Source organism: Novosphingobium sp. MBES04, assembly GCF_000813185.1.
GTDB lineage: Bacteria > Pseudomonadota > Alphaproteobacteria > Sphingomonadales > Sphingomonadaceae > Novosphingobium > Novosphingobium decolorationis.
The window spans coordinates 3,000,846-3,115,629 of sequence record NZ_DF850488.1 but is presented as its reverse complement, the minus strand read 5'-3'; the positions used below and the strand labels follow the sequence as shown (position 1 = coordinate 3,115,629).

The 114,784-nt window shown below is 66.7% G+C and carries 96 protein-coding genes, 2 tRNA genes, 1 other RNA gene and 6 pseudogenes (1 of these 105 running past the window's edge); 54 read left to right on the top strand and 51 right to left on the bottom strand.

Annotated elements, in window-relative coordinates; all coding sequences use genetic code 11:
• Positions 1-273 precede the first annotated feature (273 nt).
• Both MBENS4_RS13860 and MBENS4_RS13855 read right to left on the bottom strand, forming a co-directional pair.
• Complete coding sequence (locus tag MBENS4_RS13860) at positions 274-927, bottom strand: sugar transferase (RefSeq protein WP_084592091.1); 654 nt, start codon at positions 925-927, stop codon at positions 274-276.
• 180 nt (positions 928-1,107) lie between these two features.
• Positions 1,108-2,055 carry a sulfotransferase gene (locus tag MBENS4_RS13855; protein WP_144400915.1) on the bottom strand — a complete coding sequence of 316 codons (948 nt, stop codon included), beginning with the start codon at positions 2,053-2,055 and terminating at the stop codon, positions 1,108-1,110.
• 242 nt (positions 2,056-2,297) lie between these two features.
• Here MBENS4_RS13855 and MBENS4_RS13850 point away from each other — a divergent pair, with 242 nt between their 5' ends.
• Together MBENS4_RS13850 and MBENS4_RS13845 are read left to right on the top strand one after the other, a co-directional pair.
• Positions 2,298-3,788, top strand: coding sequence for an oligosaccharide flippase family protein (locus tag MBENS4_RS13850; RefSeq protein WP_039391426.1), 1,491 nt, complete (start codon positions 2,298-2,300; stop codon positions 3,786-3,788).
• A 419-nt stretch (positions 3,789-4,207) separates the two neighbouring features.
• Positions 4,208-5,209, top strand: a complete 1,002-nt coding sequence (locus MBENS4_RS13845) for a glycosyltransferase family 4 protein (RefSeq protein WP_242404906.1) — start codon at positions 4,208-4,210, stop codon at positions 5,207-5,209.
• On the opposite strand, the gene MBENS4_RS13840 is transcribed toward MBENS4_RS13845, so the two are convergent.
• Both MBENS4_RS13840 and MBENS4_RS13835 read right to left on the bottom strand, forming a co-directional pair.
• Entirely contained in the window at positions 5,149-5,436 is a 288-nt protein-coding gene (locus MBENS4_RS13840; RefSeq protein ID WP_039391425.1) for a hypothetical protein, read from the bottom strand. The genes MBENS4_RS13845 and MBENS4_RS13840 overlap by 61 nt on opposite strands.
• A gap of 470 nt (positions 5,437-5,906) precedes the next feature.
• Entirely contained in the window at positions 5,907-8,732 is a 2,826-nt protein-coding gene (locus MBENS4_RS13835) for a TonB-dependent receptor domain-containing protein (RefSeq protein WP_039391423.1), read from the bottom strand.
• 507 nt (positions 8,733-9,239) lie between these two features.
• Here MBENS4_RS13835 and MBENS4_RS13830 point away from each other — a divergent pair.
• The 4 genes from MBENS4_RS13830 (at position 9,240) to MBENS4_RS13815 (ending at position 12,949) form a co-directional block, all read left to right on the top strand.
• Positions 9,240-10,025: an SDR family oxidoreductase gene (locus tag MBENS4_RS13830; RefSeq protein ID WP_039391421.1), complete on the top strand. Its 786-nt coding sequence runs from the start codon at positions 9,240-9,242 to the stop codon at positions 10,023-10,025.
• 142 nt (positions 10,026-10,167) lie between these two features.
• Complete coding sequence (locus tag MBENS4_RS13825) at positions 10,168-10,725, top strand: TetR family transcriptional regulator (RefSeq protein WP_242404905.1); 558 nt, start codon at positions 10,168-10,170, stop codon at positions 10,723-10,725.
• On the top strand, positions 10,715-11,605 hold the full coding sequence (mtnP, locus tag MBENS4_RS13820) for an S-methyl-5'-thioadenosine phosphorylase (RefSeq protein ID WP_052322289.1): 891 nt from the start codon (positions 10,715-10,717) through the stop codon (positions 11,603-11,605). The genes MBENS4_RS13825 and mtnP overlap by 11 nt, the downstream gene beginning before the upstream one ends.
• A gap of 378 nt (positions 11,606-11,983) precedes the next feature.
• Positions 11,984-12,949, top strand: coding sequence for a glycerophosphodiester phosphodiesterase family protein (locus MBENS4_RS13815; RefSeq protein ID WP_052322288.1), 966 nt, complete (start codon positions 11,984-11,986; stop codon positions 12,947-12,949).
• Positions 12,950-13,245: 296 nt separating this feature from the next.
• Here the strand turns inward: MBENS4_RS13815 and MBENS4_RS13810 are convergent, their stop codons facing one another.
• Entirely contained in the window at positions 13,246-14,964 is a 1,719-nt protein-coding gene (locus MBENS4_RS13810) for a putative 2OG-Fe(II) oxygenase (protein ID WP_084592089.1), read from the bottom strand.
• Positions 14,961-15,692: a 2OG-Fe(II) oxygenase gene (locus MBENS4_RS13805; protein ID WP_039391419.1), complete on the bottom strand. Its 732-nt coding sequence runs from the start codon at positions 15,690-15,692 to the stop codon at positions 14,961-14,963. Before MBENS4_RS13805 ends, MBENS4_RS13810 begins: the two co-directional genes overlap by 4 nt.
• Before the next feature lie 61 nt (positions 15,693-15,753).
• Between MBENS4_RS13805 and MBENS4_RS13800 the strand changes: the two genes are divergently transcribed.
• The 3 genes from MBENS4_RS13800 (at position 15,754) to MBENS4_RS13790 (ending at position 20,620) form a co-directional block, all read left to right on the top strand.
• Positions 15,754-16,530: a 2OG-Fe(II) oxygenase gene (locus MBENS4_RS13800; protein WP_242404904.1), complete on the top strand. Its 777-nt coding sequence runs from the start codon at positions 15,754-15,756 to the stop codon at positions 16,528-16,530.
• A gap of 109 nt (positions 16,531-16,639) precedes the next feature.
• Positions 16,640-17,269, top strand: coding sequence for a hypothetical protein (locus MBENS4_RS24195; protein ID WP_052322287.1), 630 nt, complete (start codon positions 16,640-16,642; stop codon positions 17,267-17,269).
• Between the two features lie 357 nt (positions 17,270-17,626).
• On the top strand, positions 17,627-20,620 hold the full coding sequence (locus tag MBENS4_RS13790; protein ID WP_052322286.1) for a TonB-dependent receptor domain-containing protein: 2,994 nt from the start codon (positions 17,627-17,629) through the stop codon (positions 20,618-20,620).
• A 131-nt stretch (positions 20,621-20,751) separates the two neighbouring features.
• Here the strand turns inward: MBENS4_RS13790 and clpB are convergent, their stop codons facing one another.
• Together clpB and MBENS4_RS13780 are read right to left on the bottom strand one after the other, a co-directional pair.
• Positions 20,752-23,331 (bottom strand): ATP-dependent chaperone ClpB, encoded by a 2,580-nt coding sequence (clpB, locus tag MBENS4_RS13785; protein WP_039391418.1) that lies wholly within the window; start codon positions 23,329-23,331, stop codon positions 20,752-20,754.
• 233 nt (positions 23,332-23,564) lie between these two features.
• A complete protein-coding gene (locus MBENS4_RS13780; protein ID WP_039391416.1) occupies positions 23,565-24,320 on the bottom strand; it encodes a DUF4197 family protein in 756 nt (251 codons plus the stop codon).
• A 179-nt stretch (positions 24,321-24,499) separates the two neighbouring features.
• On the opposite strand from MBENS4_RS13780, the gene MBENS4_RS27410 reads away from it, so the two are divergent.
• From MBENS4_RS27410 to MBENS4_RS13760, 5 genes are all read left to right on the top strand, one after another.
• Positions 24,500-25,174, top strand: coding sequence for a M16 family metallopeptidase (locus MBENS4_RS27410; RefSeq protein ID WP_340140824.1), 675 nt, complete (start codon positions 24,500-24,502; stop codon positions 25,172-25,174).
• Positions 25,147-27,387 (top strand): M16 family metallopeptidase, encoded by a 2,241-nt coding sequence (locus tag MBENS4_RS13775; RefSeq protein ID WP_340140823.1) that lies wholly within the window; start codon positions 25,147-25,149, stop codon positions 27,385-27,387. The genes MBENS4_RS27410 and MBENS4_RS13775 overlap by 28 nt, the downstream gene beginning before the upstream one ends.
• Before the next feature lie 20 nt (positions 27,388-27,407).
• On the top strand, positions 27,408-27,707 hold the full coding sequence (locus tag MBENS4_RS13770) for a hypothetical protein (RefSeq protein ID WP_039391415.1): 300 nt from the start codon (positions 27,408-27,410) through the stop codon (positions 27,705-27,707).
• A gap of 181 nt (positions 27,708-27,888) precedes the next feature.
• Positions 27,889-28,557, top strand: coding sequence for a hypothetical protein (locus tag MBENS4_RS13765; RefSeq protein ID WP_039391413.1), 669 nt, complete (start codon positions 27,889-27,891; stop codon positions 28,555-28,557).
• A 60-nt stretch (positions 28,558-28,617) separates the two neighbouring features.
• Positions 28,618-29,358, top strand: coding sequence for a hypothetical protein (locus MBENS4_RS13760; protein ID WP_144400914.1), 741 nt, complete (start codon positions 28,618-28,620; stop codon positions 29,356-29,358).
• Positions 29,359-29,435: 77 nt separating this feature from the next.
• Here MBENS4_RS13760 and gatB read toward each other — a convergent pair whose 3' ends face one another.
• From gatB to rpsU, 6 genes and pseudogenes are all read right to left on the bottom strand, one after another.
• Entirely contained in the window at positions 29,436-30,932 is a 1,497-nt protein-coding gene (gene gatB, locus MBENS4_RS13755; RefSeq protein ID WP_039391409.1) for an Asp-tRNA(Asn)/Glu-tRNA(Gln) amidotransferase subunit GatB, read from the bottom strand.
• Between the two features lies 1 nt (position 30,933).
• Positions 30,934-32,417, bottom strand: a pseudogene (gene gatA, locus MBENS4_RS13750) (Asp-tRNA(Asn)/Glu-tRNA(Gln) amidotransferase subunit GatA).
• 106 nt (positions 32,418-32,523) lie between these two features.
• Positions 32,524-32,826, bottom strand: coding sequence for an Asp-tRNA(Asn)/Glu-tRNA(Gln) amidotransferase subunit GatC (gene gatC / locus MBENS4_RS13745; protein WP_039391407.1), 303 nt, complete (start codon positions 32,824-32,826; stop codon positions 32,524-32,526).
• A 320-nt stretch (positions 32,827-33,146) separates the two neighbouring features.
• Positions 33,147-33,475 (bottom strand): annotated as a pseudogene (locus MBENS4_RS26710) (FKBP-type peptidyl-prolyl cis-trans isomerase).
• A 223-nt stretch (positions 33,476-33,698) separates the two neighbouring features.
• Positions 33,699-34,223 (bottom strand): FKBP-type peptidyl-prolyl cis-trans isomerase, encoded by a 525-nt coding sequence (locus MBENS4_RS13735; protein WP_039391406.1) that lies wholly within the window; start codon positions 34,221-34,223, stop codon positions 33,699-33,701.
• Between the two features lie 233 nt (positions 34,224-34,456).
• A complete protein-coding gene (rpsU, locus tag MBENS4_RS13730; protein ID WP_039391404.1) occupies positions 34,457-34,663 on the bottom strand; it encodes a 30S ribosomal protein S21 in 207 nt (68 codons plus the stop codon).
• A 267-nt stretch (positions 34,664-34,930) separates the two neighbouring features.
• Between rpsU and crcB the strand changes: the two genes are divergently transcribed.
• The 6 genes and pseudogenes from crcB to MBENS4_RS13700 all read left to right on the top strand — a co-directional run bounded on the left by crcB (position 34,931) and on the right by MBENS4_RS13700 (position 39,057).
• Positions 34,931-35,335, top strand: coding sequence for a fluoride efflux transporter CrcB (gene crcB, locus MBENS4_RS13725; RefSeq protein ID WP_039391402.1), 405 nt, complete (start codon positions 34,931-34,933; stop codon positions 35,333-35,335).
• Positions 35,336-35,338: 3 nt separating this feature from the next.
• Positions 35,339-36,589 (top strand): RluA family pseudouridine synthase, encoded by a 1,251-nt coding sequence (locus MBENS4_RS13720; protein WP_052322283.1) that lies wholly within the window; start codon positions 35,339-35,341, stop codon positions 36,587-36,589.
• Positions 36,590-36,646: 57 nt separating this feature from the next.
• A complete protein-coding gene (locus MBENS4_RS13715) occupies positions 36,647-37,297 on the top strand; it encodes an HAD-IA family hydrolase (RefSeq protein ID WP_039392433.1) in 651 nt (216 codons plus the stop codon).
• Positions 37,294-37,551 (top strand): hypothetical protein, encoded by a 258-nt coding sequence (locus MBENS4_RS13710; protein ID WP_039391400.1) that lies wholly within the window; start codon positions 37,294-37,296, stop codon positions 37,549-37,551. The genes MBENS4_RS13715 and MBENS4_RS13710 overlap by 4 nt, the downstream gene beginning before the upstream one ends.
• 6 nt (positions 37,552-37,557) lie before the next feature.
• A complete protein-coding gene (locus tag MBENS4_RS13705; RefSeq protein WP_039391398.1) occupies positions 37,558-38,262 on the top strand; it encodes an ATP12 family protein in 705 nt (234 codons plus the stop codon).
• Positions 38,177-39,057, top strand: a pseudogene (locus tag MBENS4_RS13700) (Nmad3 family putative nucleotide modification protein). Before MBENS4_RS13705 ends, MBENS4_RS13700 begins: the two are co-directional and overlap by 86 nt.
• Before the next feature lie 219 nt (positions 39,058-39,276).
• On the opposite strand, the gene MBENS4_RS13695 reads toward MBENS4_RS13700, so the two are convergent.
• The 5 genes from MBENS4_RS13695 to MBENS4_RS13675 form a co-directional block, all read right to left on the bottom strand.
• Complete coding sequence (locus tag MBENS4_RS13695) at positions 39,277-39,858, bottom strand: outer membrane protein (protein ID WP_039391396.1); 582 nt, start codon at positions 39,856-39,858, stop codon at positions 39,277-39,279.
• Positions 39,859-40,544: 686 nt separating this feature from the next.
• Complete coding sequence (locus MBENS4_RS13690) at positions 40,545-41,195, bottom strand: ABC-type transport auxiliary lipoprotein family protein (RefSeq protein WP_242404900.1); 651 nt, start codon at positions 41,193-41,195, stop codon at positions 40,545-40,547.
• Positions 41,196-41,214: 19 nt separating this feature from the next.
• Positions 41,215-42,153 carry an MlaD family protein gene (locus tag MBENS4_RS13685; protein ID WP_039391394.1) on the bottom strand — a complete coding sequence of 313 codons (939 nt, stop codon included), beginning with the start codon at positions 42,151-42,153 and terminating at the stop codon, positions 41,215-41,217.
• A 9-nt stretch (positions 42,154-42,162) separates the two neighbouring features.
• Entirely contained in the window at positions 42,163-43,041 is an 879-nt protein-coding gene (locus tag MBENS4_RS13680) for an ABC transporter ATP-binding protein (RefSeq protein WP_039391393.1), read from the bottom strand.
• Positions 43,038-44,150: an ABC transporter permease gene (locus MBENS4_RS13675; protein WP_039391391.1), complete on the bottom strand. Its 1,113-nt coding sequence runs from the start codon at positions 44,148-44,150 to the stop codon at positions 43,038-43,040. Before MBENS4_RS13675 ends, MBENS4_RS13680 begins: the two co-directional genes overlap by 4 nt.
• Before the next feature lie 215 nt (positions 44,151-44,365).
• Between MBENS4_RS13675 and MBENS4_RS13670 the strand changes: the two genes are divergently transcribed.
• Together MBENS4_RS13670 and MBENS4_RS13665 are read left to right on the top strand one after the other, a co-directional pair.
• Positions 44,366-47,092, top strand: coding sequence for a valine--tRNA ligase (locus tag MBENS4_RS13670; protein WP_039391389.1), 2,727 nt, complete (start codon positions 44,366-44,368; stop codon positions 47,090-47,092).
• 247 nt (positions 47,093-47,339) lie between these two features.
• Positions 47,340-47,615 carry a hypothetical protein gene (locus MBENS4_RS13665; RefSeq protein WP_039391387.1) on the top strand — a complete coding sequence of 92 codons (276 nt, stop codon included), beginning with the start codon at positions 47,340-47,342 and terminating at the stop codon, positions 47,613-47,615.
• 9 nt (positions 47,616-47,624) lie between these two features.
• Here MBENS4_RS13665 and MBENS4_RS13660 read toward each other — a convergent pair whose 3' ends face one another.
• Positions 47,625-48,218, bottom strand: coding sequence for a hypothetical protein (locus MBENS4_RS13660; protein WP_039391382.1), 594 nt, complete (start codon positions 48,216-48,218; stop codon positions 47,625-47,627).
• A gap of 251 nt (positions 48,219-48,469) precedes the next feature.
• On the opposite strand from MBENS4_RS13660, the gene MBENS4_RS13655 reads away from it, so the two are divergent.
• Both MBENS4_RS13655 and MBENS4_RS13650 read left to right on the top strand, forming a co-directional pair.
• Positions 48,470-49,213, top strand: coding sequence for a 7-carboxy-7-deazaguanine synthase QueE (locus tag MBENS4_RS13655; protein ID WP_039391380.1), 744 nt, complete (start codon positions 48,470-48,472; stop codon positions 49,211-49,213).
• Between the two features lie 48 nt (positions 49,214-49,261).
• Positions 49,262-50,689: an MATE family efflux transporter gene (locus MBENS4_RS13650; protein ID WP_039391378.1), complete on the top strand. Its 1,428-nt coding sequence runs from the start codon at positions 49,262-49,264 to the stop codon at positions 50,687-50,689.
• 73 nt (positions 50,690-50,762) lie between these two features.
• Here the strand turns inward: MBENS4_RS13650 and MBENS4_RS13645 are convergent, their stop codons facing one another.
• The 6 genes from MBENS4_RS13645 to MBENS4_RS13620 form a co-directional block, all read right to left on the bottom strand.
• A complete protein-coding gene (locus MBENS4_RS13645; protein WP_422394391.1) occupies positions 50,763-52,451 on the bottom strand; it encodes an ATP-binding protein in 1,689 nt (562 codons plus the stop codon).
• Positions 52,452-52,580: 129 nt separating this feature from the next.
• Positions 52,581-53,345, bottom strand: a complete 765-nt coding sequence (locus MBENS4_RS13640; RefSeq protein ID WP_039391376.1) for a TIGR02186 family protein — start codon at positions 53,343-53,345, stop codon at positions 52,581-52,583.
• On the bottom strand, positions 53,342-54,256 hold the full coding sequence (locus MBENS4_RS13635) for a sulfite exporter TauE/SafE family protein (protein ID WP_039391374.1): 915 nt from the start codon (positions 54,254-54,256) through the stop codon (positions 53,342-53,344). The genes MBENS4_RS13640 and MBENS4_RS13635 overlap by 4 nt, the downstream gene beginning before the upstream one ends.
• 81 nt (positions 54,257-54,337) lie before the next feature.
• Positions 54,338-55,573: a hypothetical protein gene (locus tag MBENS4_RS13630; RefSeq protein ID WP_039391372.1), complete on the bottom strand. Its 1,236-nt coding sequence runs from the start codon at positions 55,571-55,573 to the stop codon at positions 54,338-54,340.
• Complete coding sequence (locus MBENS4_RS13625; protein ID WP_340140822.1) at positions 55,570-57,018, bottom strand: glycosyl transferase family protein; 1,449 nt, start codon at positions 57,016-57,018, stop codon at positions 55,570-55,572. The genes MBENS4_RS13630 and MBENS4_RS13625 overlap by 4 nt, the downstream gene beginning before the upstream one ends.
• Before the next feature lie 148 nt (positions 57,019-57,166).
• Positions 57,167-57,601: a VOC family protein gene (locus tag MBENS4_RS13620; RefSeq protein WP_039391371.1), complete on the bottom strand. Its 435-nt coding sequence runs from the start codon at positions 57,599-57,601 to the stop codon at positions 57,167-57,169.
• Positions 57,602-57,839: 238 nt separating this feature from the next.
• On the opposite strand from MBENS4_RS13620, the gene MBENS4_RS13615 reads away from it, so the two are divergent.
• Positions 57,840-58,643, top strand: a complete 804-nt coding sequence (locus tag MBENS4_RS13615; protein WP_052322385.1) for a metallophosphoesterase — start codon at positions 57,840-57,842, stop codon at positions 58,641-58,643.
• A 29-nt stretch (positions 58,644-58,672) separates the two neighbouring features.
• Here the strand turns inward: MBENS4_RS13615 and rnpB are convergent.
• The 4 genes from rnpB to MBENS4_RS13600 all read right to left on the bottom strand — a co-directional run bounded on the left by rnpB (position 58,673) and on the right by MBENS4_RS13600 (position 61,094).
• Positions 58,673-59,137, bottom strand: an RNA gene (gene rnpB / locus MBENS4_RS24200) — RNase P RNA component class A.
• A 9-nt stretch (positions 59,138-59,146) separates the two neighbouring features.
• Positions 59,147-59,851, bottom strand: coding sequence for an N-acetylmuramoyl-L-alanine amidase (locus MBENS4_RS13610; RefSeq protein WP_039391369.1), 705 nt, complete (start codon positions 59,849-59,851; stop codon positions 59,147-59,149).
• A 70-nt stretch (positions 59,852-59,921) separates the two neighbouring features.
• The gene (locus MBENS4_RS13605) at positions 59,922-60,578 is read right to left on the bottom strand and encodes a histidine phosphotransferase family protein (RefSeq protein WP_039392425.1); all 657 of its coding nucleotides are present in this window, start codon (positions 60,576-60,578) and stop codon (positions 59,922-59,924) included.
• 99 nt (positions 60,579-60,677) lie between these two features.
• A complete protein-coding gene (locus tag MBENS4_RS13600; protein WP_039391367.1) occupies positions 60,678-61,094 on the bottom strand; it encodes a M67 family metallopeptidase in 417 nt (138 codons plus the stop codon).
• A gap of 18 nt (positions 61,095-61,112) precedes the next feature.
• On the opposite strand from MBENS4_RS13600, the gene MBENS4_RS13595 reads away from it, so the two are divergent.
• The 5 genes and pseudogenes from MBENS4_RS13595 (at position 61,113) to mtgA (ending at position 65,742) form a co-directional block, all read left to right on the top strand.
• A complete protein-coding gene (locus tag MBENS4_RS13595; RefSeq protein WP_039391366.1) occupies positions 61,113-62,057 on the top strand; it encodes an RluA family pseudouridine synthase in 945 nt (314 codons plus the stop codon).
• 98 nt (positions 62,058-62,155) lie between these two features.
• Positions 62,156-63,061 carry an RNA polymerase sigma factor RpoH gene (rpoH, locus tag MBENS4_RS13590; RefSeq protein WP_039391364.1) on the top strand — a complete coding sequence of 302 codons (906 nt, stop codon included), beginning with the start codon at positions 62,156-62,158 and terminating at the stop codon, positions 63,059-63,061.
• 114 nt (positions 63,062-63,175) lie between these two features.
• Positions 63,176-64,600 (top strand): annotated as a pseudogene (locus MBENS4_RS13585) (diguanylate cyclase); the annotation flags it as partial.
• Between the two features lie 13 nt (positions 64,601-64,613).
• The gene (locus MBENS4_RS27615; RefSeq protein ID WP_445321511.1) at positions 64,614-64,976 is read left to right on the top strand and encodes a GGDEF domain-containing protein; all 363 of its coding nucleotides are present in this window, start codon (positions 64,614-64,616) and stop codon (positions 64,974-64,976) included.
• Between the two features lie 100 nt (positions 64,977-65,076).
• Positions 65,077-65,742 (top strand): monofunctional biosynthetic peptidoglycan transglycosylase, encoded by a 666-nt coding sequence (mtgA, locus tag MBENS4_RS13580; protein ID WP_039391362.1) that lies wholly within the window; start codon positions 65,077-65,079, stop codon positions 65,740-65,742.
• A gap of 273 nt (positions 65,743-66,015) precedes the next feature.
• Here mtgA and MBENS4_RS13575 read toward each other — a convergent pair whose 3' ends face one another.
• A complete protein-coding gene (locus tag MBENS4_RS13575; protein ID WP_052322281.1) occupies positions 66,016-68,529 on the bottom strand; it encodes a TonB-dependent receptor in 2,514 nt (837 codons plus the stop codon).
• Positions 68,530-68,880: 351 nt separating this feature from the next.
• Here MBENS4_RS13575 and MBENS4_RS13570 point away from each other — a divergent pair, with 351 nt between their 5' ends.
• Positions 68,881-69,891, top strand: a complete 1,011-nt coding sequence (locus MBENS4_RS13570) for a cation diffusion facilitator family transporter (protein WP_052322280.1) — start codon at positions 68,881-68,883, stop codon at positions 69,889-69,891.
• Positions 69,892-70,012: 121 nt separating this feature from the next.
• Positions 70,013-70,615 (top strand): nuclear transport factor 2 family protein, encoded by a 603-nt coding sequence (locus MBENS4_RS13565; RefSeq protein WP_039391360.1) that lies wholly within the window; start codon positions 70,013-70,015, stop codon positions 70,613-70,615.
• 238 nt (positions 70,616-70,853) lie between these two features.
• Here the strand turns inward: MBENS4_RS13565 and clpX are convergent, their stop codons facing one another.
• Together clpX and clpP are read right to left on the bottom strand one after the other, a co-directional pair.
• Positions 70,854-72,107: an ATP-dependent Clp protease ATP-binding subunit ClpX gene (clpX, locus tag MBENS4_RS13560; protein ID WP_039391358.1), complete on the bottom strand. Its 1,254-nt coding sequence runs from the start codon at positions 72,105-72,107 to the stop codon at positions 70,854-70,856.
• A 156-nt stretch (positions 72,108-72,263) separates the two neighbouring features.
• Positions 72,264-72,929, bottom strand: a complete 666-nt coding sequence (clpP, locus tag MBENS4_RS13555; RefSeq protein ID WP_039391357.1) for an ATP-dependent Clp endopeptidase proteolytic subunit ClpP — start codon at positions 72,927-72,929, stop codon at positions 72,264-72,266.
• Positions 72,930-73,426: 497 nt separating this feature from the next.
• Here clpP and MBENS4_RS13550 point away from each other — a divergent pair, with 497 nt between their 5' ends.
• Complete coding sequence (locus MBENS4_RS13550) at positions 73,427-74,716, top strand: hypothetical protein (protein ID WP_039391355.1); 1,290 nt, start codon at positions 73,427-73,429, stop codon at positions 74,714-74,716.
• Between the two features lie 99 nt (positions 74,717-74,815).
• Here the strand turns inward: MBENS4_RS13550 and tig are convergent, their stop codons facing one another.
• On the bottom strand, positions 74,816-76,381 hold the full coding sequence (gene tig, locus MBENS4_RS13545) for a trigger factor (RefSeq protein WP_039391353.1): 1,566 nt from the start codon (positions 76,379-76,381) through the stop codon (positions 74,816-74,818).
• 93 nt (positions 76,382-76,474) lie between these two features.
• Positions 76,475-76,559 (bottom strand) — tRNA-Leu (locus MBENS4_RS13540).
• Between the two features lie 188 nt (positions 76,560-76,747).
• Here MBENS4_RS13540 and MBENS4_RS26140 point away from each other — a divergent pair.
• Positions 76,748-76,906, top strand: coding sequence for a hypothetical protein (locus MBENS4_RS26140; protein ID WP_199904381.1), 159 nt, complete (start codon positions 76,748-76,750; stop codon positions 76,904-76,906).
• On the opposite strand, the gene sppA is transcribed toward MBENS4_RS26140, so the two are convergent.
• Positions 76,903-78,828: a signal peptide peptidase SppA gene (gene sppA / locus MBENS4_RS13535; RefSeq protein WP_039391351.1), complete on the bottom strand. Its 1,926-nt coding sequence runs from the start codon at positions 78,826-78,828 to the stop codon at positions 76,903-76,905. The genes MBENS4_RS26140 and sppA overlap by 4 nt on opposite strands.
• Before the next feature lie 147 nt (positions 78,829-78,975).
• Here sppA and MBENS4_RS13530 point away from each other — a divergent pair, with 147 nt between their 5' ends.
• Complete coding sequence (locus tag MBENS4_RS13530) at positions 78,976-79,956, top strand: aspartate carbamoyltransferase catalytic subunit (RefSeq protein WP_039391350.1); 981 nt, start codon at positions 78,976-78,978, stop codon at positions 79,954-79,956.
• Positions 79,953-81,200: a dihydroorotase gene (locus tag MBENS4_RS13525; protein WP_039391348.1), complete on the top strand. Its 1,248-nt coding sequence runs from the start codon at positions 79,953-79,955 to the stop codon at positions 81,198-81,200. Before MBENS4_RS13530 ends, MBENS4_RS13525 begins: the two co-directional genes overlap by 4 nt.
• A 251-nt stretch (positions 81,201-81,451) precedes the next feature.
• On the opposite strand, the gene MBENS4_RS13520 is transcribed toward MBENS4_RS13525, so the two are convergent.
• Both MBENS4_RS13520 and MBENS4_RS13515 read right to left on the bottom strand, forming a co-directional pair.
• Positions 81,452-82,822 carry a tetratricopeptide repeat protein gene (locus MBENS4_RS13520; protein WP_039391346.1) on the bottom strand — a complete coding sequence of 457 codons (1,371 nt, stop codon included), beginning with the start codon at positions 82,820-82,822 and terminating at the stop codon, positions 81,452-81,454.
• A gap of 40 nt (positions 82,823-82,862) precedes the next feature.
• Positions 82,863-83,582: a ParA family protein gene (locus MBENS4_RS13515; RefSeq protein ID WP_039391344.1), complete on the bottom strand. Its 720-nt coding sequence runs from the start codon at positions 83,580-83,582 to the stop codon at positions 82,863-82,865.
• Positions 83,583-83,856: 274 nt separating this feature from the next.
• Between MBENS4_RS13515 and MBENS4_RS13510 the strand changes: the two genes are divergently transcribed.
• Positions 83,857-85,038, top strand: a complete 1,182-nt coding sequence (locus MBENS4_RS13510) for an SPOR domain-containing protein (RefSeq protein ID WP_242404898.1) — start codon at positions 83,857-83,859, stop codon at positions 85,036-85,038.
• Between the two features lie 34 nt (positions 85,039-85,072).
• Here the strand turns inward: MBENS4_RS13510 and MBENS4_RS26695 are convergent, their stop codons facing one another.
• Positions 85,073-85,219: a hypothetical protein gene (locus MBENS4_RS26695; protein ID WP_242404897.1), complete on the bottom strand. Its 147-nt coding sequence runs from the start codon at positions 85,217-85,219 to the stop codon at positions 85,073-85,075.
• Between the two features lie 66 nt (positions 85,220-85,285).
• Between MBENS4_RS26695 and MBENS4_RS13505 the strand changes: the two genes are divergently transcribed.
• From MBENS4_RS13505 to MBENS4_RS13490, 4 genes are all read left to right on the top strand, one after another.
• Positions 85,286-86,320: a DUF418 domain-containing protein gene (locus tag MBENS4_RS13505; protein ID WP_242404896.1), complete on the top strand. Its 1,035-nt coding sequence runs from the start codon at positions 85,286-85,288 to the stop codon at positions 86,318-86,320.
• A 68-nt stretch (positions 86,321-86,388) separates the two neighbouring features.
• The gene (locus MBENS4_RS13500; protein ID WP_039392418.1) at positions 86,389-86,577 is read left to right on the top strand and encodes a (2Fe-2S)-binding protein; all 189 of its coding nucleotides are present in this window, start codon (positions 86,389-86,391) and stop codon (positions 86,575-86,577) included.
• A gap of 140 nt (positions 86,578-86,717) precedes the next feature.
• A complete protein-coding gene (gene bfr, locus MBENS4_RS13495; RefSeq protein WP_039391340.1) occupies positions 86,718-87,197 on the top strand; it encodes a bacterioferritin in 480 nt (159 codons plus the stop codon).
• 29 nt (positions 87,198-87,226) lie between these two features.
• Positions 87,227-88,294 carry an NAD(P)H-dependent flavin oxidoreductase gene (locus tag MBENS4_RS13490; protein WP_039391338.1) on the top strand — a complete coding sequence of 356 codons (1,068 nt, stop codon included), beginning with the start codon at positions 87,227-87,229 and terminating at the stop codon, positions 88,292-88,294.
• Here the strand turns inward: MBENS4_RS13490 and MBENS4_RS13485 are convergent.
• Positions 88,275-90,380 (bottom strand): S9 family peptidase, encoded by a 2,106-nt coding sequence (locus MBENS4_RS13485; protein ID WP_144400948.1) that lies wholly within the window; start codon positions 90,378-90,380, stop codon positions 88,275-88,277. The genes MBENS4_RS13490 and MBENS4_RS13485 overlap by 20 nt on opposite strands.
• Positions 90,381-90,505: 125 nt before the next feature.
• On the opposite strand from MBENS4_RS13485, the gene MBENS4_RS13480 reads away from it, so the two are divergent.
• Complete coding sequence (locus tag MBENS4_RS13480) at positions 90,506-91,669, top strand: AI-2E family transporter (RefSeq protein WP_239026536.1); 1,164 nt, start codon at positions 90,506-90,508, stop codon at positions 91,667-91,669.
• 76 nt (positions 91,670-91,745) lie between these two features.
• On the opposite strand, the gene der is transcribed toward MBENS4_RS13480, so the two are convergent.
• The gene (gene der, locus MBENS4_RS13475) at positions 91,746-93,128 is read right to left on the bottom strand and encodes a ribosome biogenesis GTPase Der (protein ID WP_039391334.1); all 1,383 of its coding nucleotides are present in this window, start codon (positions 93,126-93,128) and stop codon (positions 91,746-91,748) included.
• Positions 93,129-93,256: 128 nt separating this feature from the next.
• On the opposite strand from der, the gene MBENS4_RS13470 reads away from it, so the two are divergent.
• The gene (locus MBENS4_RS13470; protein ID WP_239026537.1) at positions 93,257-93,898 is read left to right on the top strand and encodes a CHAP domain-containing protein; all 642 of its coding nucleotides are present in this window, start codon (positions 93,257-93,259) and stop codon (positions 93,896-93,898) included.
• A 37-nt stretch (positions 93,899-93,935) separates the two neighbouring features.
• Here MBENS4_RS13470 and MBENS4_RS13465 read toward each other — a convergent pair whose 3' ends face one another.
• Entirely contained in the window at positions 93,936-94,223 is a 288-nt protein-coding gene (locus tag MBENS4_RS13465; RefSeq protein ID WP_039391332.1) for a DUF3297 family protein, read from the bottom strand.
• Between the two features lie 105 nt (positions 94,224-94,328).
• Between MBENS4_RS13465 and MBENS4_RS13460 the strand changes: the two genes are divergently transcribed.
• The 6 genes and pseudogenes from MBENS4_RS13460 to MBENS4_RS13435 all read left to right on the top strand — a co-directional run bounded on the left by MBENS4_RS13460 (position 94,329) and on the right by MBENS4_RS13435 (position 99,328).
• Positions 94,329-94,403 (top strand) — tRNA-Val (locus MBENS4_RS13460).
• 131 nt (positions 94,404-94,534) lie between these two features.
• Positions 94,535-94,726: a YgaP family membrane protein gene (locus MBENS4_RS25835; RefSeq protein ID WP_039391330.1), complete on the top strand. Its 192-nt coding sequence runs from the start codon at positions 94,535-94,537 to the stop codon at positions 94,724-94,726.
• 65 nt (positions 94,727-94,791) lie between these two features.
• Positions 94,792-96,200, top strand: a pseudogene (gene serS / locus MBENS4_RS13450) (serine--tRNA ligase).
• Between the two features lie 76 nt (positions 96,201-96,276).
• On the top strand, positions 96,277-97,041 hold the full coding sequence (surE, locus tag MBENS4_RS13445; RefSeq protein WP_039391328.1) for a 5'/3'-nucleotidase SurE: 765 nt from the start codon (positions 96,277-96,279) through the stop codon (positions 97,039-97,041).
• On the top strand, positions 97,038-98,252 hold the full coding sequence (locus MBENS4_RS13440; RefSeq protein ID WP_039391326.1) for a LysM peptidoglycan-binding domain-containing M23 family metallopeptidase: 1,215 nt from the start codon (positions 97,038-97,040) through the stop codon (positions 98,250-98,252). The genes surE and MBENS4_RS13440 overlap by 4 nt, the downstream gene beginning before the upstream one ends.
• Before the next feature lie 11 nt (positions 98,253-98,263).
• Positions 98,264-99,328, top strand: coding sequence for a potassium channel family protein (locus tag MBENS4_RS13435; protein ID WP_052322276.1), 1,065 nt, complete (start codon positions 98,264-98,266; stop codon positions 99,326-99,328).
• A 16-nt stretch (positions 99,329-99,344) separates the two neighbouring features.
• Here the strand turns inward: MBENS4_RS13435 and MBENS4_RS13430 are convergent, their stop codons facing one another.
• Complete coding sequence (locus MBENS4_RS13430) at positions 99,345-99,734, bottom strand: DUF1761 domain-containing protein (RefSeq protein WP_039391325.1); 390 nt, start codon at positions 99,732-99,734, stop codon at positions 99,345-99,347.
• A 148-nt stretch (positions 99,735-99,882) separates the two neighbouring features.
• Between MBENS4_RS13430 and rimO the strand changes: the two genes are divergently transcribed.
• The 4 genes and pseudogenes from rimO to MBENS4_RS13410 all read left to right on the top strand — a co-directional run bounded on the left by rimO (position 99,883) and on the right by MBENS4_RS13410 (position 106,299).
• Positions 99,883-101,289: a 30S ribosomal protein S12 methylthiotransferase RimO gene (gene rimO / locus MBENS4_RS13425; RefSeq protein WP_039391323.1), complete on the top strand. Its 1,407-nt coding sequence runs from the start codon at positions 99,883-99,885 to the stop codon at positions 101,287-101,289.
• Between the two features lie 365 nt (positions 101,290-101,654).
• A pseudogene (locus tag MBENS4_RS13420) lies at positions 101,655-102,415 on the top strand (competence/damage-inducible protein A).
• A 328-nt stretch (positions 102,416-102,743) separates the two neighbouring features.
• Complete coding sequence (locus tag MBENS4_RS13415; RefSeq protein ID WP_039391321.1) at positions 102,744-105,089, top strand: arylsulfatase; 2,346 nt, start codon at positions 102,744-102,746, stop codon at positions 105,087-105,089.
• A 538-nt stretch (positions 105,090-105,627) separates the two neighbouring features.
• Positions 105,628-106,299, top strand: a complete 672-nt coding sequence (locus tag MBENS4_RS13410) for a YitT family protein (RefSeq protein WP_159108064.1) — start codon at positions 105,628-105,630, stop codon at positions 106,297-106,299.
• 13 nt (positions 106,300-106,312) lie between these two features.
• On the opposite strand, the gene MBENS4_RS27210 is transcribed toward MBENS4_RS13410, so the two are convergent.
• From MBENS4_RS27210 to MBENS4_RS13380, 7 genes are all read right to left on the bottom strand, one after another.
• On the bottom strand, positions 106,313-106,660 hold the full coding sequence (locus MBENS4_RS27210) for an SDR family oxidoreductase (protein WP_255352662.1): 348 nt from the start codon (positions 106,658-106,660) through the stop codon (positions 106,313-106,315).
• Positions 106,609-107,085: an SDR family NAD(P)-dependent oxidoreductase gene (locus MBENS4_RS27205; protein WP_255352655.1), complete on the bottom strand. Its 477-nt coding sequence runs from the start codon at positions 107,083-107,085 to the stop codon at positions 106,609-106,611. Before MBENS4_RS27205 ends, MBENS4_RS27210 begins: the two co-directional genes overlap by 52 nt.
• A gap of 175 nt (positions 107,086-107,260) precedes the next feature.
• Positions 107,261-108,097, bottom strand: coding sequence for a TorF family putative porin (locus MBENS4_RS13400; RefSeq protein ID WP_039391319.1), 837 nt, complete (start codon positions 108,095-108,097; stop codon positions 107,261-107,263).
• 315 nt (positions 108,098-108,412) lie between these two features.
• Positions 108,413-109,951 carry a SulP family inorganic anion transporter gene (locus MBENS4_RS13395; protein ID WP_039391318.1) on the bottom strand — a complete coding sequence of 513 codons (1,539 nt, stop codon included), beginning with the start codon at positions 109,949-109,951 and terminating at the stop codon, positions 108,413-108,415.
• Positions 109,951-110,640 carry a carbonic anhydrase gene (locus MBENS4_RS13390; RefSeq protein WP_039391316.1) on the bottom strand — a complete coding sequence of 230 codons (690 nt, stop codon included), beginning with the start codon at positions 110,638-110,640 and terminating at the stop codon, positions 109,951-109,953. The genes MBENS4_RS13395 and MBENS4_RS13390 overlap by 1 nt, the downstream gene beginning before the upstream one ends.
• Positions 110,641-110,800: 160 nt before the next feature.
• Positions 110,801-112,129: an ATP-binding protein gene (locus MBENS4_RS13385; protein ID WP_039391315.1), complete on the bottom strand. Its 1,329-nt coding sequence runs from the start codon at positions 112,127-112,129 to the stop codon at positions 110,801-110,803.
• On the bottom strand, positions 112,129-112,899 hold the full coding sequence (locus MBENS4_RS13380; RefSeq protein WP_052322383.1) for a response regulator transcription factor: 771 nt from the start codon (positions 112,897-112,899) through the stop codon (positions 112,129-112,131). The genes MBENS4_RS13385 and MBENS4_RS13380 overlap by 1 nt, the downstream gene beginning before the upstream one ends.
• A gap of 470 nt (positions 112,900-113,369) precedes the next feature.
• Here MBENS4_RS13380 and MBENS4_RS13375 point away from each other — a divergent pair, with 470 nt between their 5' ends.
• On the top strand, positions 113,370-113,822 hold the full coding sequence (locus tag MBENS4_RS13375) for a tRNA (cytidine(34)-2'-O)-methyltransferase (protein ID WP_039391314.1): 453 nt from the start codon (positions 113,370-113,372) through the stop codon (positions 113,820-113,822).
• A 6-nt stretch (positions 113,823-113,828) separates the two neighbouring features.
• Here MBENS4_RS13375 and MBENS4_RS24180 read toward each other — a convergent pair whose 3' ends face one another.
• A protein-coding gene (locus tag MBENS4_RS24180; protein WP_052322274.1) for a GGDEF domain-containing protein crosses the window boundary here: on the bottom strand, positions 113,829-114,784 show its 3' portion. It continues 106 nt past the right edge of the window; only the last 956 of its 1,062 coding nucleotides appear in the window; its start codon lies beyond the right edge, outside the window — the gene reads right to left on this strand; the stop codon is at positions 113,829-113,831.

The window sequence follows — 114,784 nt, the reverse complement described above, 5'->3', positions numbered from 1 at the left end:
CCGATGGAGGGACCGACAACACGTCATTTCGTATGGCGGCATTGGCAATCACAACCGGTTCGAGCGGTTTTCCGCTTCCTCCGTTACGTCCCGCCGAAGTGTGGCTGGCGCACGCTGGCGTAGTGCCCCCATTCTCACGCGAACCTCCCGCGCGTTCTGGCCCTGTGGTAGGTCCGCAGCCGCCTGCCGCGGAACTGTCAGACGACCGGACAGAACCAGGCCGAATACATCGGCGCGCCAGTCCTGGATCTACGCACGTTCGCGCAGATCGGCTCAGTACGCCCCGCGTGAACAGGCGACGGCCGGAATGGTCCGGACCAGCAACCAGAGGTCCAAGGCCAGCCCCTTGCGGCAGATATAATCGATGTCCATCCGCACGCGGGTGGCATAGGACACGTCGCTGCGGCCGCTGATCTGCCACAGGCCGGTCAGCCCCGGACGAACCCGGCAATAGACCTCGAACTGCCGACCATAGCGCTCCACTTCGGAGAGAACCACCGGACGCGGCCCCACGATGCTCATCTGCCCGGCCAGGACATTGAAGAGCTGCGGAAATTCATCGAGGCTGAACTTGCGAAGGATGGCACCGACCGCGGTCACACGCGGGTCGTCCCGAAGCTTGCAGGTCACGGCCAGTTCCCGCCGGGCCGCGGGGTTTTCCGCGAGGTAGCGTTGCAGGATCTCGTCGCCATCGGTGCGCATGGTGCGGAACTTGAGGCAGGGAAAGAAGCGTCCGCGATAACCGACACGGCGGTGCGCGTAGAAGACCGGCCCGGGATCGTTGAGGAAGAGCAGCGCGGTGAGCAGCAGCAGAAACGGAGCGATCAGCACAAGGATAGCCGTGGCGATCAGAATATCGAACAGCCGCCAGACCGCATGCTGCAACGCCGAGGGCGTGCCCGGCTCGGGCCCCGAAGCCGTCCCCATCGCGCCAAGCGGCCCGCCCCCTGTGGCAAGAGCGAAAGACTGTCCCGCCAGGGACCCGGCCCAGTGTGGTACGTTTTCTGCGACATCGGCAGGTCTCCCTGAACGTGAGTGTGACGATGCGGCCCGATGCGATCTTGTTGTCCTGCGACTATCCATGCGCATCTCGCAGCTGCAACAGGATCAAGGTTCACTTTGGGGCAATTCACTCCGTCCCCGGCGCTCCTGCGCCGCGTCCCGTCCGAAGAGCGCGGCCAGCGCCGCATAGCTTTCCTGCAGCTGCACGCAGGTCGCCGGCGACAGATCGAGATCGGAGGGATCCACCGGCCGCCCGGGCAGGCCCGGCTCGATCCGGGAATGGCGGCCGCTGACCAGCGGGTCCCCCCCGCCGCCCCGGCGTGACGCCGCCTTGCTGCGATAGGCATTGACCAGCGGCGGGGTGATGCCCAGCCGCGTGGATATTGCAGCGAGGACGGCATCGGGGTCGCGCAGAAGCGCCTCGTGGGTAAGACCGATCCGACGTGCCGCCTCGAAGCGTGGCCACATCTCGGCCAGCGCGGCGAGGCGCCCGATATAGTAGGACGCGGCTTCCTCGTGGGTGCGGTATTCGTCCCGCCCCAGCCGCGCGAAGAGATCGACGATCGAGCGGACCGAGGCGAACGGCTCGCGCACGAGGAAAATCGCCCGCGCCGAGAAGAAGGCGGGGGGCGCGGCGGCATCGAGACGGGAATGGAGGATCTTGTCGAACTGCCAGGGCGCCCGTGCATCCCAGCCCTTTCGCCGTGCGCAGTTGACCGCGAGCCGCCCGGGAGCATCGCGCCCGTCATGGGTGACATGGCTCTCTCCGTAGCCGGAAAAATCCGGCCGTGAACACACGATGTTGGAGAGCGCGGTCGACCCGCAGCGCATGTGTGCCAGCACGAAAAGGCACCTGTCGTAGCGGCCATGCGGAAGCGCGCGCCCGACCAGCCAGCCCAACCCGCGCTTCCCCGCATCGCGCAGGGATGTGCGGGGAGCAAAACCGATCCGGCCCGCCCCGTCCCTCTCCAGCCCGCCCCTCCTTTCGTGCGCGTCCTCCAGCTCCTGGCCGTCCTCTCCTCTCGGCAAGATCAGTCCCGCGTCCTCGTGCATGCGTTCCCCCTGTTCCTTGACGTTGCTCGACCCGGGCAAGGGTCTGAATCGGCGCAGATCGCGCGCCGTGTCCCGAGGGTAAGGCCCAGGGCCGTCCGACACCCGGCGAGTTAGGTCCAACTTGGCGGTACTTCGCGTTCCGGAACCCCGCGTCTCCACGTAGAACAAGGGGCACTCAGGGGGCGTCCGGGGGGACCTGCGCACGCCTCCAGGCTTCGCCACGGCGGGAATTGAGAGGGAGCATGGCGGCAACGATGGGCGAGATGACAGCCCCGCGAAGGAACCGGCGGCAGGGCCTTGCCCGCGCAACACGGCAGGGTGCGCGCGCACTCTTCGCGATGATCGCCCGCTCGCTGCAACAGGTCTCCACGCTGGTCATCACGCTGCTGGCGGCCCGTTTCCTCGCCCCTGGCGACTACGGCGTCTACAGCCTGGCGATCGTCTTCATCATCCTGATCCAGACGCTGACCTATACCGGATTCTACCAGTTCATCCTGACCTCGCGCGCGCCGGACGAGGCGGTTCTCTCGACCTGCTTCTGGCTCATCCTGGGGCTCGTCGGGGCCGCCTCCGCGCTGCTCGCGCTCGCCGCCTGGCCGCTCCAGTGGCTGTTCCAGGCCCCGGACCTGGGCGGCGTGATCCTCCTGCTTGCCCTGCTCCAGCCCCTTGCCGGAATCGGGGCCTGGTCCTCCGCCGCGCTGCTGCGCCGGGGCGCGGCCATGCTCAACTTCCGGATCATGTTCGCGCAGAACCTGCTCGCGCTCGTGGGCGGGGCGGCGCTGGTGTGGACGTGGCATTCGCTTTACGCGCTCGTCGCGTTCCGGGCCATCCGGGTGCTTTCCGGCGCCCTGCTCTACGCTTTCCTCGCGCGCGATTGCCCGCAGCTGCGCTTCGACGTTGCGCTTGCCCGCGGCGCTACCCGCTTTTCGGCCGGGCTCTACGGCTCACGCGGGCTCGGCTTTCTGGCGCAGTACGCCGCCGACCTCCTCCTCGGCCTCTTGCACAGCCCGACCGCGGTCGGCCTCTACCGTTTCGGCAACCGGGTGGCGACCGGGATCACGGACACCGCGATGCAGCCCATGGCCAGCTTCGCGGCCATGCAGATGGGCGCCGCTGCGCGCAAGGGGCACGACCTCTCCGCCACGCTTGCCCGCTTTTCCGGGACGCTGGCCCTGGCGGCCGGCATGCTGGGCGCCGGGATCATCGTGCTCGCCGACGACATGATCGCGCTGTTCTTCCAACCCAGCTACGCCGCGGGCCTCCTCGTCACCTATGCCATGGCGCTGCGGGCGCTCGCGGGCGCGGGCAAGCTTCTCATCGAGCCCGCCTTCGCCGCTCTCGGACGCACCACCTCGGTCATGTACTTCAACCTGGTAACCAGCCTGGTCGCGGTGGCCGCGGTCTTCGCCGCCTCGCCCTGGGGCCTTGCCGCGCTGGCCTGGGCGCAGGTCGGGGTGGTCGCGGCCTCCACGCTTTATGCCTTTGCCCTGCTCTCGCGGCGCGGCCGGCTCGACGTGTGGCCAAGCCTGCGCAATCTCGCGCTCGCAATCCTGCTCTGCGCGAATTTCGGCCTGCTGCTGGGGCTGGGGTGCCATGGGCTCGAGCCGCTGCTGCCGCCGGGCCCCCTCCCGGCCCTGGGAGGACGCCTGGCCTTTGCCGCCCTGCTGGCACTGCCCACCCTCGCGCTCGCGCTGCGCCTGCGCGTCCTCGACCTTTCGGTCTTCTCCGGGTGAGGTTTCCTGCCCGCCCCGCGCCCTCGTGTCCCCTGCGCCCCTGCCAACCACCCCACGGAGTAATCGCGATGCACAGGTTCCCGAACGCCGCCGCCATCCGGCCCGCGCCCCGCGCGCATCCGGCCCGGATCGGCAAGGTCGATAGGGCAGCGTGCGCAGCGGCCTGCCCCTCCGCGGCGCGAACCGGGGAGCAGGTCCATGGGTGAAATCCTCGTCAACGCCAAGTTCCTGGGCGCCGGGCTCAACGGCGTCCATCGCACCGCGGCCGAATTCACGCAGCAACTCGTGCGCCGGGCCCGCCAGCCCGATCCACATGCGGCCACGCGCGCGCGCGGCACGCGAGGGCACGAGGAGAACGGGCACACGGTCCGCCTGCTCAGCCCCCCGGCGCGCAAGCGCTGGCGGGGCTCACGCCCGAAGTGCGCAAAGGCGCCTTCGGAGCCGGACAGGGCTGGGAGATGCTCACCCTGCCGCGCGCCGCCCGCGGCTCCCTGCTGGTCAATTTCTGCAACCTGGCCCCGCTGCTGCACGCGAACAGCGCGGTGATGATCCACGACGCACAGACCTTCCTCTACCCGGAGGACTATTCCGGGCGCCAGGCCCGCGCCTATCGCCGCCTGCTGCCCTGGATCGGGCGCCGCGCCCGCCGCGTCCTCACCGTCTCGGAATTCGCGCGGCAAAGCCTCGCCAGCTTCGGCATCGCCCCGCTCGACAAGATCGACGTGGTGCACAACGGCACCGACCACCTGACCCGCGAGGCGTCCGACCCGGAGATACTGGGCCGGCTCGGCCTCGCTCCCGGAAGCTACGTGCTGACGGTGGGATCGGCCAAGGGATACAAGAACATGCGCACCATCTTCGAGGCGCTGAGGGCCCCTCCTGCCGGGGGCCAGCGGCTGGTCGTTGCCGGAGGACCGGGGGCGCTCGCCTACCATGATCGGGGCTGGACGCCCCCCGCCCATGCGCTCTTCACCGGGTTCGTCAGCGATGCCGAACTGCGCGCGCTCTATACAGGCGCCAGCGCCTTCCTGTTTCCTTCGCTGACCGAAGGTTTCGGCCTCCCTCCTGTCGAGGCGATGCACAGCGGCACGCCCGTCATCGCCGCCCATGCCGGAGCCATGCCCGAGGTGTGCAGCGATGGCGCCCTCCTTGTCCCGCCCGAGGATCCGCAGGCCTGGCGCGAAGCCTTGGACGCCCTGCTCTCCAGCCGCGAGCTTGCCGGCCACATTGTCGCCCGGGGGGCCGAGCGCGCCGCGCAGTTGAGCTGGGACGCCGCCGGAGAACGGCTGTGGCAGGTCCTCGAACCACTGGTCCCGCCCACACGCCCCGCGCAAGCAGGCACGGCTTCACGGGGGCCCGCCTACGGCTGGGATTCGGGCGGCTCTTCGCTTTCGACGAGTTCGGCGATCTCGAAGCGATAACCCGTCCAGCCCCGCTTGCGCGCGCCATCGCCAGCGGGCCCCTTCAACTTCTTCGCCTCGGCCAGACTGCGGGTGTGCCCCCAGAAGACCTCTGTCTTGCCATTCTCCAACTCGGCCACGATGCGCCAGTAATGGGTGAAAGGATCCGTCGTGGGGCCAATCGTCTTCACGTAGCCATCGGGCAGCGTGGCGGTGAGATAGCGCTTCTTCCGGGATTTGCGGGCCATGTCCTGCGTCTTACCCGCAGAGTTCCAGCCCCGTCCAGACCCATGCGGATGCCCTCGGCACGTTCGCCTTTTCTCCCTCGCCAGGAAGGAAGCAAAACAAGACAGTCCAGATTGAAGGGCCATCGTCCCTTGACCCCAAAACGGGCAACCTCACCTTTCGCGGCCACCGCAGCGCGCGAAGGGTGAGGTCGACAGTTCGGGGAGCCCGAGGGCTACGGCCCTCGGAAAGTTCCTCTTTCCCGCTTTCGCCAGGGAAAAAGCAAAACAAGACAACCCAGATTCAAGGGGCCATCGCCCCTTGACCCCAAAACGGGCAACCTCACCTTTCGCAACCACCGCAGCGCGCGAAGGGTGAGGTCGACAATTCGGGGCGGCCCTCGGCCCCGACCTTCCTCATACCTATGAAAAAGGGGCGCCGGACAGATGCCCGGCCCCCCAATTCGCGTGGACTTTCGTCCCGGTTGCAGACCTTAGAAGGTCATGCGGCCCGAGATGAAGAAGTCGCGGCCCAGCACGTCGTAGACACCCGGCCAGGTGTTGTTCTGCTGCTGGTTGTCGCCCATCGTCGGCGGCTGCTTGTCGAACAGGTTGTTGACACCTGCGGTCAGCGAGAAGTTCTCGGTCACGTCGGCCGAGAAGGTCAGGTCGAACTGGTCGTACGACTTCAGACGCTCGACCGCATAGTCGGTCGAGTCATCGTCGTCGCGAACCGCACCCACATGGCGCCAGCGCAGGCTGGTGGTGAGCGGGCCGTCGATGAAGCTCAGACGCGAGGTCCACTTCCACTTCGGCGTGGGCGTACCGCAGGCCAGATTGCCGAAGGCTCCGGCGCACTGGTACTGTTCCTCGGGGTTGCTCGCGACCGGGATGTAGATGTTGTCGATCGTGTAGTTGCCGAGGACGTTGAACGAAATCCGCGCATCTTCGCTGATCAGACCACCGCCGAGGCTGGTGATGTAGCTCAGCTCGAAGTCGAGACCCTGAACCTTCAGGCCACCGGTGTTGGCCGCGAGGATCGAGGGAACGTTCTCGCCGTCCATGATACCATTGGCGTTACGGGTACCGATGATTGCCTGGCAGTACTCGTTATTGATGTCCTGGAAGACGTTGTAGCACAGATTGAGCGTGTTGCTCAGACCGCCGCCGTAGTCGCCGATCGCGCCATCGACCTTGATCTTGTACCAGTCCAGCGTGGCGGTGAAACCGGGGAAGAAGGTCGGGGTCACGACCACACCGGCCGTCCAGGAGTCGGAGGTTTCTTCCTGAAGGTCCGGATTGCCGCCGAACAGGCCCTGGATCTGCGAGTTGGGCTGTACGGCATCAGTGAACACGGCGGTGGACGGAACACCGGTGGCGATACAGAGATCGCGCACGACATCAGTGCGGTTTTCGGCCGGCTGACGCGACGAGCACGGATCGGTTGCACCCGGGAAGCCCTGGGCGAGGCCGCCAAACAGTTCCTGGACGTTCGGTGCACGAACCGCACGCTGGTACTGACCACGGAAGGTCACGTCGGGGATGGGCGCGTATTCGATGCCGCCCGCATAGGCCCACACGCCGCCCACGGCGCCGAGCGAGTAGTCGGAGTAGCGCACGGCGCCCGACAGTTCGAGGCGGTAGATGCCGGGCGTGTCGGTGACCAGCGGGAGACGCAGCTCGCCGAAGATTTCCTTCACATCGTAGGCACCCGCTGTCGGGTTACCGGCGTTGAAGCCGATCACGTCACCCGAGGAGAGCGCGGTGTCGGGGATGAACTCCGAGGAAACGCGGCGGTATTCCGCACCGATCGCGAAACCGATATCATCGCGGCTCATGCCGGTGTTGAACAGCGAACCGCTGATCACGCCCGAGGCAACCTGCAGGGTCGAGATCTCGGTGTTCTGCGCGGTGATCGAGATCGCATCCACCATCTCCTGGGTCAGGGTACCCGGGCCGTAGATGTTGATGTCCGTCCCGGTGCCATCGAGGCCAGCCTGGAAGGCCGAACGCGACACGTTGCCGGTCTGGATGTTCGAGTTCCGCGTACGCGCGAACATGTAGTACGCATCGTAGTTGATGTTGCTGGTGATTTCACCACGCGCACCGAGCAGGACGCGGAAGGCGTTGCGCTCGTCGAGCGAGTTGCGCGCGCCCACTTCGGTGGTACGGCGGGTCACCGACATGCGGACCAGACCGTCACCATCGGTGTCGAGCTGGTTCATCGCAGCCGCATCGGCAGCCGAGATGAACTGCGAGGCCGTCGCCACGTCGATGTTGAACGTGCCGGTCACCGGGGTGGCGGCGAGTTCGTTGGCCACGCGGTTGTTGACGAACGAAACTTCGGCGTAGGCGGTGTGGCCGTCCGAGAATTCGTAGTCCGCGTAGCCACCCATCAGGTAGCGTTCCTGCGGAACCATCAGGTAGTTGACGGGACCGTAGTTGTAGAGGTCGGTGCCGACGCGCGGACGCGACGAACCCGGGGTCTCGTAGAAAGCGCCCGGCGAGCAGTAGACGTTGCCGGTGGGGCAGTCCGCGGCCGCGAGGACCGAGGTGAAGCGGCCCTGCGGGGTCGTGGCCGAGCCGCCCGGGATGATGTTACCTTCGTAGTCGTCCCAGTTCACGTCTTCCGAGAACTTGCGGGCACCGGCGAAGACGTCCTTGCGGTCGTAGTATTCGCCATAGACGGTGGCGTGGCCGCGGCCGTCGGCGAATTCGCCACCGAAGGCGAAGTTGGCGGTCAGGCGCTGGCCGTCGCCACGGCTGGTGACACCGTACTGCGCGCCCATTTCAAGGCCCTGCACGTCCTTGAGGCGGAAGTTGACGACACCTGCAAGCGCGTCCGAACCGTACACGGCCGAAGCACCGCCGGTCACCACGTCGACCGACTCGATCAGGAACGAGGGGATGGTGTTGAGGTCGACGATCTGCTGGGTATCGTAGAACATCCAGCGGCGGCCGTTGACGAGCACCATGGTACGGGCCGAACCCAGACCGCGCAGGTTGAGCGTCGCAACGCCGCCACCCGGGTTGTTCGAGAACGAGGTGGTGCCCGGAATGACCTGCGGCAGGGTGTTGATGACGCTTTCGACGTTCACCGCACCCGACAGGGCGAACTCTTCGCTGTCGACGACGGCAACAGGAGCTGCCGATTCCACGTTGCGGCGCGCAATGCGCGAACCGGTGACGATGATCTCGCCGCTGGGCTCGGACGCCTCGGCCGGCCCGGTCTGGGCATAGGCGTTCGTCGAGACCAGAGCCGCCGCCGCGGTCAGGCTCGTCGCGCTGATCAGCGCGGCCTTCTTCAGGTGTGTTTTCACTAGTTGTGTGTCCCTTGTTGCTTCAGATCTCCCGACAGGTGCGTGACCAATCCTGCCAGATGACCCGGATGCCGGTGGTCCAACCCGCGTTGCGCGCAGGACCGCCATGCGTCAGTTTTGTTGCGTTCTCAGGGGCGCCTTTCAATCCCATGTTGTGCATGACGGAAAAATGACGCGACGCCTGTTGCCTTGTTGCAACATCGCTGTGGTCGCCGATTGTTGCTGGCGTTTTGTCGGTCGATTTCCACCGCATCGCACCCCCGCACGACAAGTGCGCATGCGTTCGGTTTACAGGAGACCATCTTTCGAAAAATCATATGGTCGTGAAATCTTGTTGCTTAGTGCCGACATTCCGCCGAGCGCGATTGACCCTTCCGCCCCCCCGACTTAATCACGCGGTTAAACAAGCCGCACCCGGATCAAGCCGATTGCAAGAATGCAACGGTGCCCCTGCCGCCCATGCTGCAAGGGCAAAATGGTGCGAGCCAAAGAAGGGAATCACAGGCCATGAAACTGGCAGAGGATGCTGCAGCTATCGTCACCGGAGGGGCCTCGGGCCTGGGCGCCGCCACCGCCCGCGCCTTGCGGGCGCGGGGTGTGAAGGTCGCCCTGTTCGACCGCAATCCCGAGGCTGTCACCGCGCTGGCCGCGGAAATCGGAGCCGTCCCCTGCGTGGTCGACGTCACCGATGAGGAGAGCGTCGCGCAAGGGTTTGCCAAGGCCCGCGCGGCCAACGGGCAGGAGCGGATCCTGGTCAACTGCGCCGGGATCGCGCCGGCCGCACGCACCGTCGGGCGCGACCGGGAAAGCGGGGCGCGCACGCGCCACGACATGGCGCTGTTCGAGGCGGCGGTCGCGATCAATCTCGTCGGGACCTTCCGGTGTTGCAGTCATGCCGCACAGGGCATGACCGCCCTGCCCCCGCAAGGGCCGGACGGCGCGCGCGGTGTCCTCATCAACACCGCCTCGATCGCGGCCGAGGACGGGCAGATCGGCCAGGCCGCCTACGCCGGGTCCAAGGGCGGGGTGGCGGCGATGACGCTGCCCCTCGCGCGCGACCTCATGGCCGACGGCATCCGCGTCAACACGATCCTGCCCGGCATCTTTGCAACGCCGATGGTCGCGGGCATGCCCGAAGCCGTGCAGGACGCGCTGGGCGCGGCCGTCCCCTTCCCCAAGCGCCTGGGCCAGCCCGAGGAATACGCGCGCCTCGCCCTGTTCATAGCCGAGAACGACTACCTCAACGCCGCCACGATCCGTCTCGACGGCGCGGTGCGCATGGGACCGAAGTAAAAAGCCAAGCAGAAAAAGAGAGCACGCAAAAGGGCTTGCACCATGCGGCCGGAGGGAGGAAGGGCAAGGACATGGCGGACAAACAGGATCTCAATGCCCCTCCGGCGCGCGGGCGCTACTGCTCGACACGGCCAGCGCGATCATGCGCGACGGCGATGTCATCGACATCTCGCTCTCCGAACTCTCGCTGCGCTCAGGCCTCAATTCCGCGCTGGTAAAGTACTACTTCGGCAACAAGGCGGGGCTGCTCAAGGCCCTCCTCGACCGCGACTGGGAGGCCATCGTCACCTCGGTCGACGCGCTGGTCGCCAAGGACGGCTGGGCGCCCGAGGCCAAGCTGCGGCGCCATATCCTCAAGGTCGTCGACACCTTCTACGAGGTGCCCTACCTCAACCGCCTGACCATGCGCGTCATCCGCGAGAGCGACGATACCGAGGCACGGCGCATCGCCGACTGCTATCTCTCGCCGATGTACCGCGCCTATGAAAGCCTGATCGGCGACGGCGTGGCGGCCGGGGTCTTCCGCCCCACCGACCCGCAGCTTTTCTACTTCACCGTGACCGGGGCGGCCGACCGCTTCTTCTCGGCGCGCCTGGTGCTCAAGCACTGCTTCGACCAGGACACGTTGACCGAGACCCTGCGCGACCGCTATCGCGAACACACTCTCGACATCATCATGGCAGGTATCCTTGCGCGCTGAAAAATCGCCGTTCTGGCACATCGGGGTCCTTGGCGGATCGGGTCTTGCGGCCGGTATCGAACTGGAGGACGCGCAGGAGATCGAGGTCGCCAGCCCCTTCGGAAAACCGTCCGGGCCGATCACCACCGGACGCATCGGCAACGTGCGCTTCACGTTCCTTGCGCGCCACGGCGCGGGCCACGCGATCCCGCCGTCCGAGATCAACTACCGCGCCAATATCGACGTCCTCAAGCGCTGCGGCGTCACCGACGTCGTCTCGCTTTCGGCGATCGGCTCGCTGCGCGAGGACATGGCGCCCGGGCACATGGTCATGGTCGACCAGTTCATCGACCGCACCAGCCAGCGCACCAACAGCTTCTTCGGCACCGGCCTCGTCGCCCATGTCTCGATGGCCGATCCCACTTGCGCGCGCCTGCGCGAGGCGCTGGGCGAGGCCGCGAGCCTGGCGGGCGGCCACGTCCACACCACGGGCACCTACGTGTGCATCGAAGGCCCGCAGTTCTCCAGCCGCGCGGAAAGCCGGATGTACCAGGCCTGGGGCGCCGACGTGATCGGCATGACCGCAATGCCCGAAGCGCGCCTCGCCCGCGAAGCCGAACTCCCCTACGCCACGCTCGGCATGGTCACCGACTACGACTGCTGGCGCGAGGAGGAAGAAGGCGTGGAAGTCAGCCACGTGCTCGAAGTCATGCACAAGAACGCCGAAATCGCGCGCAAGACCGTGCGCGAACTGGCCAGGGGACTACCCGAACGGCGCGAGCCGGTGGGCATCGACACCGCGCTCGAATACGCGCTCATCACCGCGCCCGACGCGCGCGACCCCGCCCTTGTCCGCCGCCTCGACGCCGTCGCCTGCCGCCTGTTCGGCGAGAAGGACTGAGGCAGAAACCAGAAGGTAGATGTTCCGAGGGCCATCGCCCTCGGGCTCCCCAAACTGTCGAGCACAGCGCAGGCAACCGATCACGGCCGACAACGCCCCTACATTCCCGTCCAGCACCTCAATTCCATTGCTCGAGAGCAGCCATTCGCGAGGCATGAGCCAAGCCCTTCGCCGCGAAAAAAGCTTCCGGTCTGCGAACGACCAGTTTCATTCCTTTGGGATATTCGCAATTCCTCTTTCAGGAAATGGATGCGTTCATCTCAGGACTTCTCTAAAGCTATAGCCTTTCAGTCGTACTGAGGTAGGGGCGTCGTGCAGGGAAAGTCGCGCTCGAAACTCATATTCCGATCAAGCGTTGCCGTCGTCTTGATAGTGGTCATGGCGATTTACTTCGCCAATGCGTCATGGCTTGCACCAAGCCCCGAAGGGCGACCGTTGCTGCTTGCCCATCGCGGGGTGCATCAGCTTTATGACAGAGCCGGTCTCGACAAAGAGAGTTGCACGGCAACGCGTATTTTCCCGCCAACCAATCGCCTGCTGGAAAATACGATCCCGTCGATCGCTGCCAGTTTCGACAGGGGTGCGGATATTCTGGAAATCGATATCCATCCGACGAGGGATGGTGACTTCGCCGTCTTTCACGATTGGACGCTCGATTGTCGGACCAATGGGACCGGGGTCACCCGCGATCATTCGATGCCAGAGCTGAAAGCGCTGGATATAGGCTGGGGCTATACGGCCGATGGCGGGAAGTCATACCCGTTCCGGGGGGAAGGCATAGGGATGATGCCAAGCCTGTCAGAAATCTTGGAGGCGTTTCCCGATCGACGCTTTCTCCTGAACATCAAGAGCCGTTCCTCTCGCGAAGCTGAGCAGCTATTCGCCTACCTGACGGCTCACGACATCGACATTGGCCGACAGATCATGGTCTACGGTCACGAGCGCCCGATCCGTGTCTGGCGAGAGTTGACTTCCGACGGATGGGCTTTCTCCAAAGCTTCCTTGAAGTCCTGCACGATTGCCTATGCGAAGCTGGGCTGGTCCGGCTCTGTTCCTTCCGAATGCAAGGACGGCGTAATCGCCGTGCCGATCGCATGGCGCAACTTCTACTGGGGCTGGCCCAATCGTTTCCTTCAAAGGATGTCGGCTTCCAACACTCAGGTTATATTGCTTGGCGATGTGCAAAGCGAAAATGGTGCACCTGGTATTACTGACCCCGCTGATCTTGCCGCCATTCCTCACGGGTTTCGTGGAATTATCTGGACGGACAGCATCGAGGAGGTTGGTCCGGCATGGAAGAAGCTACGACCGGGAACGGATCACGCCACGTCAGCTGGCAACTAGCCAAGGCCAACAAGGGTGAGGAGGTACGCGTCCGCTTTCCCCCACTTCAGATGTTCCAACCGATGCCGAATGTGTCCGCGCGGCCTTCGGTCCCTGATCGGGAACAGCGACCGAAGGAGACTGGAAAGACCTCTTTTCATGGGGCCATCGCCCCTTGACCCCAAAACGGGCGACCTCACCTCTCTGCGTCACGGCCGCGCGCGAAAGGTGCGCCAGACAGTATGGGGAGCCCGAGGGCGATGGCCCTCGGAATTCCTTCTTCCTTTCCCCTGCCCTTCTCGAAAGCTCTGTAAGCCTTAGCTCCGCACCGCCACGTCGAAAGCCACGGTCATGCGCCTTCCTTGCGCAAACGGCGCGGTGCCGTGGAAGAGCGTGCTGGGGAAGAGCGTCAGGTGCTTTTCGAGCGGGGGCACGATCTGGCGCGGGGGCAGGTCGAGGCCCATTTCGGGCGGTGCGCCGCCCACTTCGAGGCAGCCTGCGCCGGGGGCATCCTCGGCAAGTGGCGGCAGGTCGATGTAGAGCGCGGAGGAGAGCACGCCCTGGGGGTGGATATGGACCGTGTGGCGTCCGCCCGGGCCCAGCCGCACCGACCACGAGCCTGCGATGGCCAGGTCCTCGTCGCGCCGCGCGAGCAGCGGATGGCCGGGGTCGCACGGGGGCAGGCCCGCCCGGTAGGTCTCGATCACCTCCAGAATCGCATCGTGCAGGACTTTCAGCGGCGCCTCGGTGCGCGCGAAGAGCCCGCCGCGCGTCTGGCTGCCGCCGCGCACCGACTGGCCGACCGGCACGAAGGAGGTTTCGTGCAGCGCGTGGAGCAGCGCCTTGATCTCGTCCCACTGGTCATCGGAGATGGCGAGCGGCAGGCGGCGCACCATGTTCGGCTGGCCGTGGAGCCATTCCTCGCGCGGGTCGTCCAGCATGCGCCAGGCCAGCGAGCGCAGCCCCCAGCCCGAGACATCGTGGGGCGCGTCGTCCAGCGCGCGCGCCAGCAGCGCCTCGGCGCGTTCCGGGTCACGGCAGCGCAGGCGGTGGCGCGCTTCCTCGACCCGGGCGAGCACGCCGGCACGCCCTTCGCGCGCGGGCAGATCGGCAAAGAGTGCATCGGCCCGCGCGAGATCGCTCGCCGCGCTCGCCGCGCTCGCGGCGGCCACGCGCACGTCGGGGTCCTCGGGCATGCGCGCCAGAGCATCCTCGCCCACAGCGTGCGCCTCGGCCGTGCAGTCCGCGCCGCTCAGTGCGCCAACCCAGGCCAGCGCGAGCCCGGCGTTGCCCGGGAGCGCGCGGCTGGCCGCCGCGTAGTGGTCGGCAAAGCGCCCGTCCTGGAGTGCGCCCTCCTCGGTGTTGAGGCGCAGTTCGGCCAGGTAGCGGTGCACATCGAGCCAGCCGGGCATCTGCGCCGAGAGCGCATCGGCGATCTGGCGCGCCTCGGCAAACTGCCCTTCGGCTTCCAGCGCCATCGCGCGGCCCAGCCACAGGTTCGCATCGCCCTGGTTGACCGCGAGCGCCTTGGCGTAGCGCGCGCTCGCATCCCCCTCGCCGCGTTCGAGCGCGATGCGTGCGCGTCCATGCAGGCCGCGCACATGCCCCGCGTTAAGGGCCAGGCACGCCTCGTAACTGGCCGAAGCGGCGGCCAGATCGCCGCTCGCCCGCTCGGCCGAACCGCGTGTCGACCAGTAGCGCGCGTCGTGGCGCCCCTTCGCCTCAAGCCCCCGGAGAAGCCGCACCGCCTCGCCCGCGCGGTCCAGCTGTTCGAGCACGATGGCGTGGTTGACCGCGTATTCCAGCTCCCCCGGCGCGGCCTTGCAGGCACGCGCATAGAGCGCCTCGGCACGTGTCGTATCGCCCAGCCGCAGCGCGCTGCCCCCGGCGCTGTTGAGCAGCCGGGGCTCCCTGGGTGCCAGCGCGAGCGCCGCATCGAAGAGGCCCTGCGCCTCGCCCGCGCGCCCCGCCTTCTCGGCGCTGAGCGCGGCTTCGCGCAACTGGCCGATGCGCGCCATGTCGAGCGGCGCGCTCACCGGTCGCGCAGCCAGCCGGTGATGGCCAGACGCCGTGCGGGCGCGAAGGGCGCGACATAGCTCACCATGTGGCTTTGCGGCACGCGCAGCAGATTGAGCGCGTTGAAGCGCGGGCGCCAGCCCTCGACCACATCGCCGTCCTCATCAAGGAAGTGGAGATAGCCACCCCAGTCGGGATGCCAGTCCGCTTGCGCAAAGTTCATCACGTAGGCGACGCGCCAGCCCTCGGCGACGTGGCTGTCGGTGTGGGGCCCCAGGAAGTCGCCCGGCGCGAACAGGGTCGCCTGCGCGTCGGCCTTGCGCAGCTCCGGGATGCCGCAGATATCGCGCGCCAGCTGCAGGAAGGGCGCATCGTTGATGTGTTCGAGCAGGAGCGCGAGCGGGCCGTTGCGGTCCCAGCCCTGAAGGTAGGCTTCGAGCATCGGGTAGTTGGCAAAGCGCACCGCGTATTCGCCCCGGGCCGCCGCGCCGTAGATCTTCTGCGCCAGCGCCTGCCGCTCCTCAGGGCGCATCGCCTGGATCTGTTCGGGGCGCAGCGTAGTGTGCGGCTCCTCCCCAGCCTGGCAGGCAAGGCCCCAGGGGGTCTCCCTTTCCAGAACGCCGCGGATCGTCTGCGCGGCCTCGGGCTTCAGGAAATCGCGCACCTGTACCCGGCCATGCTCCAGGAATTTCGCGCGAAGGGCCGCGCGGTCGAGCGCGGGATTGATCTCGAAGAGGGATAGCGTCATCGTGGCTCCGCAAGTAGCACAGGCACCGCGTCTTTCCCAAGCCGCCCGGCGATGTGCATTGATGGAAATCACAGACGAAGCCGCGCACCCGACCATGTCCCTGACCTCCACGTCCCTGACCTTCACGCTCAATCCCGCTCTCGACACGAAGGCGGCGGCCGACCAGTTCGCGCAAGGCGGCCACACGCGCCTCACGGACTTCCTGGAAGAGAGTTGCGCCGAGGCGCTCTGGCGCGAACTGCGCGCCCGCGAGGACTGGGTCCAGGTCATCAACAGCGGCGACAAGAGCTTCGAGCTCGACCGGCCCACCCGCAAGAGCTTCTCGCCCGAACAGGCCAAGGCGATGGACGATGCGGTCTACGCGGGCGCGCGCAGCGGCTTCCAGTTCCGCTACGAGGCCCTGCGCGTCCCCGACAGCGCCAAAGCGCGGGCCAAAAGCACCGATACGCTCGCCCGCTTCGCGACCTGGATGTCCTCGGCGCCCGTGCGCGCGCTGCTGGGCGCGGTCACCGGCGAGGGGGCGCTTACCTTCGCCGACGCGCAAGGGACCGCCTATGCGCCGGGCGACTTTCTGACCGCGCACGACGATGCGGTGGCGGGCAAACGACGCCATGCCGCCTACGTGCTGGGCCTCAATCCGGCCTGGCGCGCGGAATGGGGCGGGCTGCTGCTGCTCCATGACGCAGGCCAGAGTGGACGCATCGCCGTGCCTGCCTTCAACACGCTCGACCTCATCCGCGTTGGCCAGGCCCATTCGGTCAGCGAAGTGACCCGCGCGGCTCCCAACCGGCGCTATGCGGTCACCGGATGGGTGCGCACGGGAACTGTGCCCGCGTGACCGTTTCCGGCGCGTTTTCCGCGACATGATGCGCCTTTTCATTTTGCCCAGGCCGCTGCTATGCTCCTCCCAGGGCACCGCCACGCGTGCCGAGGAGACCTGAAGACCGATGGCTGCCAAGACCTCCCGTCCTGCCCGCACCAAGCGCCTGCCCACGCCCTTCGCGACGCCTGTCACGCTGGGCGCCGCGCTTGGCGCCGCCCTGGCCCTGACGCCGTTGGCCGCAGGTGCGCAGGAGAGCGCCGAGCCGCCCGCCGCACTGCGCGGGCTTGCCCAGTGCCGCGCGCTGGGTGACGATGCCGCGCGCCTCGCCTGCTTTGACAAGGAGAGCGCCGCACTCCTGGCGGCGAGCGATACCGGCGCGGTCGCCATCGTCGACGAGGACGAGGCCCGCCAGGTGCGCCGTTCGCTCTATGGCTTTGCCGTGCCCGAGATCGCGATCTTCTCCAAGACCCGCAGCGCCAAGGCCGAAACCGCCGAAGCGGACAGCGAGGAAGAAGCCCGCGATGGCGACGAGGACACCCTCGTCTCGACGATCACGAAGGTCGAGGGCCTTCCGCGCGGCTACTACCGCGTGACCATTGCCGAGGCCGATGCGGTCTGGGAGACCACCACCAAGCGCCGCAGCGCATCGGCCCCCAAGGTGGGCGACAGCGTGGAATTCGAGGCGGCGGCCTTTGGCACCTACTGGATGCGGCTCAACGGCCACATGGGGGTCAAGGCGCACCGCGTGCGCTGACGGGCAGCCGCGCGCGTACCTGGCGGGAGGCTGGCCGCCCATGAAGATTTCGCGCGCGTGCAACAAAACCCGTCATCAAACGCTCAGCGATGCGTAAAGTTGCACAGTTTGTACATTCAGAAACACAAAATGGGCAGTACAGCACACTGCCAACCACCCGAGTGTGGCAACTTTATTACACCACTTATGAAATGTTCTAAGTCAATTGTCTTAGGAGTTGCCCCGGAGCGCCATCGGCGCGATCCCTCCCCCGACGCTGCGAGGGGGTAGCCCTCCTACTCCGTTTCGCTTGCCGACCCAGCACCGCACGGTGCCGGCGAGCGCCCGCAGCGTATGTGTAAAACAAGGGGCAAACCATTGAAGACCAACATCATGCGCACCGCGCTGATCGGGGCGACGTGTCTGACGACCGTTGCGCTGAGCGCCACCCCCGTCCTCGCGCAGGATAGCGCTCCCGTCGCCGCCGACGAGAGCCCGGACAACGCCATCATCGTGACCGGCTCGCGCATCGCGCGCACCAACGCCGACACCTACGAGCCGTCGATCATCATCGACAGCGAGCTTCTGCAGAAGCGCGGCCTCACCAACATCGCCGACGCGCTGAGCACGGTTCCCGCCTTCGGCACCCCCGGCGCCAGCCCCACGGGCGGCCAGGGTGGCAGCTTCGGTTCGGGCCAGAGCTTCATCAACTTCTTCGGCCTGGGCTCGCAGCGCACGCTGACCCTCGTCAACAGCCGCCGCTTCGTCAGCTCGAACACCGCCTCGATCTTCGGCCCCTCCGCCGCCGGTTCGCAGGTCGACCTCAACACGCTGCCGACCCTCGCGCTCGACCGCATCGAGACCATCGCCGTGGGCGGCGCACCGATCTACGGCGCCGACGCGATCGCGGGCACCGTCAACATCCTGCTCAAGCAGGACTACGAGGGCATCGAGCTCAACGCGCAGACCGGCCTGTCCAAGCGCGGCGACGGCGCCAACCACCGCCTCGGCGCGCTGGCGGGCACCAGCTTCGGTGGCGGGCGTGGCCACATCGTGGGCGCGTTCGAATACAACCGCACCGAGGGCATGACCTACGAGGCACGCAAGCGCACCGCGGCAGGCCTGTTCTACACCTCGCCGATCGAGGATTCGCCCTACAGCCAGGTCATCATCGAGGATCGTCGCATCCCGGCGCTGAGCCCCTACGGCCTGCCCACCACCATCGACATCATCCCCGGTGATCTCGGCCCGCTCGGCGCGCCGGGCCAGAACTACGGCATCCTCGACGCGCAGGGCAACACGCTCGGCTTCGACCGCAACGGCAACCTTGCCCCGATCGACTTCGGCACCGTGCACGGCGCCACCGCGTCGGCCGGCGGCAACGGCATGAGCCTGGTCCCGCTCTCGAACCTGCTTTCGCCGGTCGAGCGTTACCTGGGCTACGCCCACGCCGACTACGAGCTGACCGACGGCATCAAGGCCACGGTCGACTTCAACTACGCCCGCTCGAAGGGCACCGAACTGCGCACCCAGCCGGTCTACAACACCTGGCTGTTCGGCGACGCGGGCGATCCCGACGGCAACCTCATCATCCCGCTGTCGAACCCGTTCCTCAACGACGCCGCGCGCCAGACCATCGCCGCGCAGCTGCCCGAGGGCCAGGACTACTTCTACCTGGGCCGTGCCAACACCGACCTCGTCTCGGGCCGTGGCAGCTCGACGGTGGAACTCTACCGCATCACCGGCGGTCTTGAGGGTGACTTCAACGTCGCGGGCCGCGACATCTCCTGGGAAGTGATCGGCAACTACGGCCGTTCCAAGACCAAGGGTTCGAGCCGCGAGCTGGTTCAGCAGAACTTCGAGAACGCGCTGGCCGGCTGCCAGGACGGCTACACCAACTCGCCGATCCAGACCGGTTCGGCCACCTGTGTCCCGTTCAACCCGTTCGGCAACCAGAACGGTCCGGAAGTGGGTGAGTACATCACCACGACCGCGCACCCCACCGCGCTCAACGAGCAGTGGATGGTCACCGCCGACATCACCGGCACGCTGTTCGACCTGCCCGCAGGCGGCGTCGGCTTCGCGCTGGGCTACGAGCACCGCAACGAGAAGTCGGACTTCGATCCGGGCGCCTTCTTCTACGGCGCGGTCGACCCCAACGATCCCGATGGCGCGCGCACCCAGTACGGCCGCTCGATCCCGATCGATCCGGTCCGCGGCAGCTACCACACCAACGAAGTCTTCGGCGAACTCCAGGTTCCGCTCATCTCGCCCGACATGAACGTTCCGTTCCTGTACTCGGCCGAGCTGCACGGCGCCGGGCGCTACGTCGACAACTCGCTGGCGGGCGGCGACCTCACCTGGACCGCAGGTGGTAAGGTCAACTTCCTCAAGGACTTCGGCATTCGCGGCAACTTCACGCGCTCGATCCGCGCGCCCGCGATCACCGAGCTCTACAACCCGACGAGCCAGATCTTCACCACCGCCGACGATCCGTGCGATGCGCGCTTCATCACCGCAGGCCCCAACCCGGCCAACCGTGCGGCGAACTGTGCGGCCGACGGTCTTCCCGCCGACTTCACCTCGAACATCGTCGACTTCACCTCGCGCGGCTCGCTTTCGGGCAACACCAGCCTCGAGAACGAGACCGCCGACAGCTGGACCATCGGCGGTATCTTCACCCCGACCTTCCTGCCCGGCTTCTCGCTCGCGGTGGACTGGGTCAGCGTGAACCTGAAGAACGCGATCGTCAGCGTCGATGCCGATGGCACGCTGGAAGCCTGCTACGATGCGACCAGCTTCCCGAGCTCGGCCTGCGACCAGATCGACCGCGACGCGGACGGCCAGGTGGAATTCATCCGCACCGGCTACCTCAACGCGGCCTCGTACAAGTACAAGGGCCTGATCGGCGAACTGCACTACTTCACCGAGACCCCGTTCCTGGGCGCCAACAGCGCGATCCAGCTGGGCGCCTCGTACCAGTACATCGATACGCTTGAAACGCGCATCGGCACGGGTGACCTCTCCACTTCGCGTGGCGGCATCGGCTACTCGAAGCACCAGTTCACGGTGAACGCCAGCTACATGAACGGGCCCTTCACGGCCTACACGCAGGTGCAGTACATCGGGAAGGCCGAGCGCGATCCCGACGCTTCGGCGAACACCTACGAGTACCCGACCCGTCCGGCGGTGGCCTTCGTCAACAGCTCGATCAGCTACGACATCAACGAGGACTACACCCTGCGCCTGATGGTCGACAACGTGTTCGACACCAACGCGCCTTACCCGGCACCCGCCGGTGGCGGCCTCGACACCTACTGGAGCGGCTTCATGGGCCGTTACTACAAGGTCGGCGTGACCGCGCGCTTCTGATAGCCGCGCCGCACGGCACAACGAAAAGGGCCCCGGGAGCGATCCCGGGGCCCTTTCTTTTGGGTCAGAAGAGAAAGGTGCGGTCGGCAGCCTGGGGGTCCAAGGGGCGATGGCCCCTTGAATCATCCTTCTTACTCAACCGTGATCGTCAACGCGCCGTCACCATCGCCGATGGCAAGCTGTGAACCGTCGGGGATCTCACCCGCCAGCAGCTTCTCGGCGAGCGGGTCCTGCAGGTACTTCTGCACCGCGCGCTTCAAAGGCCGCGCACCATAGACCGGATCGTAGCCCACCCGGCCCAGCCAGGCCTTGGCGGCGTCCGACAGGTCGAGCACGATCTTGCGGTCCTTGAGCAGCTTCTGCACCCGCGCCACCTGGATATCGACGATCGGTCCCATGTGGTCCTGGCCCAGCCTATGGAACATGATGACCTCGTCCAGGCGGTTGAGGAACTCAGGGCGAAAATGCCCGCGCACCACGTCCATCACCTGGGGCTCGACGCTTTCGACGTCCTTGCCGTCCTCGATTTGCGTCAGGAACTGGCTGCCCAGGTTCGAGGTCAGGATGATCAGCGTATTGGTGAAGTCCACCTGGCGCCCCTGCCCGTCGGTCAGGCGCCCGTCGTCGAGCACCTGCAGCAGGACGTTGAAGACATCGGGGTGGGCCTTTTCCACCTCGTCGAAGAGCACGACCTGGTAGGGACGGCGCCGCACGGCCTCGGTCAGGACGCCGCCTTCCTCGTAGCCCACGTAGCCCGGAGGCGCGCCGATCAGGCGGGCGACCGCGTGCTTCTCCATGAACTCGGACATGTCGATGCGCACCATCGCGCTGTCATCGTCGAACAGGAATTCGGCGAGCGCCTTGGTGAGCTCGGTCTTGCCCACGCCCGTGGGGCCGAGGAACAGGAACGAGCCGAGCGGACGATTGGGGTCCTGCAGGCCGGCGCGCGCACGGCGCACCGCCTTGGAGACGGCCTGCACCGCCTGGCGCTGCCCGATCACGCGCTTGCCCAGCACTTCCTCCATCTTGAGGAGCTTCTCGCGCTCGCCTTCCAGCATCTTGTCGACCGGCACGCCGGTCCACTTCGACACCACGCCCGCGATGTCGTCCTCGGTCACTTCCTCGCGCAGGAGCGCGTTGGCCGACTGGGCCTGCGCCTCGGCCAGCTGGCGTTCCAGCGAGGGGATGGTGCCGTAGGACAGCTCGCCCGCACGGGCGAGATCGCCCGAACGCTGCGCCTGATCGAGGTCGGTGCGTGCCTTGTCGAGGCTCTCCTTGATCTTGCCTTCGGCGGCGATCTTGTCGCGCTCGTTCTGCCAGCGGGTGGTCAGCTCGCTCGACTGCTGTTCGAGGTTGGCCAGCTCCTCGCGCAAGGTGACGAGACGGTCGGCCGACGCGCTGTCGTTCTCCTTGGCGAGCGCCTGCTCCTCGATCTTGAGCTGGATGATGCGGCGGTCGAGCTTCTCGATCTCTTCCGGCTTGCTCTCCACTTCCATGCGGATGCGGCTTGCGGCCTCGTCCATGAGGTCGATCGCCTTGTCGGGCAGGAAGCGGTTGGTGATGTAGCGGTTGGAGAGGGTCGCGGCCGCCACCAGCGCGCCGTCGGTGATGCGCACGCCGTGGTGCAGCTCGTACTTCTCCTTGATGCCGCGCAGGATCGAGACGGTGTCCTCGACCGTGGGCTCACCAATGAAGACGGGCTGGAACCGGCGCTGGAGGGCCGCGTCCTTCTCGACGTACTTCTGGTATTCGTCGAGCGTGGTCGCGCCGATGCAGTGCAGTTCGCCGCGTGCGAGCGCGGGCTTCAGGAGGTTGCCCGCATCCATCGAGCCTTCCGAGGCGCCCGCGCCGATCAGCGTGTGCATCTCGTCGATGAACAGGATGATCTGGCCTTCGGCGCCCTTCACCTCGTCGAGCACGGCCTTCAGGCGCTCCTCGAACTCGCCCCGGTACTTCGCGCCCGCAATCAGCGCGCCCATGTCGAGCGCCATCAGCGTGCGGTCCTTGAGGCTGTCGGGCACGTCGCCGTTGGCGATGCGCAGCGCAAGGCCTTCCGCGATGGCGGTCTTGCCCACGCCCGGATCGCCGATCAGGACGGGATTGTTCTTGGTGCGGCGCGCGAGGATCTGGACGGTGCGACGGATCTCCTCGTCACGGCCGATGACCGGGTCGAGCTTGCCGTCCTTGGCGGCCTGCGTGAGATCGCGCGCGTACTTCTTCATCGCGTCATAGGCGTTCTCGGCCGAGGCGTTGTCCGCCGTGCGCCCGCCGCGCAGTTCGGTGATCGCCCCCTCCAGCGCCTGTGCGGTGAGGTTGGCCGAGGCCAGCGCCTTGCCCGCCTCGGTGGTGGCGGCCAGCACCAGCGCGAGCAGGATGCGCTCCACCGTCACATAGCTGTCGCCCGACTTGGTGGCGAGCTGCTCGGCCTGGTCGAGCAGGCGCACCGCATCGTTGTCGAGCCCCGGGGTCGCCTGCGCGCCCGAGCCCGACACGGCGGGCATCCTGGCCAGCGCCTTGTCGATCGCACTTTCCGCAATCTTGGGATTGCCACCGGCGCGCTGGATCAGCCCCGCGGCCATACCCTCGCCATCTTCGAGCAGAGCCTTGGCGATGTGCTCGGGGCTGATGCGCTGATGGTTGTTGCGGATGGCCACGGTCTGCGCGGCCTGAAGGAAGCCCTTCGCGCGGTCGGTGAACTTTTCGAGATTCATGGTCTGTTTTGCCTCCTGACACCCCGGATATGGTGTCGCAATTTTGCAACACAAGGGATGCCCCACCAAAATTTTCCATGGCTTTATCTGGGCGCTTTTCCGGCCAATTCAATTGCCCGGGATCAAATCAGCCAAAAGTTGGCCAGCCCGCGCCTCGCACGCCTCGCTGCGTGAGAAAGGTGCGCTGGACAGTTCGGGGGTCAAGGGGCGATGGCCCCTTGAAAATCCACTTACTACTGCCCGAGAACCCCGCGCAGCAAACCGCCCAGCGGCTTCAGGGGATCGGCCCGCAGGTTCGCCTCCTCGCGGCCGATGTAGGCAAAGATCCCGTCGAGCGCCTGTTCGGTCACCGAGCCGCCCAGCGCGTCGCGGGTGAGCCCGGCGCTTTTCACCAGCCGCGACGATGTCGTCAGGCGGTCGAGCTGGCGGTAGGCGCCGACCTCTTCGAGCCCATCATCGACGAGCGGGCGCAGCGCGCCGTGCAGCTCCTCGCCCGCGCTCGTGCGCAGATAACGCGTCGCCCCGTCGGAGCGCGAGGCGATGCCCGGAACGTCGGTCACGTCGAGGTCGCGGATCGCGGTGCGGAAGACCGGCTTGGCCGCCCCCGCCGCGACGCCCGCCGCATCGTTCACCGCGCGCACCAGCCCGCCGGTGAGATCGAGCGGGCTGCCCGCGCCCAGGATCGCGCCGACCCCCTGCCCGAAGCCGCCCCTGGTGCCGGATTTTCCGCCCAGGAGTCCGCCGATCAGCGGCAGGTCGATGCGCACGTCCGGGTCGTCGTAGAACGCGCCGGGCCGCGCCAGCTTGTCGAGCGAGCTGTCGCTGGCCTGGACCAGCAGCCCCGTCAGCGTCCCGCCGAGCCCCTGCGCGTTTGCCGGATAGGCCAGGCCCATACCCAATCCGGCTCCCAGGCCCGCAAGTCCCCAGCCCGCGCCCCTGCGCAGCAGCCCTCGGCGGTTCCACATCGGCGCCTTCGCGTCCCGGTCCATATCCACTCCTCTCCGGCCGCTGGGCCGTTCGTGTTGCCGTGCGCGAACGATTGCAGACCCGCTCCCACCCGGCAAGCGCGTCCTTGCGCGCGCACGCGTGCAAAAGAGGATGAATTCGCGCCCTTTTTCCGCACCGTATTTCGATTGCGCGGCTCGGCAACTTTGCTAGCTTCGCGGCCATGCGTATCGGAACCCGTGCGAGCCTTGGAGCTCTTGCCGCCGCCCTTCTCGTCACCAGCCTCGCGCAGCAGCCGCTTGCGGCCCGCGACAGGACCGAAGCCTCCGCGCCTGCCGCTACACCGGGCGCGGCCACCCCCGAAGAGCTCGTCGCCAAGGTCGACATCCCCTTCGAGAGCTTCCAGCTGGAAAACGGGCTGACCACCATCGTCCACACCGACCGCAAGGCCCCGATCGTGGGCGTCACGGCCTATTACAAGGTCGGCTCGAAGAACGAGCCGCGCGGGCGCACCGGGTTTGCCCACCTCTACGAGCACCTCTTCTTCGGCGGCTCGGCGAACGTGCCCAACTTCGACATTCCGCTCGAGGCGGCGGGCTCCACGCCGACCAACGGCTCGACCTGGTACGACCGCACCAACTACGTCGAGACCGTGCCGACCGGCGCGCTCGACCTTGCGCTCTTCATGGAGAGCGACCGCATGGGCTACCTGCTCCCGGCGGTCAGCCAGGAGAAGCTCGACCAGCAGCGCGGCGTCGTCCAGAACGAGAAGAGGCAGGGCGACAACCAGCCCTATGGGCTTGAAGACTATGTGATTTCCGAGGCCTGCTCCCCGTCGGCCATCCCTACCGCCACAGCACCATCGGCTCGATGGCGGACCTCGATGCGGCCTCGCTGACCGACGTGCGCGCCTGGTTCACCGACCATTACGGCCCCAACAACGTCGTGCTCGTGCTCTCGGGCGACATCGACGCGAAGACCGCGCGGCCGATGGTCCAGAAGTGGTTCGGCGCAATCCCGCGCGGCCCCGCGATCCACCCGGTGACGGCGGGCGCGGTGACGCTGGAGAAGAGCGCCTCGCGCGACATCACCGACCAGGTGCCGGTCCTGCGCCTCACCCGCACCTGGACGGGCCCCGGCCTCAACGATCCCGACGCGCCCGCGCTTGAGATCGGCATGCACATCCTGGGCGGCCTTGCCTCCTCGCGCCTCGACAACGCGCTGGTGCGCGGACAGGAACTGGCGGTCGGCGTCACCGCCGGCGCGCAGACCTACGAGGCGATGAGCCAGCTTTCGATGGCGATGATGGTGAAGCCGGGCGTCGAGCGCGCCAAAGCCGAAGCCGCCTTCGACGCGGTCCTTGCCACGTACCTGAAGGAAGGGCCGAGCGAGGACGAGTTGAAGCGCGCGGTCGTCTCCACCCTCTCGAACGAGATCGGCGCGCTCGAACGCGTCGGCGGCTTTGCCGGCAAGGGCGCGACGCTGGCCGAGGGCATGGTCTATTCGGGCGATCCGGCCTTCTACAAGACACGCCTCGAAGCCATGGCCGCGCTGACGCCCGAGAAGGTGCGCGCCGTCCTTGCCAAGTGGCTCTCGCGCCCGGTGTTCAAGCTCGCCACCGTACCCGGCGAGCGCACGCTCGATGGCGGCGCGCTGGGCGGTTGGGGGGATGAGGACACGACCCCGGCTCCCGCTCCCGACAACAAGGCCCCCGCCCCCGAACTGGCCCCGGCGCCCGAACGCACCGCGCCCCCGCTCGGCACCATCGGCGATCTCGCCTTCCCCGCGCTCGAACACGCCACGCTCTCGAACGGCGTGCCCGTCACCCTCGCGCGCCGCACCGCGGTCCCCAAGCTGCAGCTGACCATCGAGTTCGATGCGGGCACATCTGCCGACGCGCTCGATACGCCCGGCACCCAGGCACTCATGCTCGACATGCTCGATGAGGGCGCGAACGGCCTTGATGCGACCCAGCTGGCCGAAGCGCAGGAGCGCATCGGCGCCTCCATCCAGACCGGCGCCAGCACCGATGCCAGCGTGCTCAACCTCGTCGCGCTGAGCGACAACCTCGCCCCTTCGCTCGATCTCGCCGCCGGGATTCTGCTCCACCCGACCTTTGCCCCCGAGGACGTCGCGCGCCTCAAGGCAACCCGGCAGGCCGAACTGTCGCAGGCGCTCAGCTCCCCCAATTCGCTGGCCCAGCGCACGCTGGGCGCCGCGCTCTACGGCACCCACCCCTATGCCCAGCCCAGCGATGGCCTGGGGGACGCCGCTTCGCTCGCCGCACTGACGCCGCAGGACCTCAAGGCCGCGCACACCAAGTGGCTGCGCCCGGATCTGGCCCGCATCACGGTGGTGGGCGATGTGACGATGGCCGAGCTGAAACCGCTCCTCGAACGCGCCTTTGGCGGCTGGACGGCGCCCGCGACCCCGGCGCCCGTCAAGCACCTCGACGCGGCCACCCCGCAGGCGCGCGCGCGCATCCTGCTGGTCGACCGGCCCAATTCGCCCCAGTCGGTGATCATGGCGGGCCGCGTCCTGCCCATGGACGGCACCGCGAAGAACGGCGAGGCGCTCGACCTTGCCAACGACGTGCTGGGCGGCGGCTTCCTCTCGCGCCTCAACGCCGACATCCGCGAGGACAAGGGCTGGAGCTACGGCGTCAACTCGGGCGTCACGAAGAATGAAGGCCCCCGCGCCCTGCTCGTGCGCGCGCCCGTCCAGGCCGACCGCACCGGCGATGCCATCGCCGCAATCCGCGCCGACATGGCCGCGCTTCCGGGGGAGAAGCCGGTCACGGCCGAAGAACTCCAGCGCGTCACCGAAGGCGCGATCCGGGGCCTTCCCAACGAGTTCGAGACCAACGCCGCGGTCGATGGCGCGATCCGCATGAACCAGCGCCTCGGCCGCCCCGAGGACTACTACGCGACGCTCGCGCAGACCTACCGGGGCATCGACGCCGCGGATATCGGCAAGGCCGCGCAGGCCTACCTGCAACCGGGCGAGCTGACCTTCGTTGTCGTCGGTGACCGTACCGTGGTCGAGCCGCAACTCGAAAGCCTGGGCCTGCCGGTCGAGGTCATGCCTGCCCCCACCACGGACAGCGAATAAGCGATCAGGGAGAGAACACGATGTCGGTAGCCGGACGCTACGAATGCACCACGAAGACGCCGATGGGCACGCAGAAGGGCGTGCTCACCATCGTGCCGGAAGGCGACACCTTCACCGGCACGATCGCAGGCGACCTTGGCGCCATGGAGCTTGAGAACGGCACCATTTCGGGCAACACCATCGCCTGGAAGATGACGATGACCTCGCCGATGAAGATCGACCTCGACTGCAAGGCCAGCATCGAAGGCGACGACCTCACGGGCACGATCAAGGCCGGCTTCTTCGGCACGATGGAGCTGAAAGGCACCCGGATCGACTGACGTTGCAATCAAGGGGGCAGCCAAGGCCACGACATGATCGGCATCCCGGACAGCCCCCGGGCATTTCTTTAGTTAACAGACTGAAAATATTCTTGCGCGAATCCGCGCCAGAAAATAGTGATCTTGCGGGCACTCCGGGTGGAACAGGGAACACACCGGGCTCCCCGGGAGATACGTTACCTTGCCATCATCGCTTTTCGGGAAGGCGTTCGCCGCCTTCCTTCTGGCCTCGCTGCCTCAGACCGGCGGCGATGAGGCCATGTCCGGGTCCACGCCGACGACAGAAGCGCCGCCCGCCTGCACGCTCCATGTCTGGCCCTCCTCGGGGCTGCGTTCCAGCTACCATGGGTGGTTCCACGGCGGGCTCGTGGATGGCGCCGTGGATGGCCGCAAGGGCTATCGGCAGTTGCCTGAGGAACCGCTCACCGCGAAACACCAAGCCGACCTGCTGCGGGAACTGCCTCTTGGCGATCTGATCGCGGCCGAGGGCACGCCCTACCTCGTGACCGTTCACGAGGAGGCCCTGCCCAGCCGGATCGTGCGCCAGGCCCGTACGCCCGTGCAGGCCGGCGCGGGCGACTGCCACGCCGAGCTCTTCGTCGATGACATCTTCTTCCAGGAGGACATCGTCAACGGGCGTTTCATCAAGGCCCTGTTCCGCTTCCGCCGCTTCGATGGCGGGGCCATGACGCGCCAGTTCGGCACGTTCACGCAGGCCCGCCTGACCGCCTTTCCCGCTTCGGCACCCGGCGAGGACGATGCCGCCCGCCGCGATCTCGACGCGACCTATGCCGCCACCGTGCGCGAATTCGCCGCCGCACTGAACGCGCCTGCGCCCAAGCGGCGCTGATATATCCACGGGGTCCTTCCGCCCCGAAATTGCCTACCCACCCTACAATCTGGAGGTTCCATGAAGTCCTTTCGTCTTCTCGTGTGTGTGTGCCTCGCCAGCGCGTCCGCACCTGCCCTTGTCCACGCGCAGGACCTGACCGATGAGGCGGCCGCTGTGCCGTCCGAAGCCACGCCTGCCGCCGCTCCAGCGGCGCCGCGCGAGGGCCTTCTTCCCAGCGTGGCCGCCGATGGCTGCGAACTGCATATCTGGCCCGCCGAGCGGATGAACTCGGTGACAACCGGCCTCCTTGGCGGGGGGCTGCTCGATGCCGCGCTTCATTCGGGCAAGGACGCCAGCAACAAGTCGCTGCTCGCCAGCGCGCTCGACAGCCAGAGCCAGCTCGACGCGCTGCTCGCGCTGGACCTGCGCGAGGAGCTGGCGCTTTCGGAGGGGACGACGTTCGTGGTCCACGACGAGCCGCTCGAACGCAAGACGATGAACAAGGTCAAGACCCGCCGCTCGGATTCGCAGGCCGCCTGCTATTCCGAACTCATCGTCGCGGACGTGTTCTACCAGAAGGCCGCGATCTACGGACGCTCGCTCAAGACCCTGTTCATGCTGCGCAAGTTCGACGCTGCGCAGAAGATCGCCTTTGAATACAAGGCCTGGGGCGGCAACGGCCTCAAGCTCTTCCCCCCCAAGGAAGGCGAGGACACGATCGCCGCGCTCGACGAACTGGTCGGCGTGTTCAAGGCCAACTTCAGCGAATACGCGAAGAACGAGCGCACGACGGCAGCCGCGCGCGTCGCTACCAAATAAGGGGCTAGCTCTGCTCCCATGAAAAAGCCCCGGCGGATCGCTCCGCCGGGGCTTTTCGTGTTTGTCGGGTCGAAAGATCAGCCCAGCTTGGCTTTCAGGATCTCGTTCACGACCTGCGGGTTGCCCTTGCCCTTCATGGCCTTCATCGTCTGGCCGACGAAGAAGCCGAAGAGCGCGACCTTGCCGCCCTTGTACTGTTCGACCTTGTCGGCGTTGGCGGCGAGGACCTTGTCGATCTCGGCCTCGATGGCGCCGGTGTCGGATTCCTGCTTGAGGCCTTCGCGCTCGACGATTGCCTCCGCCTCGTCGCCGGTGTCGAGCATGATCTCGAGGACCTGCTTCGCGGCCGAGCCCGAAATCGTGCCCTTGGCGATGAGCGCCAGAAGATCGCCGCCCTTTTCAGGGGTTACGGGCGATTCCTCAAGGCTCGTGCCCAGCTTGTTGAGCGCGCCGAACAGTTCCGAGATCAGCCAGTTGGCGGCCTGCTTCGAGACCTCCGCGGGCGCCTTGCCCGACGCCTTGGCGGTTTCGGCCAGAAGGCGCTCGAACCACTTGGCGGTGTCGACGTCGGCGGTCAGTACCTGTGCGTTGTAGGCCGAGAGGCCCAGCTCGTTCTCGTAGCGCGCCTTCTTCGCATCGGGCAGCTCGGGGAGCGAGTTGCGGCAATCCTCGAGGAAGTCGTCTTCCAGGATCAGCGGCAAGAGGTCGGGATCGGGGAAGTAGCGGTAATCGTGCGCATCTTCCTTCGAACGCATCGAGCGGGTCGAGCCGGTATTGGGATCGAACAGGCGCGTTTCCTGCACGATCTTGCCGCCCGCCTCCAGCACGTCGACCTGGCGCATCGCCTCGTGCTCGATCGCCTGCATGACGAAGCGCACCGAGTTCACGTTCTTGGTCTCGGTACGGGTGCCCAGTTCCTCGCCCGGCTTGCGCACCGAGACGTTGACGTCCGCGCGCATCGAGCCCTGGTCCATGTTGCCATCGCACGAGCCGACGTAGCGCAGGATCGTGCGCAGCTTCGAGAGGTACGCCCCGGCCTCGGCGGGCGAGGTCATGTCCGGGCGGCTGACGATTTCCATCAGCGCCACGCCCACGCGGTTGAGGTCGACGTAGGACATCGTCGGGTGCTGATCGTGCATCAGCTTGCCCGCGTCCTGCTCGACGTGGATGCGCTCGATGCCGATGACCTTGTCTTCGGGGATCCCGGCCTTCTCGTCGGCCTCGATGACAAGCTGCCCCTCACCCACGATCGGGTGGTAGAGCTGGCTGATCTGGTAGCCCTGCGGAAGGTCGGCGTAGAAGTAGTTCTTGCGGTCAAAACGCGAGTACTTGTTGATCTGCGCGTTGATCGCCATGCCGGTGCGCACCGCCTGGCGGATGCACTCCTTGTTCGGCACGGGCAGCATGCCGGGCATCGCCGCGTCGATCAGCGCGACCTGCGTGTTGGGCTCGGCGCCAAATTCGGTCGCCGCGCCCGAGAACAGCTTGGCCTGCGAGGAGACCTGCGCATGGACTTCAAGGCCGATCACGACCTCCCACTCGCCCGTTGCGCCCTGAATACGATAGGTGCTCATATTACCACCACTTCTCCGGCTTGGCCGTAAACTGTGCGCGCTGTTCCAGCGCGAGACCGGCGTTGAGGACGCCCTGTTCGTCGAACGCCTTGCCGATGATCTGGAGACCCAGCGGCAGACCGTCCTTCGAGAGCCCGGCGGGCACCGACATGGCCGGAAGGCCCGCGAGGCTGGCGGGGACCGAAAACACGTCGTTGAGGTACATCGAGAGCGGATCGTCGACGTTCTCGCCCAGCGCAAAGGCCGGGGTCGGGGTCGTCGGCGCGAGGATCACGTCGCATTCCTCGAAGGCCTTCTGGAAGTCCTGCGAGATGAGCGTGCGCACCTTCTGGGCCTGCGTGTAGTAGGCATCGTAGAAGCCCGCCGAGAGCACGTAGGTGCCGATCAGAATGCGGCGCTTGACCTCGTCGCCGAAACCGGCGGCGCGGGTGGCGGCGTACATGTCCTGAAGGTTCGCGCCCTCGGGAAGGTCACGCAGGCCGTAGCGCACGCCGTCATAGCGCGCGAGGTTCGAGGACGCCTCGGCCGGCGCGATGATGTAATAGGTCGGCAGCGCGTACTTGGTGTGCGGCAGCGAGATGTCGATCACCTTCGCGCCCGCGTCCTTGAGCCAGGCCACACCCTGGTCCCACAGCGCGACGATTTCGGCGTCCATGCCGTCCATGCGGTATTCGCGCGGGATGCCCACGGTCTTGCCCGAAAGGTCTGCCGAGAGGAGCTCCTCCCAGTTGGGCACGGGCATGTCGAGGCTGGTCGCGTCCTTGGGATCGAACCCGGCCATGGCTTCGAGCATGATCGCGCAGTCGCGCGTGTCCCTCGCCATCGGGCCCGCCTGGTCAAGCGAGCTGGCAAAGGCGACGACGCCCCAGCGCGAGCAGCGCCCGTAGGTCGCTTGATGCCGGTGGTGCCGGTGAAGGCGGCGGGCTGGCGGATCGAGCCGCCGGTGTCGGTGCCGGTCGCGGCCGGAGCAAGCCGGGCCGCCACGGCTGCGGAGGAACCGCCCGAGGAACCGCCCGGCGCCAGCTGCGCGTTCGAGCCGGCCTTGCGCCAGGGCGAGATCACGTTGCCGAAGTAGCTGGTCTCGTTCGAGGAGCCCATCGCGAACTGGTCGAGGTTGAGCTTGCCCAGCATGCCCGCGCCCGCGTTCCACAGGTTCTGGGACACGGTCGATTCGTACTGCGGCTTGAAGCCCTCGAGGATGTGGCTGGCGGCCGTCGTCTGCACGTCGAAGGTCGCAAAGAGGTCCTTCATGCCGATGGGCACGCCGCCCATCTTGCCAAGGTCCTCGCCCTTCGCGCGCCTGGCGTCGGTGGCCTTGGCGGCGTCCAGCGCCTTTTCGGGAGTGGCGACGATGAAGGCGTTCAGGGCCTCCTGCGCGGCCGCGACGTTGGCGTTGAACGCCTCGGCCACTTCCACGGCGGTGAAGTCACCGGCTTTCACGCCGTCGCGGATCTGCGCGACGCCAAGTTCTGTAAGATCGGTCATTGGTTCTCACCTGTCGCCCGGGCGCGGAGGCGCGCCGCAGGGCAGATAGCAAGCGGGCTTCCCGCCTGTGCGGGAAGGACGAAAGGGTGGGCGGATGCCCGCCAGGTCACTCGATGACCTTGGGCACGCCGAAGAAGCCATGCTCGGCCACCGGGGCGTTGGCGAGGACTTCCGCGCGCTTGCCGCCGCCGGTCAGCGGGTCGGCATCGACCACGTCCTCGCGCAGGCGCAGCGTGTTGGGGATCACCGCGGTCATCGGCTCGACATTCGAGGTGTCGACCTCGCCGAGTTGCTCGACCCAGTTGAGGATCCCGTTGAGCTCGGGCACCATCGCCTCCAGCTCACCCTCGGTCACCTTGATGCGGGCAAGGCTCGCGATCTTCGCAACGGTTGCGGTATCGACCGACATGACGTTCCTTTTCGAAGGTTGTTCTCTTCACGGCGGCGAACACGCGCCGCGCAGCAGGCCAAAGCCGCTAGCACCGGCGGGCCCGCGCTTCAAGCGGGAGACAGGTGGAGCCGGAACAGGGGACGCCAGAAGGACACAACCACATCAAGGGGCCATCACCCCTTGCCCCCAAGATGGGCGACCTCACCTTTCTCAGCCAGGGCGGCGCGACAAAGGTGAGCTGGACAGTTCGGGGAGCCCGGGGGCGATGGCCCTCGGACCACCTTTTTTTTCCGATTGTTCGGCTTTTGTCACTTTCACCCGTAGGCGATGGAATGGCCTTACTTCTTCGGCTCTTCCCTGGCTTCCCCCTGCGCCGCCTCGATGCGCGCCCTGGCGGCGGCTTCCTGCTCGGCGCGGATCGCGGCCATCATCTCGCGGATTTCGTGCGGGGTCTTGTAGTCGATCAGCTCGACTTCGAAGATGAGCTCGGAATTGGGGGGGATCGGGCCGGACTGGCGCGCGCCGTAGCCCAGTTCCGGCGGGATGGTCAGGCGGTAGCGCCCGCCGCGCTTCATCTGCATGAGCCTTGCGCAAAGCCGGGGACGACGCCGTTGAGGTCCATGGGCACGCGCTCGTTGGCATCGAACACCGTGCCATCGGTCAGCATGCCCTTGTAGTTGACGAGCACGAAGGAGCCGGCGGGCGGCGGATCGCCCTCGCCGTCCTTCAGTGTCTCGACGACGACTTCGGGCTCGGCCTCCTCGGGGGGAACCGGGGTGGTCGCGGCCTCCTGGGCCCGCACCGCCGCGGCGCCGGCCGGAACGAACAAGACCGCCGCGGCCAGGGCGGCCACAGCGGTCGTGATGCTCTTCATCGCGGGAAGCTCCGACTTACTCGGAGGGAGCCTCGGGTGCGCCCGGAGCGCCGCCCTGCATCTGCTGCATCTGCATCATCTGCTGCATCATGCGCTGCTGCTGTTCGATTTCGGCCTTGCTGCGGAAGTCGAGCAGTTCGATCTCGAAGGTGAGGTCGGTGTTGGGCGCGATCTCGCCCTGGCCCTTGTCGCCGTAGGCCAGCTCGGAGGGGATATCGACGGTGTACTTGCCGCCTGCCTGCATCTTCTGCAGCGCGGTCGAGAAGCCGGGGATCACGCCGGTCAGTTCCATGGGAACCTGCTTGGCCTCGTCGAAGACCTTGCCGTCAGGAAGCGTGCCCTTGTAGTTGATGAGCACCATGTCCTCGGTCGTCGGCGAGGGGCCGTGGCCTTCGGTCAGGGTCTTGACGTGAACCTGCGCGGGCATCGCGGCATAGGCAACGCCAACGCCGGCCAGCGCGAGAGCAAGCGCGCCCACCCAGATCTTCGACAGGGAGCCCTTCTTGACGGGCTGGAGCGGGACGCGGGTGATCTCAGTCATCGTATCGTGTGGCCTCGTGACGAATGTGTGCCGCAGACTCGGCACATGTGCGCAGATAGCGCCCCCAAGCCTCTGCGCAAAGCCACCTTTTTGAGGGGTTGCCAGATGCACCAAGGGCGCGAACCGGTTACGGTCGCGCCCTCATGGCTCAAGCGGCCCCGGCATTCAAGTCCAAGGCCTGTATCGAGGTGCCCGAACGCGCACCCGATGGTGCACGTTCGGCAAACGCCGTCTTACTTGACGCCGTCACGCTCCATGCGCTTGCGCTCCAGCTTGCGGGCGCGACGCACGGCAGCGGCCTTTTCGCGGGCGCGCTTTTCCGACGGCTTCTCGAAGTGGCGACGCAGCTTCATTTCGCGGTAGACGCCTTCACGCTGCAGCTTCTTCTTGAGCGCACGAAGGGCCTGGTCAACATTGTTGTCGCGAACCATGATCTGCATAAAACTACCACACCTCAAAAATACGAACGAAGCCCGCCCCACACCTCCTACATGGCGAGACGAACCGCGAATCAAATGGAACCAAAAGCGCCGAATCCCGCTAAAGGTCCGACTGGGTTGGTGGCGCCAATATCAAAGTGACGCGCCCAAGACAACCCAAAGACTCCCCAAAACGCCCGAAACCGCCGATAACGGCGCTTTACCCGCCCCCGAAGCGGGGCAAGCAGCGATTGGAAATTGCGCGAATCGCGGGTAAGGCGGGCCTCTATGCCCCAACCATCCTTCCTTGCCGCCTCGCTTTACGTGGCGCTGGGCGGCGGAACCGGCGCCTGGCTGCGGTTTCTCGTCGGCCGCGCCTGGACTGCCGCGCTCGGCCCCGCGCGCGCGGGAGTCTTCCCATACGGCACGCTCACCGTGAATGTGCTGGGCTCGCTCTTCATGGGACTCCTCATCGGCGCACTTGCACGCTATGGGAGCCACGGCGAAGGCACCCGGCTGTTCATCGCAGTCGGCCTGCTCGGGGGGTTCACCACTTTCTCCTCGTTCAGCCTCGACTTCATCACCATTCTCGAGCGCGGGCAACCTGGCCTTGCCGCGCTCTATGTCGGCGCCTCGCTGCTTGCAGGGTTCGCCGGATTGTTTCTGGGCCTCCTTATCATGCGGAGCATCTAATTCATGGCCGGTAACGACGACATCGTCCGCCAGTTCACCGTCGGCCACGACGACGAGGGCGTACGCCTCGACCGCTGGTTCAAGCGCCACCTGCCCAAAGTCGGCTTCGCGATGGTCTCGCGCTGGGCGCGCACCGGCCAGATCCGCGTCGACGGCAAGCGCGCGGACGTGGACACGCGCCTCACCGCAGGCCAGGTCCTGCGCGTGCCGCCCGGCGGCGAGGCCCGGCCCGGCGGCCAGGCGCCCCGCCCCAAGCGCGAGCTGACCGAAGAGGAACTCGAACTCGCCGACCAGATGGTGCTGACGCAGGACCGCGCCGCCATCGTCCTCAACAAGCCGCCGGGCCTTGCCACGCAGGGCGGCTCGGGCATGAAGCAGCACGTCGACGGCCTGCTCGACGCCTATGCCCCCGACGGCCCGCGCCCGCGTCTTGTCCACCGCCTCGACAAGGACACCTCGGGCGTCCTGCTCATCGCGCGCACGCCGGGCAGCGCCGCCTACTTCTCCAAGCGCTTTTCGGGGCGCTCGGCGCAGAAGATCTACTGGGCCCTCGTCATGGGCGTGCCCAACATCGATGATGGCATGATCGAACTGCCGCTCGCCAAGCAGCCGGGCACCGGCGGCGAGAAGATGCACGTCGATGAGGAAAACGGCCAGAGCGCGCGCACCCGCTTCCGCGTGCTTGACCGCGCGGGCAACCGCGCCGCCTGGGTCGAACTGCACCCGCTCACGGGCCGCACCCACCAGCTGCGCGTCCACATGGCCGCGATCGGCCACCCGATCGTGGGTGATGGCAAGTACGGCGGGCAGGACGCGTTCCTGTCGGGCACGATCAGCCGCAAGATGCACCTGCACGCACGCCGCCTCATCATCGAGCACCCCGACGGCGCTCCGCTCGACGTGACCGCGCCGCTGCCCGAGCACTTTGCCAATTCCATGGAGAACCTGGGCTTCGACGAGGCCGACGGCGCCGAGCTGCCCCCCGGCCCCGCCCCCATCACCAAGGAAGATGAGAAGCGCGCCGCCAAGCAGCACTCCAAGCAGATCCGCAAGGAGCGCCGGGGTGAGCGCCGCACCCGCACGACCGGCCGTTCGGAGGAAGGCGGCCGGGGCCCGCGCGCCGGTGGCGGCAAGGGAAAGACGCCGGGCAAGGGCCTGCACAAGGGGCCTCCGGGCACCCGCGTGCCCAAGAAGTCCGGTCCCAAGAAGGGCAAGGGCAGCCCCGTGCCCAAGGGCAAGGCGCCCAAGCGCTAAGGCCCAGGTTCTGAGCCCAAGTGCCAAGGCCCAAGTCCTAAGGAAGGAAACGCGCTGATGAAACTGGCGGTCTTCGATTGCGATGGCACCCTGATCGACGGGCAGGCCGCGATCTGCGAGGCGATGGAGGCCACCTTCGCCGCGCATGATCTGACAGCGCCGCCGCGCGCCACGATCCGCCGCGCGGTCGGCCTCTCGCTGCCTCAGGCGATGCGCGCGCTGCTCCCCGAAAGCGACGGCGAGCAGCAGCACGCCATGGCCGAGACCTACAAGCAGGCGTTCCGCCAGGCCCGCACCGAGGGCCGCGTCTCGCAACCGCTCTTCGAGGGCATCCGCGAGACGCTCGAAGCGCTCAAGGCGGCGGGCTGGACGCTGGCGGTGGCGACCGGCATGTCCGACCGCGGCCTTGCCCATTGCCTTGCCAACAACGGCATCGCCGAGCTCTTCGTCAGCCTCCAGACCGCCGACCGCCACCCCTCCAAGCCGCACCCCGCGATGCTGGAGGAGGCCATGTTCGAGGCGGGCGCCAACGCCGAGCAGACCGTGATGATCGGCGACACCGCCTACGACATGGAGATGGCCAAAGCCGCCTGGGTGCGCGGCGTGGGGGTCGACTGGGGCTACCACCATCCCGAGGAGCTGATGAAGGCGGGCGCGGAATTCGTCGCCGAAACGCCCGACCAGCTGCGCGCGCACCTGCTGGCATGAACGCGCCCCCGCCCACCCCCTCCGGCGCGCCCGATCCCGCCGCCAGGCGCTTCTTCATCATCCAGGCCGTGCGCCTCCTGGGTGTCGCCTGCGTGGTCGTGGGCATCCTCATCGCCAGGGGCGGGCTCTTTGCCCCCGCCCCTCCGGCGCTGGGCTATGTCCTTGTCGCCAATGGCCTTGTCGACCTCTTCCTCATCCCCGCCCTCCTCGCCCGCAAGTGGCGCAGCCGACCGGGCGACCAACCAGAGAGCTGAAGTTTCGTGAAACGTTTCTACAAGGAAGTGACCGCCACCCCGCTCGAGGACGGCTCGGGCTGGTGCGTGCGCCTCGATGGCCGCGCGATCAAGACCGCCGGCGGCCGCCCGCAGGTCGTGCCGAGCCAGGCGCTGGCCGAGGCGCTGGCCGCCGAATGGGCCGCGCAAGGTGAAGAGATCGACACCGCCCGCTTCGTCACGCGCGACCTTGTCGACTTCGCGCTCGACGCCGTGGCGCCCCAGCGCGAGACCGCGCTCACCGAGCTGCTTCCTTACGCCGAGACCGACACGCTGTGCTACCGCGCCGATCCCGACGAAGCGCTCTACAAGCGCCAGCTGGAGGTCTGGGAACCGCTGCTGACCGCCACCGAAGAGCGCCTGGGCCTGCGCTTCACGCGCATCTCGGGGATCATGCACCGCCCGCACCCGGAGGAAACGCTCAGCCGGATCGCACAGGAACTGGCGCGCCACGATGCCTTCACCCTCGCCGCGCTCAAGATGATGGCGAGCCTGGCGGCTTCGCTCATCATCGCGCTCGCCGCGCTTGAGGACGATGCCGATGCCGCCGCGCTGTGGCGGGCAGCAAACCTCGAAGAAGACTGGCAGGTGGAACTGTGGGGTGAGGATGCCGAGGCGGCCGAGAACCGCGCCGCGCGCCTTGCCGCCTTCGAACTCGCCATGCGCGTCGCCAAGCTCGCAAAGGCGCACTGATCGCGGGGCCTTGCTCCCCTGCCCGGCGCGCATGAAGATCGTCTTCAGCCGCAAGGGCTTCGACACCACGGCGGGCGGGGTTCCCTCGCCCATCGTGGACGGCGCGCCTGTCTCGCTCCCGATCCCGACGCCGGGCCGCTCGGCCACGACCTATGCGCAGCGGGGCCTGGGCGCTCTGGTCGAGAAGGTGACGCGCGGGCGCCTGGCCGCCGATGCGCTGTGCCATGACGACCCGATGTTCGGCCTCTCCCCGCAGGGCGAGGCGCTGTGCTGGTTCGGGCAGTTCGGGGCCGCGCAAGGGCATCTGGCGAAGCACGGCGTCGGGGTGGGCGACCATTTCCTCTTCTTCGGCCTCTTCGCCGACCCGGAGACGGGCGAGCGCCACCACCGCATCTTTGCCCATATGCAGGTGCGCATGACGGGCAGCCCTCAGGAGCTGCGCGCCCGGCCCGACTGGCCCGAGCCACCGCTCCCCCACCCCCATGAGATCGGGGAATGGAGCGCCAACAACAGCTTGTGGATCGGCCCCGGCACCTGCGCCACGACCGCCGACCCGGCGCTGCGCCTGACCGCGTCAGGGGCCCGCTCAACTTGTGGGACGTGCCGCCCTGGCTCAGACGCCGCGGGCTGACCTACCACGAACGCCCCGAACGCTGGAAACGGGCCAGCGCCCGCCACGGCCCCCGCCTCGATTCCGCAAGGCGCGGACAGGAATTCATCTGCGACATCGGCCGCGCCGAGGCCCCGCGCGCGTGGCTGGCCGAGATCGTGGCGCGGATTGAGGGCAACGGGTGAAAGAAGGCAGAACCCTTCAAGGGGCCATCGCCCCTGACCCCAGAACCGGCAACCTCGCCTTCCTCAGCCAAGGCAGCGCGAGCACCCAAAACTCGACATTATGGGGAGCCCGACGGGCGATGGCCCTCGGATTCCATACCTTTTCTTCCCCTTCACCCATGAAAAAAGCCCGCCCCGGCATAACCGGAGCGGGCCCTCTTCTTGAGCCTGTAAGAAGGATCAGAACTTGGTGCCGACAGCCAGCACGCCCTGGTGGCGGCTGAAGTCCGAACCGTAGTTCGAGTAGCGGTATTCCGCCTTGATGAAGAGATTGCTGGTCACGTCGTACTCGTAGCCCGCGCCAACGCGGAAGCCGTTGAGCGTGTCGTGTGCGCCCAGGTCGCTGAAGCCGGCAAGGTTCTGGTCGAGCGTGTCGCTCTTGTAGGTCAGGCCGACGCGGGTGTTGGTGTAGCCGCCCAGCACGTAGAGCTTGTTGCGGGCACCGATCTGGGTGCCGAGACGGACGACGGCGGCCAGGTCGCGGCGCGCTTCGAGGCAGGCGCGGTCACCGACTTCGGCGATGTCGTGGACGCACGAGCGCGCGGTGCTGTCACCATAGGTACCCTGCACACCGATGAACATGCCGTTCGAAAGATCGTAGTCGTAACCGGCCGACACGCCGTACGAGAAGCCCGCTTCGGAATCGCCGCCCTGCTGGGCCACGTCCAGACCACCTTCGACCTGCACGAACGCCTGGGCGTTGGCAGCAGCGGGAAGGGCGAACAGTGCAGCACTGGCGGCGAGAAGAGCAATCTTCTTCATTGTAAACTCCTGAAAACCTGCCCTTATCTGGTCACGTGGCCAGCGGGCCGCCGCCACATACGCCCCGCAGCCCGCGGTGCAATGCCCAGCCCCTGTTTCCGCCCGGTCACCCCCGGGAACTGTGTCCTTGCGATCACACCTCGGCATGTGGACACATGTGCGCAGAGCGCAGCTTTCCGCCAAAAATGCCGCGCGCGCCGATTTCGCCCCGAGCGGCTGTAATTTTTTTGTCATGCAGGGTCTTTAATTCGCAGAATGAACTCCTATGTTTTTGATATTGCAGAACTTGCTGTTTACAATTCTGCAACATGGCGAATCAGCCACCCTCCCCCCACATCGACGGTTTTGCGTGATTCGGGTCCATCTCGTCCGCTTGCAGCGCCTGCACGCGCGTACGCAAACTGACGATTGGGAAATAATCCAGACACGCAGGACGGGAAGCGGAGCCTCAGGCGAAAGAAGGAAGGGTCCTTTTCCAAGGGGCCATCGCCCCTTGACCCCAAACCGGGCGACCTCACCTTCCTCAGCCAACGCGGCGTGAGAGCGTTGAGCTCGACTGGTCCGGGAGCCCGAGGGCGATGGCCCTCGGAACATCCCCTTTCCCCACCCCCAAAACGACAGAGGCCCCGCTCCTTTCGAAGCGAGGCCCCTGCCCTATCCTGTACGAAGGATCGTCGCGGCGGCGGTCAGCCGCCCTTGACCCAGGCCGCGACCTCGCTCGCCACCTGGTTGGCGGCCTGGTTGAGCGCGGGGCCCACTGCGGCGGCCTCGGCCGCGATACCCGGTACGACCGCCTCGAAGCGGCGGCGTTCCAGCTCCTCGTTGCCGCGCTGCCAGCGCACGGCGTCATAGCGCACGATCACCGAACTGGTCTGCGCGTCATAGCCGATGTCCCGCAGACGCCCGCCGATGAAGGTCTTGCCCTTCACCTCGTAGTCCGCGCCTTCCAGCACCATCTGGTCGGTATCCGCGCGGATCGTTTCGGCGAGAAGCGCGCGGAACAGGCGCGTGGGCTTCTCGATCCAGCCCGCACCCTTGAGATAGGCGATATTCGCCGGGTCGATGCGCACGGGCACGCGCAGCGCTTCGAGGCTGCGCTCGGTCTCGGGCTCGAGCACGACGATCGCATCGGAAAGCTTGCCGCGCGAGACCGAGCCGGCGGGCGCGGTGTGGTCGGCCGTCAGGCGGATCAGGGTATCGGGCACCTCGGGCGCAAAGCTGACGCAGCCCGCGAGCGCCAGGCTCGCCGCAGCCGCAGCCGCGCCGAGCCGCCCGCGCCCGAAGGCCAGGGCGCGTGCGGGGGAGGACATCCAGAACAGGCTTTTCATCGTCATCATCGTTTCGTCCTTGCCCGGCTCAGGGCTTGTAGTCGGGCAGCTTCTGGCCCTTGAGCAGGGCACCGGCCCCCTGTTCCTCGATCGTCTCGGTCACGCTGCGCAGCGCCCGGCTGGTCGCGCGAAGGTCGCGGATCGCGGATTCGGCGGCGGGCAGCGTGCTCTGCGAGACCTGGTCCAGCGCGGGCTGCGCGTGGGCCATCGTCTGGTTCAGCTGGTCCATCGATTCCTGCGCCGACTTCAGGGTCTTGCGCATCTGCTCGGCAAGCGAGGTGCCCTTCGAGCCGAGCAGGTCGTCGGTCTTGTTCGCCACGCCCTCGAAGGCGGCCAGCGTCTTGGTCGCCTGGTCGAGCGTGCCCTGCAGTTCGGCCATCGCGCCGCGCATCTGCGGGGTTGCCTGCGAAAGGTCGCGGGTCATCTTCTCGGTGTTGGCGAGAATGCCCGTGATCGAGCGGCGGTTGTCGGCCGACATCAGCTGGTTGAGGTTCTCAGTCAGCGTCGCGAGGCGCTCCATCAGGAGCGGCGCGTTGGCCAGCACCTCGGAGAAGCCGCCGCGCTTGGTCGGGATCACCGGCACGCCTTCGGGGCCAGGTTCCTCCAGCAGCGGAGCGCCCTTGACCGCGCCTTCGAGCTGGATGTCCGAGACGCCCGTGAAGCTGCCCTGGATCGTGGCCGTGGTGCCCACCGTGATCGGCACGCGCTCGTTCACCTTGACGCGCACACGCACGAAGCTGGGGTCCTTGGGCCACAGCTCGATCTGCGAGATCTGGCCCACCGGCACGCCCGAGAAGTTCACTTCCGAGCCCAGCGCCAGGCCGTCCACCGACTGGGTGAAGAAGATGTCGTACTGCTGCTGGTTGCCCTCGTTGAGGCGCGCCAGCCAGACGACGAAGCCCGCCGCGAGCGCCAGCAGGATGAGGGTGACGGCCCCGACCCAGACGTGATTGGCTTTGGTTTCCATGGTTGTGCCTTATGCCCCCGCTTCTCGGGTTGTGTCACTCCCGCCCGCGTCCGCGCCTTCGGGCGCGTCCTCCACGGCGGCGTCGATCCGGGGGTCCTCCTTGCCGGCAAGCGCAGCGCGCCCGCGCGGGCCGTTGAAGTATTCCTGGATCCAGGGATGGTCGAGCGCGAGGAGCTCGGGGATCGTGCCCACCGCGATCACTTTCTTGTCCGCCAGCACCGCCACCCGGTCGCAGATCGCGTAGAGGGTGTCGAGGTCGTGGGTGATGAGAAAGACGGTAAGCCCGAGCGTTTCCTTGAGCTCGCGCGTGAGATTGTCGAACGCGGCCGCGCCAATGGGGTCAAGCCCCGCGGTCGGCTCGTCGAGGAAGAGCAGCTCGGGATCGAGCGCCAAGGCGCGGGCAAGCCCGGCGCGCTTCTTCATGCCGCCCGAAAGCTCGCTCGGGAACTTGAAGGCAGCCTCGTCGGGAAGGCCCGACAGGCGCACCTTGAAGCGCGCGATTTCCTGGCGCAGGTGATCGGAAATCTCGGGGTAGAACTGCTTGAGCGGCACTTCCACGTTCTCGCCCACGGTCAGCGTGGAGAACAGCGCGCCGCCCTGGAACAGCACGCCCCAGCGCGAGCGAATGTCGATGTCGTCCTCGACGCCGCCTGTCATCATGTCGTGGCCGAGCACCTCGACCTCGCCGGAAGACGGCTGTTGCAGGCCGATGATCGAGCGCATCAGCACCGACTTGCCGGTGCCCGAGCCGCCGACCACGCCCAGCACTTCGCCGCGGCGGACCTTGAGTTCGAGCTCCTCGTGGATGACATGCTCGCCAAAGGCGTTGGTGAGGCCGCGCACCTTGATCGGGTAGTCGCCCGAATAATCGTCGGTAAGGTGGGTCATTTCCAGCCGATCTCCGTGAAGAACACGGCGAAGAAGGCGTCGAGCACGATCACGGTGAAGATCGCGGTGACCACGGCCTGCGTGGTGCGCGTACCCACTTCTTCCGCGTTGCCCGAGACGCGCATGCCCTGATAGCAGCCCGCGAGCGCCACGATCAGCGCGAAGACCGGGGCCTTGATGAAGCCGATCCACACGTCGGTCAGCGGCACCACTTCCTGCGTGCGGCGCAGGAACGCGAAGAAGGGAATGTCGAGCGCGAAGTTCGAGATGAACGCGCCCCCGATGATCGAGCAGATCGCGGCGTAGAAGCCCAGGAGCGGCATCATGATCATCGCGGCGAGCACGCGCGGCAGGACCAGCGCCTCCATCGGCGAGACGCCGATGGTGCGCATCGCGTCCACTTCCTCGGTCAGCTTCATCGTGCCGATCTGCGCGGCGAAGGCCGAGCCCGAGCGGCCCGCGACCATGATCGCGGTCATCAGCACGCCAAGCTCGCGCATGGACAGGCGGCCCGTCAGGTTGATGGTGTAGAATTCCGCGCCGAACTGGGCGAGCTGCACCGCGCCCTGCTGGGCAATGACGATGCCGATGAGAAAGCTCATCAGGCCCACGATCCACAGCGCGTTGACGCCCACGTGCTGCATGTGGTGGACCAGCGCCTTGCCGCGAAAGCGCGAGGGGTGCGCGATGGTGGTCGCAAAAGCGCAGATCAGTTCGCCCAGGAACCCGACCGTCTGGCCAAAGCCCCGGCCCCAGCCGCTGACGAGGATGCCCAGCTCGCCCACGCTGCGCCGCACGAAGGGCAGGCGCTCGGGCCGGGCATCGGCACCGTCGACATCGCCGATGGCCGCAAAGAGGCGCTTGGCGCGCTCGCTCGCCCCGGTGATCTCGATCCCGCGCTCGTGCGCGAAGTCGAGCGCGATCCAGGCGCCGGTGGTGTCGATGTCGGTGAGGCCCGAGATGTCGAGGCGCGAATAGGTGCCGTCGAGCTCCTTCAGGCGCTTTTCCAGATCGCCGATGGCATGGACGCGCAACGAACCGCTCAACGCCAGTACCGGCGCCTTGCCCCCGTCGCTCTCCGACACCGTGAAATCAGCCCATTGTCGCATGTTATCTCGTGTGCGCCCGTAATGGGGAAGAACACCCTCCCCGGCAAGTGTTCCCGGCCTGCGACGGAATGCGCCGCCGAGGGCGCATACCGCTCTGTGATGGCCGCTATGTGGCAGGCCGATAAGGCAAAACTGCGGCAGTGGGAACCGCTTGCGGTTGCAATCGTGCAACTGGCCGCTTGCGCAAGGGGAAAGGCGCTGGCAAAGCCCGCCCCATGACCGAGACCACGCCCGAAACCACGCCGGAAAGCACCCTCGACAAGACCTTCGATCCCGCCGCGATCGAGGCCCGTTGGTACGCGCACTGGGAAGAGACCGGCCTCTTCCGCCCCGAGCGCCCCGACGCGCAGCCCTTCACCATCGTCAACCCGCCGCCCAACGTGACGGGTTCGCTGCACATCGGCCACGCGCTCGACAACACGCTGCAGGACATCGTGATCCGCCACGAGCGCCTCAAGGGCAAGGACGCGCTGTGGGTGGTGGGCACCGACCATGCGGGCATCGCCACGCAGATGGTGGTCGAGCGCCAGATGGAAGCGAGCCAGGACAAGCGTACCAACTACTCGCGCGAGGGCTTCGTCGAGAAGGTCTGGGAATGGAAGGCCGAGAGCGGCGGCACGATCACGCGCCAGCTGCGCCGCCTGGGCTGCTCGATGGACTGGAGCCGCGAGCAGTTCACCATGGACCCGCACTTTACAGAAGCCGTGGTCAAGGTCTTCGTGGACCTCTACAACGAGGGGCTCATCTACCGCGACAAGCGGCTGGTGAACTGGGACCCCAAGCTCAAGACCGCGATCTCCGACCTTGAGGTCGAGACCCGCGAGGTCAAGGGCGGCTTCTGGCACTTCAAGTACCCGCTCGCCGATGGCGTGACGCTCGACAACGGGCAGGACTTCATCGAGGTCGCGACCACGCGCCCCGAAACGATGCTGGCCGACATGGCGGTTGCCGTGAACGCCGAGGACGAGCGCTACAAGAGCGTGATCGGCAAGGAGATCCTCCAGCCGATCACCGGGCGTCGCTTCCAGATCGTCGCCGACGAGCACGCCGATCCCGAACTGGGCTCGGGCGCGGTGAAGATCACCCCGGGGCATGACTTCAACGACTTCGAAGTGGGCAAGCGCGCAGGCTTCAAGCCAGCCGAGATGCTCAACATGTTCGATGCCGACGCGAACGTCGTGCAGACCGAGGACGGCCTCGTCCCCGAGAAGTATCTGGGCATGGAACGCTTCGCCGCGCGCGAGGCAATCGTGGCCGAAATGAAGGAACTGGGCTTCCTCATCCCCCACGTCGTCACCAAGACAACCAAGGACGGCGAAACGGAAACCACCGAGATGGACGCGGAACCGCGCACCATCCAGACCCCCTACGGCGACCGTGGCGGCGTGGTGATCGAGCCCTGGCTGACCGACCAGTGGTACGTCGATGCGGCAACGCTCGCCAAGCCCGCCATCGCGGCGGTGCAGGACGGCCAGATCGAAGTCGTCCCCAAGACCTGGGAGAAGACCTACTTCAACTGGATGGACAATATCCAGCCCTGGTGCGTCTCGCGCCAGCTCTGGTGGGGCCACCGCATCCCGGCGTGGTATGCGCAAGATGGCAAGGTCTACGTCGCCGAGACCGAAGAGGCCGCGCAGGCGCTCGCGGGCGACGGCGTGGCGCTGACCCGCGACGAGGACGTGCTCGACACCTGGTTCTCCTCGGCGCTGTGGCCGTTTGCGACGCTGGGCTGGCCGGAGAAGACCGACCTCCTCGCCAAGCACTACCCCAACGATCTGCTGATCTCGGGCTTCGACATCCTGTTCTTCTGGTGCGCGCGCATGGCGATGCAGGGCCTGCACTTCATGGACGAGGTGCCCTGGAAGAAGCTGTACCTGCACGGCCTCGTGCGCGCCGCCGATGGCGCGAAGATGTCGAAGTCGAAGGGCAACGTGGTCGATCCGCTGGGCCTTATCGACCAGTACGGTGCCGACGCGCTGCGCTTCTTCATGGCCGCCATGGAAAGCCAGGGCCGCGACATCAAGATGGATGACAAGCGCATCGAGGGCTACCGCAACTTCGCCACGAAGCTGTGGAACGCGGCGCGCTTCTGCCAGTCGAACGGCGTTGTCGCCTCGACCTCCGTCGCCGCGCCCGCCGCGACCTCGGCGGTCAACCGCTGGATTATCGGCGAAGTCGTCGACACCGTGGCCGAGCTCGACAAGGCCATGGCCGACATGCGCTTCGATGCCGCCGCGAACGCGATCTACCACTTCGTGTGGGACAGCTTCTGCGACTGGTACATCGAACTGGTGAAGGGCAACTTCGACGAAGAAACCCGCGCCGTCGCCGGCTGGGTGCTCGACCAGATCCTCGTCATGCTCCACCCCTTCATGCCCTTCGTCACCGAAGAGCTGTGGTCGAAGATGGGCGCGCGCGAGGCCGACCTCATCGTCTCGGCCTGGCCCGCCCCGGACGCCAGCGTGGACACCGCCGCCAAGGCCGAGGTCGAGTGGCTGATCGCGCTGATCGGCTCGCTGCGCGGCGCCAAGGCGGAACTGGGCATTGCGCCCGGCGCGCGCCTCACCGCCTACATCGCGCAGGTCTCGGACGCGACGCGCGCCATCATCGGCGCCAACGCCACCGTGATCGACCGCCTCGCGCGCCTCGATGCGATCCACTTCGAGGCCGCGCCTGCAGGGCCGGTCCTGCAGGTGGGCGCGGGCGATGCGATGCTGGCCATTCCCTTGGAAGGCGTGATCGACATCGCGGCGGAAAAGAGCCGCCTCGAAAAGGCGCTCGCCGCCTCGCAGAAGGAAGCCAAGTCGCTCGACGGGCGCCTCTCGAACCCCAAGTTCGTGGAAAAGGCCAAGCCCGAAGCGGTCGAAAAGGCCCGCGCCGACCACGCCCACCACACCGCCGAAGCGCAGCGCCTCGCCGCCGCGCTGGAGCGTCTGGGCTAAGGGTAAAGTCCCATAAGATGCCGGAAGGCCCGCGAAGCTATGCCCGCTTCGCGGGCCTTTCTTTTTCGAAGAAGCAAAGGCGATTCAAGGGATTTACCATCCCTTGACCCTGTATACCGGGCCCCCGCAGTGGGTGCCGGACGCGGCAGGCGTGAACTGCGATAGACGGTTCTGGGAGCCCGAGGGCGATGGCCCACGGACCACTTCTTCCCTTTTCTTGGCCTCGCTTCGACGATAGGCGGGAGCGATGATGGACATTCCCTGGGACCAGCCCGCGACGCTCATCGATCTCGACGGCAAGACGCCGGTGATCGGATCCTTCCTCGAATGCGTGATGCACTTCTCGCTGTTCAAGCCCTTCGCCAAGGAGCAGGCGCGCATCCTCTTGACGCGCCCCGTATTCAAGCCGGGCCGCAAGACCCGCGCCTGGATCCTGAACCCGGACGAGATCGAGCTGATCGTCGACCGGCTCAACCGCGAGCGCGCCGAAGGCAAGGACCTCCCCCCGCACCCGGGCGGCTGAGCGCTCAGTTCAGTCCTTCGCGGTGAGCGCGTCCCAGCTCGTCCAGTCGATGGTGCGGCCCGGATAGGCGACGCGGGCGAAGGGCCAGTCCTTCGCCATCCAGCCACGCACGAAGGCGTAGAGTTCGTCCTCGAACCCGGCCTCGTATTCGGCCTTGGTCACCCACAGGCGCACCACCGCGTCGTAACCGGGGACGGGACTGGGCTGGACGTAGACACAGCCGCGTTCGCGCGTGCCATCAGGGGTGAGGACGGCGTAAGCAAACGAGGTGCGCGCGGCAAAGCGGGCCTGTTCGGTCTCCATGTCGGTCAGGGCCTCGGCATCGGTGATGCCCTCGTGCGGCCAGGCGGCGCTGCGGGTAAAGGTCTGCTGGAGGTGCGCGATCGAGGACATGTAGGCCGCCTTGTCGATCGCGGCGAGTTCGGGGGCGAGCGGGACGATCTGGAAGCCCTCCCCCACGACGCGGGTGGGGACCGCAAAGTCGGCGGGTACAAGGGATGGCTTGGCCGGTGCCTCGGCCGCCATGGCGGCGGTGCTGAGCAAGGGTGCCCCTGCACCCAGCACCAGCGCGAGTCCCGCCAGCGCCCGTCCCAGTCCCGCCATGTCTTCGCCTCCGCTTCACTATTACCAATTGCTATATTGGTAATATCGAAAGCTGGGAAAGCAAAAGCATTTTCCTACACGCGCCAAACCTGACACAGTCCCGGCCATGCTGCCCTGCCCGCGAATTTTCTTGCAAAACCGCGCAAAAGCGCCTCTTGGGCGGCCGTGCAGGTGCCCCCCTTGGACAGTGTCAACCGTGTCAACCTGCGCCACCCCGTAACCATCCCCTTTTCGCGACTGAAGCGCCTGCCATGCTGACCCTTGCCACCACCAGACCTGGAGAACCGGAAATCTTCGCCTCGCTGCAGGGCGAAGGGGCGAGCGTGGGCAAGCCCAGCACCTTCGTGCGCCTCTCGCGCTGCAACCTCGCCTGCCACTGGTGCGACACCGCCTACACCTGGCGCTTTTCGGGCGACAACCGCCCGCACACCGACGGCCTCGACTTCGCGCGCGAGGCGAACCAGGTGAAGCTGGAAGAGGCCGAGGTCGCGCAGATGGTCGCCGCGCTCAAGCCCGACCGGCTCGTCCTGACCGGCGGCGAGCCGCTGCTCCAGGGCGCGGCGCTGGCGCGCATGGTGGCGGCGCTCAAGGAGCTGCGCGGCGAGTTTCACGTCGAGATCGAGACCAACGGGTCGGTGGCCCCGCATCCCGCGCTCGATCCGCTGATCGACCAGTTCAACGTCAGCCCGAAACTGGCGCACAGCGGCAACCCGGCCAGCCTCGCGCTCATCCCCGAGCGCCTCGCCGCCTACGCCGCCGATCCGCGCGCCTTCTTCAAGTTCGTGATCGCCGAGCGATCAGACATCGAAGAAGTTCTTGGCCTTGTCGCGGCCCACTCCATCCTGCCCTCGCGCGTCTTTCTGATGCCGGAAGGGCGCGACAGCGCGACCTTGCGCGCGCGGGCACGCTGGCTCGGCGATCTATGCGCAGAGCACGGGTTCAACTTTACCGACCGCCTCCACATTCACCTGTGGGGCGACACGCGCGGCACCTGAGCGATGGCGCACCATCGCGCACCGGGCGCCGCATCTGGGATGGGACATATGAACGAAGCATCGCCGATACCCGAGGGGGAATGGGAACCGGGTGAGGACGCGGCCCACCCGCCCAAGGCCGGAGCGATGCAGGGGGACCTGACGCAGGGCCCGATCCTGAAGACGCTGATGCTCTTCTCGCTCCCGATGCTGCTTTCCAACGTGCTCCAGACGCTCAACGGCTCGGTCAACGCGATCTGGGTCGGGCGCCTGATCGGCGAGAGCGCGCTGGCCGCGACCGCCAACGCCAACGTCATCATGTTCCTGCTCTTTGCCGCCGTCTTCGGATTCTCGATGGCGACCACGGTGCGCGTTGGACAAAGCTTTGGCGCGCGCGACCTGGTCGCCGCGCGCCGCACTTTCGGCAGCGGCGTCGGCTTCTGCTCAGTGGTTGCCGCGCTCACCGGCCTCGCCGGCTGGTTCCTTGCCGACACCCTCCTTGACCTCATGAGCACGCCGGGCGCCAGCAAGGCGCAGGCACTCGCCTACCTGCAGGTCATCTTCATCACCCTGCCCTTCGGCTCGGTCTCGATGATGGTTTCGATGGGCATGCGCGGCGCGGGCGATTCGCGCAGTCCCCTCTACGCCATGATCATGGTCGTCCTGCTCGACATCGGTCTCAACCCGGTGCTCATCATGGGCGCGGGGCCGCTGCCCGAGCTGGGCATTGCAGGCTCGGCCATCGCCACGGCCATCGCGAACCTGGGCGGCCTCGTCTTCCTCATCTGGCGCATCTACCGCCACGACCTGCCGATGCGCCTGCGCGGCCCGGAACTGGGCTTCCTGCGCCCGCGCCGCGACGAGCTGGCCTATATCGTCACCAAGGGCCTGCCGATGGGCGCGCAGATGCTGCTCGTCTCCTCGGCCGGGCTCATCATGATCGGCCTCGTCAACCAGCTCGGCCTCAACGCGTCGGCGGCCTATGGCGCCTCGCTACAACTCTGGAACTACCTGCAGATGCCCGCCTTCGCGATGGGCACCGCGGTCAGCGCCATGGTCGCCCAGGCGATCGGCGCGGACAACCACGAACGCGTTGATGCCGTCGCCAATGTCGGCATGATCGCCAACCTCGTGCTGACGACCGCCATGGCCGCGCTGATCGTGGGCTTCGACCGCCCGCTGCTTTCGCTGTTCCTGGGCTGGGACAGCCCGGCCATGCCGATTGCCGAGCACATCCAGCTGATCTGCACCGCCTCGTTCGTGATCGTCTCGGTGACGATGATCATGCAGGGCACGCTGCGCGCCTACGGCGTCGTCATTGCCCCGCTCATCATCATGGGCATCGGACTCTACCCGGGTCGCCTGGGCTTCTACTACCTGCTCGAACCGCAGTTGGCGGGCGATGCGGTCTGGTGGTCCTTCCCGTTCGGCTCGGTGGTCACCGTCGCGCTCACCATGGCGTACTACCGCATGGCCAACTGGCGAAAGAACCGCTGAGAAACGCGAAAGGGCGCGCGAAGGGAAGTCCCTCGCACGCCCTGTCTCTTCAAGTGCGGATGGAGTCGAGAGGTCAGCGCCCCTGCGCGCGCCAGCGCTGGACGGTGCGCGCGACCATCTCCTCTTCGCCGCCCGCCTGGCTCCACAGATCGGTGAAGGACGGGTCGGCCGAGGCCGGACGCTTGTATTCCTCCAGATCATCGAAGCGCACGCGCATCGGGATCGCGGTGCCCTCACCGCAGATGATGCACTCGCGGTTGCGCAGGGCCGGGATCGAGTCGAGGAAGCCGCGCGCGCCTTCGGGCATCGCCGCGCGCACGAAGGCCTGGTCACGGTCGTTGTTGAGACGCATCGAGATGATCGTGCCGCACTGCGAGAGCACGCCCTCGGCAAGGTCGGACGGGCGCTGGGTGATGAGGCCCAGCGAAATGCCGTACTTACGCCCTTCCTTGGCGATGCGCGAGAGGATGCGCCCGACCGAGGAGCCATCCGCGTTGCGCTCGTTGGGGACGTAGCGGTGCGCCTCCTCGCAGACGAGGAGGATCGGGCGGGTCTGTTCATCGCGCGCCCAGACCGCGAAGTCGAAGACGAGACGCGAGAGCACGGCAACCACGGTGCTGGTGATCTCGGTCGGCACGCCCGACACGTCGATGATCGAGATCGGCCGCCCGCGCGAGGGCAGGCGGAAGATCTTGCCGATGAAGTCGGTCATCGTGTCGCCCACCAGCATCCCTGAGAACATGAACTGGTAGCGCGGGTCGGTCTTGAGCTCATCAAGGCGGTTCTTGATGCGCATGTAGGGCGCGCTGGAGTGCCCCTTGTCGAGCTTGCCCATCGCGTTGTTGAGGATGTTGGAGAGGTCCGAGAGCAGGTAGGGGACCGGCGAATCCACCGTCAGCTTGCCCAGCTTCTCAGCCAGACGGTTCTTCGAGCGGGCTTCCAGCAGCGCGCGGCCCAGGATTTCGGAATCAAGCTGGCGCTCGTCCCCGGTGGTCGAGAGGAGGATCTCGCAGTGCTCCTCGAAGTTCATCAGCCAGTAGGGCATCTGCAGGTTCGAGACATCGAGGATGATGCCCGAATTGCGGAACGCGGCCGAGTACTCACCGTGCGGGTCGACCATGATGATATGGCCTTCGGGCGCGTGTTCGCAGATCCGGTGGAGGATCAGCGCGGCGCTGGTCGACTTGCCGGTACCGGTCGAACCGAGGAGGGCAAAGTGCTTGCCGAGCAGCGCGTCGACGTACAGCCCTGCGCGGATATCCTTGGTCGGGAACACCTTGCCGATGCCGATGCTGGCACGCCCGTCGCTCGAATAGATCTGCTGGAGGTCCTGGCTGGTCGCGGGATAGACCGGCGCTCCGGGGATGGGGTAGGCCGTGACACCGCGGCGGAAGCCGTGGATGCGGCCGGTCAGGCGTTCTTCCTCGCCTTCGCCGAGGAAGTCGACGTCGGCAACGATGCCTCCACTGACCGAGCCGTCCTGCTTCTGGTTGCGCACGCTGGCCAAGAGCCAGCCGTTGCCCACGCGCACCTTGACCTGGCTGCCGACCTGCCCGGAGATCGAAACCGAAGGATCCTCTTCCTGCGCGATATCGGTAAGACGGCCGAGGTCGAAGGCGATGCGGCTGCCCGAACCGCCGATCTCGACGATGTAGCCGATCGGCTCACGCGCCGAGGAACGCGCCTGCGAGGCGGTTGCCTGCGGATTTGCCGCCTGCGCGCCGGCTCCGCCCGGGACCGCACCGAAACCACCCATATCCATCTGATTCATCGCACACCGAAAGCTGCTGAAGGCCGAAACCTGTATCGATTTCAGCCTAGAAGACAGGCGGTTAATGTAAGCCTAAACCGATGCCTTGTAGGGCCGCTTTCCAGCTCCCCCAGCCCCGGATCAGACCAGCGCGAAGAGGCGCCCGGCGAGCCAGCCCATGCCAACCGAAACGAAGACGGCCAGCAGACCATAGGCAAAGCCCCAGTTCTGGGAGAAGTCGGCAATCGCGCGCTCGATGCCAAGCTTGCGCACCTCGACATCGCTGCTCGCCGAAGCGACCACGCGCCCCTCGCTGATCGCGAAGGTTTCGGCGGTGTAGCGCCCGATGGGCACCTGCGAGGGCAGGCGGATGCGCGCCTGATAGAGGACCTGCTCGCTGACGCTGACGCCGCCCTCGTCCTCGCGGTAGAGCCCGGCATCAACGTTGCGCGCAACGAGACCAGCGGAAAAACGGGCCTGCTCCTCGGGATCGATCGCGCCGATGGGAGAGAGCTGCAGCCACTGCAGGCCCAGCTCGTAGATCGCGGCGGTCTTCTCATCGACGATATCGGCAATGGGCCGGGTCGAGGCGACGGCATAGTAGGACGGGGCCGAGCGCAGTTCCGTGCTCGCCGCGTTGACCCAGATCCCGGCGACCTTCTGCTTCTCGCGCAGCACCACCGACTGGGTCGGCCCCTTGAGCACGACGACAATGTCGTAGTCCTGCGCCGCGCGCGAACCTTCGGGCGTCAGCACCGCCCCGAAAAGCAGAAGGTCGGTGCCGTTGAAGCCCTGCTGCAGGTTGATCTGGTGCTGCGAGACTTCCGTCACGAGAATGGGATCGCGCGCGCCGCCCAGGAACACGAACGCGCACAGCGCCAGAAGGGAAACAAGCAGCCGGTTCACAGAGGCGCCACGGTGTAGATGTCGTCGGGAATGTAGGTGAGCCCGAAGGCCATGCGCAGCGCAACCAGCAGGACGATGACCGCCAGCACCAGGCGCAGCTTTACAGGGCTGCTCTTCTGAGCAAACTGCGAGCCGACCTGCGCGCCCGTGACCGAGCCGAACAGCAGCATCGAGGCCAGGACGATGTCGACCGCCTGCGTGGTCAGCGCGTGCATCATCGTCGTCGCGATGGTGGTGAAGAGGATCTGCCACAGGCTCGTGCCGACCACCACATTAGCGCTCATGCCCAGGATGTAGAGCATTGCGGGAACCAGAATGAAGCCGCCGCCAATGCCCATCAGCATCGTCAGGATGCCCACCGCGCAGCCCAGCAGCAGCGGGGCCAGCGGCGAGATGTAGAGCCCCGAGCGGTAGAAGCGCCAGCGCATCGGCAGGCTGGCGACCATGGGATGGTGGCGGCGCTTCTTCGCCGCGATCTTCGTGCCCGAGCGCTCGGCCCGGATCGCCTGGATGCTCTCCTTGGCCATGAGCCCGCCGATCGAGCCCAGGAGCAGGACATAGAGAATGCTGATGACGGTATCGATCTGGCCGATCCGCTCCAGCAGGCGGAACAGCAGCGCGCCGATCCCGGTGCCGATAATGCCGCCCACCACCATCACCGTGCCGATATGGTAGTCTACACCGCCCCGGCGCGACTGGAAGAACACGCCCGACACGCTGGCCCCGGTCACCTGGCTGGCCGCCGAGGCGGCCGCGACCGTGGGCGGAATGCCGTAGAAGATCATCAGGGGGGTCGTCAGGAAGCCGCCGCCCACGCCGAACATCCCCGAGAGGATACCCGTGAGTGCCCCCAGCCCGACGATGACGAAGCCGTTGACCGAAAGGTTCGCGATGGGAAGGTAGACGTCCATACCGCTTTTCTCGCTACCGCAGCGGGGCTTGCGTGAAAAGGCGCTTGTGCCCGGTCAGGTTCCCGAAAGGGCGATAAAGTCTCAGAAACCTGCCGACAGGGTTACCGCAGGGCCCGAGCCGGGCTCGGCATCGCCGGCCATGCGCTGGCGCCAGTTGAGCGCGAGGCGCCCGAACATCCTGTTGTTGAGCGGCATCGTGATCATCGCCGAGGGGCCAGCATCGACCCGCCAGGCTCCCTTCTGGGCGCCCGCCCAGACACCCGCGCCCAGACGCGCCTCGACCTTGCCGACCCTCACGACACCCTTGTCGAGCCGCGCCTGGCCGTCCCCGAACGCGGTCGCGTACCTGCCGGCCACGTAGCCTGCCTGGCCATAGGCCTCGGCTCGAAAGTCGCCGGGCAGAAGCAGTGGTGCGAAACGCGTGGTGACCAGCGCGGCGCCCTGGACCCGGTTGCCGCCGATCCCGTTGACCAGCCGCCCTTCCAGTGCCGCATCGAGAGGAAGGCCCGGAACGGGGCGTGCCGATACGCCCAGCGCGGCGGCGGTTTCGGACACCTCGCCCAGCGCCGAGGTCGTGCGCATGTAGAGCTGGGGCTGCCAGGCGCTCTTGAGCGCTAGGCGATAGCGAAGGACCGCGCCTGCCTGGCTCCCGCCATAGGTGGGAGGCAGCGGCGCGGCGCCCAGTCCGCTCGCGGATTTTCCGCGCACGAGAGCCCAGGCATCGGCCGACCAGCGTCGTGGCTTTGCCCGCCCCTCGCCCGCAGCGTCCTGACCTGCGCCGGGACGGGTGGCGACCTTCGCATCCGGCAAGGCATCGCCCGAAGGCGCCGGAGCGTAGCCGGGTGGCATGGGATCCCCCTCGCCAAACCCCATGCGCCCGGGCGCAAGATAGTATCCCTCCCCGCCGCTTGGTCCGAGCGTGCCACGCCCTGCCCTGGCGCCTTCCTCCTGCGGGAGCGCCACGCGCGCAGGTCCCCTTTGCGCGGCCAGCGTCACGCGGCGGGTGTCGAGCAGGACCGTGACGAGTTCGGCAAGGTCGATCCCGCCGGAGACCTGCCTCTCCCTCTCCGATCCGCCGAGCGCGGGATCGATCTGCGCAAACGACTGAGGCCCTGCCAGCCGCAGGGGCGCGCCCTCACCAACCGGTTGCGCCTCGGACACGGCTCGCTGGCCAGGGACCGGCGCCACCGTGCGCGGCACGCCCACTGCCAGGAGCGAGACCGGGTCCAACGCGGCAACACGTCCCCCCAGCCACCCGGCGACAAGCGCCACGAACACGACGAGCGGCTGCCCCCGGTTGCGCCGCGCCGCGGTCATGCGCGCGCTCTGCCGTGATGGGCCGCGTGCTCGGCGTGCTGGGTCTTGTCCCAGGTCGGCATGGTGCCCTGCAAACTGCGCACATAGGCAGCAAGGGCGCGGCGTCCGGCCATGATCGCAATCACGTTCGCCACCGGTATCCGGGCAATCGCGCAAAGCCCCTCGCCAAGACCATATTCGGACGCGGTGAAGGCGAACCGGTTGGCCACGCGCCAGGCAAACGCCCATAGGCACACGAGCAGCAGGCCCTCCAGAAGCGGCGGAAACGGCACGCGCGTATAGACGCCGCCCAGCCAGGCCCCGGCCAGAAGCGTCTCGGTCAGAAGCAGCGCGTAGGAACAGGCCAGCACGAGCGCGGACAGAGGCCCGCGCCGGTCACGCAGGACCATCCAGGCATCGCGCAGCCGCGCATCCCAGCCGAGCCGGTCCCAGCCCTGGAAGGCGATCCCCAGGATCCAGCGCGTCTTCTGCCGGACCGAGGCCTGCAGGCTGGCCGGAAAGCACGCCCGTGTCGCCACCAGTTCGCCATCGGCATCGCGCACCCGCAGGAACCGTGAACGCCCCCCCTCACGCTGCACGAGCAGGCCCATCTCGTAGTCTTCGGTGAGGCATTCGCAGGCAAAGGGGCCCTGGGCATCGGCCGCCATGCGCACCCTGGCGATGCGATCCAGCATTCCGCGTCCAAAAGCGCATCCCACACCCGCAGCCGGAATGCCCAGGCCCAGGGCATCGCGCACGACCATCCCCTTGGCATGCGATTCGGTGAACTCGTCGCAGTAATGGCCGCTGACCCAGCGCGACCCGCGCACCGGCTCGGGACGTACCGGCAACTGCACGTAGTCGGCCGTAGCCAGTGCCCGATCATAGACGGCGAGTTCCGCCGGATGGACCATGTCCTCGGAATCGTGGAGTACAAGAAAGCCAAAGCGCGCGCCGCGGCGCTGCTCGTCGAGGCACAGCGCGGCGTAGAGACGATTGAGGCAATCGGCCTTGGTGGTGGGACCGGCGCTGGCATGAATCACCACGCGCACGCGCGGATCGCCCCCCGCCGCCGCCATCGCCGCCGTGATGGTGCCCGGATCGTTCGCGTAGCAACCGATATAGAGGATATAGCCCTGTTGCGGCCAGGCGCCGAGCGCATGCCGGATGGTATGCGCGATGACCTGCTCTTCGTGCCAGGCCGCGATGAGGATGGCCGCCTCTGCGCGCAGCGGAGCACGGGCCTGCAGGGCCGTGATCGAACCCTCGCGTGCCTTGCCGCGAAGCTTGATCGCGATCCACAGGCCATCCACCAGAAGGTCATCGAGTGCGCCCAGCACGAACCAGAACGCGCAGAACAGCAGGAGTTCCCGCTCGAAGGTTGCGAGCCAGGCCACTACCGTGTTCACAGCTTCCAGTTCCGCCACGATCACCCCCGTCGCACGTTTGGGCACGTCGGCGCGCACATGCACCGCCCCCTCAATGCTTAGGGAAAAGCCTAGGCCAGACTGGTTAATATCAAACCCGTAATATGGGATATGAAGGAAAGTTAACCCTTAAAGAAAAAAGGGGAGGCGAAACCTGCTCGGCCGCCTCCCCTTTTCGGGCCCTCTATTACCAGGAGCCGGTGTTTTCCATGCTGAGCCAGGGTTCCTTCGGTTCGAGCTTGCCATCCTGCAGCAATTCGATCGAGATCCCGTCCGGAGTCTTCACGAAGGCCATCCAGCCATCGCGCGGCGGGCGGTTGATGGTCACCCCGGCATCCGCCAGCGTCTGGCAGGTCGCGTAGATGTCCTCGACCTGGAAGGCGAGGTGACCGAAATTGCGGCCACCGGTGTAGGTCTCGGCGGGCGTCCCATCCGCGTTGGGCCAGTTCCAGGTCAGCTCGACCTCGGTTTCTTCCTGCCCCTTGGGCGCGAGGTAGATCAGCGTGAAGCGCCCCTGCTCGCTTTCGATACGGCGGGTTTCCTCAAGGCCGATGAGATTGAAGAAGCGGATCGTGGCGTCGGGGTCGGTCACCCGGATCATGGTGTGGAGGTAGCGGGTCACGAGAAAAGCTATCCTTGGTCTGGAGGGAGGAGGGGCACGGAGCGTCCGAACAGGGCAAGCGTCACCTGCAGCTCGGGCCGCACGCCGCGCGCGCCACCTGCTCTAGCCAATCCCACGGCCACGACCAAGACCAAAGCCACCCAGGTGCGTCTTCGCGGCCACATGCCCGACACGTACGCCACTATGGATCGACCTGCTCTTGCCCCTCCCGGGCCGCGAACGTATCTATGTCGAGCTCATGCTTGGAAAACTTCGAAAACTCTTCGCCAATCCGACACCCGCGCAAAAGCCCTCGCTGCCGCATCGAGAGCGCGTCTACGCGATCGGTGACATCCACGGGCGCCTCGACCTGTTCGAGACGCTGCTCGAGACGATCAAGAATGACGAGGCCGCGCGTGGGCCTGCCCAGACGACACTCGTCCTCCTGGGCGACCTGATCGATCGCGGTCAGGACAGCGCCGGGGTCCTTGCGCGTGCGCGCCAGCTGAGCAGCGAGCGGCACGTCGAGATCCTTTGCGGCAACCATGAGGAAATGCTCCTGACCAGCCTCGAGGACAGCACGGCGCTGCGCAGTTTCCTGCGCTTCGGCGGCCTGGAAACGCTGGCCTCCTATGGGCTTGCCCCCGAGACGGTCGCGGACATGGAGATCGACGAAGTCCGGGACGCGGCGCGCCGGCACATTCCCGAGCAGGACCTCGAGTTTATCCGCAGCTTCCGCAAGCTCGTGCGCATTGGCGACTACATCTTCGTCCACGCAGGGCTGCGCCCGGGCGTCCCCATCGAAACCCAGCTGGGCAGCGACTGCCGCTGGATTCGCGAGCCCTTCCTCAGCCACACCGGCAACTTCGGGGGCTTCGTGGTTCATGGCCACACGATCACCGAGGAACCGGATGAGCGCGACAACCGCCTGGGCATCGACACCGGCGCCTACGTTCACGGCACGCTGACCGCCGTCGGGATCGAGGGCACCGAACGCTGGTACCTCACCGCCGAAGACGGGACGCACGAGAACCATCAGACAGGCGCCACCGTCGCGGCCTGAGACGACCTCGCATTCTCGGGAAAACCTCGTGTGCCGGGGAGCCTGTAAGCCGGGTTCTGTGCCTGGCGTGGTCTCCCTTTCAGGAGGGACCTTACGCCGCGGCGGCAGCCATTCCTCTAGGCGCACCCTTGCGGATGCGCTCAAGCAACCAACCCGGACTGCCTCGGTCCGAAACCGACCGGCCATTCAAGATGGCGCGCAGTCCCTATTCGGTCTTGCTCCGGGTGGGGTTTACCATGCCGCTTACCGTCACCGGCAGCGCGGTGCGCTCTTACCGCACCCTTTCAGCCTTACCTGTTCCCGTCACTCCACAAGGAAGTGGGGGTCATCGGCGGTCTGCTCTCTGTGGCACTGTCCCTGAACTTCGCACGGCCTGAAAACCGCACTCGTCCGGCGGGTGTTACCCGCCACCCTTGTTTCGTGGAGCCCGGACTTTCCTCGCGCAGGCGTTTCGATGAATCGATACGCCCACCCGCGGCTGCCCGGCTCCCCGGCACGGGCGCTCACCTAGCACGGCCGATGTCGCGCTCCAACAGGAGTTCGAACAGGATGCCCCCGATTTCCCCGTCAATCTCGCCGTCGATAAGCCCGGGGCGCCAGCGGCGCTGGAACGCGGTGACCGCCGCGCGCCCATCGGTGATATCGTATCCGAACCGTTCGAGCGCGAGATAGAACTTGCCCGGATTGTCGTAGAACAGGTTCATCCGCGCGGCCGGAATCTCGAGCGCGAGCCCGAGGTCGCCGAGCCGCCCCCAGTCAAACAGCTCGCCCGGATCCTGCTTGCGCGCGGGCGCGATGTCGGAATGCCCGACCACATTGGCGCGCGGGATATCGTGGCGTTCCAGAATGTCGGCAAGAAGCGGCAGCAGCGCATCCATCTGCGCCTCGGGAAAGGGGCGATAGCCCCACTCATGCCCCGGATTGACCAGCTCGATCCCGATCGAGGCGGAGTTCACGTCGCTTTCGCCGCGCCAGTACGAGCGCCCCGCGTGCCAGGCGCGGTTCTCTTCGGAGACGAGCGAGGTGACGATCCCCTCCTCGTCGATCATGTAGTGGGCCGAGACCTCAGCGGCCGGATCGCACATGCGCTCCAAGGCTTCCTCGGCGGTCTGCATGCCGGTGTAGTGCAGGACGACCATGCGGATCGGGCGCTTGCGCGCGTTCCAGTTGGGCGATTGCACGAACCTGTTGACCAGCCATCGGTTCATCGTCGCCCATCACTCCTTCGCACCATCACACCCGTGCCGCCCCCGAGACGCGCGCCACCCCGTTCGGGGCTCAGGCGTCGAACAGCACGGCTCCCAATATCAGGGCATCCTCCTCGATGGCAAACTGCATCTGCCCGCCCGCCCCTTGTGCAAGCTGATGCAGCATCGCGGCGGGGGCGGTGCGGCTGGACAGTTCCTCCTCGGGCAGCGTTCCTTCAAGGGCGCGGCCCACCGCCGCATCGAAAGCGATCCGCGGGCCCGCCGCGCGCACGACGATCTCGGCCACGTGTCCGCCCACCTCATCCGCCCGCCACTCGGCCGCGAGGTCCAGCGTACCGCCACGCGGCAGCGCCTCGATCCCGAACATCGCAAAGTTGAGCAGCGTCTTGATCGCGCTCTTGGGCAGCGCGTCGGAGGAGACCTGCCAGTTGACGGTGATGCGCGCGTTGCTGGCGACCAGCGCATCGACCAGCGCGCGCGCCTCGGCCACCGCGACATGCTCGCCGAAACCACCCGCTGCGCCATAGGCAAGGCGGAAGAACTTGAGCTTGTCCGCCGAGATCCGCGCGCTCTGCTCGAGCAGCTCGAAGCAGCGCTGGCGCATCTCCGGGTCCTTTTCGTCGGCGAGCAGTTCCAGCCCGTTCGACAGCGCCCCCACGGGGCTCAGCATGTCATGGCACAGGCGCGAACACAGCAGGCTGGCAAGGTCGAGCGAACTCGTCGTCATGATGATCGTCTTTCCGTTTTTGGTGTCGCGAAGGCGCAAGGGACATGATGGATGGTCCCTCCAGATGGAGAGGGCCTGCGCGAAGTAAAGAGCGCGGCCTCACACCTCCTGGAAGGCGAGCGGATCAAAGCCATTCCCACGATCGCGCCAGAAAGCAACATCGCCCCCGGCAACGATCGCCCATATGCGACAATCGCCGGTGGAATGTTCACAATCCGTGACGGATGGCACCGGTTTTCCCGTAGGATGCGAATGGTAGTAGCCCAGCACCGGAGGGCCTCCATGGCGCGCGGCCTTGTGCGCCTGCAGGAGAATCAAAGTATCAATCGCGAATCGGATTGCCGGGTCGGGATCGACATTGGCGCTTTCCCGAACGGCGACGATGCACTCCCGGCCCTCCCCCGCCGTCCGGCTGCCGGGCGCGCCCAGCAGCAGCCCGCAGCATTCCTGCGGATGCGCGGCCACGGCCAGCCTGTGGAGCGTTTCGAGCACCTCTCTTGTCACGTCGATATCCATGGCCGAAGGCTAGCGCCCATGGAGCGTGGCGAAAACATCCTCGAAGGACTTATCCCGCCGCCCGGAGGCCGCCTCGACAAGACGCTGGCCGAGGCGAGCGGCCTCTCACGAGAGCGCGTGAAGGCGCTGCTTGCCGAAGGCCATGTCACGATCGACGGCAAACCCGCGGGGCAAGGCTCGGTGAAGGTGGCCGCGGGAACACCCTTTGCCATCGCGGTGCCCGAGGCCGCGCCCGCCGAAGCCATCGCGCAGGACATCCCGCTCACCGTCGTCTTCGAGGACGAGTCGCTGATCGTCATCGACAAGCCCGCCGGGCTCGTCGTTCATCCCGCCGCGGGCAATCCCGATGGCACGCTCGTCAACGCGCTCCTGCACCATTGCCGGGGCCAGCTCTCTGGCATTGGCGGGGTCGCGCGTCCGGGCATCGTCCACCGCATCGACAAGGACACCTCCGGGCTCCTGGTGGTCGCCAAGACCGACCGCGCCCACGAAGGCCTGGCCGCCCAGTTCGCCGATCACTCGATCATCCGGGCCTATCAGGCGGTCGTCGCCGGACGCCCGATCCCACCGGCCGGCACCGTGCGCGGCGCCATCGCGCGCTCGAGCCAGAACCGCAAGAAGATGGCGATTGTCGAGGACGGACGCGGCAAGCACGCCGTCACCCATTACCGCACGCTGGAAAACCTTGCCCATTCCAGCCTGATCGAATGCCGCCTGGAAACCGGCCGCACCCACCAGGTGCGTGTTCACATGTCGTCAATCGGGCACATGCTACTGGGTGATCCTGTATATGGACGCACACCAAAGCCCCTCCGGGCTCTCCTCTCCCGACTCGCTTTTTCGCGGCAGGCACTCCACGCTGCGGAACTCGGCTTCGTCCATCCCGTTACAGGTAACAACGTGCATTTCGCGAGCGCTCTGCCCGACGACATGCGGACCCTGATCGACGAATTGCGACTCTGAAATCGGATTTGTGTGCTAGGATGAACAGGTGGCCGCAAGTTAAGATGCCTAGCGAAGGGTCTTAGACCGCGCGCCGACCGAAAAGAAGGACGGAAACTGTGAGCAACACCCAACGAAACCTACCGGCAATCCCGGCCCTGGGCGGGGAGCAGAGTCTCAACCGCTACCTCGCCGAGATCCGCAAGTTCCCGGTGCTCAAGCCCGAGCAGGAATACATGCTCGCCCAGCGCTACAAGGAACATGAAGATTCCGACGCTGCGGCCCAGCTCGTCACCAGCCACCTGCGCCTCGTCGCGAAGATCGCGATGGGATACCGCGGCTATGGCCTGCCCGTCTCCGAGCTTATCTCCGAAGGCAATATCGGCCTCATGCAGGGCGTGAAGAAGTTCGAACCCGATCGCGGTTTCCGACTTGCCACGTATGCCATGTGGTGGATCAAGGCCTCGATTCAAGAGTACATCCTGCGTTCGTGGAGCCTCGTGAAGATGGGCACCACCGCCGCGCAGAAGAAGCTGTTCTTCAACTTGCGCCGGATGAAGAAGAATCTCGATGCCTACGAAGATTCGGACCTGCGCCCCGACGACGTGACCAAGATCGCGACGACGCTGGGCGTGTCCGAGACCGAGGTCGTCAACATGAACCGCCGCATGATGATGGGGGGCGATGCGTCGCTCAACGTCTCCTTGCGTGAGGAAGGCGAAGGCCAGTGGATGGACATCCTGCAGGATGACAATCCGCTGCAGGATGAAATCGTCGCCGAGGCCGAGGAAAAGACCGTGCGCCACGACATGCTGGTCGAGGCGATGGACGCGCTCAACGAGCGTGAACGCGATATCCTCACCGAGCGCCGCCTGTCGGAAGATCCCAAGACCCTTGAGCAACTGAGCCAGGTCTACAACGTCAGCCGCGAGCGCGTGCGCCAGATCGAGGTGCGCGCCTTTGAAAAGCTGCAAAAGGCGATGAACCGCATCGCCACGGACAAGCAGCTCCTGCCCGCGGCCTGATCCGCAACAACGGCGCAGACCATCACATGAAAAAAGGCCGGGCCATCCCCCGGCCTTTTTTCATGTCCGCAGGTCAGGGTTAAGCCTGCCTTTACCTAGCCAACCCCCGGTCAAATGTGTACGTATTCTCGCAAGATGTTGACTATCTTGCGCATTCCCCGGGCGCTATGCGTAACCCTTCTGGCCGTGTTCGGCGCCGCACTGCTCGCGGGCCTGTCGCCCGCGTGGGCACAGGTCTTCAATGGTGCGGACCTGTGCCATGCCACCAGCCCTCAGCCAAAGTCCGCAGATGCCCTGCCGGCCCATTTTTCCTGCAAAGGCACACCGCAGGCCTACCAGGACGGCAGCTTGTGGCTGCGGATCCCCGCCCGGGACCTGCCCGCTGACATTGCCGAGGAACCTGCGCTCCTCGTCCACTATTCCCGTTTCGACCGGCTCGATGTCACCTTCCTCTACACAGACGGGACGCGTGCCCGCGAAAGCGTGCGCAACGGGGACTTTGCGGGACATTGGCGCATCGGCGGCCAGCTCGAGTTCGCGCCGCCGGTGCGCACGGCACCGCTTCAGGACATCGTCCTCCACTTCAACCGGCTGGCCAGCCAGGACATGCTGCGCCTGCGCCTGGTGGGGCGCGACGAGGCCGCCAGCCGGACGACCACGCTGGCCCTGTGGGTCGGCGGAGCGCTGACGCTGCTGCTGATCGGCACGCTCTACAACGCGGTCCTCGCCGTCTCGCTGCGACGCCAGTTTCCGCTCTGGCAGGCGGCGTGGTCAGGGGGAATGCTGCTGTGGGGCACGATCTGGTCGCAGGCGCACCTGATACTCGTGCCCGGCCTTGCCGGCGCCTTCTCCGCGCAGCTGTGCTCGGCCCTTGCCTGCCTTGCCATCACCTGCGCGACCTTCAGCGCGATCACCTCGATCGGCACGCGCGACGTCCCCCGCATCCTGCGCCGCACCGTGCTGACCCTGGCGACACTATGTTCCCTGCTCGGCCTTCCCATCTCCTTTATCCGCACCGGCCCTGTCGACCTGCTCGCCGCGATCATCGGCGTACTTTTGATGTCGACGATGCTGAGCGTGGGCGGCTGCCTTGCCTTCGCCTGGCGCAAGGGTTCGGCCGAGGCCCGCAACTTCGCGACCGCCTGGATTTTCCCGATCATCCTTCTCAGCACGGCCGATTTCGTCGGCTCGAGCACGCTGTTCAAGGGCGGCGGTCCGCAGCTCATGGTCATCTTCGCCGCCGCCTGGCAGACCTTGTGGCTGGCCGCGGCCGCGTCGCGCACCCACGCGCGGCTGCGCCAGGAGCACGCCGCCGCCCGGCGTGCCGAGGCCCAGGCCCGCGAACTGGCCCGCCGCGACCCGCTCACCTCGCTGCGCAACCGGCGCGGCTTCATCGAGATGATCGAACCGATCCTCGCCGAAGTCACCCACGGGCGCGAGGTCGCCGCGCTGCTGCTGCTCGACATCGACTTCTTCAAGCACATCAACGACACGTACGGGCACGACACCGGGGACGACGTCCTGGTCGCGCTCGCGCGCACCCTTGCCGCGCGTGAAAAACGCCCGTTGCATCGCGGCGCGCCTGGGCGGCGAAGAGTTTGCCCTGCTCCTGAGCGGGCCCGCAGCGCGGCGCGCGGCCATGATCGCCGAGGACCTGCGCCGCACCATCGCTGCCGCGCGGCCCGGTGCCCCCGATGCCGGGGGCACCGTCCTGCCCCCGATCCCCGGCCTTGCCATGACGGTGAGTATCGGCGTCTGCCCCGCCATCCCCGGGGAAGTCTTCCGCGATCTCTACCGCAAGGCCGACGCCGCGCTCTACCGCGCCAAGCATGAAGGCCGAGACCGCGTGGTCGTTGCCGCGCCGGGCAACGATGCCCCGCGTGATCGGGGCCAGCTGGAACCTGTCCCCGGCTAGGGCCAGCCCCTTGGCCTCGCACGCGTGGCGCTGGACGCTCCTGCACCGCGCGTTTATCACGCGCATTCGTTTCTCTCCCACGCGGAAAGCCCCTGCCCCGATGCGCCTGCTCCTCAAGATCGTGATTGCCTTCCTGCTGCTGAGCGTCGGGACCACGTTGCTCTACCGCTTCGTGCCGGTCCCGGTGACGATCACCATGCTCACCGACGCAAACGGCATCACCAAGGACTGGACACCGCTTTCCGACATCGACCGCAACATGGTCGCCGCCGCCATTGCGGCCGAGGACGGAAAGTTCTGCACCCACAACGGCTTCGACACCCAGGCCATCGAGAACGCGATGAAGCGCAACGCCGAAGGCGGGCGTCTGCGCGGCGGCTCGACGATCAGCCAGCAGACCGCCAAGAACGTGTTTCTGTGGCAGGGCGAGGGCTGGAGCCGCTATGCGCGCAAGGGCCTGGAAGTCTGGTTCACCTTCCTGATCGAGCACCTGTGGGACAAGCGCCGGATCATGGAAGTCTACCTCAACGTCGCGGAAACCGGGATCGGCACCTATGGTGTGGAAGCGGGCGCGCAGCGCTATTTCGGGAAGTCTGCGGCCAGCCTCACCCCGCTCCAGGCCGCGCGCATGGCCGCGGCCCTGCCCAGCCCCAAGACCCGCAGCGTCAAGAACCCGGCCGGCTTCACCCGCCGTTACGGCAACACGATCTCCGCGCGCATCGGCACGGTGCGCAACAGCGGCTTCGACGCCTGCGTCTACGAGTAGGGCCCTGATCGCGCAGTACGGCGCACCGCTCTTGGGCTAAAAAGACAAGAGGATAATTCCGAGGGCCATTGCCCTCGGGCTCCCCGAACCGGCGACCTCAGGGCTCTCCGGCCACCATCGCCGAGATGGGCGAGCTCGCCCATTTACGGGGTCAAGGGGCGATGGCCCCTTGCCTACCCTTCACTTTCAGCTGCCCCTGACAGGACACAAAAAAAGGGAGAGGCCCGAAAGCCCCTCCCCTTCTTTTCGTGCCGTCAGGCCTGATCGGGAAGATCAGAAGCCGACCGAGAGCGCCAGGCTGCCCGCACGCGGCGCGCCGATCTGGGCGAAGCTTTCGCCGTTGAGCGAGCCACCGAAGTAGCCGACGTAGTATTCGTCGAACAGGTTGGTGAGGTTGAGCTGCAGCGCAACGTCGCCGCCCGTCGGACCTTCGCCGATGACCAGGCGAGCGTCGAGGTCGACGAGCGTGTAGGACGGGACGCGCTGGGTGTTCGCATCATCAAGCCAACGCTTGCCGGTACGCTTGACCTGGCCACCCAGTTCCAGAGCGCCGAAGGCGATCTGGCCGCGGGCACCGTACGAGTAGTTCGGCGAGCCCGATTCCATGTTGCCAGCCGTCGCGACGACGCCGCCGTCGGACAGGATGTCATCCTTGATCTCGGAGTCGTTGTACGAACCGAAGATGTAGATGAGCGAGTTGTCGGTCGGCTGGTAGGCGATCGAGCCGTCAACGCCCCACTTGTCGACCGTTCCGAGGTTACGGTAGACCGTGGCGCCTTCGCCGTTGTTCGCGTTGGGATCGAACGCCGAAGCCAGGCGATCCTTGTACTTGGTGTACCAGCCGGCAAGCTGCGCGGTCAGGCGACCTTCGCGGTAACGGAAGCCGACATCGAAGCTGTCGGTCGTCTCGGGAACCGGACGGGCAAAGTCGCCGTCGGGCAGATAGAGCGAGTCGTACAGCGGGTCGGTGCCGGGCACCGACAGGCCCTTGGCGTAGTTCGCGAACACCGAGGCGGTCGGCAGGAAGTTGTACGTGAAGCCGACGTTCGGAAGCAGCTTGTCGTACGTGTACTTGCGCGACTGCGGACGGGCGTAATCGGGGTTGGCCGCCTCATAGGCGGTCATGTCCTGACCCGGAGCGGGGCAGTCGACGAAGCCGCTGATCGACGTGGTGTAGCAGTTCTGGGTCAGACGGCGCGTGAAGAACGGCGCGCGCAGGCCCAGAACGGCGGTGAAGTCACCGAAGGTACCGCGGTATTCACCCGAGACCTGGTGCAGGATCGCCCAAGACAGACGGTCGCGCTTGTTCACTTCCTCACCATTGAGGTCGAGCAGAGCATCATCGATCGCGAAGACGTCGGTGGGTTCACCGTTCGCCAGCATCGGGGCGATCTGGCCGGTCTGGCGGTGACGCGCACGATCCCAGGTGTAGGCAACGCGGACGCGGTGGTCGTCGTTGATTTCCCAGATCATGTTCGCGATCACGCCAAGACGGTCGGTGCGGGTCTGGCTGGGATCGATGCCGCCCACGCGGTCGAGGATGTCGCCGTCACCGTTGAGGTCACGACCAAAGTAATACCCGCCGTTGAAGGCGCCAGTGTAGTTGACACCATTGACCGTGAAGAAGCCTTCGCGAAGGTCGTCGGGGCCGCCACCGTTGGCCTTCACGTACTGGTAGCTCGGGTCGACCGTCAGGATCAGGCCGTCGGCCAGCGTGAAGCGCGAGGAACCGCGGATGTTGCCCGTGTCGGAGGGGTTGTAACGACGATAGAACGGAGCGCCGCAATCGCCCGAGGAGCTGGAGTCGCTGTAGCGCTCGCTCTGGCCATTGACGCCGCCGCCGCCGTACACGGTGCCTTCAGGCAGCGAGCAGGGATAGGGGAACTGACCGTCTGCGGTGTAGACAGTGAAGCGGTCACGCTTGCTGAACTCGTCGTTGTAGTAGCCGAGCAGCGTGTTGACGTTCTCCGAACCGGCAAAGTTGTTGCGGTTCTGGTTCCAGTGGCCCGCCACCGAGACGAAGTCGCCGTTGCTGCCCAGGTCCTGGTAGAGGCGGGCGTTGAGCTGGGTCTTGTCGACGCGGCCGTACGGATTGTAGGGCACGCCGTAGTTCTGGTAGCTCGCCGAGATGAAGGCCTTGGTGCCGACGCCAGTGAAGTCACCGGTGTCGATCATGCCGAACGCGCGGGTGTAGAGGCTGTCCGAGTAGCTGCCCGGCGACAGTACGTCACCGATGGTCATGGTGGTGAACAGGCCGAAATCATCGCCCGGGGTACGGGTACGGATGTTGACGGTACCGCCCGAAGCCGACGCGGTCGGGCTGTCGACGTCGGTCACGCCCAGGTTCACGTTCACCGATTCCAGGATCTCGGTGTCGACCTGCTGGTTGGTGTAGAGCGCGTAGTTGCCCGAGTCGTTGAGCGGCAGGCCGTCAAGGGTCTGCGACACGCGGTCCGCGCCGAAGCCGCGGATGGTGAAGCCACCGCCCATCGAGCCCCAGGGGTCGTTGTTCTGGAAGCTGACGCCCGGCACCAGATTGATGATGTCGTTGATCGTCTGACCCGGACGCGCGCGCTGGATCTGCTCGGCGGTCAGGACCTGCTTGGCCTTCGGGGTCGCCGGAATTTCGAGACCGGCAACATCTTCGGCACGCAGGCCGGTGACGACGATCGCGTCCTCTTCGAAGTCGACCGAACCGGTCGACTGCGCGAAGGCCGGTACGGCCAGGAAAGCAACACCGACGGCAATTGCGCTCGTCGCGGTGTTGAGAACAGAACTAAACTTCATCAGTGCCCCCTGAAGGTGTCAGACTGGGTAAATTCAACATGCGATGGGATTTGTGAGCCACTGCATGCGCTGCGGTGGCTATGCGCAGTGACATATGACAGCTTTCTGACGGTTGGGAGCCATTTGCTGCTGCAACGGCGCAATTTTGCAACGTGAAGCGCGTTATCATCCAAATGACCAACACAAGATATTGTTTTTTAATGGTTATTTTTTATCGTACATTTTTGCACTGCGGCAAAAATGTCACGAAGCAAGTTCTCTTATCCGTGCTCTGGAGAAAGCGGGAATTGTGAATGACATGTTACAACAACAGTTGAATCGCCCCGGCGTGGCATGAGAGACACATTTTCGATGGAAGACGAGACCTTAGCCACACCCCCGCACGGCCATGGCCACCACGGACATTCCCATAGTCACGATGATGGGCATGGGCATGGGCATAGCCACGGGCACGGGCACGGCCATCACCACCATCACGGCCCTCCCCCGGGCGGTGCGAACATGGCCTTTGCCATTGCCGTCAGTCTCAACGTGGTGTTCGTCGTGGTCGAGGCCATTGCGGGCTTCCTCAGCGGCTCCATCGCGCTTCTTGCCGATGCCGGGCACAACCTGACCGACGTGGTTTCGCTGCTGCTGGCCTGGGCCGCGGCCATCCTTGCCGCACGTCCGCCGTCCGAGCGTTTCACCTACGGCCTCAAGAGTTCGTCCATCCTGGCCTCGATCGCGAACGCGGCACTTCTGTGGGGCACGGTGGGCGCGATCCTGGTCGAGACCCTGCGCCGCCTGTTCGAGCCTGCCCAGGTCGCAGGCACCACGATGATGGTCGTGGCCGCCATCGGCATTGCCATCAACGCGCTCTCCGCGCTGCTCTTCGCCAAGGGCTCGAAGTCGGACCTCAACCTGCGCGCGGCCTTTGTCCATCTCATGGCCGACGCCGCCGTTTCGGCCGGCGTGGTCATAGCGGGCGGCCTCATCTGGGCGACCGGGATCGCTCTGCTCGATCCCGTCACCTCACTCATCATCACGCTGGTCATCGCCTGGTCGAGCTGGAGCATCCTGCGCGATTCGCTGCGCATGGGCATGCTCGCCGTGCCCGATGGCATCGACATCGCCAGGGTCCGCCGCCTGCTCGAAAACCAACCCGGTGTCAGCCATGTCCACGACCTTCACGTCTGGCCGATGAGCACCACCGAAACCGCGCTTACCGCCCACCTCGTCAAGCCCGATGGCCCCGCCGACGACGCGTTCCTGGCGGCCATCGCCGAGCAGCTGGCACACGACTTCGGCATCGGCCATCCCACGATCCAGGTCGAGACCGGCCACACCGAGGCCTGCGCGCTGGCAAGCCCCGACACGGTCTGACGCAAGGGCGGCCCGTCTCGTCGGCGCGGCATGGCACCGTGCCCGATCTGGCGCATTGCAGCTCCCATCCGGTTGCGCCATTCCGGCGCACCGATGCGCGATGCTGTCCAAGGAGCTGCCCATGCCGTTGCTTTCCGTAAAATCGCTGCTTGCCGGCGGCGCTCTTCTCGGCCTTGCGGTGCCCGCCGGCGCCAGCCTTGCCGCGACCTCCCCGGACACGCCCGCCCTGCAGGCCGACACGGCCCGCGCGCAACTTCAGCAGCGCTACGACGAACTCAGGCAGGCGATGGAGCAGCGCTCGCCCTCGGGCATCGAGGCCCTGCTTGCCCCCGGTTTCACCAGCACCGAACTCAGCGGACGCACGCTTGATGCCAAGGCCATGATCGCCGAGTTGCAGGACGCGCCCGCTGCCCCCGATCGCGACACCCGCACCACGATCAAGGCCCTTACCCTTGATGGCAACGAGGCCCGGGTGCGCCAGACGATGACCGCCAGCGCACAGGTTCGCGGCCACGCAATGGAGATGATCGCGCTGGCCGAAGACACCTGGGTCCACGGCGAGGACGGCTGGAAACTGAAGACCACGACCTCGCAGGAGATGACCGTCACGCAGGACGGCAAGGTCATCCGCCAGGCTCGCCTGGACGATGCCCCCGAGCCTCTTCGCGAAACGCCGCCTCCCCGCGCCGTGGCGATTGCCGGACCGCAGATGGAAGGGCGTTAAGACTCAGGAAGAAGAATGCTTTTCAAGGGGTCATCACCCCTTGACCCCGGAATCGGCCACCTCACCTTTCTCGGTCTGAGGTGGCGCGCGGGACGTAGGCTAGACGGTTTCGGGAGCCCGAGGGCAATGGCCCTCGGATCTGTGCCTTTTCCTACTCCCATGAAAAAAGGCCCGGAAAGATCCTGCGATCCCCGGGCCCCTTTTTCCAAGATTTCCGCTCAGGCGGGAGGCGTGCCGGTCAGGCGGCTTCCTCGGCCTTGTCGCCCTTGAGGACGCGGACGGGTTCCTTGCGGCCCGCCACCACGTCGCCATCGACGACGACTTCGGCGATGTTCTCTTCGGTCGGCAGGTCGTACATCGTGTCGAGCAGGAGCCCTTCGACGATGGAACGCAGGCCGCGCGCGCCGGTCTTGCGGTCGATCGCCTTCTGGGCAATCGCCTCGAGCGCCTCGTCGGTGAACGTCAGTTCGACGTCCTCCAGGTCGAAGAGCTTGGCGTACTGCTTGATCAGCGCGTTCTTGGGTTCCTTGAGGATCATCACCAGGGCGGCGATGTCGAGGTCCTCAAGCGTCGCGATGACCGGCAGACGGCCGACGAATTCGGGGATGAGGCCGAACTTGAGAAGATCCTCGGGCTCGCTCTTCTGGAGCAGTTCGCCCACGCGGCGCTTGTCGGGATCGGCAACGTGCGCGCCAAAGCCGATCGAGCGCTTCTGGAGGCGATCGCCGATGATCTTTTCGAGCCCCGCGAAGGCGCCACCGCAGATGAACAGGATGTTCGTGGTGTCGACCTGCAGGAACTCCTGCTGCGGATGCTTGCGTCCGCCCTGCGGCGGGACCGAGGCCGTGGTGCCTTCCATCAGCTTCAGCAGAGCCTGCTGCACGCCTTCGCCCGACACGTCGCGCGTGATCGACGGGTTTTCGGCCTTGCGGCTGATCTTGTCGATCTCGTCGATGTAGACGATGCCGTGCTGCGCCTTCTCGACGTTGTAGTCGGAGGCCTGCAGCAGCTTGAGAATGATGTTCTCCACGTCCTCGCCCACGTAACCGGCTTCGGTCAGCGTGGTGGCGTCGGCCATGGTGAAGGGCACGTCGAAGGTCTTGGCCAGCGTCTGGGCGAGAAGGGTCTTGCCCGAGCCGGTCGGCCCGACGAGCAGGATGTTCGACTTCGACAGCTCGACGTCGCCCTGCTTGCCCGCGTGCTTGAGGCGCTTGTAGTGGTTGTGGACAGCCACCGACAGGACACGCTTGGCGCGCTCCTGGCCGATCACGTAGTCGTTCAGCGTCTCGCAGATGTCACGGGGGGACGGCACGCCGCCATCCTTCTTGCCCGCGATCCCCGCCTTCGTCTCTTCGCGAATGATGTCGTTGCACAGCTCGACACACTCGTCACAGATGAAGACCGTGGGTCCCGCGATCAGCTTGCGCACTTCGTGCTGCGATTTCCCGCAGAAACTGCAGTACAGGGTGCTTTTCGCGTCAGATCCGCTCAATTTCTTCGCATTCCATCTAAAGGCCCCATCGCGGGCGACTCGACGAGTCTACCTTGGACGGGGGCGGTTTAGCAATCCTAGGCGGTCAACGTTGACAGGGGGTGAAGGGACCGATCCGCCAATTCCGGCCCCTCCCTGTCCACGCCCGGGAGGCGATCAGCCCTCCGGCTTGTCCGCGTCGGGACGGGTCTCAAAGACCTTGTCGACCAGGCCAAAGGCCAGGGCTTCCTCGGCCTCGAGGAACGTGTCACGGTCCATCGCCTTCTCGATCTCGTCGAGCGACTTGCCCGTGTACTTCACGTAGAGATCGTTCAGGCGGCGGCGCATGCGCAGGATCTCGCGGGCCTGGATCTCGATGTCCGAGGCCATGCCCTGCGCCCCACCCGAGGGCTGGTGCACCATGATGCGCGCATTGGGAAGCGCGATGCGCATGCCCGGCTCACCCGCTGCGAGCAGGAAGCTGCCCATCGAGGCGGCCTGGCCGATGCACACGGTCGAGATGCGCGGCTTGATGTACTGCATGGTGTCATGGATCGCCATGCCCGCCGTGACGACACCGCCCGGCGAGTTGATGTACATCGAGATGTCCTTCGAGGGATTTTCCGATTCCAGGAACAGCAGCTGCGCGACGATCAGCGAGGCCATGTGGTCTTCGACCTGACCGGTCACGAAGACGATGCGCTCGCGCAGGAGGCGCGAATAGATGTCGAAGCTGCGTTCACCCCGGCTGGTCTGCTCGACGACCATCGGCACGAGCGCGCCGGTCACGGGATCGGTGGTGAATTTTCCTTGAGCGCCTGACGCGCCAAACAGGTCGAGCATGGGATTCCTCATCTGGTTGCCTGCCTTATTTCGCGTGCCCTATCCCGATGTTCAAGGGCATAAACCCATCAATCGGTGTATGGATTGCGACAATTGCTCCACAATTGCCCAAACCACCCCGCTCCGTCCCGCACTCGGACGCCTGAAGGCGGGGAAATTGACAGGCCTGCGTGCACTCCCCACCACGGATGTCGCAGCCACCGAATCCGCGCAGTTCCCGGTCAATGTACCGCCCGGGCCGCCGGACCGGCCCCGGAGACAAGGCATGACCTCGAAATGAACGCGCGCGCCGCAGCAGGGCGCATCCCCTGGAACGCCCTGATCACGGCGAGCGCCTTTGCCCTCCTGCTTTTCGCGATCGCTGGGTCACCCGGCACCGGGGCCCCTGGTACGACGAATTCTACACCCAGGCGGTCACCCTGCCCACGCGCAGCTGGAGCGACGCGCTGCGCACGAGCTGGCTGCGCGACAACCATCCCCCCTTCTACTATGCGCTGATGCGCGCGAGCGCCTGGCTGGGACCTGTCCCGCGCCACCGGCTTGTCCATCTTGCCATCCTGGCCGCAGCCGGGCTTGCCGGGTGGGCCCTTGTCCGGCGCGACCCGCAGCTGCGCGCCAGCGCCCTTGCCGCCTTGCTCGTGCTGCTCGGTGCGCGCGCCACGATCCACACGGCGAGCGAGCTGCGCTCCTATTTCCTGTCGCTGTGCCTGGGCGCGGTGCTGGCGCTTTCCCTCCTGCGCAGCTGGACCGCGCCCGAGGGCCGCGACCGAGCCGCCCTTGTCTCCGGTTTCACCGCGACGTTCCTCGCCTTCAACACGCATATCGTGACGACGCTGCTGTGCGGCGCGCTCTACGTGCCCTTCGTGGGCGCGGCGCTGGCGCTGCGCGATGGCCCGCGGCTGCGCGCGCTCCTGCCAGCCCCACTGGTCGCGGGCGCGGTCTTTCTGGGGGTCACCGCCATACAGGCGCGCTACTGGGGGGCCAATACGGCCCATTTCTGGATCGAGGGAGGCCTGGGCCCGCTGCTGGACACGCTGCGCTATGCCCTGCAGCGCACGCTCGAGGCCAATCTGCTGCTGCTCGCCGCCGCCACGGGAGGCGGGCTCCTCCTCGTCCGCGAGACCTGGAGGACCCGCCGCCTCGCGCCCCACGCGGCAGGAAGCCTGCTGCTGGGCGGTGGGCTCGCGCTCGGCCTTCTCGTGCTAAGCGCGCTCCACCTTGGCCTGCGACCGATCCTGATCGAAAAGTACCTCGCCCCCGCCGTGGGCGTGCTGGCCGTCCTCCTGGGCCTGTGCGCCGCACGCCTGGTGCGCGCCTGGCCCACCCATCTTGCCAGCCTGCTCTTCCTGGCCGCGCTGGTGGTGGGCGGCCTTGAACTGCGCCACAACGCCCTGTGGGCGGCCGAGCGCGAGACCTGGAACGGGACCGGCCGGATCATCGCGCGCGTGCAGGCGGCCTGCCCCGGGACCCGGGTCTTCATCGATCCCTACTGGAACGCCGATCTCATCGCGATGCCCCCGGCCGACAACGCCCGCGTCGTGCCCTTCGCCTATCGGGAGGTTGCCCGGCACCTGGGCTTCACGCTTGCCCCGCAAGGCTCCCGCACCCTTTCGCGCGACTGCCCCAACCTGTTCTGGGCCGAACATGACCCGGACAGCCACTTCACCGCCGCCCGAATCCGGGCCCACCTGCGCGGCCAGGGCTTCGCGCTCGACACACTCACGCTGACGCGCGTGGGCTACGGCTGGATCGCCAGCGACCGTCCCCTCCCCCGTCGAACCAACTAAGCTGGAAGCCCGGAGACCGGACGCAAGAAGGCCCGGCATGGCGACCATGCCGGGCCTTCGTGAGCCGATCGAACGCGGAGCCGGGCTCCGCGAACGCGATCAGTCTTCCTTGGCAGCCGTCTTCTTGGCCGGAGCCTTCTTGGCGGGAGCCTTCTTGGCGGCGGGCTTGGCCTCGCCGTCCTCGGTCTTCTTGGCAGCGGCCTTCTTGGCCGGAGCCTTCTTGGCCGGGGCCTTCTTCTCGGCCGCTTCGTCACCGGCTTCGGCGTCGTCAGCCTTCTTGGCCGCGGCCTTCTTTGCCGGCGCCTTCTTGGCGGGCTTGGCTTCGGCCTTCTCGGCTTCGCTTTCCTCGGCTTCGATCGCGGCCTGAAGTTCCTCGCGGGTCACTTCACGCTCGGTCACTTCCGACTTCTCGATGAGGAAGTCGACGACCTTGTCCTCATAGAGCGGCGCGCGCAGCTGGGCGGCCATCATCGGGTCCTGCTGGACGTATTCCATGAAGCGCTGGCGGTCTTCCGGGCGGTACTGCTGGGCAGCCTGCGAGACCAGCATCGACATTTCCTGCGAGGTCACTTCGACGCCGTTGGCCTGGCCGATTTCCGACAGGAGCAGGCCAAGACGCACGCGGCGCTCGGCGATCTTGCGGTAATCGTCCTTCTCGTCCTCGATCTCCTTGAGCGCGGCTTCGGGATCTTCCTCGTTCGAGGCTTCCTGGACGAGCTGCTGCCAGATCTGGTTGAACTCGGCTTCGACCATCGAGGGCGGCACGTCGAAATCGTGACCGGCGGCAAGCTGGTCAAGCAGCTGGCGCTTCATCGCGGTGCGGGTGAGACCGGCGGTCTCCTGCTCGAGCTGGCCCTTGATGAGGCCCTGGAGCTGCTCGAGGCTTTCGAGGCCGAGCTGCTTGGCGAACTCGTCGTCGACGGTGCTCTCGACCGGCGCCTTGATCTCGTGGGCGACGATGTCGAAGGTGGTTTCCTTGCCGGCGAGGTGCGCGGCCTGGTAATCCTCGGGGAACGTCACGGTGATGACGCGCTCGTCACCGGCCTTGATGCCCACGAGCTGCTCTTCGAAGCCGGGGATCAGCATGCCCGAACCGATCGTGATCGGCTGCTTTTCGGCCGCGCCGCCCTCGAAGGGCTCGCCGTCGAGCTTGCCGGTGAAGTCGCAGATGACCTGGTCGCCGTCCTCGGCTGCACCGTCCTTGGTCTCGAAGCGCTGCTGCTGGCTGGCGATCTTCTCGACCTGCTCGGTGACGGCGTCCTCGGCGACGGGGACGGTCAGCTTTTCGAGCTTGAGACCATCGATCGAGGGCGTGTCGATCTCGGGGAGAATTTCAAGCGCGACGCTCAGTTCCGCGTCCTTGCCCTGCTCGTAGCCTTCGCCGAGCGAGACGTCGGGGTTCATCGCGGGACGCAGCGCGTTGTCGGCGACCAGCTTGTCCATCGCTTCGCGGATGACGTTGTTGAGCATGTCCTGGTGGATCGCGTCGCCGTGCATCTTGCGCACGAGGTTGGCGGGAACCTTGCCGGGACGGAAACCGGGCATGCGGACCTGCGGGGCGATCTTCTTGATCTCGCCCTCGATGCGGTCGGTGATGGTGGTGGCCGGGATGGTCACCGTGTAGGCGCGCTTCAGGCCCTCGTTGGTGGTTTCGACGATCTGCATCTCAATGCCTTCCTGTGCAATCCGTGGAGCCGTGCACGGCCAAATGCCGGGCGCGACCGATTCGCATGCCACATCCGGCCATGCGCGACGGACTGGTGCGGGCGAAGGGACTCGAACCCCCACATCTTGCGATACCAGAACCTAAATCTGGCGCGTCTACCAGTTCCGCCACGCCCGCATTCGGATGAAGCCTAAAACTCAAGGGACGTGCCCTTATAAGGCCACGGGCAAAAGGGCAAGCTCCGCGAGTCGCATTGCCCGGGGTGCATCTCCCGAAACAGGGGGCCTTGCAGGCCAAATCCCCCCTCCCCACTTCGAGGAGACAAGCCTCGCCGTGCGTGGCGAGGCCAACGCGAGGAGGTCCCGATGGCAACCCGTCCCGACGATACGCCCGGCCAGACACCGCCCGAAACCCCGCCCGTGCCCAGCGACCCGGGCCCTGCGCCCGTGCCCGACGAGGCCCCCTTTCCCGGGCCCGACACCGATGCCCCGGATACAGGGCCCGCCGAATTACCGGGCCTCTAGAAGCCCGCCTGCGCCCCGGCTGCGAAAAGCCGCAGCCAGCTGCCAAGCCCGCCTGATCCAGCGGAGCGGGCCGCCCCCGGCGCGCCGGAAACCGCGCCATCCACGGCCGTACAGGCAAGGCAGTAGGCCTGGATACCGCTGGTCCCGGCAAGCGCTTCGACTGCACGGCCCGCCTGCGCCATCCGACGCGCATGGACCCGCGCGGCCAGCGCGGCGTAGTCCGAGATCGCCGCCTCTTCGCCCGAAGGACGGGCAAGGACCTGCGCCAGGAGCGAATCGAAGGGATCGGCAGGCTCGGCGAGGTACTCCGCGTGCCAGGCCTTGTTGCCCACGCCGCCCTTCTTCGCGGCATAGGCGAGTGCGGCATCGAGGCCGCCCATTTCGTCGACAAGACCGCGTTCCATCGCCTCGCGCCCCGACCAGACCCGGCCCTGCCCCACGGCGTCGACCGCTTCGGGGGTCATGTCGCGTGCCTTGCCGGCAACGCCCAGGAACTTGGCGTAGGTCGATTCGACCGAGCCTTGCAGAAGCGCGTCCACCTCAGGCGAGAAACCGCCCAGGATGTCCGGTTCACCCGACAGCGGCGTGGTCTTCACCCCGTCCGATGTGATGCCCAGGTCCCCCAGCGTCTTTTCAAAGCTGGTGACGACCGCGAAGACCCCGATCGAGCCCGTGAGCGTGTCGGGCTCGGCAAAGATCCTCTCGCCCGCGGTCGAGACCCAGTAGCCCCCGCTCGCGGCCAGGTTGCCCATCGAGATGACCACCGGGATCTTCTTCTCGCGGTAACGCAGGATGGCCCGGCGGATGCGCTCGGAGGCCATGGCCGAGCCGCCCGGGGAATCGACCCGCACCACCAGCGCCTTGAAGCCCTTGTCGAGATTGTCATCGAGCAGGCGTGCGATGCGATCGCCCCCGGCGCTTCCCGGCCCCGCATCGCCATCGACGATGGTGCCCGCCACGGTGACGACGCCAATCGTCTCCCCCTTGGTGGGAGCCGGATTGGCGGTCAGCCAGGTCGCAAGCGCGGTGTGGCGGTAGCGCGCCGCGTAATCGCTCGTGTCCTTGCCCTTCGCCTCGCCGACGATCTTCGCGACGCGCTGTTCGAACTCGGTCCTGTCGCCGATACGGTCGACAAGCCCGGCCGCTTTCGAGGCGTCGGCCAGATCGCCCTTGCCCGCCGCAATCCAGGCCGCCGGGTCCTGCGTCATCTGCGCGACCGACGCCTTCGGGCGTGCCTTGGCGAGGTCGGCCTTCCAGCCCTCCCACAGCGCGCCGTAGATGTCCTGATAGTTCGCCTTCGCCGCCTCGGACATGTCCGCGCGCAGGTAGGGCTCCACCGCGCTCTTGTAGGTGCCCACCCGGTAGACATGGGCCTTGACCCCGAAGCGATCAAACAGGTTCTTGTAGAACAGGTGGTTGCCGCCCGGCCCCGAAACGAAGGCCGCGCCCATGGGATCGACCCAGACCTCGCTCGCATGCGCGGCCAGCAGCACCCCGTCATCGGCGTAGGCGTTGGCGAAGGTGAGCACCGGCTTCTTCGCCGCGCGCACCTTGTCGATGGCGGCGGCCACCGCGCGTTCGTGGACCTGTCCGCCACCGAGGAAGCGCGAGAGGTCAAGCACGACCGCGGTGATCCGCTCATCCTTTGCCGCGCTCTCCAGCGCGCGCACGACGTCGCGCACCGGGTACTCGCCCACCGGCGCCTGCTGCGCGAGCAGCAGCTGGAAGGGGTCGGGCGTGCTCTTCTCCTCGACCAGCACGCCGTCGAGCTGGAGCAGCAGCGCGCCGCCCTCCACCTTTGCCGGGCTTGGACGCAGGCTCAGCGCGGCAAACAGCACCGTAAAAAAGCCGATCAGCAAAAGGAGGACGAGCGCGTCCTTGATGCCGACCAGCAGCTTCCACACCTTGGAGGCGAATTGCATTGGAACTCCCGGATAAAATCGACCGAACCTAGCGCCCTGCCCGCAGCTGGGGAAGGCCCTCTTCGCCCGGCGTGCGACACGCACCGATCAGCGTCGTGCGAATGGGGCTTGAGTGGGACCGGGAGCGGGCCTAAGGCCCTGTCTTCGATGACAGCTCCAGAATATACCTATCCCGAAGGCCGCGCGGCGTTCCCGCACGACGGCCTTGTCGGTATCGCCGGCCTTGCGCCCCACGAGATCTGGTTCCTCCTCGACGAGGCGGAACAATGGGTCGAACTCAACCGGGGAGCGCAAAAGCGCCGTGACGTCCTGTCCGGGCTGACCATCATCAACGCCTTCTTCGAGAATTCGACGCGCACGCTGCTCAGTTTCGAGATCGCGGGCAAGCGCCTGGGCGCGGACGTCGTCAACATGGCCGTCGCCACCTCCAGCGTGAAGAAGGGCGAGACCCTCATCGACACGGCCATGACGCTCAACGCCATGCGCGCCGATGCCATCGTCATCCGCCACTCCAGTTCGGGCGCGGTGCAGCTCATTGCCGACAAGGTCGACTGCCCGGTCCTCAACGCAGGCGACGGGCAGCACGAGCATCCGACGCAGGCGCTGCTCGATGCGCTCACCATCCGCCACGCCAAGCGCGCCTTCAACGGCCTTCGCGTGACGATCTGCGGCGACATCCTGCACAGCCGCGTCGCGCGCTCGAACATCCTGTGCCTGACCTCGCTGGGCGCGGATGTGCGTGTCTGCGCCCCGCCCGCGCTCATGCCCGCCGACATCGAGCGCATGAACGTCAAGGTCTTCCACGACTTCGACGCCGCGCTGGCGGGTTCGGACGTGGTCATGATGCTGCGCCTGCAGATGGAGCGCATGGAGGGCCAGTTCATCCCCTCCCCGCGCGAATACCGCCACCTCTATGGCCTCTCGCAGGAGCGCCTCAAGCTGGCCGAGCCCGACGCGCTGGTCATGCACCCCGGCCCCATGAACCGGGGCATCGAGATCGAAAGCAACGTTGCCGACATGATCGACCGCTCACAGATCACCACCCAGGTCGAGATGGGCGTTGCCATGCGCATGGCCTGCCTCGAAGTGCTCACCCGCAAGGGCCGCAAGATGGAGGGTTGGGCATGAGCCAGCACGCACCGCTGACGATCCGCAACGGACGCATCCTCCACGCCGACGGCACCATTGCCGAGGGCACGCTGCGCGCCGAGGGCGGCTTCATCACCGAGATGGGCCCCGACGTCACCGCGCGCGAGGGCGACACCGTGCACGATGCACGCGGACGGCTCGTCACTCCCGGCCTTGTCGATCTGGGCGTCTTTGCCATCGACAAGCCCGCCTTCCATTTCGGCGGCATCACCCGCGCCGCGCTGATGCCCGACCAGCCGACCCCGCTCGACATTCCCTCGCGCGTGCGTTTCGCCGCGCTTTCGGGAAAGCCGGACTTCTGGGTCCACCCGCTGGGCGGGGCGACGCGTGAACTCAAGGGCGAATCCCTCGCCGAGATCGCGCTCATGCGCGAGGCTGGCGCGAAAGCCGTGGCGACCGGACGGCGCTGGATCGGCGATTCGGGCACGATGCTGCGCCTGCTCCAGTACTGCTCGATGCTGGGCATGACCGTGATCGCCCACGCCGAGGACGCCGGCATCACCGGCAAGGCCGTGGCCACTGCGGGCGAGATCGCCACGCGCCTGGGCCTGCCGAGCGCGCCGGCCGAAGCCGAAGCCATCGCCATCGCGCGCGATGTCGCCCTTGCCGAACTGGCGGGCGCGGCCATCCACTTCCGCAACGTGACCACGCGCGCCGGGCTCGACCTCGTGCGCGCGGCCAAAGACCGCGGCCTCAAGGTCACCGCGGGCGTGTCGCCGGGCTACTTCATGCTCTCGGACCTGGCCGTCGCGCAGTTCCGCACCTTCGCCCACCTCTCGCCCCCGCTGCGCTGCGAGGAGGACCGCAAGGCCGTGATCGCGGCGATCGGCGATGGCACCATCGATGTCATCGCCTCGGGCCACGACCCGCGCGGCTCGGAAGACAAGCGCCTGCCCTTCGCCGATTCCGCGCCCGGTACCGCCGGGGCCGAAACGCTGCTCCCGCTCACCATGAACCTGGTGCGCGACGGCGTGATCGACATGGCGCGCGCCTTCGATCTCCTCGCCGCGACCCCGGCAAGGCTGCTGGGCGTGCCCGCCGGACGCCTCGAAGTGGGCGCCGAGGCCGACATCGCGGTGATCGATCCCGACCGCCCCTGGATCGTCGATTCGGACAAGATGGCCGCAACCGCGGGCAACACCCCCTTCGACAAGCAGCCCGTCCAAGGCCGCGTGCTCGCGCTGTTCAAGGGCGGCATGACGCTCAAGACCAAAGCGGCCTAAGTCCCTCTCCACGTGGCCGAACAGGCACGAAAACAGAAAAATTGATCCGAGGGCCATCGCCCTCGGGCTCCCCGAACTGTCGACCTCACCTTCCGCGCGCCAGGGTGGCCCAAGAAGGTGAGGTCGCCGATTCCGGGGTCAAGGGGCGATGGCCCCTTGAAATTTCTGCCCACTTCACCGCCCCAAAAAAGAGGCCACCGTCCCCGGGGGGACGATGGCCTTCAGGTTCACATGGAACTGGTTGAAACGGATCAGCGCGCGTAGCGCGGACCGCTTGAATTGCGAGCAAGGAGCGCGCCGGGCAGCGGGCGCGTCTCGGCGTAGGCGAAGCAGCCCCCGCCGCGGTTCTTCACCGCCGCGCACATCGACTTCGCGGCACGTCCATCGAAACCTTCCGCGGCAACGCGGAAATAGCGGCGTCCGGCGACTTCGGCCTCGGTGATGCGCATGGTGTGGTTCTTGAGACGCGGATCGCGCGCCACGAAGATTCCCCAGGCGCGCTCGGCACCTTCCATCGTGCGGAACGAGCCGAGCTGGACAAGGTGCGTGTCGTCGGTGCTGGCCGTGTCCGCCGACGCGGTGCGGACCGGAGCAGCGGCCTTGGCCGGAGCCTTCGCCGCCAGAGCCGAACGGCCCATGCGCACTTCGGGAAGGCGCTGGACGACAGGCGTCGACACGAAACGGACCGATCCGGCGGTTTCGGGTGCGACGGCAAGGACGGCCTCGGGCTTGGGAGCCGGAATGGATTCAATGTCAGCCTTGGCCGGCGTGCGCGGGGGCGCAGCCATCGGCGCGGCGGCCGCAAGAGCGGGAAGCTCGGCCTGTGCCTGGACCGGCGCATCCGTCATCGCCAGCGACTGCGGCACTGCGTCGGCCTTGGCGAACGCCGCGCCGTCGGAACGGCCGTTGAGCGCAAGCGCCACGGGCTGGCCGGGATCGCGCACATCGAGCGGCGTTCCGAGGAGACTTGCGATCCGCAGGCCGCTGTCGGCATCGCGCGCGCTGCGGGCCCATTCGCCCAGACGTGCGTCGAGCTGGTCGCCCGGAACGTCCTGCGAGGCAATGATCCGCGCCTGCGCCCACTGACCGCTCAGGGCATAGGAATAGGCAAGGTTCTGGCGCGACTTGGGGGTGTTCTCCCCGCCGCGCACGACATCGGTGAGGATGGCAACGCCCTGGCTCGGACGGCCTGCCAGCGAAACGGCCAGGCCAAGATCGCTGGCCGGGATGCGGTCGCGCCACTGCGCGAGGACACGCAGCGCGTCGGCATTGTGCCCCGCACCGATGCTGGAGAGGACGAGGCCAAGCGCGGTGCGCGGGTTTTCATCGCCCAGCGCAAGCGCGTCGCGGAAGGTGGTCTCGGCCGACTGGAAGCGGCCCGCAGCGAGATAGGTGTGCGCAAGCTCGCTGCGGCGCGAGGCCGATTCGAACGCGCGCTCGACCCGCTTCTCCGCCTTGAGGATGTCCTTGGAAACCTCTGCGGCGTAGGCCTCGCTCGACCCGGTTTCCGCCTCGCTGCGCGCAAGCGCGGCGTGGCTGACGAAGCCGCCCAGAAGGGACGCGGCAAGCGCGGAACAGACGGCAAAACCAGCCTGGCGCGGGGAAAGGTTCACTCGGGACATCCGGCAGCTCCTCGTCGATGGGTCGCGGGTGCGAGGGCTCTTACGAGCCCGCGACGCGGCGACCGAAGCCACCGACCGGACGGGCCATGCCCTGCGCCGGAGCGCTCTGGCCGGGCGCGGCAAAGACGGTGCGGCGGAAGTTCTTTTCCAGGCGGTCGGCGATGTAGTTCCACAGCGCGCCCACTTCCTGCGAGGAGCGTCCGTTGGGATCCACTTCCATCACCGTGCGCCCGTCGATCATCGAGGCCGCAAAGTCGGTGCGCTGGTGCAGCGTGACCGGGGCCACCGTGCCGTGCTGCGAAAGCGCGACAGCGGCTTCGGCGGTGATGCGCGCCTTGGGAGTGGCCGCGTTGACCACGAACATCAGCGGCTTGCCCGCGCGTTCGCACAGATCCACTGTTGCACCCACGGCGCGCAGATCGTGCGGGCTCGGGCGGGTCGGGACGACGATCAGTTCGGCCACCGAGATGACGCTCTGGATCGCCATGGTAATGGCCGGCGGGGTGTCGATCACCGCGAGCTTGAAGCCCTGCTGGCGAAGCACCTGAAGGTCATTGGCAAGGCGCGCGACGGTGGTCTGCGCAAAGGCGGGCAGTTCGGCCTCACGCTCGTTCCACCAGTCGGCCAGCGAACCCTGCGGGTCGATGTCGATCAGAACGACCGGGCCTGCCCCGGCGCGCTGCGCTTGAACCGCCAAGTGGCCGGACAGAGTCGTCTTGCCCGATCCGCCCTTCTGTGAAGCCAGTGCCAGTACTCGCAAAGTCGGTCCCCCACGAAAACCCCAAAGCGGGGTCTGAAGAATGTCGGGAACTGGAATCGCAGACCGTTCCTAATTTACCGTTAATCAGCGTAAATTTTGCACACTCGATCCGTGCAGCCGGGTATTTTCGCGGCTTTTGCAGGGGACTTTTTCCCTAACCCGGCCTTTACCGGACCCATGCAGATTGCGGGCAAGCACCTGCGACTCCGCAGGCGAGGACAAAAGTCGCGCGCCCTCCTATGCTTGCGCCATGAGATTCGCGAAGGGACCTGCCTTGATCCACTGCCGCCGCCCCCACCTGCCGCTTCGTCGCGCGTTCACGGGGGGATTCGCCGCACTGGCACTGCTCGCCGCGAGCCCGCCCGCACACGCGGCGCAGGACACAGGCGCTGCGGCCCGCGCAGACGTCAAGGCGGGCGTCGATGCCTGGTCGGCCGGAAACTACGCCGAGGCCGTCGCCCTGTGGCAACCGCTTGCCGCGAAGGACGATCCCGACGCCCTGTTCAACCTTGCCCAGGCTTACAAGCTGGGACGCGGCGTCCCCGAGGACCTGGACCAGGCGCGCAGCCTCTACGGGCGTGCCGCCGCGCTCGGCCACGTCCAGGCCGCCGACACCTATGGCCTGCTCCTCTTCCAGGAAGGCGAACGCGAGACGGCCCTGCCCTACATCAAGGCTTCCGCCCGTCGCGGCGATCCGCGCGCGCAGTACGTCCTTGGCATCGCCCACTTCAACGGCGACTTCGTGCCCAAGGACTGGGTCGAAGCCTATGCCCTGCTGACACTGGCGCGGCAGGACGGCCTGCCCCAGGCCACCAAGGCCCTCGCGCAGATGGACGGCTACATCCCGCTCGACCAGCGCCAGGAAGGCATCGCGCGCGCAGGTCAGCTCGCGCAGGAGAGCCGGGCCGAGCGCACACGCCAGGCCACGACGAACGAACTTGCAGGCCCTTCACAGGACACCGCTGCGGCGGTGCTAACCGCATCGCGCGAGGCCGATCCTCTCACGCAAGCTTCGACACGCGCTCGCGGTACAAGCGCCGCCGAGGCGGGCGCCGACTACGCGCGCCCAGCCCCTGCGGCCAACGCATGGCCAGCCCCCAGCGTCGCGTTCGGATCAGGCAGTTCCGCACCTACAGCCAAGGCCAAGGCCAAGGCGTCCCCGGCGGCGCGCCGACCGACCAGCGAAACCACGCCGCCTGCCGCGAAACCGGCCACACCGCGCATGACGGGGCCATGGGAATTGCAACTCGGTGCCTTCGGGGTGGAGGGCAATGCCCAGAAGCTGTGGAACAAGGTCCGCACCCGCCCCGAGGTCCAGGGTGCCATCCGACGCACCGAACCGGCCGGACGCCTGACCGTGCTCTTCGCCAGTGGCTATCCCTCGCGCAGCGCGGCGAGTTCGGCCTGCGCCAAGCTCAAGGCGGGCGGCTACGACTGCCTCGTGACCCGGAACTGACCCCATCGCGGACACCGCCCGCCCCAGCGCCTCCTCACCCGAGGAGGTCGCCGCCGGAGCGCGGCTCCTCTCGCTCGACCTGCTGCGCGGCGTCGCGGTTCTGGGCATCCTTGCCATCAATATTGCCGGGTTTGCAGGCCCGCTTGCGGGCACGATCAGCCCGGCCCTGACCCGCGCGCATACCCTGATCACCTCGCCCTGGGACAACGCCGCCTTCGCGGTCTCGCTCGTCCTGTTCGAGGGCAAGATGCGCGCGCTCTTCTCGCTGCTCTTTGGTGCAGGCGTGATGCTGTTCTGGCAGAGCGCCGAGCGGCGCGGGGCGGATGGCGATGTCCTGCAGGTGCGACGCCTCGCCTGGCTGCTGGGCTTCGGTTTCCTCCACTATGTTCTCTTGTGGTGGGGCGATATCCTCTTTGTCTATGCGCTGTGCGGCCTCGCCGCGCTGATGCTGCGCCCCCTGCCCACGCGCCCCCTGGTGATCGTGGCGCTCGCGCTCTTCTATGGATGGCACCTGTGGGGCCTGTTCGAACTGGCCCCGCTCGTGCGGGCCGAGACGGCCCTTCGCGAGGGCCACGCCAGCGCGGCGCAGGCCAAAAGCGTCGCCGCCTGGTTCGAGGCGGTCCGCACAGGGCTCACCGAGGATCTCACCGAGGCGCGTTACACCTATCTCGAGCTTGCCCTCGCCAAGCTGCGCGAGCGCCCGTTCTGGCAGGTGAGCATGACCTGGAACATCTTTTCCGAGACGCTCCCGCTCATGCTCCTGGGCATGGTGCTGGTGCGCAGCGGCTTCTTCGATCCGGCAAAGGCGGTAAAACTGCGGTTCTACGCAGGCCTTGCCTGCGGCCTGAGCGGCCTTGCCTTCAGCGCGACGTTCACAGCCTGGGCCCTTGTCCATGACTTCCCGCCGGTCGCGATGGAGGCGGCCCTGTCCTGGGGCCTCGCGCTCCCCCACCTCCTCACCGCGATGGGCTACGCATCGCTGCTGGTCCATGCCACGCCCCGCCTTGCTCCCACCCGCCTGGGGCAACGCCTGATCGCGACAGGGCGCATGGCCTTCAGCAACTACATCGCCACCAGCCTGGTCATGACCGCCATCTTCTACGGCTGGGGGCTGGGCCTGTTCGCCCGTTTCGGGCCCGCCGCGCAAGTGCCCTTCGTGCTTCTGGGCTGGGCGCTCATGTTGGGGCTGAGCGCGCCGTTTCTCAGGCGATTCCGGCGCGGTCCGCTGGAGTGGCTGTGGCGCTCGCTGGTCGAAAAACGCTGGCTCCATAACGGCTTCTAAGAATCGTTAGCAATACTATTGCGATCCATTCTCACATGCGTATAGTGGACCTCAACGAGGATTCGCTCATGTACGTATGTATCTGTAATGCCATCCGCGAGAAGGACCTGCGCTGCGCCGCCCGGCGTATGAACGGCGATGCCGAAGCCGTCTACGCCGCCATGGGCCGCAAGCCCCAATGCGGACAATGCCTCGACGAGGCCGAAGAGATCATCGCCGAGGAAGTGGAAGCCGCCAGCTACCCCGCGGCGGCCTGAAGTCTCTCCTATTCGGCTGAGAGACTGGCAAAAAGCCTGCCCGCATCTCGGGACAGGCGGGTAAAAATCGATTGCCTTGCCTTGCCCATGTGCGTCTGGGCGATCATACTCGCGCGCAAATTCCCAGCAGGAGATGCGCCATGAAGGGCGACGCACAGGTCATCGACTACCTGAACAAGGCCTTGTTCAACGAACTTACCGCGATCAACCAGTACTGGCTGCACTACCGCATGCTCGACAACTGGGGGATCAAGAAGCTCGCCGAGTACGAGCGCCACGAATCCATCGACGAGATGAAGCACGCCGACATCCTGGCGGACCGCATCCTCTTCCTCGATGGCCTCCCCAACTTCCAGGCACTCGGCAAGCTGCGCGTGGGCGAGGACGTCGAAGACATCCTCAAGTGCGACCTCGCGCTCGAGCATGACGCGATCCCGCTCCTCAAGGAAGCCATCGCCCACTGTGAAGCGGTGCGCGACTACGTCAGCCGCGAGATCTTCGAGCGCATCCTCGAGAGCGAGGAAGAGCACGTCGACTACCTGGAAAAGCAGTTCGACATGATCGCGCGCATGGGCCTGCAGAACTACTGCCAGCTCCAGAGCGAGGCCGCCCAGGCCTGAGCCGACACGAACCGGACGCACCGCGCGCGATGACGGACTTCTGCAAAGGCCTGGATCTTGCCCTTCCGCTGATCCAGGCCCCGATGGCGGGCACCTCGACGCCCGCCCTTGCCGCGCAAGTCTGCCGCGCCGGTGCGCTCGGCTCGCTCGCCATCGGCCACCTCGATCCGGCCGGAGCCGCCGCGGCGCTCGCGGACCTTGCCAGCCGCACCGACCGGCCCTTCAACGTCAACCTCTTTGCCCACGCGCCTGCCGCCGTCGACCTTGCCCGCGAGGCTGCCTGGCTTGACGCCTTGCGCACGCGCTTTGCCGCCTTCGGCGCCGCGCCGCCCGCAAAGCTCTCCACCATCTACGACAGCTTCACCGGCAACGCGGCCATGCTCGGCGTGGTTCTGGCCGCCGCCCCGCGCGTCGTCAGCTTCCACTTCGGCCTGCCCGAAGCCCCCGCCATTGCCGCGATGAAGGCCGCAGGCTCCCGGCTGCTGGCCAGCGTGACCTCGCGCGCGGAAGCCGAAGCGGCGCGCCGGGCCGGGATCGACATGGTGATTGCGCAAGGGTGGGAAGCGGGCGGCCATCGCGGCGTATTCGATCCCGAGGCGCAGGACGCGCAGCTCTCCACCGCGCAGCTCCTTGCCGATCTTGTCGCCTGGGGCGAACTGCCCGTTATCGCGGCGGGCGGCATCATGGATGGGCGCGGCATCGCCGACGCGCTCGAAGCCGGAGCCGCCGCCGTCCAGATGGGCACCGCCTTCCTCGCCTGCCCCGAAAGCGCGAGCGACGCCGCCTACCGCGCGCGCCTTGCCTCCGATGCGGCCTACGAGACGGTGATGACGCGCCTCATCTCGGGGCGGCCCGCGCGCTGCCTTGCCAATGACTTCACCGCTCTGGCGCAGATTCCCGGCCTGCCCGACGTGCCCGCATATCCGCGTGCCTACGACGCCGGAAAAGCGCTCAACGCGGCCGCGAAAGCCGCTGGAGAGACCGGCTACGGCGCGCAGTGGGCCGGGACCGGCGCCCCGCGCGTGCGCCCGATGGGCGCGGCCGATCTCGTCCGCACCCTGGGGGCCGAACTCGCCGCTATTCAGCGCCCGGCGTAGGCATCTGCGCGGTTCGGGTATCGGTGCGGTACCGGTCGAACCAGTCGAGGATCGCCGAGGCCTTTGCCGCCGACTGTGAAGGCCGCGCCGCGATCCCGCCATGGCTCGCGCCGGGCACCTTCACCAGCGCGGTCGGCACGCCCCGGATCTTGAGCGCGGTATAGTACTGCTCCGATTCGCTGACCGGCGTGCGGTAGTCCTCCGCGCCCACCACCACGAGCGTGGGCGTCGTCACATTGCCCACCAGGCTGAGCGGCGAGCGCTTCCAGTAGACCATCGGCTCTTCCCAGACCGGCTTGTCGAACCAGTGGTCGTGGTAGACCGGCGCGCCGTCGGAGGTCAGCGTGAAGCTGCCCCAGTCGATCACCGGTTTCTGCGAGGCGGCCGCCTTGAAACGGTCGGTCTTGCCCACGACCCAGGCGGTCAGCACGCCCCCGCCCGAACCGCCGGTGACGAACAAGTTGTCGGGATCGGCCACCCCGTCCGCAATCGCGGCGTCGACGGCGGCCATCAGGTCCTCGTAGTCGGGGCCCGGGTAGTTGCGGTCGATCAGCCGGGCGAACTCCTCACCATAGGACGTCGAGCCGCGCGGGTTGGTGTAGAGGACTGCATAGCCGTGCGCCGCGTAAAGCTGGTAATCGGTCGAGAAGGTCCCGCTGTAGGCCGACATCGGCCCGCCGTGGATCTCCAGGATCAGCGGCGCCTTTTCGCCCGGCGCGAGTCCTGGCGGCGTGACCAGCCAGGCATCGACGGGCCGTCCGTCGGGCGCGGTCACGGCCAGCTTGCGCACCGGCGCCATCGCCTTGTGGTCGATCCACGAACCATTGAGGTCGGTCAGGCGCTCGCCCTTTCCGCCCCCGCTGCTGACCCACAGGTCCGCCGGGCGGTCGGTGCCATTCGCGGTATAGGCGATGCGCCCGCCCTTCGAGACCGAGAAGCTGCCGCCCGTATAGGGCCGGTCGAAGTGCCCGCCCTGTGTCAGCCCCTCGACCAGGACCTTGAGCGATCCATCGAGGCCCACATTGCCGACCTTGCGCACGCCCTTCTCGTCGTAGAGCACGTAGAGCGTCGAATTGCCCACCCAGATCGCATCGTCGATGCTGAGGTCATGCGCACCCGTCAGCGAGCGCTTGGCGCTGCCATCGGCGTTCATCACGTAAAGCTCGGTGTTGGTGTAGGAGTGGAGCGCGTCGTCGAAACCGAAGTAGGCGATGCGCTGGCCATCGGGCGAAACCAGCGGCCCCGCATCGGGACCGAACCGGCTGGTCATCGCGCTCACGACGCCGCTGGCCACATCAACGGCGTAGATCTCGCCGTCGGAGGGCTTCACCTCCCAGTCGGCCTTGCGGTTGCCGGTAAAGAAGATGCGCGTGCCATCCCCGCTCCAGGCAAGCCCGCCCTCATCTGCAAAGTTTCCGAAGGTCAGCTGGCGCGGCGCGCCGCCCGTCGCCGGAACCACGAAGACATGCGCCGTGCCCGGCTTGACGTAACCGCCGCCATCGCTGCGGTAGGTGACCTTGTCGATGACTTCCAGCGGCTCGGCCCACTGCGCCCCTTCCGGCTTGCCCGAGGGGGCGGAGCCCAGTGAAAGCCCTTCGCCCGGAACCCGCGTCGCATAGGCAATCTGGCTCCCATCGGGCGACCAGGCGAGGCTGCCCGGACTGTCGGGAAGGCCCGTCACGGCGACATCCGCGCCCCCTTCCATCCAGAGCACATGCAGCTGCGGCGCGCCCTCGCCATCGCTGGAGATATAGGCCAGGCGCGCGCCATCGGGCGACCAGCGCGGCGCGAAGTGCGCGCCCTTGCCCGCCACCAGCGGGCGCTGCATGCCGCTTGCCACGTCGACCAGCCAGAGCGAGGGCACGGCGCGGTCGGTCATGATGTCGGCGGCCTGGCGCACGTAGACCACCTGCTTGCCATCGGGCGAGATCTGCGGATCGGTCACCCCCTGGAGGCGGAAGAGGTCGCTGGGCACGAAGCCGCGCTCGGGCCCGGCCTCTGCGGCGGCGGCGGCGGGAGCTTCCTGCGCCAGCGCGCCTGGCGCGTACGGGACGCCTACGGCCACGGCACTTGCCACGAACATCATCCAACGCTTTGCGGCCACGGTCTTTCTCCCCATACTTCGGACGCGCCAAGTCTTGCGCCTCGCCGTGAAAAAATCCACCCTCGCTATGACTTTCGCACGGCCATGATGGAAAGGCCGGCACTTTCATGGATGAGCACACGAAGCCGATGCCCCAGTTGAAAAAGCCCGCCTTTGAAGTCGAGGACGGCGGCTACGTCGCCCTCCTCGTCCTGGTGACTTTCGCCTTTGCCTATCTTGTCGCGCCCTTCTTCGGCGCCGTCTTGTGGGGCGTGGTCGCCGCGCTCATGTTCGAGCCGATGACGCGCAAGCTCGCAGGCACACTCGGCGGGCGCAAGAACCTGGCCGCCGCCCTGGTCCTGATCCTGCTGCTGGCGCTGGTCATCCTGCCCACCATCGTGCTCGGCATCAGCCTCGTGAACGAGGCCTCCGCGGTCTACGCCAAGATCAAGGCGGGCGACATCTCGATCCCGGCCATGCTCAAGCAGATCGAGGGGTCACTACCCGACAGCATACTCCAGTTCATCCGCCAGTACGGCCTGACCGACTTCAACACACTGCGCCGCATGTTCGGATCGAGCGTGACCACCGGGCTCCAGACCGTCGCCTCGCAGGCGCTGGTGCTGGGCCAGGGCGCGCTCAGCTTCCTCGCCGCGCTGGGCGTCATGCTCTACCTCACCTTCTTCCTGCTGCGCGACGGGCAGCGCTACACCGAGCTCGTGCGCGGCGCGATGCCGCTGCGCCCCAAGATGCGCGATTCGCTCTTTGCCCACTTCACCGTCGTCGTGCGCGCGACGATGAAGGGCACGGTGGTCGTCGCCGTCATGCAGGGGCTTGTCGGCGGGATCATCTTCTCCCTGCTGGGGATCGAGGGGGCGCTCCTGTGGGGCGTGCTGATGGGCTTTCTCTCGCTGCTTCCGGCCGTGGGCACCGGGCTCGTGTGGGTCCCGGTCGCGATCTATCTCCTTGCCACCGGCGCGGTCTGGCAGGGCGTGGTGCTGATCCTGGCGGGCATGTTCATCATCGGCATGATCGACAACGTCCTGCGCCCGATCCTGGTCGGTCGCGACACGCGCCTGCCCGACTTCGTGGTGCTGATCGCAACGCTCTCGGGGCTCCAGCTCTTCGGCCTCAACGGCTTCATCGTGGGGCCTGTCATCGCGGCCCTGTTCATTGCGATGTGGAACATCGTGCGCGAGCAGCGCGAGGAAGCGCGCCGTCCGCTCGACACCGCGCTCAGCGAGGAGGAGGCCGACGCCGCCCGCAGCGAAGCCGAAGCCCACCCGGGCTGACCGGCGGGCCCTACGCACGAAAAAGCCCCCCGGAAGCGCGGCTTGCGGGGGGCTTTTGCGTATGAGGCCTGCGCCCCTACTTCTTGGTTGCGAAAGGGTTCTTCGCGCTGCGCAGGTTGAGCCGGATCGGCACCGCATCGAAGCCCAGCTCGCGCCGGATCCCGTTGATGAGATAGCGCTTGTAGCTTTCGGGCAGCATGTCGAGACGGGTCCCGAACAGGACGAAGCCCGGCGGGCGGGTCTTGGCCTGCGTGATGTACCGCAGCTTGATGCGCTTGCCGCCGGGCGCGGGCGGCGGGTTGGCCGACAGCGCATCGTCGAACCAGCGGTTGAGCGCCGAAGTCGGCACGCGCCGGCTCCACGCCTCGCGGATCGAGAAGGCCGCCGTCATGAGCTCGTCGAGGCCCTTGCCGGTGCGGCCCGAGATCGCCAGCAGCGGCACGCCGCGCACTTGCGCCAGCCCTTCGTTCAGCGCATCGCGAATGCCGTTGAACAGCGAACTGGCGTCCTCGGCCACGTCCCACTTGTTGATCGCGATCATCAGCGCGCGGCCTTCCTCGAGCACCATCGAGGCGATCTTGAGATCCTGGTGTTCAAGCCCGCGCGTCGCATCGAGCACGAGCACGACGACTTCGGCAAAGTCGATCGCGTGGCGCGCGTCCTGGACGGCCAGGCGCTCCAGCTTCTCGGTGACCTGCGCCTTCTTGCGCATGCCCGCCGTATCGATCAGGCGCACCTCGCGGTCCTCGTCCGTCTTGGGATCGTGCCAGACCCAGTCGATCGCGATCGAATCGCGCGTGATCCCGGCCTCGGGGCCGGTGAGCAGGCGATCTTCCTTGAGATAGCGGTTGATGAGCGTGGACTTGCCCGCGTTGGGTCGCCCGACGATGGCCAGCTTGAGGGGGCCACGCAGCAGCGCTTCCTCGTCCTCTTCCTCCAGTTCGTCCTCTTCGGGCGGCTGGAGCGGCTCGAGATGGGGCAGCAGGCCCTCGAAGAGGTCGCCCATTCCCTCGCCGTGCTCGGCCGAGATCGCGACCGGATCGCCCAGGCCCAGCGAATAGGCTTCGAGCAGGCCCGATTCGCCCGCACGGCCTTCAGCCTTGTTGGCAAGGAGGATGACCGGCACCGGCGAGGCGCGCAGCCACTGCGCGATTTCCTCGTCGAGCGGGGTCAGGCCCGCGCGCGCGTCCATCACGAAGAGGGCAACGTCCGCCGTGGCGAGCGCGGCCTCGGTCTGCTGGCGCATGCGCCCGGGCAGCGTTTCGGCCTCGTCGTCCTCCCACCCGGCGGTATCCACGATGGTGAAATCGAGGCCGAGGAGGTGCGCATCGCCGAAGCGACGGTCGCGCGTCACGCCCGGCTGATCGTCCACAAGCGCAAGGCGCTTGCCGACGAGCCGGTTGAACAGCGTGGACTTGCCGACGTTGGGTCGGCCGATGATGATGACTTGTGGAAGCATGATTCCCACCCGATTGGGGACTTCGGAGCGGTTTGGCAAGAACTGTGCGCAGGCAAGGCAAATTCTTACCTGCCCGTTAACCGAACCTGACAGTCCATGAATAACTATCTCCGGGCAAACCCGGAGCCATGACGGAACATCGCACCGCACGGACATTCGCCGCCCGATCAGCGCTTTGCATGGCCTTCAGCCTCGCCGCCTGGGGTCTGTTCACGGCCCCTGCCGGGGCCCGCGCCGACATCAGCGAGGTGCGCGAGCGCGCGTCCTCAGGCCTGCTCGAATGCGTGCCCTTCGCCCGCGAAGTCTCCGGGATCCGCCTCTCGGGCGATGCCCATACCTGGTGGACGCAGGCCAAGGGGCGCTACGCGCGGGGCCATACGCCGCGCGTCGGGGCCGTGATGGCGATCCGGCCGCACGGCAATTCGCACAACGGCCATGTTGCGATGGTGAGCGAGGTGATCGATTCGCGCACGGTGCTGCTAACCCACGCGAACTGGTCCTACCCCGGCAAGGTCGAGCGGGACGTGGCCGCGCTCGACGTGTCGCCCAACGGCGACTGGAGCGAAGTGCGCATCTGGTACGGCCCGTCGCAGACGCTGGGCGCCGCGCACTGGCCGGTCGATGGCTTCATCTACAACGCCGCTCCGCACACGCAGCTTGCGCGCACCGGGACGGCATCGGCGAATCGGAGCGAAGACACGAGGACGATCAGGGCCGCCTCGTCGTCCCGGTCCGATCCGATCGGCACCATCATCGCCGGAGCCTTCTGAGGTCCGGCGAGGACAGCGCCTCACGAAATCCAGGAAATCAGGCCTTGGCCACCGGTGCGTCGTCGCCGAGGTCTTCGTACCAGGCTTCGACCGGGCCTTTCAGCTTGATCGTCAGCGGGTTGCCGTGGCGGTCGAGCGAACGGCCCGCCTGCACGCGCACCCAGCCCTCGGAAATGCAGTATTCCTCGATGTTGGTGCGCACGGTACCCTTGAATCGGATACCGATGCCGCGCTGCAGCTTCTCCGCATCGAAGTGCGGGCTGCGCGGGTTGATCGCGATGTGATCGGGCGGCACGTCGGGGCCGGCAGTGGTCTCTTCGGTCATGGGGTGCGATTTAGAGCCCCTTGCGCCCCTGTCAATCAAGCGATGAAAAAGAGGGCTTGCCAAGCCCATTTGGATCGCCTAGTGGCGCCTTCCGCACTTGGTAGCGGGCGCGTAGCTCAGCGGTAGAGCACACCCTTCACACGGGTGGGGTCACAGGTTCAATCCCTGTCGCGCCCACCATCCCCCCCCCCCGGATGGTTTCAACTTCGCACCAAGGCGATTTTCCCGACATTTGCAGATTGCGCGACATCAATAGGCGTTCGTGCGTCCTGGTGTATCTGCCTCCCATCATCCCCTGGGAGAGATACGCCATGTTCAAGGCCAATGTCGGCGGGATCGACCGCCTGCTTCGCATCGCGCTTGGTATCGTTCTGATCGCGCTGGTTTTTGTAGGACCCAAGACGCCGTGGGGCTGGATCGGCGTGATCCCGCTCGTCACCGGGTTCGTACGGATCTGCCCGCTCTATACCCTCCTGGGGATTCGCACCTGTCCCAGAGACTGACGCCAGCCCCGACAGGCGCGTTCTCCCGCTTGCGCCGGCACGGCTGAGGCGGCATAGCCCGCCCCATGCACGATATCCGTTCGATCCGCGAGAATCCCGCAGCCTTCGACGCCGGCATGGCGCGTCGCTCGGTAGAGCCGCAGTCCGCCCAGATCCTGGCCCTCGACGAGCAGCGCCGCGCGCTCGCCACCCGCGCACAGGAGGGCCAGAGCCGCCGCAACGAGGCCTCCAAGGCCATCGGCAAGGCGATGGGCCAGGGCGACACCGCGACCGCCGAGGCGCTCAAGGCCGAAGTCGCCGCGCTCAAGGAGAGCCTGCCCGCGCTCGAGGCCGAGGAAAAGGCCGTCACCGCCCAGCTCAACGAGCTGCTGGCCGCGCTCCCCAACATCCCCGTCGACGAGGTGCCCGAGGGCGCGGACGAGAACGACAACGTCGAAGTCGCCAAGTGGGGCACACCGGCACGTACGCCTTCACGCCCAGGGAACACGCCGACATCGGCCCCGCGCTCGGCCTCGACTTCGAGACCGGCGCGAAGATCTCGGGCGCGCGTTTCACGTTCCTGAAAGGCCAGATGGCGCGCCTCCACCGCGCGCTTGCCCAGTTCATGCTCGACACGCAGACCGCCACCAACGGCTTCATGGAATGCAACGTGCCGCTGCTGGTCAAGGACCACGCCGTTTATGGAACCGGGCAGCTTCCCAAATTCTCTGCGGACCTCTTTTTCGCGGCAGACATGAGCACACGAGACGAATTGTTCTGGGACGCGATGCCCAACAATTTTGAAGACCTGATGACCGAAGCACAACCTGGCCAGCACCGCCAGAAGCTCGAAGGTATGCTGCAAGAAGCCGATACGAAAGAGCAGTTTTGGCTTATCCCCACTGCTGAGGTCAGCCTGACGAACTATGTTCGCGACGAGATCGTCGACAACGCCGAACTCCCCCTGCGCATGACCGCGCTCACCCCCTGCTTCCGTTCGGAAGCGGGCGCGGCGGGGCGCGACACGCGCGGCTTCATCCGCCAGCACCAGTTCGAGAAGGTCGAGCTTGTCACCGTGTGCCGCCCCGAGGAGAGCGAAGCCGAGCACGAAAAGATGGTGGCCGCGGCCGAAGGCATCCTCCAGGCGCTCGAGCTCCCCTACCGCAAGGTCCTGCTGTGCAGCGGCGACATGGGCGCGACGGCGAAGAAGACCTTCGACCTTGAAGTCTGGCTTCCCGGCCAGGGCGCCTACCGCGAGATCAGCTCGATCTCGAACTGCGGCGACTTCCAGGCCCGCCGCATGAACGCGCGCTACAAGCCCGAAGGCTCGAAGAAGACCGAGTTCCTGCACACGCTCAACGGCTCGGGCCTTGCCGTGGGCCGCACCCTCGTCGCCGTGCTGGAGAACTACCAGCAGGAGGACGGTTCGGTGCGCGTGCCTGACGTGCTCAAGCCCTGGATGGGCGGCCTCGAGGCCCTCACCCCGCTCCGCTAAGAGAGGTGACGGGGCCCTGCACAGGCCCCGTCCTTTTCCCACCCGACCTGTCAACGACTGCCCTTGCGAGATTTCCATGCGTATCCTCCTCACCAACGACGATGGCATCAACGCCCCCGGACTCTACGTGCTGGAGAAGATCGCCGCCCAGCTTTCGGACGACATCTGGATCTGCGCGCCGAGCGAAGAGCAGTCGGGGGCGGGCCATTCGCTCACGCTCAACCGGCCGGTGCGCCTGCGCGAACATGCCCCGCGCCGCTTCTCGGTGACGGGCACGCCCACCGATTCGGTGACGATGGCGCTGCGCAAGGTCCTGCCCGGCAAGCCCGACCTCATCCTCTCGGGCGTCAACCGCGGCGCGAACCTGGGCGATGACATCACCTATTCGGGCACCGTTTCGGCGGCGATGGAAGGCGCGCTGGCAGGCATTCCCGCCATTGCGATGAGCCAGCTCATCACGCGTAACGATTCCGGCCACGACGTCAGCTTCTCGGCAGCCGAGGAATGGGGAGCCAAGGTGCTGAAGCCGCTGGTGGAGGCCGAGTTCGCCCCGCGCACCCTCCTCAACGTCAACTTCCCCGCGCTGCCGGGCAAGGACGTGAAGGGCGTGCGCGTCGTGCGCCAGGGCTTCCACGATTACGAACGTGGCACGCTTGTCGAATCGGTCGACCCGCGCGGCTTCCCCTATTTCTGGTTCGGCCTCCAGGGCATCGAGCACACGATCGGCGCCAACACCGACCTTGAAGCCACCTCGGAAGGCTTCGTTTCGGTCACCCCGCTCCAGCTCGACCTGACGCACGAGGCCTCGCTCGCCGCGCTTGCCCAGCGATTCGAGGCATGAGGCACCTCACCGGGGCGCTGGCCCTCGCGCTGGCGCTGCCCACTTGCGCAGTTGCTGCTCCCACATCGCAGGAAAGCACGCACGTTGTCGCGCCCGGCGAGACGCTGAACGGCATCGCCAACCGCGCAGGGGTTTCGGCCGATGCGCTCGCGCGCGCCAACGGGCTGGAGCCGCCCTATGTCGTGCGCCTCGGCCAGAGCCTGACGATCCCGCGCAGCGCCGCCACACCCAGAGCCGCGGCCCCCAAGGCCGCACCGGCTCGGGAGGCGCGCACCTACACCGTCACCTCGGGGGAGACCCTGAACGGCATCGCCAACCGCACCGGCGTCTCCCCGGCCGAGCTCGCCCGTGCCAACGGCCTTGCCGAGCCTTATGGGGTGCGCATCGGGCAGACGCTCACCATTCCGGGCACGCAGGCTCCCAAGGCGCAGCCTGCCCCCGCCCCGACCTCGCAGCCCGCCCCCGAATTCAAGGGCGAGACCTACCTGGTCAAGAGCGGCGAGACGCTGGGCGGGATTGCCCAGCGCACCGGTGTCGCGCGCGTCCTGATCGCCGAGGCCAACGGGCTCGAACCGCCCTACGTCGTCAAGGTCGGCCAGCGCCTCGCCATTCCGCGCACCCGCCGCCACACGGTCGCCAAGGGCGACAGCGGCTTTTCCATCGCGCTCAAATACGGCGTCCCTTGGGACGCCATTGCCGTGGCCAGCGGAATCGAACCGGACGCCGCCGTGCGTCCCGGGCAGGAACTCGTCATCCCCTCGCTAGTCGCGGCCAAGGCCAGCCCAGCGCCTGCGCCGACCGCCACGGCGTCCAAGCCTGCCGCCCCTGCAGCCAGCGCCCGCTTCCTCTGGCCGGTAAAGGGCCCCATCAACAAGGGCTTCAAGACCGGGAGCGACTATCACGACGGGCTCGACATCAAGGCCGCCCGCGGCACGATGGTGCGCGCAGCCGCAGCAGGGACCGTGCGTTTCGCCGGGCTGGAAAAGGAGCAGTTCGGCAACCTCGTCGTCCTCGACCACGGCGATGGCTGGTTCACCGCCTACGCCTTCCTCAGCCGCATCACCGTCAAGAACGGCACCAACGTCGCCAAGGGTGAGCGCATTGGCCTCGTCGGCGATACGGGCGAGGCCAAGGGCAACGAGCTCCACTTCGAGATCCGCCACAACGGCACGCCGGTGAACCCGGTGGACGAATTGCCCAAGGCTCCCTAAGCCTTGGCCCCATGCTGAAATCACAGCGCCCCCGGCGACGTCCCCTTCCCGCCATGTTCAAGCCGCTGCGCCGCGCGCTCGCCGTGCCGGTCTGGGCGGACGTGGCGCTGCGCATCGGCGCCGCGCTCGCGCTGATCTCGATCGTCGTGCTGGTCCACTGGCTCGACCGCGATGGCCTGCGCGACAGCTTCGATGGCGAAGTCAGCTTCCTCGACGTCGTCTATTTCACGATGATCTCGATCACCACGACCGGGTTTGGCGACATTGCGCCGGTCAGCGACAAGTCACGTCTGGTCGAAGCGATCATCGTCACCCCGATCCGTCTGGCCGTCATCTACATCTTCGTCGGCACGGCCTACAATTTCATCATCAAGCGCAGCTGGGAGAAGTGGCGCATGAAGCGCATCCAGGAACGCCTCGAGGACCATATCGTCGTGCTCGGCTACGGCGTCAGCGGCTCCGAAGCGGTGGCCGAGCTGATCGCCCGCGACACCGATCCCTCGTGCATCGTCGTCATCGACCCCTCGCCTGCACGCCTCGCGCTGGCCGAACAGGCCGGGTGCAACGTGCTGGAGGGCGACGCCACCCGCGACGAGACCCTGAACGCGGTACGCATCAGCCGCGCCCGCACGGTCCTTGTCTCGGCCGGGCGCGACGACACCACCATCCTCATCATCCTGACCGCCCGCCACATGGCCCCCAAGGTCCCGATCACCGCCGTCGTGCGCGCGGACGACAACGAACTGCTCGCCCGTCAGGCGGGCGCGGACAACGTCATCAATCCGGTGCGCTTCACAGGGCTCCTGCTGGCCGGTTCCGCCGAGGGCAAGCACATCTCGGAGTACCTCTCCGACCTCGCCTCGGTGACCGGCCGGGTCCAGCTTGTCGAGCGCCCCGTCGCCAAGGACGAGATCGGCCGCCCCCTTGCCGAGATCACCACCGGCAAGGGCCTTCGCATCTATCGCGGCACCAGGGCCATCGGCTTCTGGCAGGACGAGGCGCACACGCTGGAGCCGGGCGATATCGTCGTCGAGATCACGTCCACGGGCTGGGAAGAGGACGATCCGACGCCCTGACAGGGCCCCGGAAAGTTCAGCCCAAGAGCCAGAACACCACCGCCATGGCCAGGTAGATCACCGGCCAGAACAGGCAGTCGGCCAGGAACTGGGGCGCCTGGGTGCGGTTGCGCGAATTGGTGATCCACACCGCCGGGATCACGAAGGCCAGCGCGATGCCGCCGGTCTGCATGAAGTAGAGCCAGGGCTTGGCCTGCAGCGTCGCCGCACCGATCCGGGCGAAAGAATGGCCGAACATGGCCGCGGCCAGGAAACAGGCGAGCGTGACCCCGACATAGGCCCCCACGCGGCGCGCCGGACGCGGCTGGAAGCGGCGTTCCTGCAGCGGAAGCCCATTCCACAGCAGGCCGATGACCATCGCCACGATCGTCGCCAGCACCACCGCCAGCCAGTTTACAGGACCCATCTCTTTCCTCGTTCTTCGGAATTGCCCTGTCCTTGCAGCCTGAGCCTTGAGAAACAAGGCCTTGGTCCTCGTGAACTCCACAGGTCGCGACCAAGCGTTCGTTTTGCGTGACTCCGCGCCGCAAAGCGCGTATCGGGCGCCCCATCCCATGGCTATTGAAATTCCCTCTCCGCCCAAGGTCGGCATGGTCAGCCTCGGCTGCCCCAAGGCGCTCGTCGATTCCGAGCGTATCCTCACGCGCCTGCGTGCCGACGGCTACACGATGAGCCCCGACTATGCGGGTGCCGACGTCGTCCTCGTCAACACCTGCGGCTTTCTCGATTCCGCCAAGGAGGAAAGCCTTGCCGCGATCGGCGAAGCGATGGCCGAGAACGGCCGCGTGATCGTCACCGGCTGCATGGGCAACGAGGCCGACGCCATCCGCGCGCGCTTCCCCGACGTGCTCGCCATTACCGGCGCGCATCAGTACGAGGACGTGGTGGGCGCCGTGCACCACGCAGCCCCGCCGGAGCTTTCGCCTTACGTCGACCTCATCCCGCAGGCGCGCGGCGGCGAATTCACCGCCGACAGCGCGGACGGCGGCATCAAGCTGACCCCGCGCCACTACGGCTATCTCAAGATTTCCGAGGGCTGCAACCACGCCTGCTCGTTCTGCATCATCCCTTCGCTGCGCGGCAAGCTCGCCAGCCGGCGGATCGATGCGGTGCTGCGCGAGGCGGAGAAGCTGGTCCAGGCTGGCACGCGCGAACTGCTCGTCATCAGCCAGGACACCTCGGCCTATGGCGTCGATGTGCGCCACGAGGAGCGCACCTGGAAGGACCACGCGGTCCGCACCCACATGACCGACCTCGCGCGCGAACTGGGCCAGCTGACCGACGCCAGCGGCCAGCGCCCCTGGGTGCGCCTGCACTATGTCTACCCCTACCCGCACGTCGACCAGGTCATCCCGCTGATGGCCGAGGGGCTGATCACGCCCTACCTCGACATTCCCTTCCAGCACGCCGCGCCGTCTGTCCTCAAGTCGATGAAGCGCCCGGCGAACGAGGCCAAGGTCCTCGAGCGCCTGCGTTCCTGGCGCGAGATCTGCCCCGACATCGCGATCCGTTCCAGCTTCGTGGTCGGCTTCCCCGGCGAGACCGAGGCCGATTTCGAGTACCTCCTCGACTGGCTCGACGAGGCCCAGCTTGACCGTGTCGGCGCGTTCCGCTTCGAACCCGTCGAAGGCGCGGCCGCGAACGACCTTCCGGGCGCCGTGCCCGAAGAGGTCAAGGAAGAGCGTTACGCGCGCATCATGGAGAAGACCGCCGCGATCAGCGCCGCCAAGCTCCAGGCCAAGATCGGCCGCGTGCTCCCCGTCATCATCGACGAGGTGGGCGCGCCCGACGAGGACGGCGATGTCGGCGCAACTGGCCGCTCGCAGGCCGACGCCCCCGAGATCGACGGCGCCGTGTACCTGCGCGACGTCGACCCGAATCTCGCTCCGGGCGACATCGTTGCAGTGCACATCGAGGACGCCGACGAGCACGATCTGTTCGGCGCCATCGCCCAGGCGTAATACTATAGTCGAACTTGGTAGGACTCCGCGCCCGGCGCGGGGTCCTTTTTCGTATCTGCGCGATACGCGATAATGGCGTATTTCCAGCATGTTAGCGGGTTAATATCGAGGAAAGACGCATTTCATGCACCATTCGATTGCGCAAAATGCAATTTTGCCAGCTTTTTTTCGCATTTGCAGCGAAGCCCGTCCCGGCGCATACAGAATGCGCCTTTCAGGCATCCTCTCCCAAAAAACTTCCATAGGCTGGCCTTCGGGCCGGCCTTTTTTTTGCCCTGCGATCAGAGCCACTTTTCGCATCGGGAATCAGCCCCTTGAGGCTGCGAGGTCTGGCCCCGTGCGCGCATTTGGCCTAGCGAAGGGACATGCCTACTCCTTCGCGAATCTACACGGCCGCCCTCGTCGTCATCGGCGATGAAATCCTCTCGGGACGCACGCACGACAAGAACATCGCGCAAGTCGCCACCTGGCTGCAGATCCAGGGCATTCGCCTGAAGGAAGTGCGCGTGGTCGCGGATGAGACCGACGCCATCGTCGAGGCCGTCAACACCCTGCGCGCGCGCAACGACTACCTCTTCACCACCGGCGGCATCGGCCCCACGCACGACGACATCACCGTCGATGCCATCTCGCAGGCGCTGGGCGTGCCCGTCATCGTCCACCCCGAAGCGCGCGCGATCCTCGAAGATACTACACCACCCGCGGCGGCCTCACCGAAGCGCGCCTGCGCATGGCCCGCACGCCCGAAGGCGCGAGCCTCATCCCCAACCGCTACACCGGGGCCCCGGGTATCCGCGCGGAAAACATCTTCATCATGGCCGGCGTCCCCAGCATCACCGCGGGCATGCTCGATGCGCTGACCGGCACGCTCGAAGGCGGCGCGCCGCTCCTCTCCGAGACCATCGGCTGCTGGGTCGGCGAAAGCGAAGTCGCCGAGCTCCTGCGCGAGACCGAAAAGGCCCACCCCACCTGCCAGATCGGCTCCTACCCGTTCTGGGGCGAAGGGCGCACCGGCGCCAACTTCGTCGTGCGCTCCACCGAAGCCGACGACCTCGCCGCCTGCACCCGCGCCCTCACCACCGGCCTCCAGGCCCTCGGCCGCACCGCCGTCTTCGGCGGGATCTGACCCGCCCGCTTCCTTCGAGAAGACCGGACAAAAAGTGATGTCCGAGGGCCATCGCCCTCGGGCTCCCCAAACTGTCGAGCGCAGTCCTGCCTTTTCACCTCAATCCATGAAGGATGGCCGCTGTATTCGAAGCGCCCTATCCGGAGTGCCATAGACGGGCGCAAGTCGGCCCTCTCCAGATCAGGGGTGCTGCGCGAGACCTATCAGGGTAATCCCCTATGCCATCGTCTTTAGAGGCGTGACAGCCTCCCTGTGCGAGACGCAGGCGCTGGCCTGCCTAGATGGGGCGATGACAATGAAATTCTTGGCAAAGGTTTCGACAATACTCATGGCATCCTGCAGCACCATGGGACTGTCCATCCCGGCGCAGGCCCAGGAGCCGGCCGAGCCGCTGGCCGCGCAGGACGGGCAGGTGACGCTGCCCTATGCCGAGAAGAAGTTCACAGGCGCGGTCGGAACGACCTATCTCAATTCCGACGCGCCGCAGTTTCCCGCACCGATCACCGCGCCCGAGGGGGCGCCCAATGTGCTCCTCGTCCTGCTCGACGACGTGGGCTTCGGACAGTTCAGCGTGACCGGCGGGGCAGTGCCTTCGCCCGCCATGGAAAAGCTTGCGGCGGACGGTGTCACCTACAATCGCTTTCACACCACCGCGCTGTGCTCGCCCACGCGCGCCGCCCTGCTGACGGGCCGCAACCACAACGTCTCGGGCACGGGCGTCATCACCGAGCTGGCGACGGGCTATGACGGCTATACCGGGATCATCCCCGCCGACACGGCCACCTTCGCCGAGACGTTGCACCAGAACGGGTATGTCACCGCCTGGATCGGCAAGAACCACAACACCCCGATCTACGAGACCAGCGTGATGGGGCCCTTCAACCACTGGCCCAACGGGCTGGGCTTCGACTATTTCTACGGTTTCATGGCGGGCGACACCAACCAGATCCGCCCCTATCTCTACGAGAACCAGACCGCGGTCGGCACCCCGACGCGGGATGACTACATCCTCTCCACCGACCTTGCCGACAAGACTATCAACTGGCTCCAGCAGCTGGAATCGGTGCAGCCCGACAAGCCCTGGCTGGCCTACCTTGCGCCCGCGGCCACCCACGCTCCGCACCAGGCGCCGCCCGAACTCATTGCGAAGTTCAAGGGCCAGTTCGACATGGGCTGGGACGCCTACCGCGAGATGACCTTCCAGCGGCAGAAGGAGATGGGGATCATCCCGGCCGACGCGAAGCTGACCCCGCGGCCCAAGAGCCTGCCTGCCTGGAACACTCTCGATGCCGACCAGAAGCGGCTCTACGCGCGGATGATGGAGGTCTTTGCGGCCTTCGGATACCAGGTCGATCAGGAAGTGGGCCGGGTCATCGACTACGTGGAAAGCCTACCTGATGCCGACAACACGATGATCATCTACATTGTGGGCGATAACGGCGCCTCGGCCGAAGGCGGTTTTGACGGCACGCTCAACGAGAACGCGTTCTTCAATTCCTACCTGATGACGCCAGACGACATGCTCGCGCGGATCGACGAGATCGGCACCGAGATGCACTTCAACCACTTCCCGGCGGCTTGGGCCTGGGCAGTCGACACACCCTTCCAGTGGACCAAACAGGTCGCCAGTCACCTGGGCGGAGTGCGCAACCCGATGATCGTGAAGTACCCGCGCGCGACTGCCGCCAAGGGGCAGGTGCGCGACCAGTTCGTCCACGTCATCGATGTCGCCCCCACGATCCTGGAGGCGGCGCACATCGCGCAGCCGCGCAGCGTGAACGGGGTCGAGCAGACCCCGATCCAGGGCAAGAGCTTCCTGCCCACTCTCAACGATCCCAGCGCCGAAGCCATCCGCAATATGCAGTACTTCGAGATGGTCACTAACCGGGCGATGTACCACGAGGGCTGGTGGGCGGCCTCGCTCGCCTTCGAACCCTGGGAGCCCGAGCGCGGTGAATTCGACCCGATGACCGCGAAGTGGGAACTCTATAACCTGGAGACCGACTTCAGCCAGGCGGTCGATGTCGCCACCAAGTACCCCGAAAAGCTGGAGGAACTGAAGGCGCTGTGGTGGGCGCAGGCGTCTGCCAACAAGGCGCTGCCGCTCGACTGGCGCGGGGCCGAGCGCTTCAGTGCGGAAGCCACCGGCAAGCCCAACCTGGCCGCGGGCCGCACCACCTTTACCTACCACGGGATCATGGCGGGCCTGCCCGAGGCCTCCGCGCCCGATCTCAAGAACAAGTCCTTCAGCGTGACCGCCAATGTGATGATCGATGCCAACGCGAACGGCGTGATCTTCACCCAGGGCGGCAACACCGGCGGCTGGGCGTTCTACCTCAAGGATGGCCTGCTCAAGGCGGCGCACAACTTTATCGACGTGGAGCGCTACGCGGTTGCCAGCACCACGCCGGTACCCGCGGGCGAGCACCAGCTGACGATGCAGTTCGCCTATGCGGGCGGCAGCGAGATGGGCAAGAACGGCACGCTGACGCTTTCGGTCGATGGCCAGCAAGTGGCCACAGGACCCGTCGCGCGCACCACGCCCTTCAAGTACTCGCTGTCCGAGAACCAGGACATCGGGACTGATACCGGCACTCCGGTGACGTACGACTACACCGGCCCCTTCACCTTCGAGGGTGTGCTCAAGGACGTCACCGTCAAATTGGGGAAATAGTGCTGGCCACTTTGTTCGCTATTCCCGGGAACTGTTTCGCGATAGTTCCCGGGTGCATTGGCAGCATATCACCGCATTATAGTGAAGCCGAGGCCTTGAGGCTGGGCCAGCCACGACTTACTAAATTGATGGATGCCGGAGCAGCCTGAACGGCAGCTTTCGGATAGGGCGCTAGCCGCGCTGAATGGCTAGAATGGGCGCCCAGCCGCCATAGCACCTATGCCCGCGAAACACAGGAAGCCAAGGGTGACGGCAGAGCGCCTATTCCTCGGCACGGCCTGCCCTCTCCGATTTCGGGAGCCCGAGGGCGATGGCCCTCGGAATCATCCTTTTCCTCTTCCATTTCAGATGCCTGTCGTTTGCCTAACGCCTTCCCTTGACCGCACGGTCTACCAAGCCCCTCCCATGCAATTGGCCCAAGATATTACCTTGCACAAGCGAGGTATTTTGAACTACAATCGCGCAACATAAAAACAGGGGCAGGATGATCCGGCGGCGCGGTGCCGGAAAGGCGCAAGGCTTTGAAGAGGATTGCGTTGTGACGGATACCCCTGTGCCCGCCGAGACCATGGACCGGCCCGAATTGACCCGGGCGCGTCAAGGGGCGATTCCCGATGGCACGCCGCACAGCCTGTTCGAGGACGTCTATGCGCTGTGCGTGGGCACGGTCCTGCTCTCGCTGGGCGTGGTCATCCTGCAGAAGGCGGAACTTGCCACGGGCGGCGTTGCGGGCATGGCGCTGACGCTGAGCTACCTGACCGGCCTGCCCGTTGGCGTGCTCTACGGCGTCCTGACGCTGCCGATGCTGGCCATTACCATCCGCTCCATGGGCCGCGCGTTTCTGGTCAAGACGCTGATCGTCACCTTCGGCGTCTTCGCGCTGACCGGAATCACCCCGCAGGTCTTCGAGATCGCCCGGATCAGCACGCCGGTGGCCGCCATTGTCGGGGGCACGGTGATCGGCATGGGCGCGCTGGCCCTTGCCCGCCACGCCGCCGGCTCGGGCGGTTCAGGCGCCATCGTCCTGTGGCTCTACCGCACGCGCGGGTGGAACGCGGGCCGTTCCCAGATGCTGTTCGATGCCTGCGTGCTCGCCTTCTCGCTCATCAGCCTCGACCTCACGCGCATGCTGTGGTCGCTCTTGGGTGTCGCGGCGACGGGCGGCATCCTTTACGTCTGGCACCGCCCGGGCCGCTACACCGGCTACTGAGCCGCGCGCACCGTCACGACAGTGCGGGGAAGTTGGGCTGGCCGTTCGAAGCGCTCACCCCGCCGTCGACCGGCAGGTTCACCCCCGTCACGAAACGCGCATCGTCCGAGGCGAGGAACGCGACGACATCGGCCACGTCCTCGGGCTCGCCAAAGCGCTTGATCGCCGCGCGCTGGTAGAAGGCCTCCTCGATCGCGGGGTTTTCCATCAGGTCGCCCGCCATCCTGGTGCGGGTCATCGCGGGGCACACCGCGTTGACGCGAATGCCATCCTGTCCCCATTCGAGCGCCATCGAGCGCGTCATCTGCGTCACCGCGCCCTTCGAGGCGGTGTAGATGACCATGTTGTAGTCGCCCCCGATCCCGGAGGCGCTGGAGGTAAAGACGATCGCGCCCTTGCTTTTCTTGAGCTCGCCATAGGCGCCCGCGCGCAGCGCAGCGATCCCTTGACGTTGATGTCGATCACCCGGTCGATGTCCTCATCGCTCGCCTCGCCGAACGCCCCCGAGGTCGCGACGCCCGCATTGGCGTAAAGCACGTCGAGGCCGCCGAACTTCGCCACCGTTCTGGCTACAAGATCGTCCGGAAACCCGATCTGCGCGATATCGCCTGCGACACACAGCGTTCGGGCGGGATCCAGATCGGCCGCGAGTGCTTCCAGGTCCTCGCGCGAACGGGCGTTGAGAACGACGTTGGCGCCCTCGGAGGCGAAGCGGCGCGCGGCGGCCGCGCCGATCCCGCTCGAGGCGCCGGTGACAATGACGGTCTTGTCGGTGAAGCGTTGCATGTGGGGTCCTTGGGTTTTTCAGGATGCCCGTCTGTCGGGCCAGATGCCCTTGCAACGCACCGCCCCCGCGCCCGGCTCCCTGCAATCCGCGCATGCGCACATGCACCACATAAAAGGAAAGCCCCCCGGCACATATGCGCCGAGGGGCCCTCCTGCATTCCCGAAGGAAACGCGATCAGAAGCCGGCCGAAACCTTGAAGACCACGGTCGAGCCGGAAATCACGGAGCCGTTCTTGCTCGAACGGAAGCCCGAGCCGAGGTAGTTCGATTCCGAGCGCGAGATGTCGGTGTCGACATAGGCGACGCCCAGCGTCAGCGGGCCGAGCGCGTAGTCCGCTCCCAGGCTCCAGTCGATGTACTCGCCGGTCGGCGCGAGGCTGGTGCCCCAGGGGCCGAGGCCTGCATTGCCGTTCGAATAGCCAAAGTGCGCGTTCAGCGTCAGCGGCGTGTCGGGGATCCCGGCGCTGAGGTCGGTGTGCAGGTAGAGGTTGTCGCCCTTGTCGCCCGGATCGTCGTAGCCGTCCGAGAAGCCGCTGTAGTACCAGGTGCCGAGCGCTTCCTGCTTGGGCGCATAGTTGATGCCCACGCCGATGTTCACAGGGCCCACGTCGCCCGACACGGTCGCGTAGAGTTCGGCAAAGTCGGTGGTGTCGAGGCCGCCGGGGAACATGATCCAGGTCAGGCCCGCATCGACATTGAGACCGTTACCCAGGTCCGTGCTGTAGCCCGCGAAGAGGTCGAGCTCGGTGTTCGAGCCGCCGAAGGTGCCCCAGCCCGAAAGGTTCGAGCCCCAGGTACCGGCGTAGAAGCCGCTTTCATGGGTAACCTGGATGCCCGCCTGGATCGCCATTTCGCGGTCGGTCATCGAGACGCCGCGATAGCGATAGTCGGTCACCAGGGTCGCTTCACCCGAGACGGTGAGGCCGGAATCGTCCTGGGCTGCCGCAGGGTTGGCGACGGCGAAGCACGAAAGGGCAAGGCAGGCCGCGCCTGCGAGCATACGAATCTTCATTTCTGGAACGTCCCTCATTTTTCATGTGGTTTTTACGTTCCATCCTGCGGCTCCCCCGCCGGGCCTTCACTTCGAGGTGGACCCGTTCCGAAACAGCAAGGCTCGGAATAAGCTTAACGCGGCCCTTTGCAAATCACTTCGTTTCACAAGTGATCACTTTGATCTAATATTGTTGCCTTGTTGCAACAAACGCATATTTGTCGTGCAAATAGCGCAATATTGGGACCGCAAACGAATTCGGCTCTCCGCCCGGCCGGACCGATCCAGCGTGGGCGAAGAGCCGCTTCGCATTGCAAAACTCAGGGTAATGATGCCTCAGGCGCGCATGGCGGCCATGATCGAGGCATCGCCCGTGACGCGGTCCTCGTGCCCTCCTTGGCGACGGCGCGCGATCCACTCCGCCAGCGTTTCGGCCGTGGTGTGATCCATGCCCTTCACGCGTTCGAGGTCGAGGTGAACCGGCTCGCCGTGGGGCTGACGCTCCAGCACGGTGTTGAGCTTGGTGAGGCCCAGGAAAGTCGCAGCCCCGTGCAGCTCGACGCGGCGGCCGTGTTCCTCGTCATGCTCATGCACCTTGAGACGGATGTCGCGAAGGTGCGGCAGCAGTTCGACAACCGAGAGCGCGAGGCCAACGAGAACGCCGGTCAACAGATCGGTGGTGACGACCAGCACGAAGGTCACCGCCCAGATCGCCGCAGGCAGGTAGCCGTGGTTCTTGTAGAGGTGCGTGACGTGCTTGAGGCTGACGAGGCGCCAGCCGGTGATCACCAGGACACCACCGAGCGAGGCCATCGGCACTTCGCGCAGGAGCCAGGGAAGCAGCGCGATGAAGCCCAGGATCCAGATACCGTGGAAGATCGTCGACAGGCGCGTCTTCGCGCCCGCCTGGACGTTCGCCGAGGAACGCACGATGACACCCGTCATCGGCAGCGCGCCGACAAGGCCGCACAGCATGTTGCCGATACCTTGCGCGCTCAGTTCCTTGTCGTACTTGGTGCGCACACCGTCGTGCATGCGGTCAACCGCCGCGGCCGAAAGCAGCGTCTCGGCGCTGGCGATGAAGGCGATGGCAAGCGCGGTGACGAGAAGCGCGGGGCTCGCGAGCGGAGCGAACCAGGCGGTGCTGGTGGGCAGCGCGAAGGCCGAGCCGATCGAGGCCGGAACCTCGATGCGCGCGACCTCGAGCCCCAGCCCCCAGGCCATCACGGTTGCCGAAACAACGCCGAGCAGCGCGCCCGGGACGAGCGCCATCGACTTGGGACGCAGCTTTTCCCAGCCGACCATCACGACGATGGTAAGGACGCCCAGGCCCAGCGCGATCTCGGTCGCCGCGACGCTCGAGAAATCGAGGCCGAAGACGCGGCCGGGGATCGCGGCGAGGTTCTCGACGCCGTTGGAGAGCGGCTTCTCATCGAAGAGGATGTGGAACTGGCCGATCACGATAAGCGCACCGATGCCCGCCAGCATGCCGTGGACAACCGCCGGGCTGATCGCGCGAAACAGGCCGCCCAGCTTTGCCCAGCCTGCCACGAGCTGGAGCACGCCGGCCAGCAGCAGCACCGGGCCGAGCGCCTCGAGCCCATGCTCGCGCACGAATTCGAAGACGATCACGGCTAGACCCGCAGCGGGCCCGGAAACCTGAAGCGGCGAACCTGCAAAGAGGCCCACGATGATGCCGCCGATGATGCCCGTCACCAGCCCCTTTTCGGGCGGCACACCCGAGGCGATGGCGATGCCCATGCACAGCGGCATGGCCACCAGGAACACCACGATCGAGGCGGTGAAGTCCCGTCCGAAGTGCGCGAAGAGGCCGGTGCGCCCTTCGGACGCCGGCGCGGTGGTGGAGGTACTCATTATTCGGCAGCCTCTGCAAGTTCGGTGGCGATGCGCGCCTTGGCGCGCAGGGCCACGGGAAGTTCGCGATCTTCGCGCAGCGCCACGAATTCGCCGGTCTCGCCATCGAGACCGAGAACCTGGCCGGCGTGGATGTCGACGAACCAGCCGTGAAGGGTGATTTCCCCGCGCGCGATGCCCGCCGCGACGGACGGATGGGTGCGCAGGTGCGCAATCTGCGCGATGATGTTCTCAAGTGTAATAGCGCGCACGCGCTCGGAGCCGGTCAGTTCGGGGTGGCAGGTCGAGACGATGTGCTCGGCCGCCGCACCGTTCCGGAGCCAGCCTGCGACGTTGGGCATCGCCTCCAGCCCCGTGGGATCGGCCAGCGCCTTCATCGCGCCGCAGTCCGAGTGGCCGCACACGATGATGTCGCTGACACCGAGCGCGACCACGGCGTATTCGACCGTCGAGGTGACACCGCCGTTGTGGGTGGAATAGGTCGGCACGATGTTGCCCGCGTTGCGGCACACGAACAGGTCGCCGGGCTGCGCCTGCATGATCTGCTCGGGCACGATGCGCGAATCCGCGCAGGAAATCATCAGCGCCTTGGGCGACTGACCATGGGTGGCGAGTTTCCCGAACAGCTCACTGCTGGCCGGGAAGATGGACTTCTCGAAATGGAAGACGCGACCAATGAGTTCGTTCACGTTTCGTCACCTCACAATAGGAATCGGGCAACCAGGCACACACAGGCGCCAAGATTGAGCCCAAATCTATGTCAGGCAGGTGTCCACGCATGTTCGTGAATGTAACGAAGTCTTGCTGATTGCATTCAGGGCAATATGCGTTGCAATTTCTGAAACAAAGTCAGGAACTTGGCGCAAGGGGAAGTCGCACCGTTGCGCGCAAGCCACCTTCGGCGCGGTTGCGCAGGTCGATCGTTCCGTTCTCCATGCGCACCGCGCGCTGGACGATGGGAAGACCAAGGCCCATCCCCGCCGTATCGCGTGCACGCGCCGAATCGAGCCGGACGAAGGGCTGCATGGCATCGGCAATGCGCTCTTCCGGGATGCCCGGACCATCGTCCTCGACGACGATCTCCACCCCGTCCCCGTCCTTGCGCAGGTGCACGCGCACGTTGCCCCCGTAATGCAGTGCGTTCTCGATGAGATTGGAGAGCGCGCGCCGGATCTGCACCGGACGGGCCCGCACCACGGCGTGGGATGCCCCCTCGTAGGTCGCATCCGCGCCGTGGTCGGCCTGGGTGTCGACGAGGGTCTGGGCCATGACGGCGACGTCGATGCGCTCGGTCGGGATCGCCTCGCCGCCGGTGTCGACATAGGCCTGGATCGATTCGATGAGCATGCGCATCTCGTCGATGTCGCGCGACATCCCCTCGCGCATGTCGGGTGCGAGGCGTTCGTCGTCGAGACGCAGGCGCATACGCGCAAGCGGCGTCTTCAGGTCATGCCCAATCGCCAGCATCGTCTGCGTGCGGTCCTTGAGCGACTGATGGATGCGCTCCTGCATGGCGTTCATCGCGCGGATGAGCTGGCGCATCTCGTCGGGCCCGCGTTCGGGCACGAGGCGCAGCGGTCCTGAACCGAACTCGTGGGTCGCCCCGATCACCGCGCGCAAGGGGCCAAGTGCGGCGCGCAGCAGCACCCAGGCCAGCAGGATCAGGAGCAGCGTGGGCAGGATCATGCTCGCCAGCCGTCCCGCCGTCAGCTTCCAGGCCGCGTTGGCGTGGGTGTGGAACTTCAGGACGCTGCTGTCGGCCAGCAGCATCGAGCCCCCGATATTGCCGCGCCCGGGCACCTCATCGAGATGCAGTTCGATGTCCGAGCGCACGAGCTCGGGCTCGAAGGCGACGACCTGCTCGCGCAGCTTGGCCAGCCCCACAGGCCCCCGATAGCGGCGGCTGGAGGGGATCCATTCGAGCGTGAAGCGCGAGGTGCTGAGCGCCTTGGTCACCTGCGGGCGCGCCTCGGGCGCCACCCGCTCCACCGCGCGCGAGGCCAGCAGCAGGTTCTCGGCAATACGCTCGGCATCGTCGCGCCGCAGCTCGAAGGAATTGGCGCTCTCGAACAGGAGCGTGTTGGCCGAGAAATCGACCAGCGCAACCAGCAGGAGCACGGCCAGCAGGCGCTCGGGCAATCCCAGGCGCCGGACGAAGGCCAGCCCCCGCTGAAGCATCAGAGACGGGTCACTTCGGCCCGGAACATGTAGCCCACGCCGCGCACGGTCACGATCGGCGATTCGCCGCCCTCGGCCTGGAGCTTGCGGCGCAGGCGGCTGACCAGCACGTCGATGCTGCGATCCGAACTGTCGCCGATGCGCGAGCGCGACAGCTCCATCAGCCGTTCCCGGCCGAGCACGCGCTGGGGATAGCCCAGGAACGTGGAGAGCAGGTCGAACTCGGCCCCGGTCAGGTCGACGATCGCGCCATCGGGCGAGCGCAGTTCGCGCCGGGCCTGCGACAGCTGCCAGCCATCGAAGGCAATGGTGTCGGCCGAACGGGTATCGCCCCCGAAATCGGAGACGCTTTCGCCCACGCTATTGCCGCGGCGCAGGACCGCACTGACCCGCGCGGCCAGTTCGCGCGTGCTGAAGGGCTTGGCAAGATAGTCGTCGGCGCCCAGTTCGAGGCCGAGTACCCTGTCTTCCTCGCTGCCGCGTGCGCTGATGAAGATGATGGGAATGTCGCTCTCGCGGCGCAGGCGGCGGAACAGGTCGAAACCGCTCGTGCCCGGCAGCATGATGTCGAGCACGACAAGGCTGACCGGGGATTCGCGCAAGGTCACCCACATCTCCGCGCCGGTGGCCGCGGTGAGCACGTTGAAGCCGCTCTGGCGCAGCGCGCGGGCGGTCAGCGTGCGCAGCGCGCCGTCGTCCTCGACCAGGAGAACGGTGGCGGGGCCGGACTGCGGCGGGCTGGAAAAGGTATTGGTGGAGGACACGTTCATCGGCTCAAGCATCTGGTTCTTCTCTGGCTATACCCCCACCCGATTCCGGACGCAAACGGGATGAGAGGAGTAAAGGACGGGAGGAAAACGAAATTCCCCGGGAGAGGCTCCCGGGTCCGCATCCGACGAAGGAAAACGGCCACCTTTCGCCAGGATAGCCGTCCCCGCGCGAGAGGATTTCACTCGGGCAGGCCAGCCACGTGCGGCTCCGGGCGTCCTCCCCGGCCCCGACGTTACGGCCCTGTCCGGCCCCTTTCCCCGGCAGCCGAAGCCGCCCCAGAGGCATGGAACGCGTGCCCCTCTTCGCAATGGGCAGGCGCATTTCTGGACACGTGCAGTGTCGAACCACCGTCCGAAATGTAACGAAGTGTTGCCGAATACCGAAAAAGAGATGTTCCGACCCATAACGGCGTCCGTTTCCCGTGGCCGCAAGGACTTGCCAGCCGCCTCGAGGCCCGCCAAGCGGAGCCATGCGCATTGCTCTCTACGAACCCGAGATTGCCGGCAACGTCGGCGCCATCCTGCGCCTGGGCGCGTGCCTGGGGACAGCCATCGACCTCATCGAGCCCATGGGCTTTGCCTGGGACGACCGACGGGTGCGCCGCGCGGCGATGGACTACATCGACCATGTCGACTTCACCCGCCACGCCGACTTCGCCGCCTTCCAGGGCGCGCATGCCGGGCAGCGGCGCGTACTCTTCACCACCAAGGCGACGATGTCCGCCTATGCCTTCGACTACCGCGCGGACGACATCCTGCTGTTCGGCAAGGAAAGCGCAGGGGTACCCGACACGGTTGCGCAGGTCTGTGATGCCCAGGTGCGCATTCCCCTGCGTGCGCAAGTGCGCTCGCTCAACCTGGCGACTGCGGCCGCGCTGGCGCTGGGAGAAGCGCTGCGTCAGACAGGCGCCCTTCCCGGCTGAGACGCCTCAGCGCACCGCGCTGGCCTCGGCTTCCTCGCCGTCGCCGTCTCCCGGACTATCCCCGTCCATGGCCGCGGCGACCCGGTTGCGCCCTTCGCGCTTGGCCCGGTAGAGCGCCGCGTCCGCGTCGTGGTAGAAATCGCGAAAGGTCGGCAGGGGCGCGAAGGTCCCCTCAAGCGTCCGGTCCTTCTGCTCCGACACGCCGGCAAGGCCGATCGACACGGTCACCTTGCTTCCCGCCAGCACGCCGGTGTGCTCAATTCCCTCGACCGCGCGCCGCACGCTGTCGGCAAAACGGCGCAGCGCAAAGCCCGACATGCCCGCCACGGCCATCGCAAATTCCTCACCGCCCAGGCGCGCGACCCGGCAATAGGGGCCCTCGCGCGCGGCGAGGACCTGCGCAATGGCAACCAGCACATCATCGCCGATGTCGTGCCCATAGGTGTCGTTGACCAGCTTGAAACGGTCGACATCGAAGAGCAGCAGTGCAAAGGAAGCCCCCTCGCGGTCCGCCGCCTCGAGCATGGGCGCGATGGCCTCCATGAAGCCGCGGCGGTTGCGCAGGCCCGTCAGCGGGTCGAGGCGCGCCTGGGCCTGGGCCTGGGCCTCGCTGCGCAGCGCCAGATCGCGCTCGATACGCACCTGCCCACTGGCCCGCGAGATCGCGACCGCCAGCAGGATGGTCTGCCAGGCCGCCGCGCACAGCACCAGGATCTGCGAGCCCGCGCCATAGAACCAGACGTCGATGTCGGCGAACTCGATGAGCCCGAGCGTCGCCATCGGCAGCGCCCAGGCCGCGGTGTAGAGCCGCGCCTTGCGGCTGCCCCGCCGCCAGGCGAGCGCAAGGCACAGCGCCACCAGCAGCAGGTCGAGGAGAACCGCCACGCCCAGCAGGTTGGAGATCGTCGCGATCGGTCCCGTGCGCAGCAGCCCCAGGGGAATGCCGACAAGCGCGATCAACC

Bases quoted from the DNA above. Each gene is read 5' to 3' on its own strand.
- MBENS4_RS13860 (WP_084592091.1), bottom strand. From the start codon at position 927: ATGGGGACGGCTTCGGGGCCCGAGCCGGGCACGCCCTCGGCGTTGCAG.
- MBENS4_RS13855 (WP_144400915.1), bottom strand. From the start codon at position 2,055: ATGCACGAGGACGCGGGACTGATCTTGCCGAGAGGAGAGGACGGCCAG.
- MBENS4_RS13850 (WP_039391426.1), top strand. From the start codon at position 2,298: ATGGCGGCAACGATGGGCGAGATGACAGCCCCGCGAAGGAACCGGCGG.
- MBENS4_RS13840 (WP_039391425.1), bottom strand. From the start codon at position 5,436: ATGGCCCGCAAATCCCGGAAGAAGCGCTATCTCACCGCCACGCTGCCC.
- MBENS4_RS13830 (WP_039391421.1), top strand. From the start codon at position 9,240: ATGAAACTGGCAGAGGATGCTGCAGCTATCGTCACCGGAGGGGCCTCG.
- MBENS4_RS13825 (WP_242404905.1), top strand. From the start codon at position 10,168: ATGCGCGACGGCGATGTCATCGACATCTCGCTCTCCGAACTCTCGCTG.
- MBENS4_RS13815 (WP_052322288.1), top strand. From the start codon at position 11,984: ATGGCGATTTACTTCGCCAATGCGTCATGGCTTGCACCAAGCCCCGAA.
- MBENS4_RS13805 (WP_039391419.1), bottom strand. From the start codon at position 15,692: ATGACGCTATCCCTCTTCGAGATCAATCCCGCGCTCGACCGCGCGGCC.
- MBENS4_RS13800 (WP_242404904.1), top strand. From the start codon at position 15,754: ATGGAAATCACAGACGAAGCCGCGCACCCGACCATGTCCCTGACCTCC.
- MBENS4_RS24195 (WP_052322287.1), top strand. From the start codon at position 16,640: ATGGCTGCCAAGACCTCCCGTCCTGCCCGCACCAAGCGCCTGCCCACG.
- clpB (WP_039391418.1), bottom strand. From the start codon at position 23,331: ATGAATCTCGAAAAGTTCACCGACCGCGCGAAGGGCTTCCTTCAGGCC.
- MBENS4_RS13780 (WP_039391416.1), bottom strand. From the start codon at position 24,320: ATGGACCGGGACGCGAAGGCGCCGATGTGGAACCGCCGAGGGCTGCTG.
- MBENS4_RS27410 (WP_340140824.1), top strand. From the start codon at position 24,500: ATGCGTATCGGAACCCGTGCGAGCCTTGGAGCTCTTGCCGCCGCCCTT.
- MBENS4_RS13775 (WP_340140823.1), top strand. From the start codon at position 25,147: ATGGCGGACCTCGATGCGGCCTCGCTGACCGACGTGCGCGCCTGGTTC.
- MBENS4_RS13770 (WP_039391415.1), top strand. From the start codon at position 27,408: ATGTCGGTAGCCGGACGCTACGAATGCACCACGAAGACGCCGATGGGC.
- MBENS4_RS13760 (WP_144400914.1), top strand. From the start codon at position 28,618: ATGAAGTCCTTTCGTCTTCTCGTGTGTGTGTGCCTCGCCAGCGCGTCC.
- gatB (WP_039391409.1), bottom strand. From the start codon at position 30,932: ATGAGCACCTATCGTATTCAGGGCGCAACGGGCGAGTGGGAGGTCGTG.
- gatC (WP_039391407.1), bottom strand. From the start codon at position 32,826: ATGTCGGTCGATACCGCAACCGTTGCGAAGATCGCGAGCCTTGCCCGC.
- MBENS4_RS13735 (WP_039391406.1), bottom strand. From the start codon at position 34,223: ATGACTGAGATCACCCGCGTCCCGCTCCAGCCCGTCAAGAAGGGCTCC.
- rpsU (WP_039391404.1), bottom strand. From the start codon at position 34,663: ATGCAGATCATGGTTCGCGACAACAATGTTGACCAGGCCCTTCGTGCG.
- crcB (WP_039391402.1), top strand. From the start codon at position 34,931: ATGCCCCAACCATCCTTCCTTGCCGCCTCGCTTTACGTGGCGCTGGGC.
- MBENS4_RS13720 (WP_052322283.1), top strand. From the start codon at position 35,339: ATGGCCGGTAACGACGACATCGTCCGCCAGTTCACCGTCGGCCACGAC.
- MBENS4_RS13715 (WP_039392433.1), top strand. From the start codon at position 36,647: ATGAAACTGGCGGTCTTCGATTGCGATGGCACCCTGATCGACGGGCAG.
- MBENS4_RS13710 (WP_039391400.1), top strand. From the start codon at position 37,294: ATGAACGCGCCCCCGCCCACCCCCTCCGGCGCGCCCGATCCCGCCGCC.
- MBENS4_RS13695 (WP_039391396.1), bottom strand. From the start codon at position 39,858: ATGAAGAAGATTGCTCTTCTCGCCGCCAGTGCTGCACTGTTCGCCCTT.
- MBENS4_RS13690 (WP_242404900.1), bottom strand. From the start codon at position 41,195: ATGATGACGATGAAAAGCCTGTTCTGGATGTCCTCCCCCGCACGCGCC.
- MBENS4_RS13685 (WP_039391394.1), bottom strand. From the start codon at position 42,153: ATGGAAACCAAAGCCAATCACGTCTGGGTCGGGGCCGTCACCCTCATC.
- MBENS4_RS13680 (WP_039391393.1), bottom strand. From the start codon at position 43,041: ATGACCCACCTTACCGACGATTATTCGGGCGACTACCCGATCAAGGTG.
- MBENS4_RS13675 (WP_039391391.1), bottom strand. From the start codon at position 44,150: ATGCGACAATGGGCTGATTTCACGGTGTCGGAGAGCGACGGGGGCAAG.
- MBENS4_RS13670 (WP_039391389.1), top strand. From the start codon at position 44,366: ATGACCGAGACCACGCCCGAAACCACGCCGGAAAGCACCCTCGACAAG.
- MBENS4_RS13665 (WP_039391387.1), top strand. From the start codon at position 47,340: ATGATGGACATTCCCTGGGACCAGCCCGCGACGCTCATCGATCTCGAC.
- MBENS4_RS13660 (WP_039391382.1), bottom strand. From the start codon at position 48,218: ATGGCGGGACTGGGACGGGCGCTGGCGGGACTCGCGCTGGTGCTGGGT.
- MBENS4_RS13655 (WP_039391380.1), top strand. From the start codon at position 48,470: ATGCTGACCCTTGCCACCACCAGACCTGGAGAACCGGAAATCTTCGCC.
- MBENS4_RS13650 (WP_039391378.1), top strand. From the start codon at position 49,262: ATGAACGAAGCATCGCCGATACCCGAGGGGGAATGGGAACCGGGTGAG.
- MBENS4_RS13645 (WP_422394391.1), bottom strand. From the start codon at position 52,451: ATGGATATGGGTGGTTTCGGTGCGGTCCCGGGCGGAGCCGGCGCGCAG.
- MBENS4_RS13635 (WP_039391374.1), bottom strand. From the start codon at position 54,256: ATGGACGTCTACCTTCCCATCGCGAACCTTTCGGTCAACGGCTTCGTC.
- MBENS4_RS13630 (WP_039391372.1), bottom strand. From the start codon at position 55,573: ATGACCGCGGCGCGGCGCAACCGGGGGCAGCCGCTCGTCGTGTTCGTG.
- MBENS4_RS13615 (WP_052322385.1), top strand. From the start codon at position 57,840: ATGCTTGGAAAACTTCGAAAACTCTTCGCCAATCCGACACCCGCGCAA.
- MBENS4_RS13610 (WP_039391369.1), bottom strand. From the start codon at position 59,851: ATGAACCGATGGCTGGTCAACAGGTTCGTGCAATCGCCCAACTGGAAC.
- MBENS4_RS13605 (WP_039392425.1), bottom strand. From the start codon at position 60,578: ATGACGACGAGTTCGCTCGACCTTGCCAGCCTGCTGTGTTCGCGCCTG.
- MBENS4_RS13600 (WP_039391367.1), bottom strand. From the start codon at position 61,094: ATGGATATCGACGTGACAAGAGAGGTGCTCGAAACGCTCCACAGGCTG.
- MBENS4_RS13595 (WP_039391366.1), top strand. From the start codon at position 61,113: ATGGAGCGTGGCGAAAACATCCTCGAAGGACTTATCCCGCCGCCCGGA.
- mtgA (WP_039391362.1), top strand. From the start codon at position 65,077: ATGCGCCTGCTCCTCAAGATCGTGATTGCCTTCCTGCTGCTGAGCGTC.
- MBENS4_RS13575 (WP_052322281.1), bottom strand. From the start codon at position 68,529: ATGAAGTTTAGTTCTGTTCTCAACACCGCGACGAGCGCAATTGCCGTC.
- MBENS4_RS13570 (WP_052322280.1), top strand. From the start codon at position 68,881: ATGGAAGACGAGACCTTAGCCACACCCCCGCACGGCCATGGCCACCAC.
- MBENS4_RS13565 (WP_039391360.1), top strand. From the start codon at position 70,013: ATGCCGTTGCTTTCCGTAAAATCGCTGCTTGCCGGCGGCGCTCTTCTC.
- clpP (WP_039391357.1), bottom strand. From the start codon at position 72,929: ATGCTCGACCTGTTTGGCGCGTCAGGCGCTCAAGGAAAATTCACCACC.
- MBENS4_RS13550 (WP_039391355.1), top strand. From the start codon at position 73,427: ATGCGCGCGAGCGCCTGGCTGGGACCTGTCCCGCGCCACCGGCTTGTC.
- tig (WP_039391353.1), bottom strand. From the start codon at position 76,381: ATGCAGATCGTCGAAACCACCAACGAGGGCCTGAAGCGCGCCTACACG.
- MBENS4_RS26140 (WP_199904381.1), top strand. From the start codon at position 76,748: ATGGCAACCCGTCCCGACGATACGCCCGGCCAGACACCGCCCGAAACC.
- sppA (WP_039391351.1), bottom strand. From the start codon at position 78,828: ATGCAATTCGCCTCCAAGGTGTGGAAGCTGCTGGTCGGCATCAAGGAC.
- MBENS4_RS13530 (WP_039391350.1), top strand. From the start codon at position 78,976: ATGACAGCTCCAGAATATACCTATCCCGAAGGCCGCGCGGCGTTCCCG.
- MBENS4_RS13525 (WP_039391348.1), top strand. From the start codon at position 79,953: ATGAGCCAGCACGCACCGCTGACGATCCGCAACGGACGCATCCTCCAC.
- MBENS4_RS13520 (WP_039391346.1), bottom strand. From the start codon at position 82,822: ATGTCCCGAGTGAACCTTTCCCCGCGCCAGGCTGGTTTTGCCGTCTGT.
- MBENS4_RS26695 (WP_242404897.1), bottom strand. From the start codon at position 85,219: ATGCGCGCGGGTCAGGGCCGGGCTGATCGTGCCCGCAAGCGGGCCTGC.
- MBENS4_RS13505 (WP_242404896.1), top strand. From the start codon at position 85,286: ATGCGCGCGCTCTTCTCGCTGCTCTTTGGTGCAGGCGTGATGCTGTTC.
- MBENS4_RS13500 (WP_039392418.1), top strand. From the start codon at position 86,389: ATGTACGTATGTATCTGTAATGCCATCCGCGAGAAGGACCTGCGCTGC.
- bfr (WP_039391340.1), top strand. From the start codon at position 86,718: ATGAAGGGCGACGCACAGGTCATCGACTACCTGAACAAGGCCTTGTTC.
- MBENS4_RS13490 (WP_039391338.1), top strand. From the start codon at position 87,227: ATGACGGACTTCTGCAAAGGCCTGGATCTTGCCCTTCCGCTGATCCAG.
- MBENS4_RS13485 (WP_144400948.1), bottom strand. From the start codon at position 90,380: ATGATGTTCGTGGCAAGTGCCGTGGCCGTAGGCGTCCCGTACGCGCCA.
- MBENS4_RS13480 (WP_239026536.1), top strand. From the start codon at position 90,506: ATGGATGAGCACACGAAGCCGATGCCCCAGTTGAAAAAGCCCGCCTTT.
- der (WP_039391334.1), bottom strand. From the start codon at position 93,128: ATGCTTCCACAAGTCATCATCATCGGCCGACCCAACGTCGGCAAGTCC.
- MBENS4_RS13470 (WP_239026537.1), top strand. From the start codon at position 93,257: ATGACGGAACATCGCACCGCACGGACATTCGCCGCCCGATCAGCGCTT.
- MBENS4_RS13465 (WP_039391332.1), bottom strand. From the start codon at position 94,223: ATGACCGAAGAGACCACTGCCGGCCCCGACGTGCCGCCCGATCACATC.
- MBENS4_RS25835 (WP_039391330.1), top strand. From the start codon at position 94,535: ATGTTCAAGGCCAATGTCGGCGGGATCGACCGCCTGCTTCGCATCGCG.
- surE (WP_039391328.1), top strand. From the start codon at position 96,277: ATGCGTATCCTCCTCACCAACGACGATGGCATCAACGCCCCCGGACTC.
- MBENS4_RS13440 (WP_039391326.1), top strand. From the start codon at position 97,038: ATGAGGCACCTCACCGGGGCGCTGGCCCTCGCGCTGGCGCTGCCCACT.
- MBENS4_RS13435 (WP_052322276.1), top strand. From the start codon at position 98,264: ATGCTGAAATCACAGCGCCCCCGGCGACGTCCCCTTCCCGCCATGTTC.
- MBENS4_RS13430 (WP_039391325.1), bottom strand. From the start codon at position 99,734: ATGGGTCCTGTAAACTGGCTGGCGGTGGTGCTGGCGACGATCGTGGCG.
- rimO (WP_039391323.1), top strand. From the start codon at position 99,883: ATGGCTATTGAAATTCCCTCTCCGCCCAAGGTCGGCATGGTCAGCCTC.
- MBENS4_RS13415 (WP_039391321.1), top strand. From the start codon at position 102,744: ATGGCATCCTGCAGCACCATGGGACTGTCCATCCCGGCGCAGGCCCAG.
- MBENS4_RS27205 (WP_255352655.1), bottom strand. From the start codon at position 107,085: ATGCAACGCTTCACCGACAAGACCGTCATTGTCACCGGCGCCTCGAGC.
- MBENS4_RS13400 (WP_039391319.1), bottom strand. From the start codon at position 108,097: ATGAAGATTCGTATGCTCGCAGGCGCGGCCTGCCTTGCCCTTTCGTGC.
- MBENS4_RS13395 (WP_039391318.1), bottom strand. From the start codon at position 109,951: ATGAGTACCTCCACCACCGCGCCGGCGTCCGAAGGGCGCACCGGCCTC.
- MBENS4_RS13385 (WP_039391315.1), bottom strand. From the start codon at position 112,129: ATGCTTCAGCGGGGGCTGGCCTTCGTCCGGCGCCTGGGATTGCCCGAG.
- MBENS4_RS13380 (WP_052322383.1), bottom strand. From the start codon at position 112,899: ATGAACGTGTCCTCCACCAATACCTTTTCCAGCCCGCCGCAGTCCGGC.
- MBENS4_RS13375 (WP_039391314.1), top strand. From the start codon at position 113,370: ATGCGCATTGCTCTCTACGAACCCGAGATTGCCGGCAACGTCGGCGCC.